At 68.0% G+C, this 105,239-nt stretch carries 101 protein-coding genes and 1 pseudogene; 59 read left to right on the forward strand and 43 right to left on the reverse strand.

Translation table 11 applies throughout. From position 1 onward, the window contains the following. The 4 genes and pseudogenes from AC1DKV_RS12595 to AC1DKV_RS12610 form a co-directional block, all read left to right on the forward strand. Positions 1-236, forward strand: a pseudogene (locus AC1DKV_RS12595) (hypothetical protein); the annotation flags it as partial. Next, positions 233-721 (forward strand): periplasmic heavy metal sensor, encoded by a 489-nt coding sequence (locus tag AC1DKV_RS12600; protein WP_477137617.1) that lies wholly within the window; start codon positions 233-235, stop codon positions 719-721. The pseudogene AC1DKV_RS12595 and the gene AC1DKV_RS12600, both read left to right, overlap by 4 nt. 58 nt (positions 722-779) lie before the next feature. Next, positions 780-2,177 (forward strand): DUF1800 domain-containing protein, encoded by a 1,398-nt coding sequence (locus AC1DKV_RS12605; protein WP_441618732.1) that lies wholly within the window; start codon positions 780-782, stop codon positions 2,175-2,177. A gap of 4 nt (positions 2,178-2,181) precedes the next feature. Further along, positions 2,182-3,339 (forward strand): DUF1501 domain-containing protein, encoded by a 1,158-nt coding sequence (locus AC1DKV_RS12610; RefSeq protein ID WP_441618734.1) that lies wholly within the window; start codon positions 2,182-2,184, stop codon positions 3,337-3,339. Positions 3,340-3,399: 60 nt separating this feature from the next. Here AC1DKV_RS12610 and AC1DKV_RS12615 read toward each other — a convergent pair whose 3' ends face one another. Genes AC1DKV_RS12615 through AC1DKV_RS12625 form a run of 3 tightly spaced genes read right to left on the reverse strand, consistent with a single transcriptional unit; the run spans position 3,400 to position 6,133 of the window. Beyond that, positions 3,400-4,575, reverse strand: a complete 1,176-nt coding sequence (locus tag AC1DKV_RS12615; protein ID WP_441618736.1) for a vWA domain-containing protein — start codon at positions 4,573-4,575, stop codon at positions 3,400-3,402. Positions 4,576-4,621: 46 nt separating this feature from the next. Continuing rightward, positions 4,622-5,236 (reverse strand): GNAT family N-acetyltransferase, encoded by a 615-nt coding sequence (locus AC1DKV_RS12620; RefSeq protein WP_441618738.1) that lies wholly within the window; start codon positions 5,234-5,236, stop codon positions 4,622-4,624. An 18-nt stretch (positions 5,237-5,254) separates the two neighbouring features. Then, entirely contained in the window at positions 5,255-6,133 is an 879-nt protein-coding gene (locus tag AC1DKV_RS12625) for an AAA family ATPase (RefSeq protein ID WP_020201397.1), read from the reverse strand. A 403-nt stretch (positions 6,134-6,536) separates the two neighbouring features. Between AC1DKV_RS12625 and AC1DKV_RS12630 the strand changes: the two genes are divergently transcribed. Both AC1DKV_RS12630 and AC1DKV_RS12635 read left to right on the forward strand, forming a co-directional pair. Then, entirely contained in the window at positions 6,537-6,884 is a 348-nt protein-coding gene (locus AC1DKV_RS12630; protein ID WP_441618740.1) for a c-type cytochrome, read from the forward strand. Between the two features lie 11 nt (positions 6,885-6,895). Further along, positions 6,896-7,294: a c-type cytochrome gene (locus AC1DKV_RS12635; RefSeq protein WP_441618742.1), complete on the forward strand. Its 399-nt coding sequence runs from the start codon at positions 6,896-6,898 to the stop codon at positions 7,292-7,294. A 99-nt stretch (positions 7,295-7,393) separates the two neighbouring features. Here the strand turns inward: AC1DKV_RS12635 and aroG are convergent, their stop codons facing one another. The 4 genes from aroG to AC1DKV_RS12655 form a co-directional block, all read right to left on the reverse strand. After that, positions 7,394-8,473 carry a 3-deoxy-7-phosphoheptulonate synthase AroG gene (aroG, locus tag AC1DKV_RS12640; protein WP_441618744.1) on the reverse strand — a complete coding sequence of 360 codons (1,080 nt, stop codon included), beginning with the start codon at positions 8,471-8,473 and terminating at the stop codon, positions 7,394-7,396. A 375-nt stretch (positions 8,474-8,848) separates the two neighbouring features. Next, positions 8,849-10,309: a metalloprotease TldD gene (gene tldD, locus AC1DKV_RS12645; RefSeq protein ID WP_441618746.1), complete on the reverse strand. Its 1,461-nt coding sequence runs from the start codon at positions 10,307-10,309 to the stop codon at positions 8,849-8,851. Positions 10,310-10,428: 119 nt separating this feature from the next. Beyond that, a complete protein-coding gene (locus tag AC1DKV_RS12650; protein WP_441618748.1) occupies positions 10,429-11,268 on the reverse strand; it encodes a carbon-nitrogen hydrolase family protein in 840 nt (279 codons plus the stop codon). 70 nt (positions 11,269-11,338) lie between these two features. Next, a complete protein-coding gene (locus tag AC1DKV_RS12655) occupies positions 11,339-15,718 on the reverse strand; it encodes a YhdP family protein (RefSeq protein ID WP_441618750.1) in 4,380 nt (1,459 codons plus the stop codon). A gap of 254 nt (positions 15,719-15,972) precedes the next feature. Between AC1DKV_RS12655 and glnE the strand changes: the two genes are divergently transcribed. Then, positions 15,973-18,813: a bifunctional [glutamate--ammonia ligase]-adenylyl-L-tyrosine phosphorylase/[glutamate--ammonia-ligase] adenylyltransferase gene (gene glnE / locus AC1DKV_RS12660; RefSeq protein ID WP_441618928.1), complete on the forward strand. Its 2,841-nt coding sequence runs from the start codon at positions 15,973-15,975 to the stop codon at positions 18,811-18,813. Then, complete coding sequence (gene rrtA / locus AC1DKV_RS12665; RefSeq protein WP_477137618.1) at positions 18,810-19,466, forward strand: rhombosortase; 657 nt, start codon at positions 18,810-18,812, stop codon at positions 19,464-19,466. Before glnE ends, rrtA begins: the two co-directional genes overlap by 4 nt. Before the next feature lie 26 nt (positions 19,467-19,492). Here the strand turns inward: rrtA and AC1DKV_RS12670 are convergent, their stop codons facing one another. From AC1DKV_RS12670 to AC1DKV_RS12685, 4 genes are all read right to left on the reverse strand, one after another. Then, positions 19,493-21,178: a S8 family peptidase gene (locus AC1DKV_RS12670; protein ID WP_441618754.1), complete on the reverse strand. Its 1,686-nt coding sequence runs from the start codon at positions 21,176-21,178 to the stop codon at positions 19,493-19,495. A gap of 196 nt (positions 21,179-21,374) precedes the next feature. Beyond that, positions 21,375-21,818, reverse strand: coding sequence for a hypothetical protein (locus AC1DKV_RS12675; RefSeq protein WP_441618755.1), 444 nt, complete (start codon positions 21,816-21,818; stop codon positions 21,375-21,377). 42 nt (positions 21,819-21,860) lie between these two features. Beyond that, positions 21,861-23,585 (reverse strand): DNA repair protein RecN, encoded by a 1,725-nt coding sequence (gene recN, locus AC1DKV_RS12680; RefSeq protein ID WP_441618757.1) that lies wholly within the window; start codon positions 23,583-23,585, stop codon positions 21,861-21,863. An 87-nt stretch (positions 23,586-23,672) separates the two neighbouring features. Next, entirely contained in the window at positions 23,673-24,590 is a 918-nt protein-coding gene (locus AC1DKV_RS12685; protein ID WP_441618759.1) for an NAD kinase, read from the reverse strand. 114 nt (positions 24,591-24,704) lie between these two features. Here AC1DKV_RS12685 and hrcA point away from each other — a divergent pair, with 114 nt between their 5' ends. The 3 genes from hrcA to AC1DKV_RS12700 all read left to right on the forward strand — a co-directional run bounded on the left by hrcA (position 24,705) and on the right by AC1DKV_RS12700 (position 27,408). Further along, positions 24,705-25,742 (forward strand): heat-inducible transcriptional repressor HrcA, encoded by a 1,038-nt coding sequence (hrcA, locus tag AC1DKV_RS12690; protein ID WP_441618761.1) that lies wholly within the window; start codon positions 24,705-24,707, stop codon positions 25,740-25,742. A 112-nt stretch (positions 25,743-25,854) separates the two neighbouring features. Beyond that, positions 25,855-26,970, forward strand: a complete 1,116-nt coding sequence (gene hemH, locus AC1DKV_RS12695; RefSeq protein ID WP_441618763.1) for a ferrochelatase — start codon at positions 25,855-25,857, stop codon at positions 26,968-26,970. A gap of 42 nt (positions 26,971-27,012) precedes the next feature. Then, complete coding sequence (locus AC1DKV_RS12700; RefSeq protein WP_441618765.1) at positions 27,013-27,408, forward strand: RNA-binding S4 domain-containing protein; 396 nt, start codon at positions 27,013-27,015, stop codon at positions 27,406-27,408. 76 nt (positions 27,409-27,484) lie between these two features. Here the strand turns inward: AC1DKV_RS12700 and AC1DKV_RS12705 are convergent, their stop codons facing one another. After that, the gene (locus tag AC1DKV_RS12705) at positions 27,485-27,640 is read right to left on the reverse strand and encodes a hypothetical protein (RefSeq protein WP_020201414.1); all 156 of its coding nucleotides are present in this window, start codon (positions 27,638-27,640) and stop codon (positions 27,485-27,487) included. 274 nt (positions 27,641-27,914) lie between these two features. Between AC1DKV_RS12705 and grpE the strand changes: the two genes are divergently transcribed. Further along, complete coding sequence (gene grpE, locus AC1DKV_RS12710) at positions 27,915-28,472, forward strand: nucleotide exchange factor GrpE (RefSeq protein ID WP_441643384.1); 558 nt, start codon at positions 27,915-27,917, stop codon at positions 28,470-28,472. Positions 28,473-28,565: 93 nt separating this feature from the next. Then, on the forward strand, positions 28,566-29,015 hold the full coding sequence (locus tag AC1DKV_RS12715; protein ID WP_441618769.1) for a thioredoxin family protein: 450 nt from the start codon (positions 28,566-28,568) through the stop codon (positions 29,013-29,015). Between the two features lie 37 nt (positions 29,016-29,052). Here AC1DKV_RS12715 and AC1DKV_RS12720 read toward each other — a convergent pair whose 3' ends face one another. Next, positions 29,053-30,384 (reverse strand): phospholipase A, encoded by a 1,332-nt coding sequence (locus AC1DKV_RS12720; protein WP_441618770.1) that lies wholly within the window; start codon positions 30,382-30,384, stop codon positions 29,053-29,055. Positions 30,385-30,542: 158 nt separating this feature from the next. Then, on the reverse strand, positions 30,543-30,974 hold the full coding sequence (locus AC1DKV_RS12725; protein WP_441618772.1) for a DUF1841 family protein: 432 nt from the start codon (positions 30,972-30,974) through the stop codon (positions 30,543-30,545). Between the two features lie 169 nt (positions 30,975-31,143). On the opposite strand from AC1DKV_RS12725, the gene AC1DKV_RS12730 reads away from it, so the two are divergent. Together AC1DKV_RS12730 and AC1DKV_RS12735 are read left to right on the forward strand one after the other, a co-directional pair. Continuing rightward, a complete protein-coding gene (locus tag AC1DKV_RS12730) occupies positions 31,144-32,085 on the forward strand; it encodes a DMT family transporter (protein ID WP_441618774.1) in 942 nt (313 codons plus the stop codon). An 82-nt stretch (positions 32,086-32,167) separates the two neighbouring features. Next, entirely contained in the window at positions 32,168-32,755 is a 588-nt protein-coding gene (locus tag AC1DKV_RS12735; RefSeq protein ID WP_441618776.1) for a malonic semialdehyde reductase, read from the forward strand. A 64-nt stretch (positions 32,756-32,819) separates the two neighbouring features. Here the strand turns inward: AC1DKV_RS12735 and nth are convergent, their stop codons facing one another. Both nth and rsxB read right to left on the reverse strand, forming a co-directional pair. After that, on the reverse strand, positions 32,820-33,464 hold the full coding sequence (gene nth, locus AC1DKV_RS12740; RefSeq protein ID WP_441618777.1) for an endonuclease III: 645 nt from the start codon (positions 33,462-33,464) through the stop codon (positions 32,820-32,822). After that, a complete protein-coding gene (gene rsxB / locus AC1DKV_RS12745; RefSeq protein WP_441618779.1) occupies positions 33,461-34,282 on the reverse strand; it encodes an electron transport complex subunit RsxB in 822 nt (273 codons plus the stop codon). Before rsxB ends, nth begins: the two co-directional genes overlap by 4 nt. A 204-nt stretch (positions 34,283-34,486) precedes the next feature. On the opposite strand from rsxB, the gene AC1DKV_RS12750 reads away from it, so the two are divergent. After that, positions 34,487-35,122: a TetR/AcrR family transcriptional regulator gene (locus tag AC1DKV_RS12750; RefSeq protein ID WP_441618781.1), complete on the forward strand. Its 636-nt coding sequence runs from the start codon at positions 34,487-34,489 to the stop codon at positions 35,120-35,122. Positions 35,123-35,219: 97 nt separating this feature from the next. Here the strand turns inward: AC1DKV_RS12750 and AC1DKV_RS12755 are convergent, their stop codons facing one another. Next, positions 35,220-36,461, reverse strand: coding sequence for a polyhydroxyalkanoate depolymerase (locus tag AC1DKV_RS12755; protein WP_441618783.1), 1,242 nt, complete (start codon positions 36,459-36,461; stop codon positions 35,220-35,222). Positions 36,462-36,770: 309 nt separating this feature from the next. After that, on the reverse strand, positions 36,771-37,967 hold the full coding sequence (locus AC1DKV_RS12760; RefSeq protein ID WP_441618785.1) for an amino acid aminotransferase: 1,197 nt from the start codon (positions 37,965-37,967) through the stop codon (positions 36,771-36,773). 156 nt (positions 37,968-38,123) lie between these two features. Between AC1DKV_RS12760 and uvrB the strand changes: the two genes are divergently transcribed. Both uvrB and AC1DKV_RS12770 read left to right on the forward strand, forming a co-directional pair. Beyond that, the gene (gene uvrB, locus AC1DKV_RS12765) at positions 38,124-40,223 is read left to right on the forward strand and encodes an excinuclease ABC subunit UvrB (protein WP_441618787.1); all 2,100 of its coding nucleotides are present in this window, start codon (positions 38,124-38,126) and stop codon (positions 40,221-40,223) included. 76 nt (positions 40,224-40,299) lie between these two features. Beyond that, positions 40,300-40,599, forward strand: a complete 300-nt coding sequence (locus tag AC1DKV_RS12770) for a putative quinol monooxygenase (RefSeq protein ID WP_441618789.1) — start codon at positions 40,300-40,302, stop codon at positions 40,597-40,599. 39 nt (positions 40,600-40,638) lie between these two features. On the opposite strand, the gene AC1DKV_RS12775 is transcribed toward AC1DKV_RS12770, so the two are convergent. Beyond that, the gene (locus AC1DKV_RS12775; protein ID WP_441618791.1) at positions 40,639-40,977 is read right to left on the reverse strand and encodes a hypothetical protein; all 339 of its coding nucleotides are present in this window, start codon (positions 40,975-40,977) and stop codon (positions 40,639-40,641) included. Positions 40,978-41,172: 195 nt separating this feature from the next. Here AC1DKV_RS12775 and AC1DKV_RS12780 point away from each other — a divergent pair, with 195 nt between their 5' ends. From AC1DKV_RS12780 to iscX, 10 genes are all read left to right on the forward strand, one after another. Then, the gene (locus AC1DKV_RS12780) at positions 41,173-41,664 is read left to right on the forward strand and encodes a low molecular weight protein-tyrosine-phosphatase (RefSeq protein ID WP_441618793.1); all 492 of its coding nucleotides are present in this window, start codon (positions 41,173-41,175) and stop codon (positions 41,662-41,664) included. Between the two features lie 181 nt (positions 41,665-41,845). Continuing rightward, a complete protein-coding gene (gene iscR / locus AC1DKV_RS12785; protein ID WP_441618795.1) occupies positions 41,846-42,397 on the forward strand; it encodes a Fe-S cluster assembly transcriptional regulator IscR in 552 nt (183 codons plus the stop codon). Between the two features lie 58 nt (positions 42,398-42,455). Then, positions 42,456-43,679 (forward strand): IscS subfamily cysteine desulfurase, encoded by a 1,224-nt coding sequence (locus AC1DKV_RS12790; protein ID WP_441618930.1) that lies wholly within the window; start codon positions 42,456-42,458, stop codon positions 43,677-43,679. A gap of 49 nt (positions 43,680-43,728) precedes the next feature. Continuing rightward, a complete protein-coding gene (gene iscU, locus AC1DKV_RS12795; protein ID WP_441618797.1) occupies positions 43,729-44,133 on the forward strand; it encodes a Fe-S cluster assembly scaffold IscU in 405 nt (134 codons plus the stop codon). A 25-nt stretch (positions 44,134-44,158) separates the two neighbouring features. Continuing rightward, a complete protein-coding gene (gene iscA, locus AC1DKV_RS12800; protein ID WP_017229301.1) occupies positions 44,159-44,479 on the forward strand; it encodes an iron-sulfur cluster assembly protein IscA in 321 nt (106 codons plus the stop codon). A 22-nt stretch (positions 44,480-44,501) separates the two neighbouring features. Next, a complete protein-coding gene (locus AC1DKV_RS12805; RefSeq protein ID WP_441618798.1) occupies positions 44,502-44,717 on the forward strand; it encodes a DUF3565 domain-containing protein in 216 nt (71 codons plus the stop codon). Between the two features lie 81 nt (positions 44,718-44,798). Further along, the gene (gene hscB, locus AC1DKV_RS12810; RefSeq protein ID WP_441618800.1) at positions 44,799-45,317 is read left to right on the forward strand and encodes a Fe-S protein assembly co-chaperone HscB; all 519 of its coding nucleotides are present in this window, start codon (positions 44,799-44,801) and stop codon (positions 45,315-45,317) included. Positions 45,318-45,424: 107 nt separating this feature from the next. Next, positions 45,425-47,290, forward strand: a complete 1,866-nt coding sequence (gene hscA, locus AC1DKV_RS12815) for a Fe-S protein assembly chaperone HscA (RefSeq protein WP_441618802.1) — start codon at positions 45,425-45,427, stop codon at positions 47,288-47,290. A 41-nt stretch (positions 47,291-47,331) separates the two neighbouring features. After that, on the forward strand, positions 47,332-47,670 hold the full coding sequence (gene fdx / locus AC1DKV_RS12820) for an ISC system 2Fe-2S type ferredoxin (protein ID WP_441618804.1): 339 nt from the start codon (positions 47,332-47,334) through the stop codon (positions 47,668-47,670). A 53-nt stretch (positions 47,671-47,723) separates the two neighbouring features. Further along, on the forward strand, positions 47,724-47,918 hold the full coding sequence (gene iscX, locus AC1DKV_RS12825; protein WP_441618806.1) for a Fe-S cluster assembly protein IscX: 195 nt from the start codon (positions 47,724-47,726) through the stop codon (positions 47,916-47,918). A 52-nt stretch (positions 47,919-47,970) separates the two neighbouring features. Here iscX and AC1DKV_RS12830 read toward each other — a convergent pair whose 3' ends face one another. The 5 genes from AC1DKV_RS12830 to prfB form a co-directional block, all read right to left on the reverse strand. Further along, entirely contained in the window at positions 47,971-48,153 is a 183-nt protein-coding gene (locus AC1DKV_RS12830; protein WP_441618808.1) for a hypothetical protein, read from the reverse strand. Between the two features lie 150 nt (positions 48,154-48,303). Next, positions 48,304-49,089, reverse strand: a complete 786-nt coding sequence (locus AC1DKV_RS12835) for a glycine zipper 2TM domain-containing protein (protein ID WP_441618810.1) — start codon at positions 49,087-49,089, stop codon at positions 48,304-48,306. Between the two features lie 271 nt (positions 49,090-49,360). Beyond that, positions 49,361-50,899 carry a lysine--tRNA ligase gene (lysS, locus tag AC1DKV_RS12840; RefSeq protein ID WP_441643388.1) on the reverse strand — a complete coding sequence of 513 codons (1,539 nt, stop codon included), beginning with the start codon at positions 50,897-50,899 and terminating at the stop codon, positions 49,361-49,363. Positions 50,900-50,936: 37 nt separating this feature from the next. Continuing rightward, a complete protein-coding gene (locus AC1DKV_RS12845; RefSeq protein WP_441618813.1) occupies positions 50,937-51,707 on the reverse strand; it encodes an SDR family oxidoreductase in 771 nt (256 codons plus the stop codon). 66 nt (positions 51,708-51,773) lie between these two features. Beyond that, positions 51,774-52,878 (reverse strand): peptide chain release factor 2 gene (prfB, locus tag AC1DKV_RS12850; RefSeq protein ID WP_441618815.1). Its coding sequence is split into 2 segments (ribosomal slippage): positions 51,774-52,796 and positions 52,798-52,878, totalling 1,104 coding nucleotides; the frame shifts between segments, so codons are not numbered across the junction. A 269-nt stretch (positions 52,879-53,147) separates the two neighbouring features. Between prfB and AC1DKV_RS12855 the strand changes: the two genes are divergently transcribed. After that, positions 53,148-53,879, forward strand: coding sequence for a peptidoglycan DD-metalloendopeptidase family protein (locus AC1DKV_RS12855; RefSeq protein ID WP_441618817.1), 732 nt, complete (start codon positions 53,148-53,150; stop codon positions 53,877-53,879). A 40-nt stretch (positions 53,880-53,919) separates the two neighbouring features. Here the strand turns inward: AC1DKV_RS12855 and recJ are convergent, their stop codons facing one another. Then, positions 53,920-55,617: a single-stranded-DNA-specific exonuclease RecJ gene (gene recJ / locus AC1DKV_RS12860; RefSeq protein WP_441618819.1), complete on the reverse strand. Its 1,698-nt coding sequence runs from the start codon at positions 55,615-55,617 to the stop codon at positions 53,920-53,922. 31 nt (positions 55,618-55,648) lie between these two features. Next, a complete protein-coding gene (locus AC1DKV_RS12865) occupies positions 55,649-56,776 on the reverse strand; it encodes a hypothetical protein (RefSeq protein WP_441618820.1) in 1,128 nt (375 codons plus the stop codon). Positions 56,777-56,904: 128 nt separating this feature from the next. Here AC1DKV_RS12865 and AC1DKV_RS12870 point away from each other — a divergent pair, with 128 nt between their 5' ends. The 4 genes from AC1DKV_RS12870 to AC1DKV_RS12885 all read left to right on the forward strand — a co-directional run bounded on the left by AC1DKV_RS12870 (position 56,905) and on the right by AC1DKV_RS12885 (position 62,328). Beyond that, on the forward strand, positions 56,905-58,155 hold the full coding sequence (locus tag AC1DKV_RS12870; RefSeq protein ID WP_441618822.1) for a lipoprotein-releasing ABC transporter permease subunit: 1,251 nt from the start codon (positions 56,905-56,907) through the stop codon (positions 58,153-58,155). Further along, positions 58,148-58,897, forward strand: a complete 750-nt coding sequence (lolD, locus tag AC1DKV_RS12875) for a lipoprotein-releasing ABC transporter ATP-binding protein LolD (RefSeq protein ID WP_441618824.1) — start codon at positions 58,148-58,150, stop codon at positions 58,895-58,897. Before AC1DKV_RS12870 ends, lolD begins: the two co-directional genes overlap by 8 nt. Positions 58,898-58,924: 27 nt before the next feature. Next, positions 58,925-59,806: a TatD family hydrolase gene (locus AC1DKV_RS12880; RefSeq protein ID WP_441618826.1), complete on the forward strand. Its 882-nt coding sequence runs from the start codon at positions 58,925-58,927 to the stop codon at positions 59,804-59,806. A gap of 62 nt (positions 59,807-59,868) precedes the next feature. Continuing rightward, positions 59,869-62,328, forward strand: coding sequence for a DNA internalization-related competence protein ComEC/Rec2 (locus tag AC1DKV_RS12885; protein ID WP_441618828.1), 2,460 nt, complete (start codon positions 59,869-59,871; stop codon positions 62,326-62,328). On the opposite strand, the gene AC1DKV_RS12890 is transcribed toward AC1DKV_RS12885, so the two are convergent. Then, the gene (locus AC1DKV_RS12890; RefSeq protein ID WP_441618932.1) at positions 62,240-63,178 is read right to left on the reverse strand and encodes a MurR/RpiR family transcriptional regulator; all 939 of its coding nucleotides are present in this window, start codon (positions 63,176-63,178) and stop codon (positions 62,240-62,242) included. The genes AC1DKV_RS12885 and AC1DKV_RS12890 overlap by 89 nt on opposite strands. A 287-nt stretch (positions 63,179-63,465) precedes the next feature. Here AC1DKV_RS12890 and edd point away from each other — a divergent pair, with 287 nt between their 5' ends. The 12 genes from edd (at position 63,466) to ftsB (ending at position 76,474) form a co-directional block, all read left to right on the forward strand. Continuing rightward, positions 63,466-65,352 carry a phosphogluconate dehydratase gene (gene edd, locus AC1DKV_RS12895; protein ID WP_441618830.1) on the forward strand — a complete coding sequence of 629 codons (1,887 nt, stop codon included), beginning with the start codon at positions 63,466-63,468 and terminating at the stop codon, positions 65,350-65,352. A 199-nt stretch (positions 65,353-65,551) separates the two neighbouring features. Next, entirely contained in the window at positions 65,552-66,052 is a 501-nt protein-coding gene (locus AC1DKV_RS12900; protein ID WP_441618832.1) for a gluconokinase, read from the forward strand. Positions 66,053-66,333: 281 nt separating this feature from the next. Continuing rightward, positions 66,334-67,806: a circularly permuted type 2 ATP-grasp protein gene (locus AC1DKV_RS12905; RefSeq protein ID WP_441618834.1), complete on the forward strand. Its 1,473-nt coding sequence runs from the start codon at positions 66,334-66,336 to the stop codon at positions 67,804-67,806. Between the two features lie 121 nt (positions 67,807-67,927). Further along, positions 67,928-68,881, forward strand: coding sequence for an alpha-E domain-containing protein (locus AC1DKV_RS12910; RefSeq protein WP_441618836.1), 954 nt, complete (start codon positions 67,928-67,930; stop codon positions 68,879-68,881). 37 nt (positions 68,882-68,918) lie between these two features. Beyond that, positions 68,919-69,743, forward strand: a complete 825-nt coding sequence (locus AC1DKV_RS12915) for a transglutaminase family protein (RefSeq protein ID WP_441643389.1) — start codon at positions 68,919-68,921, stop codon at positions 69,741-69,743. Positions 69,744-69,944: 201 nt separating this feature from the next. Beyond that, complete coding sequence (locus AC1DKV_RS12920) at positions 69,945-70,766, forward strand: proteasome-type protease (protein WP_441618840.1); 822 nt, start codon at positions 69,945-69,947, stop codon at positions 70,764-70,766. Between the two features lie 9 nt (positions 70,767-70,775). Beyond that, a complete protein-coding gene (locus AC1DKV_RS12925; RefSeq protein ID WP_441618842.1) occupies positions 70,776-71,591 on the forward strand; it encodes an alpha/beta fold hydrolase in 816 nt (271 codons plus the stop codon). A 126-nt stretch (positions 71,592-71,717) separates the two neighbouring features. Further along, positions 71,718-73,370, forward strand: a complete 1,653-nt coding sequence (locus AC1DKV_RS12930) for a CTP synthase (RefSeq protein WP_441618844.1) — start codon at positions 71,718-71,720, stop codon at positions 73,368-73,370. Between the two features lie 32 nt (positions 73,371-73,402). Then, positions 73,403-74,272, forward strand: coding sequence for a 3-deoxy-8-phosphooctulonate synthase (kdsA, locus tag AC1DKV_RS12935; protein ID WP_441618845.1), 870 nt, complete (start codon positions 73,403-73,405; stop codon positions 74,270-74,272). Between the two features lie 103 nt (positions 74,273-74,375). Beyond that, entirely contained in the window at positions 74,376-74,666 is a 291-nt protein-coding gene (locus AC1DKV_RS12940; protein WP_441618847.1) for a DUF1330 domain-containing protein, read from the forward strand. 93 nt (positions 74,667-74,759) lie between these two features. After that, positions 74,760-76,049 (forward strand): phosphopyruvate hydratase, encoded by a 1,290-nt coding sequence (gene eno, locus AC1DKV_RS12945; RefSeq protein ID WP_441643391.1) that lies wholly within the window; start codon positions 74,760-74,762, stop codon positions 76,047-76,049. Positions 76,050-76,132: 83 nt separating this feature from the next. Beyond that, a complete protein-coding gene (ftsB, locus tag AC1DKV_RS12950; protein WP_441618850.1) occupies positions 76,133-76,474 on the forward strand; it encodes a cell division protein FtsB in 342 nt (113 codons plus the stop codon). A gap of 179 nt (positions 76,475-76,653) precedes the next feature. On the opposite strand, the gene AC1DKV_RS12955 is transcribed toward ftsB, so the two are convergent. The 3 genes from AC1DKV_RS12955 to AC1DKV_RS12965 all read right to left on the reverse strand — a co-directional run bounded on the left by AC1DKV_RS12955 (position 76,654) and on the right by AC1DKV_RS12965 (position 78,759). Next, positions 76,654-77,058, reverse strand: coding sequence for a hypothetical protein (locus AC1DKV_RS12955; RefSeq protein WP_441618852.1), 405 nt, complete (start codon positions 77,056-77,058; stop codon positions 76,654-76,656). Between the two features lie 98 nt (positions 77,059-77,156). Further along, positions 77,157-78,185, reverse strand: a complete 1,029-nt coding sequence (gene hslO, locus AC1DKV_RS12960; protein WP_441618854.1) for an Hsp33 family molecular chaperone HslO — start codon at positions 78,183-78,185, stop codon at positions 77,157-77,159. Between the two features lie 49 nt (positions 78,186-78,234). Continuing rightward, positions 78,235-78,759 (reverse strand): gamma carbonic anhydrase family protein, encoded by a 525-nt coding sequence (locus tag AC1DKV_RS12965; RefSeq protein WP_441618856.1) that lies wholly within the window; start codon positions 78,757-78,759, stop codon positions 78,235-78,237. Positions 78,760-78,905: 146 nt separating this feature from the next. On the opposite strand from AC1DKV_RS12965, the gene AC1DKV_RS12970 reads away from it, so the two are divergent. Further along, the gene (locus AC1DKV_RS12970) at positions 78,906-79,793 is read left to right on the forward strand and encodes a ferritin-like domain-containing protein (RefSeq protein WP_441618858.1); all 888 of its coding nucleotides are present in this window, start codon (positions 78,906-78,908) and stop codon (positions 79,791-79,793) included. On the opposite strand, the gene AC1DKV_RS12975 is transcribed toward AC1DKV_RS12970, so the two are convergent. Together AC1DKV_RS12975 and AC1DKV_RS12980 are read right to left on the reverse strand one after the other, a co-directional pair. Next, a complete protein-coding gene (locus AC1DKV_RS12975; RefSeq protein ID WP_441618860.1) occupies positions 79,787-80,158 on the reverse strand; it encodes a hypothetical protein in 372 nt (123 codons plus the stop codon). The genes AC1DKV_RS12970 and AC1DKV_RS12975 overlap by 7 nt on opposite strands. Before the next feature lie 496 nt (positions 80,159-80,654). Further along, positions 80,655-82,388 (reverse strand): acetate--CoA ligase, encoded by a 1,734-nt coding sequence (locus AC1DKV_RS12980; protein WP_441618861.1) that lies wholly within the window; start codon positions 82,386-82,388, stop codon positions 80,655-80,657. Positions 82,389-82,556: 168 nt separating this feature from the next. Here AC1DKV_RS12980 and AC1DKV_RS12985 point away from each other — a divergent pair, with 168 nt between their 5' ends. After that, a complete protein-coding gene (locus AC1DKV_RS12985) occupies positions 82,557-83,450 on the forward strand; it encodes an alpha/beta fold hydrolase (protein WP_441618863.1) in 894 nt (297 codons plus the stop codon). A 15-nt stretch (positions 83,451-83,465) separates the two neighbouring features. Here AC1DKV_RS12985 and AC1DKV_RS12990 read toward each other — a convergent pair whose 3' ends face one another. Continuing rightward, positions 83,466-84,587, reverse strand: a complete 1,122-nt coding sequence (locus AC1DKV_RS12990; RefSeq protein ID WP_441618934.1) for an NAD(P)/FAD-dependent oxidoreductase — start codon at positions 84,585-84,587, stop codon at positions 83,466-83,468. 184 nt (positions 84,588-84,771) lie between these two features. Here AC1DKV_RS12990 and AC1DKV_RS12995 point away from each other — a divergent pair, with 184 nt between their 5' ends. From AC1DKV_RS12995 to AC1DKV_RS13030, 8 genes are all read left to right on the forward strand, one after another. Further along, on the forward strand, positions 84,772-85,617 hold the full coding sequence (locus tag AC1DKV_RS12995) for a 3',5'-nucleoside bisphosphate phosphatase (protein ID WP_441618864.1): 846 nt from the start codon (positions 84,772-84,774) through the stop codon (positions 85,615-85,617). 141 nt (positions 85,618-85,758) lie between these two features. Beyond that, positions 85,759-86,382: an L-threonylcarbamoyladenylate synthase gene (locus AC1DKV_RS13000; RefSeq protein WP_441618866.1), complete on the forward strand. Its 624-nt coding sequence runs from the start codon at positions 85,759-85,761 to the stop codon at positions 86,380-86,382. A gap of 77 nt (positions 86,383-86,459) precedes the next feature. Next, complete coding sequence (locus tag AC1DKV_RS13005; protein ID WP_441618868.1) at positions 86,460-87,125, forward strand: site-2 protease family protein; 666 nt, start codon at positions 86,460-86,462, stop codon at positions 87,123-87,125. Positions 87,126-87,234: 109 nt separating this feature from the next. Continuing rightward, on the forward strand, positions 87,235-88,437 hold the full coding sequence (locus AC1DKV_RS13010; protein WP_441618869.1) for a tryptophan--tRNA ligase: 1,203 nt from the start codon (positions 87,235-87,237) through the stop codon (positions 88,435-88,437). Beyond that, positions 88,434-89,033 (forward strand): class I SAM-dependent methyltransferase, encoded by a 600-nt coding sequence (locus AC1DKV_RS13015; protein WP_441618871.1) that lies wholly within the window; start codon positions 88,434-88,436, stop codon positions 89,031-89,033. Before AC1DKV_RS13010 ends, AC1DKV_RS13015 begins: the two co-directional genes overlap by 4 nt. 150 nt (positions 89,034-89,183) lie before the next feature. Continuing rightward, positions 89,184-90,068: a 4-hydroxy-tetrahydrodipicolinate synthase gene (gene dapA / locus AC1DKV_RS13020; RefSeq protein ID WP_441618873.1), complete on the forward strand. Its 885-nt coding sequence runs from the start codon at positions 89,184-89,186 to the stop codon at positions 90,066-90,068. Between the two features lie 46 nt (positions 90,069-90,114). Continuing rightward, entirely contained in the window at positions 90,115-91,335 is a 1,221-nt protein-coding gene (bamC, locus tag AC1DKV_RS13025; protein WP_441643392.1) for an outer membrane protein assembly factor BamC, read from the forward strand. Between the two features lie 79 nt (positions 91,336-91,414). Further along, positions 91,415-92,203 (forward strand): MBL fold metallo-hydrolase, encoded by a 789-nt coding sequence (locus AC1DKV_RS13030; protein WP_441618877.1) that lies wholly within the window; start codon positions 91,415-91,417, stop codon positions 92,201-92,203. A gap of 104 nt (positions 92,204-92,307) precedes the next feature. On the opposite strand, the gene AC1DKV_RS13035 is transcribed toward AC1DKV_RS13030, so the two are convergent. Beyond that, positions 92,308-92,538 (reverse strand): hypothetical protein, encoded by a 231-nt coding sequence (locus AC1DKV_RS13035; protein ID WP_081651328.1) that lies wholly within the window; start codon positions 92,536-92,538, stop codon positions 92,308-92,310. Between the two features lie 199 nt (positions 92,539-92,737). Continuing rightward, complete coding sequence (locus tag AC1DKV_RS13040; RefSeq protein ID WP_441618879.1) at positions 92,738-93,946, reverse strand: ribosomal protein uL16 3-hydroxylase; 1,209 nt, start codon at positions 93,944-93,946, stop codon at positions 92,738-92,740. 11 nt (positions 93,947-93,957) lie between these two features. Here AC1DKV_RS13040 and AC1DKV_RS13045 point away from each other — a divergent pair, with 11 nt between their 5' ends. Further along, positions 93,958-94,488, forward strand: a complete 531-nt coding sequence (locus AC1DKV_RS13045; protein WP_441618880.1) for an FKBP-type peptidyl-prolyl cis-trans isomerase — start codon at positions 93,958-93,960, stop codon at positions 94,486-94,488. A gap of 101 nt (positions 94,489-94,589) precedes the next feature. Here AC1DKV_RS13045 and AC1DKV_RS13050 read toward each other — a convergent pair whose 3' ends face one another. The 5 genes from AC1DKV_RS13050 to AC1DKV_RS13070 all read right to left on the reverse strand — a co-directional run bounded on the left by AC1DKV_RS13050 (position 94,590) and on the right by AC1DKV_RS13070 (position 100,378). Then, positions 94,590-95,660: a hypothetical protein gene (locus tag AC1DKV_RS13050; protein WP_441618882.1), complete on the reverse strand. Its 1,071-nt coding sequence runs from the start codon at positions 95,658-95,660 to the stop codon at positions 94,590-94,592. Beyond that, on the reverse strand, positions 95,657-98,347 hold the full coding sequence (gene mutS / locus AC1DKV_RS13055) for a DNA mismatch repair protein MutS (protein ID WP_441618884.1): 2,691 nt from the start codon (positions 98,345-98,347) through the stop codon (positions 95,657-95,659). The genes AC1DKV_RS13050 and mutS overlap by 4 nt, the downstream gene beginning before the upstream one ends. Positions 98,348-98,630: 283 nt before the next feature. Next, positions 98,631-99,065: a universal stress protein gene (locus tag AC1DKV_RS13060; protein WP_441618886.1), complete on the reverse strand. Its 435-nt coding sequence runs from the start codon at positions 99,063-99,065 to the stop codon at positions 98,631-98,633. A 50-nt stretch (positions 99,066-99,115) separates the two neighbouring features. Further along, on the reverse strand, positions 99,116-99,331 hold the full coding sequence (locus AC1DKV_RS13065) for an HP1242/YdcH family protein (RefSeq protein WP_441618888.1): 216 nt from the start codon (positions 99,329-99,331) through the stop codon (positions 99,116-99,118). 219 nt (positions 99,332-99,550) lie between these two features. Further along, positions 99,551-100,378: an inositol monophosphatase family protein gene (locus tag AC1DKV_RS13070; protein WP_441618890.1), complete on the reverse strand. Its 828-nt coding sequence runs from the start codon at positions 100,376-100,378 to the stop codon at positions 99,551-99,553. A 156-nt stretch (positions 100,379-100,534) separates the two neighbouring features. Between AC1DKV_RS13070 and AC1DKV_RS13075 the strand changes: the two genes are divergently transcribed. The 3 genes from AC1DKV_RS13075 to cysE all read left to right on the forward strand — a co-directional run bounded on the left by AC1DKV_RS13075 (position 100,535) and on the right by cysE (position 103,045). Then, complete coding sequence (locus AC1DKV_RS13075; protein WP_441618892.1) at positions 100,535-101,458, forward strand: RNA methyltransferase; 924 nt, start codon at positions 100,535-100,537, stop codon at positions 101,456-101,458. 3 nt (positions 101,459-101,461) lie between these two features. Continuing rightward, positions 101,462-102,097 (forward strand): PrpF domain-containing protein, encoded by a 636-nt coding sequence (locus AC1DKV_RS13080; protein WP_441618894.1) that lies wholly within the window; start codon positions 101,462-101,464, stop codon positions 102,095-102,097. Positions 102,098-102,301: 204 nt separating this feature from the next. After that, entirely contained in the window at positions 102,302-103,045 is a 744-nt protein-coding gene (cysE, locus tag AC1DKV_RS13085) for a serine O-acetyltransferase (RefSeq protein WP_441618896.1), read from the forward strand. 30 nt (positions 103,046-103,075) lie between these two features. On the opposite strand, the gene AC1DKV_RS13090 is transcribed toward cysE, so the two are convergent. The 3 genes from AC1DKV_RS13090 to AC1DKV_RS13100 form a co-directional block, all read right to left on the reverse strand. Then, positions 103,076-103,867, reverse strand: coding sequence for a UDP-2,3-diacylglucosamine diphosphatase (locus AC1DKV_RS13090; protein WP_441618898.1), 792 nt, complete (start codon positions 103,865-103,867; stop codon positions 103,076-103,078). Positions 103,868-103,946: 79 nt separating this feature from the next. Further along, a complete protein-coding gene (locus AC1DKV_RS13095) occupies positions 103,947-104,447 on the reverse strand; it encodes a peptidylprolyl isomerase (protein WP_441618900.1) in 501 nt (166 codons plus the stop codon). Between the two features lie 57 nt (positions 104,448-104,504). After that, entirely contained in the window at positions 104,505-105,089 is a 585-nt protein-coding gene (locus AC1DKV_RS13100) for a peptidylprolyl isomerase (RefSeq protein WP_441618902.1), read from the reverse strand. Positions 105,090-105,239 lie beyond the last annotated feature (150 nt).

Raw genomic sequence — 105,239 nt, forward strand, 5'->3', positions numbered from 1 at the left:
CTCCCGATGCCGCGTTGATGCGGCGCATCGCCGCCGGCGCGCCGGCGGCGCGCCCCGCGCGCGCGCCGTGGTGGTGGTCGGGCCTCGGCCTGGCCGGCGCGGGGCTGGCCGGCACGGTAGCGGGCGCATTGCTGGTGTCGGCCGTGCTGGCCACCTTGCCGGCACCCGCGGCGATCGACCTGCCTTACGCGACCACCGCCTTCGGCGGTATGGCACATAGCGGGAGCGACGAATGAGCGAGGGGATGCCGAAGCGGTTCAAGGTGGCGCTGGCGGTCTCGGTGCTGGTCAACGTGTTCCTGCTCGGCGCCATTGGCGGTGGCGGCTACCGTTGGTACACGGGTGAGCGCGCGGCGGCGGCCACGCAGCCGCGCGGGCTGCGCTTCGCCGCCGACGGGCTCGATGCCGCGCAGCGCCGCGAGTTCCTGCAGGGCCTGCGCGCGGCGCGGCGCGGCGCCCAGGCGCAGCTCGAGGCCGCGCGCGACGGGCGCCGCGAAGTGGAGCAGTTGCTGCGCCAGCCGCAGTTCGAGCGCGAGGCCCTGGCCGCCGCGCTGGCGCGCACGCGCGAGGCCGATGCGGCGGCGCGCAGCAAGCTCGAAGACAGCGTGGTGGCGTTCGCTGCCACCTTGTCGGCCGACGAGCGCCAGAAGCTGGCCGATGCGCTGGTGCAGCGCGGCCCGTTGCGCAGCGCGCCGGCACGGCCCGCCAAGGGCGCGCCATGAGCAGGCAAGACAAGCAATGGCCGCGCGTTTGCGGGCCTGGCCTGGAGAGGAGCAAGGCATGAACGACAACACCATCGCCGCTGCCGCCATCGCGGTCAACCGCTTCGGGCTCGGTGCGCGGCCGGACGAGGCGCTGCCGGCCGATCCGCGCGGCTGGCTGATCGGCCAGTTCGCGCAGTACGAGGCGCGTCCCGCGGCCTGGCGCGCGCAGCCGGGTACCGCCGCGCTGGCCGGCGAGTTCGGCGCCCAGCAGCGTGAAGTGCGCCAGGCCAGCTCCGACGCCAAGGCCGTGGCGCGCCAGCAGTTGCAGCGCGAAACCCGCGAAGCTTATCGCGACGCGGTCGACGCGCGCGTGGCCAGCGCGCTGGTCACGCCGGCGCCGTTCGTCGAGCGCCTGGTCCATTTCTGGTCGAACCACTTCGCGGTGTCGGTGGAGAAGCCGGCGGTGGCGGCGCTGGCCGGCGCCTTCGAGGCCGAGGCGATCCGCCCCCATGTGCTGGGCCGCTTCGAGGACATGCTGGTGGCCGTCGAGCGCCATCCCGCCATGCAGATCTTCCTGGACCAGGTGCGCTCGATCGGGCCCGACAGCATGGCCGCGCGCGTGGCCGCGCAGCGCGCGCCGCAGCGCCAGCTCGGCCTCAACGAGAACCTGGCGCGCGAAATCCTCGAGTTGCACACGCTGGGCGTGCGCAGCGGCTACAGCCAGGCCGACGTGACCGAGTTCGCGCGCGCATTGACGGGATGGAGCGTGGGCGGCTTCGGCGCGCGCGAGGACGGCGAGGCGGGCAGCTTCCTGTTCCGGCCGCGCGTGCACGAACCCGGCACCCGCGTCATGCTGGGCCGCGATTACCCGCAGCAGGGCGAGGCGCAGGCGCTCGCGGTGCTGCACGACCTGGCGCAGTCGGAAGCCACCGCGCGCCATCTCGCCACCAAGCTGGCGCGCCATTTCGTGGCCGATACGCCGCCGAGCGCGCTGGTCGCGCGGCTGTCCGATGCGTACATGCGCAGTGGCGGCGCGTTGCCGGAGGTGTACCGCGCGCTGGTCCAGTCGCCCGAAGCGTGGGCCAGCGCGCCGGCCAAGTTCAAGTCGCCGTGGGAGTGGGCCGTGTCCTCGCTGCGTGGCCTGGGCCTGCGCGAAGCGGGCGGGCAGGGGGGCGTTGCGCATTTCGCCCCGGTGCTGGCGCAGCTGGGCCAGCCGGTCTGGCGGCCGGGTTCGCCGGCCGGTTACGACGACCTCGCCGCGAGCTGGGCCGCGCCCGATGCGCTGGTGCGGCGCGTGGAGCTGGCGCAGCGTTTCGCGGCGCGCGCGGGCGACCGCATCGACGCGCGCGAACTCGGGCCGAAGCTGCTTGCCGGCACGCTGTCGGCATCCACCGCCGGCGCCATCGCGCGCGCCGAGAGTGCGCAGACCGCGCTGGCCTTGCTGCTGGTTTCGCCCGATTTCCAACGGAGGTGACATCGTGACATCCCAATTTTCCCGCCGGGATTTCCTGCGCGTCGCCGCCGGCGCGGGCGCCATGCTGACCCTGCCGCGCCTGGCGCTGGCCGGCGCCGATACCGAGCGCCGCTTTGTCTTCGTGATCCAGCGCGGCGCCGCCGATGGCCTGAACACGGTGGTCCCTTATGCCGACCCGGGCTATGCGCGCCTGCGCGGCGCGCTGGCCATCGACCCCGCGCAGGCCAGCAGGCTCGACGGCACCTTCGCCCTGCATCCATCGCTGGCGGAAACGGCGCGCATGTACGCCGCTGGCCAGGCGCTGTTCGTGCAGGCGGTGGCGTCGCCCTACCGCGAGCGCTCGCACTTCGACGGCCAGAACGTGCTCGAGACCGGCGGCAGCGCGCCGTACCAGGTCAAGGACGGCTGGTTGAACCGGCTGGCGGGCCTGCTGCCGGCGCGCCACGACAATGCGATCGCCTTCGCGCCGACGGTGCCGGCCGCGCTGCGTGGCGCGGCCGCGGTCGGCTCGTACGCACCCTCGGCCTTGCCGGCCGCGCCCGACGACCTGCTCGCACGCGTGGGCCAGCTCTACGAGATGGATGCGCAGCTGCATCCGCTATGGACCGCGGCAATGCAGGCGCGCGGGCTGGCCGGCGATGCCGGCGCACGTCAGGACCCGGCCAGCCTGGGCCGGCTCGCCGCCGGCTTCCTGGCGCGCGCCGACGGGCCGCGCATCGCCATGATCGAGACCGGCGGCTGGGATACGCACAGTGCGCAGGCGCCGCGCCTGGCGGCCCGGCTCAAGGCGCTCGACGCCATGCTGGCGGCGCTGCGCGACGGACTGGGGCCGGCCTGGTCGAGCACCACGGTGCTGGTGGCCACCGAGTTCGGCCGCACCGCCGCGGCCAACGGCACCGGCGGCACCGACCACGGCACCGCTGCGGCGGCGATGCTGCTGGGCGGCGCGGTCAAGGGCGGCAGGGTGCTGGCCGACTGGCCGGGGCTGGCGCAGGGCGCCCTTTACCAGGGGCGCGACCTGGCACCCACGACGAACCTGGACGGATTGATCGCCGCGGCGGCGGCGCAAGGCTTCGGGCTGGACAGCGAGCGCGTCGGGCGCACGCTGTTCGGCAACGGGGGCGGGCAGGGGGGGATGCTGGACGGACTGCTGCGCGCCTGAGACAGGCGCGCGGCAGTTCCGGACCGGCGCAACAGCGGGTGCGCTGGCGGCGCGGGCAGCTTACTTCGACAACACCCGCATGGCTTGCTCGAGGCCACCCAGCGTGACCGGATACATGCGGGACTTCATGATCTGGTTGATCACGGTCACGGACTGGCGGTACTGCCACAGGCCTTCGGGCTCGGGGTTGAGCCAGACGAAGCGCGGGAACTGCTCGATCAGGCGGTTGAGCCAGACCGCGCCGGCCTCCGGGTTGTTGTATTCCACCGAGCCGCCGGGCTGCAGGATCTCGTACGGGCTCATGGTGGCATCGCCGACGAAGATCACCTTGTAGTCCGAGCTGTACTTGTGGATCAGGTCCCAGGTGGCGATCTTCTCGGCGTGGCGGCGGCGGTTGTTCTTCCACACGTAGTCGTAGACGCAGTTGTGGAAGTAGTAGTACTCGAGGTGCTTGAACTCGGTCTTGGTGGCCGAGAACAATTCCTCCACGCGCTTGATGTGGTCGTCCATCGAGCCGCCCACGTCGAGCAGCATCAGCACCTTGACCTTGTTGTGCCGCTCGGGGCGCAGCTTGATGTCGAGCATGCCGGCGTTGGCCGCGGTCGAATGGATGGTGTCGTCGAGATCCAGTTCGGTATCGGCGCCTTCGCGCGCGAAGCGCCGCAGGCGGCGCAGCGCCACCTTGATGTTGCGCGTACCGAGTTCGACCTGGTCGTCGTAGTCCTTGTAGGCGCGCGTCTCCCACACCTTGATGGCGGTGCGGTTGCCCTTGGAGGGTCCGCCGATGCGGATGCCTTCGGGGTTGTAGCCGCCGTGGCCGAACGGCGAGGTGCCGCCGGTGCCGATCCACTTGTTGCCGCCTTCGTGCTTTTCCTTCTGCTCCTCGAGCAGCTGCTTGAGCCGCTCCATGAGCTTGTCGAGCCCGCCCATGGCCTCGATCTTGGCCTTTTCCTCGGCCGAGAGCTCGCGCTCCAGCGTCTTCTGCAGCCAGTCCAGCGGGATGTCGGACTTCCAGTCGACCAGGTTCTCGACGCCCTTGAAATAGGCAGCGAAGGTCTGGTCGAACTTGTCGAAGTGCTTCTCGTCCTTGACCAGCGCCATGCGCGACAAGTAGTAGAACTCGTCGATCGACGGCGAGATGACCTCGGCCTTGAGCGCTTCGAGCATGGTCAGGTATTCCTTGACCGATACCGGCAGCTTGGCGTGGCGCAGCGAGAAGAAGAAATCGATCAGCATGGTGGACTCGCTTGATGCTTAGTGTTTCCGGGACATGGTCAGCGGCTCATGCGCCGCGACCCGGCAGGTCCAGGCGGTATTGCAGGTGGCGCTTCACCGTCGGCCATTCGCTGGCGATGATGGAGAACACCACCGTGTCGCGCAGGGAGCCGTCGGGCATGCGCTGGTGATTGCGCAGCACGCCGTCCTGCTTGGCGCCGAGGCGCGCGATCGCGGTGCGGCTCTGCTGGTTCATCCAGTGCGTGCGGAATTCCACCGCGATGCATTGCAGCTGCTCGAAGGCATGGGTGAGCAGCATCAGCTTGCATTCGGTGTTGACGGCGCTGCGCTGCACGCGCTGGGCATGCCAGGTGTGGCCGATCTCGAGACGGCGGTTGGCCGCGTCGACATTGAACAGGCGCGTGGCGCCCACCACCGCGCCGGGCGCGCCGTCGCGGATCTCGCGGATCACGAACGGCATCGCGCCTTGCTGCTCGCGCATCTCCAGCGCGATGTCGGTCCACGCGCGCACCTTGTCTGGCGCGGGCACCGACGTGTACCAGAGTTTCCACAGTTCGCCGTCGGCGACGGCGGCCTGCACCTCGGCTTCGTGCGCCGGGCTCAGCGGCTCCAGCAGCGCATGCTGGCCGCGCAGGGCGACGGGTTCGATGAAGCGTGCCATGGGGGTTCGTGCGTCCGCTCAGCGGTTGGCGCGGTTCATGAATACCAGGCGCTCGAACAGGTGCACATCCTGTTCGTTCTTCAGCAGCGCGCCGTGCAGCGGCGGGATCGCGGCCTTCTTGTCCGGGCTCTTGAGCGCTTCGGGCGGGATGTCCTCGGCCATCAGCAGCTTGAGCCAGTCGATCAGCTCCGAGGTGGAGGGCTTCTTCTTCAGGCCGGGCAGGTTGCGCATCTCGTAGAACGATTCGAGTGCGGCTGCCACCAGTTCGCGCTTGATGCCGGGGTAGTGCACGTCGACGATGCGCTGCATCGTTTCCGCGTCGGGGAACTTGATGTAGTGGAAGAAGCAGCGGCGCAGGAAGGCGTCCGGCAGTTCCTTCTCGTTGTTGGAGGTGATGATCACCAGCGGGCGGTGCCTGGCCTTGACCAGTTCGCGCGTCTCGTACACATAGAATTCCATGCGGTCGATTTCGCGCAGCAGGTCGTTGGGGAATTCGATGTCGGCCTTGTCGATCTCGTCGATCAGCAGCACCACCTGCTGGTCGGCCTCGAAGGCCTGCCACAGCACGCCCTTGACGATGTAGTTGCGGATGTCGTGCACGCGGTCGTCGCCGAGCTGCGAGTCGCGCAGGCGCGAGACCGCGTCGTACTCGTACAGGCCCTGCTGCGCCTTGGTGGTCGACTTGATATGCCACTGCAGCAGCGGCATGCCGAGCGCGGCTGCCACTTCCTCGGCCAGCATGGTCTTGCCGGTGCCGGGCTCGCCCTTGATCAGGAGCGGGCGCTGCAGCGCACGGGCGGCGTTGACGGCCAGCTTGAGGTCATCGGTGGCAACGTATTGCTGGCTGCCTTCGAAGCGGGTCTGCTGGTTCGGGCTGGCGTTGGTGGTGTTGGACATGAGGCAACCTGAGGGGTTTGTGCGTGTCGGAATGGGCCAGTATAAAAGAGCTTTCCCGTTCGCGTGCGGCTGCCTGCGGCAGGCTGGACTGCCGCGTGCAGCGTGCTGTACAATGCGGCGGTTTGACGCGCCCCCCTAAGTCCTATTCTCCACCGTCCGGTTCGTCCGCCTAGTCTTGCGCGCGGCCCCTGCCGGGAGGCGGCGTTCAAAGAGATGGTTGCAGAATGAGGCCGGTCCGTGCTCACCTCGCCTGGCGGTACCGGGCGTGACAGTGTGCCGACCCGCTGGCAGCGCCACATCGAGCCGCAGGCAGATGCGGCTTCCCCGCCGGACCCATTCCGAAGCCATTTCTGACCGGTCGGGCAGGTCTCCCAGGGTTTTACACTTCCAATCAGCTACGACAATGAAAAAGCTCCTCACGATGGTGGTGCTGGGCGCGGCCGCCATGGCTGCGCAAGCCCAGGAAGTCAAGGGCAACGTGGATGCCGCCAAGAACAAGGTCGCAATGTGTATTGGTTGCCACGGGATTCCGGGATACCGGGCCTCGTTCCCCGAGGTGTACCAGGTGCCCCTGCTGGGAGGGCAGAACGCCAAGTACATCGAGAATGCGCTCAAGGAATACCAGAAGGGCGACCGCAAGCACCCGACCATGCGCGGCATTGCCGCCACCCTGAGCGACCAGGACATCGCCGACGTGGCTGCCTACTATGCGCAGCAGACCTCCAGCACGCAAAACAACAACCAGAAGTGAGGAGACCCGCCATGAATACGCTTAAGACGCTTTCGTTCGCGCTCGGCGCACTCGTGCTGGGCGCCTCGGCCATGTCCGCCTCGGCCGCCGATCTCGCCGCCGGCAAGGCGCTGGTGGAGAAGGGCAACTGCGTGGCCTGCCATGGTGCCGGCATGAACGCGCCGATCAGCCCGGACTACCCGAAGCTGGCCGGCCAGCACGCCGATTACCTGTACCACGCGCTGGCGGCCTACCAGATCACCACCAACCCGCAGGTGGGCCGCTCCAACGCCATCATGGCCGGCCAGGTCAACGCCAACCCGGGCGTGACCGGCAAGGACGGCAAGCCGCGTCCGTTCACCCGCGACGAACTCAAGGACATTGCCGCCTACATCGAATCGCTGCCGGGCGGGCTGGTGCTGAAGAAGTAAGAAGCGCCGCCGCGCAGGCGCCGCCGTGCGCCGCGCCAGGGGAGAAAAAAGCCGCTGAACATATCAGCGGCTTTTTCATTCGGGGACGGGCGGCGCGGCTCAGTTGCCGGTGCCCTTGGCCAGGCGGCGAGCCTTCACGGCGTTGGCCAGCGTCTCCAGCACATTGATCGAATCGTCCCAGCCGATGCAGGCGTCGGTGACCGACTGGCCATAGGTGAGGTTCTCCACCGGCGTGCCCTGGGCATGGTCCTGACGGCCCGCCACCAGATGCGATTCCACCATCACGCCGACGATGCGCTCGTCGCCCGCGGCCATCTGGCGGCCGATGTCCTCGCAGACGGGGATCTGGTTCTCGTGCTTCTTGCTGCTGTTGGCATGCGAGGCATCGATCATCAGGCGCGCGGCGAGGCCTGCCTTGGAGATCGCTTCGCAGGCTTCCTGCACGCTGGCGGCGTCGTAGTTCGGCGCCTTGCCGCCGCGCAGGATGATGTGGCAGTCCTCGTTGCCCGAGGTCGACACGATGGCGGAGTGGCCGCCCTTGGTCACCGACAGGAAATGGTGGGGCTGCGAGGCGGCCTTGATGGCGTCCACGGCAATCTTGACGTTGCCGTCGGTGCCGTTCTTGAAGCCGACCGGGCACGACAGTCCCGAGGCCAGCTCGCGGTGCACCTGGCTTTCGGTGGTGCGCGCGCCGATGGCGCCCCAGCTGACCAGGTCGGCGATGTACTGCGGGCTGATCATGTCGAGGTACTCGGTGCCGGTCGGCACGCCGAGCTCGCTGATGTTCAGCAGCAGCTCGCGCGCGGTGCGCAGGCCGTCGTTGATCTTGAAGCTGCCGTCCATGTGCGGGTCGTTGATCAGGCCCTTCCAGCCCACCGTGGTGCGCGGCTTCTCGAAATACACCCGCATCACCACTTCCAGCTCGCCGGCGAAACGATCGCGCTGCACCTTGAGCAGCTTGGCGTATTCGAGCGCGGCGCGGGTGTCGTGGATGGAGCAGGGTCCGATGATGACGATCAGGCGGTCATCCATGCCGTGCAGGATCCGGTGCATGGCCTGGCGCGCGCCGTAGATCACGTCGGACGCCTTTTCGGAGCACGCGAACTCGCGGATCAGGTGCGCCGGCGGCAGCAGTTCCTTGAGTTCGCGAATGCGCAGGTCGTCGGTGTTCTTCAGCATGATGGCTCCGGATTTTGTGGGTCGTGAGTTTGGGTGTCTGGGCTAGAGCTTGGGTGCGGGCCGGGATAAAAAAAGCCGCCAGGTTCGCTGGCGGCTTTTTTTGAATCCTGGGGGCGCTTACGATCGTCCCTCTCCATCCGCCAGCGGTGTGAGATCGCTAAAAAAGTAAAAGTAAAACTTGGCGGACATGGATTGGATCAGGCTCGGGTGTCGTATGTTCTTTGCGGCAACGCGTCAGAGGATGGCATTAAATTGCGCCGGACCTGCCGATTCTGCCGGCAGCGGCGGTTGACCATCGCGCAACGAAGCATCTTTATAGCGCTTTTTGCGGGGCTTGGCAAGCGCCGCGCGGGCGCCGGCAGTGCCCCGCGGGGTTCAGGCCGTGCCGCCCACGGTCATGTTCTCGATGCGCAGGGTCGGCTGGCCGACGCCCACCGGCACGCTCTGGCCTTCCTTGCCGCACACGCCCACGCCGGAATCCAGTCGCATGTCATTGCCGATCATGGTGACGTCCTTGAGCGATTCCGGACCGTTGCCGACCAGCGTGGCACCCTTGACCGGGGCGGTGATCTTGCCGTCCTCGATCAGGTAGGCCTCGCTGGCGGAGAACACGAACTTGCCGTTGGTGATGTCGACCTGGCCGCCGCCGAAATTCACCGCATAGAGGCCGCGCTTGACGCTGGCGATGATCTCTTGCGGGTCGCGGTTGCCGTTGAGCATGTAGGTGTTGGTCATGCGCGGCATGGGCAGCGCAGCATAGCTCTCGCGGCGCGCATTGCCGGTCACCGGCATCTTCATCAGGCGCGCGTTGAGCGTGTCCTGCATATAGCCCTTGAGGATGCCGTCCTCGATCAGCGTGGTGCACTGGGTCGGGTTGCCCTCGTCGTCGAGGTTGAGCGAGCCGCGGCGGTTGGCCAGCGTGCCATCGTCCACCACGGTCACGCCCTTGGCCGCCACGCGCTCGCCCATGCGGCCGGCGAAGGCCGACGAGCCCTTGCGGTTGAAGTCGCCTTCCAGGCCGTGGCCGATGGCTTCGTGCAGCAGCACGCCGGGCCAGCCCGGCCCGAGCACCACGGTCATGGCGCCGGCCGGGGTGGGGCGCGCCTCCAGGTTCACCAGCGCCGAAGCGACAGCCTCGTCCACGTACTTGCGCAGCAGGTCGTCGGTGAAATAGCCGTAGGCGTAGCGTCCGCCGCCGCCGGAGGAGCCGATCTCGCGCCGGCCGTTCTGCTCGGCGATCACCGTGACCGAGACGCGCACCAGCGGGCGCACGTCGGCGGCGATGACGCCGTCGCTGCGCGCCACCAGCACCACGTCGTATTCGCCGGCCAGGCCCGCCATGACCTGCACCACGCGCGGGTCCTTGGCACGCGCCATGCGTTCCACGCGTTCGAGCAGCGCCACCTTGTCGGCCGCTGCCATGGAGTCGAGCGGATCGTTGGGCGAGTACAGGTTGCGCCCGCCCTGGGAGGCCAGCTTGCCCGCCACCTTGACGCGGCCGCTGCCGGCGCGGCCGATGGTGCGGGTGGCGGCGCCGGCCTGCAGCAGCGCATCCATGCTGATGTCGTCCGAGTAGGCGAAGGCGGTCTTGTCGCCCGAGACGGCGCGCACGCCCACGCCCTGGTCGATGCTGAAGCTGCCCGACTTGACGATGCCTTCTTCCAGGCTCCACGCCTCGTTGCGGGTGTACTGGAAGTAGAGGTCGGCGTAGTCGACCTTGTGCGTGAAGATGTCGGCCAGCGCGCGCTGCAGCTTGGCTTCGTCGAGCCCGTAGGGGGCCAGCAGCAATTGCTGGGCGGTGGCGAGGTTGCGGATTCCGAGATCGCCGGCGTTCATGGTTTTCCTTTGTCGTCGTGCCGCGGCGGCCGGTTGGCGCCACCGCGTGAAAATTCTGCCTTCAGCGCTGTTCGCCATGGCGTATCACCATGGCGCAGCGAGGCGTATTGCCGTACATGCTACAGCACCCGATGGCGCAGCGCCGGCAGGTTCTGCCGCACTTCGTCCAGGCGCGCGGGGTCGATCCGTCCGCTCACCACGCCTTCGCCTTCGGGCAGCACCGCCATGATCTCGCCCCATGGGTCGATCAGCATGGAGTGGCCCCAGGTGCGGCGGCCGTTCTCGTGCTTGCCGCCCTGTGCCGCGGCCAGCACATAGCACTGGTTTTCGATGGCGCGGGCGCGCAGCAGGATCTCCCAGTGCGCCTGCCCCGTGGTGTAGGTGAAGGCGGCCGGCATCAGAATCAAGCTGGTGTTGCCGCCCGCCGCCAGCTGGCGGTACAGCTCGGGAAAGCGCAGGTCGTAGCAGACCGACATGGCGACGCGGCCGCACGGCGCCTCGAAGCTCACCGGCGTATCGCCGGCCAGGATGGTGCGCGATTCGTCGTAGCTCTCGGTGCCGCGGGTGAAGCCGAACAGGTGGATCTTGTCGTAGCGCGCCACGCGTTCGCCGCGCGGATCGTAGACCAGCGAGGTGTTGTACACGCGCGCCTCGTCCTCGCACCACAGCGGCAAGGTGCCGCCCACCAGCCAGATGCGGTGGCGCCGCGCCGCGTCCGCCAGGAAAGCCTGGATCGGGCCGTCCCCGTCACGTTCGCGGATGCCGACCTTGTCGCCTTCGCGCTGGCCCATCATGCAGAAGTATTCCGGCAACAACACCAGTTCCGCGCCGCCGTGCGCGGCCTGCGCGATCAGCACTGCGGCGCGGGCCAGGTTGGCTTCGCGCGAAATGCCGCTGACGGTCTGGATCGCGGCCACGCGGAACGGCGCTGCACCTGGGGCGGATGCATTTGCGGTCATATTAGGTTTCCTTGGCGTTGGAACGGGCGCCATCGCTGGTTTTCTTCCGCGCCGCTGATCTCCGGCACGCCTACGGGGCCGGATAGACACGGTTGGACGTGCCTTGCATGGACGAGGGCAGCTCGGGTCTGGCGCCGGCCTTATTCTCCCCCACTTTGTTGATCTGCGGGTTCGCCCAGCCGCCGCTGATGTGGTACCGGCGGCTGAAGGCCTTGGAGAATTCGTCGGCGAAGATGAGCTGCGCGGCCAGCGTGCCGATGCCCAGCACCGGATTGATGAAGGCCGCCGCCACCGAGGCCGAAGTGGCGTTGATGCGCGGAATCACCGTGACTTCGAGATCCTGGGTCTCGCGCGGCAGGTTGGCGCTGCCGGTCATCGAGGCCCGCAGCTGGGCGCCCCTGAGCTCGAAGTCCTTGGTGCTGGCCACGCCGTTCTCGATCGTGCCGGTGCCGGTGATCTCGTCGAACACCATGCCCTCGCCCGCCACGCCACGGAAATCGAACGTGGCCAGCCGCATCAGGCCCTGCAGGCTGAGCACGCCGAGCAGCTTGGCCGCGCCGGGGTCCACGCTGAGGATCTGGCCGTTCTCGAGCTTGAGATTCATGCGTCCGGACAGGGTGGGGTAGTCGATGGCCAGCGGCGAACCACGCCATGCTACCCGGCCTTCGAAGGTGCCATGGCCGTCGGCCAGCATATGTGGCAGGCCCATGCGTTCGAGCACCTGGCCGCCATTGCGCACCTCGAGCTTGAAGTCGAGCAGGGTGCGGCGCTCGGGGCTGGTGCCTTCGCGCAGCCGGCGCGGCATGCGCCAGCTGCCGCTGCCGGTGAAGGTGGCGCCGGGCTGCTCGATCACCAGGCGCTCGAGCGTCCACACCGGGTCGCCGCCGCTGTCGTTCGCGTGCGCCTTGACCTCCAGCTTGCCGAAGTCACGCCCATGCAGCTCGAAGTGGTCCGCCACCAGGTCCAGTGCCGGCAGCTCGCTGGCATTGCCCGACAGTGCATCCGCCATGTTGCCGGCATCGTTGCTGTCCGGGATGTTCAGCCGCGCAAGCCGTATCGTCAACGCTCCCGCCGGGGTGGTGGTGGCGTCGTTGCGCCAGCGCAGGCTCCCGGCGATCTGGCGTGAATCCAGCTGCGCGGCCCAGCCCGCGCCTTCGCGGGTGGCTTCCAGCGACACGTCGTTCAGCTCGCGGCCGAACGCCGTCAGCGTGCGCGCGCGGGCGGTGACGCGCTCGGGCGCGAAGGGCGAGGGCGCCGCACCGGCGCCGCTTGCCTTGCCTCGGTTCGTGCCGTCGTCCAGCAGGGCGCGCCAGGGGTCCAGGTCGAAGCGGCCGGTGCTGAGCGCGGCGGTCACGCCGCTGGCGGGTTGCGGCGCCGGCTGCTCGATGCCGATGCCGCCGGCCACCACTTCCGTGCTTTCGGCATTGCGCCGCAGCAGGTAGCGCGCATTGAGCGCATTGCCGTATTGCACCAGCAGCTCCTCGACACCGGCGCGCGCGGCGGCGGGGCGCAGTTCCACGCGCAGCGGCACGGCCTGGGCCGCGCTCTTGCCCAGCGGCGCCGGCAGCGCGAGCGACAGCCCGGCCAGTTCCGAGCTCACCATGATCTGCGGCTGGTGCTCGCGCACGCCGATCACGGCGCTGTAAGCGGTGCCGCCCTCGATCTTCGGCGCCAGCCCGGCCAGCGGCGAGCCCGCCAGCACTTCGCGGATGCCCGCCGCGCCGATGTTGCCATTGGCCGTCACGCGCACCGTGCCGTCGGGCTGGCTGCCCCCGCCGGCGCGGATCTCGCCGCCGAACAGGCGGGCGCGCAGGTCGTTGAGCTGGAAGCCGTGCTCATTGAAGGCGATGACGCCGGTGGCGCCCCCCAGTGGCGGCAACTGCGGGTTCAGCGTGACATCGTTGCCGGGCAGCCGGAACTGCCCGTCCACCTTGGTGGCATTCGCCTCGGTGAGCGGCAGGTCGAGCTTGAGGCGCAGCTCGCCATTGCCCTGGGCGCGCATCTCGCTGGTCACCTGGCCGGTCCAGTCGCGCACCGGGCTGGCGCCGACGAAGCGCAGGAAGCCCGACATGGGACCGGCGGCGCTGCCGTCGAGTATGAGGTGGCCGTGATCGCCCAGGTCGGCGATCCGCCCGTTGACGTCCTGCAGCGTGACGCCCTGCACACCTTGCACGCCAGCGCGCTGGGCCACGAAGGACATGCCACCGCGCTCGAACAGCACGCGCCCGCTGATGTCGGTGAAGTTCGGCCAGGCCTTGCCGCCGTTGCTGGCCGCGGCGGCGCTGCCGGGCGCCGCGCTCACATGGGGCGCAATCTGGTAGCTGACGCGCTGGATCGGCACCTCGACGCGAAAATCGCCGGCGCCTTCGTGCGGGCTGTGGAAGGGGAAATGCTCCAGGTCGCCCTTGACCAGGAACTTCACATCGCTGGCGTCGCCGGCGACGAGCGCGCCGGCCAGGTACTGGCGCGTCGCGGCGGGCAGGCCCAGGGGCAGGTAGCGCGGCACGCGGCTGACCTGGGCGCGGCTCAGTTCGCCGGAGAGATCGGCAATGCCGCCATGGCCGTCGCCGCCGGCTTGCCAGGTGCCGCGCACGACGCCCGCGGTATCCGCGTTGGCAAAGCGCACGCCCTCGGTGCGTACCGCCAGCTTGCCGTTGTCGCGGGTCCAGGTCACTTCGCCGGTGATCTGGTCGAACGCCACGCGCGGATCTTCGAACAGGCCGGGCAATATCAGCGCGGCGTTGCTGCCTTCGAGGCGCGCGCTGCCATGGCGGTCGTCAAAGCTGAAGCTGCCGGACAGCCGCGAGAAGCCGGGCACGCCCAGGCGCGGCTTGCCGTTTGCACTCACCGCGGGACTGGCCGGCTGGCCGCGGACCGAGACATTGCGCAGCGTGCCCTGCACATTGAAGTGGGTCTGGCCTTCGCGGCGGGTAAGCATGCCCGGGCGGTCGCGGTTCCAGCTGACCTCCAGGTTGTCGAGGTGGCCCGACGGCTGCAGCGCGCGCAGCTGGCGCGACAAGGCGGTATCGAGCGGCATCGAGGTGGCCAGCGCGCGCACCGTGTTGAGGTCGAAGGTCGGCGCCTTCAGCGTGAACTTGCGCAGCTTTCCCTTGTTGTCGGTGGCCCAGCCCACTATCACCTTGCGCATGCCTTCGCGCCAGGCGTTTTCGGTGGCGGGCGCGCTGGCTGACGGCCCGGTCGCCGCGCTGCTCGTCGCACCGGGCGGGGTTCCGGTCGCGCCGGCAACAGGAGGGGTTGCCGCCTGCGCTTGCCTGGCCGGCGGCACGGCCGGGCCTTCGGCTGGCTCGGGCTGCCACAGCAGGGTTTCGATCGTCAGCAGGTTATCGTGGTCACGGCCGGCCCGGTGCAGGACGAAGGCCTGCGCGCTGGCGAGCTTGAGCGGCTCGGGCGCGCCGGCCAGCTGCAGGTCCACGCCATCGGCGCGCAGGCGCGCCTGGCTGCGACTGATCTCGCCGCCGCGGAATTCAATGGTGCCGTCGGTGCTGAAGGTGCCGCGCGTCACCCGGTCGAAGATGGCGGTGTAGCGCTGCAGCACGGGCAGCTCGAGCTGGCCGAGGTCCCAGCTGGCCTGCCCGTGCCAGTTGTGCCAGTCGCCGGCGCGGCGCAGGTAGTCGTGGCGGAAGTCGGCTTGCATCACGAGCGGGCGCGGCGCCAGCGCGGCCGGCTGGGCTTCGAGCCGGATGACGTGGCGCGACCCGAGGCGCCTGGCGCTGAACTGGATATTGCCCACCTCGAGCTGCGGCAGCTTGTTCTTCTCGTCGAGCCAGCGCAGCCTGCCGTCGCTGAGTTCGATCTTGCCCTGCGCCAGCAGCCAGTCGAACAGCCGGTTGTCCTGCGGCTGCGCGCCGGTGGTGTCGACCGCCAGGCCGGCAACCTCCAGCTTGCCGTCGGCGGTGCGGTGCACGAGCAGATCGGTATGGCTGGCGGAAATCTGCTGGAACAGCAGGTCCATGCTGAACAGCGAGCGCCAGGAGAGCTTGCCGTCGAGCGCGCCGGCGGCCAGCAGGACGCGCTGCCCGGCGTCGACGGCCTTGACATCGCGGGCATGGAAGGCGGGATGCCAGCCGTCCCAGTAGGTATCGAGCTGGCCGATGCTCAGGCTGGCGGAGAGTGCGACCGAGCCGCGCTGCTCCAGCCAGGTGCGTGCCGCGGATGCCTGCGGCCACAGCACGAAGCGGATCAGCAGCCCGCCCAGCGCCGCCACCAGCAGCAGCGCCAGCGCCAGGCGCACCAGTACGCGGCCAAGCCCGCGCCACACGGGATGGCGCAGCACCGCCAGCACGCCGCGGCCGAGCGCGCGCACCAGCGCCAGCGCGCGGCGCGCGGCCTGCCGCGGGAAGGAGGGGCCGGCGGCCGTGTCTTGACCCGCCACGGCCGCGGCTGTGGCCGTGGCGGGGGGCTTGGCGGGTGGGGTGGCGCGGCTGGACATGCGCAGATTATCCGACAATACTAGGCGCTCTCCAATTCGGTGCCTGACCGGCCGTGCACGATGCGCGCACCGGCAAAAGGGGCCGGCTCACGCGCTTCCAAGTAACAGGAATGACTTCCACTGATCCGACGAGTTCCACGGCCGCGCCCACGCCCGACGCAAGCAATGCTGCCAGCGAGGCCGCCGCGGTCGGCGCCGGTGGCGAACATGCTCCCGGCAACACTTCCAGCGCCGCCAGGCAGGCCGTAGCCGACATGGCCACGGGGCCTTACGCCGTCGTGGCCGCCGCCGCACTCGTGCCGGTCGATTGCGCCGGCACGGCATTGTACTCGCCCGCCTATTCGCACTACACCCGCCGCATGGTGCAGGCCCGTCCGGAACTGGCGGAAATCGTCGCCGGCGCGAGCGCGCAGCCGCTCACGCGCGCCTGGATGGCGGCACGGCTGAAGGTGCTGCACGAGCCGTCGGCCGATGTGGAGGACGCCGTCAAGCGCGCGCTGCGCCGGCTGCGCGCCGAGGTGATGTGCGTGGTCATCGAGCGCGACCTGCGCGGCCTGTCCACGCTGGGCGAGGTCACCGGCGCCATGACGGACCTGGCCGAACTCGGCATCCAGTACGGCATGTCCGTGCTGGAGGCGGACATGGCGCCCACCTATGGCCGTCCGGTCGGCGAATCCAGCGGCGAGGTGCAGGAGCTGGTGGTGGTCGGCATGGGCAAGCTGGGTGGGCGCGAGCTCAATGTGTCGTCCGATATCGACCTGATCTTCCTCTACGACGAGGACGGCGACACGCGCGGCGGCCAGCGCAGCCTGTCCAACCATGAATACTTCATCCGCCTCGGCCGCCGCCTGATCAACTTGCTGGCCGAGGTCACCGCCGATGGCTATGTGTTTCGCGTCGACATGCGCCTGCGTCCCAACGGCGACGCCGGCCCGCTGGCGTGCAGCTTCGGCATGCTCGAGCAGTACCTGGTGGTGCAGGGGCGCGAATGGGAGCGCTATGCCTGGATCAAGGGGCGCGTGGTGTCGGCGCAGGACACGCCGCACGCCGGGCGCGCCGCGGCGCAGCTTGCCAGCCTGACCGGCCCCTTCGTCTTTCGCCGCTACCTGGACTACGGCGTGATTGCCGCCATCCGCTCGCTGCATGCGCAGATCCGCGCCGAGGCGGCCAAGCGCAGCGGCGGCCTCGCGGCGCCGGGCGGCGGGCAGCGCGTCAACCAGCGCGCCTTCAATATCAAGCTGGGCCGCGGCGGCATCCGCGAGATCGAGTTCATGGCCCAGGTATTCCAGCTGATCCGCGGCGGGCAGGATCCCGCGCTGCGCATACGGCCCACGCTGGAAGTGCTGGTGGTGGCGGTGGAGCATGGCCTGCTGCCGGCCGGCCAGGCCGAGCAGTTGGCCAACGCCTACCGCTTCCTGCGCCAGCTCGAGCACCGCCTGCAATACCGGGACGATGCGCAGACCCACCACCTGCCCACCACCGAGGAAGAGCAGCAGGCCGTGGCCGGCATGATGGGCTGCGCCGACTGGCCGGCCTTGCTGGAGCGGCTGGCTTCGCTGCAGGACCCGGTGGCGCAGCAGTTCGAGGCCACCTTCTCCGACCCCGACCAGGTCAACGAGCCGTGCGAGGCGCTGTGGCCCGCGCTGATCCAGGAGGAGCAGGACGAACCGCCATGCGAGCGCCTGGCCAAGGCCGGCTTCACCGATTGCACCGGCCTGCTCGACCGGCTGCGCGCGACCGGCGCGTCGCTGCGCTACCGCGCGCTGTCCGAGCAGAGCCGGGTGCGCTTCGACCTGCTGGTCAACCGGGCGCTGGACCTGGCCGCGCGCCAGAGCGATGCCGACAGCACCATCGCGCGCTTTGTCGATTTTCTCGAGGCCATCAGCCGGCGCGCATCCTATCTCTCGCTGCTGTCGGAGTATCCGCAAGCGATGGCGCGCGTGGCCGACACGCTGCACGCGTCGAGCTGGGCCGCGGCCTACCTGACGCGCCACCCGCAACTGCTCGACGAACTGCTCGACAGCGACGCGCTGGCGGGCGCGCAGGACTGGAAAGGATTCCGCGCCCGCCTGGCCGCGCGCCTCGACGCCGCCGACGGCCAGATCGAGGCGCAGATGGACATCCTGCGCCGCGAACACCATGCCGAGACCTTCCGCATCCTGCTGCAGGACCTGCAGGGCATGCTGACGGTGGAGCAGATCGCGGACCGCCTGTCCGACCTGGCCGACGCCATGCTCGAGGTCACGCTGCAGGCGGTATGGCGCCAGCTGGCCACGCGTCACCGCGAGCAGCCGCGCTTTGCCGTGATTGCCTACGGCAAGCTGGGCGGCAAGGAGCTCGGCTATGCGTCCGACCTGGACATCATCTTCCTCTACGAGGACGAACACGAGCGCGCGCCCGACATCTACACCGCCTACGCGCGCCGGCTGATCACCTGGCTGACCAGCCATACCGCGGCCGGCACGCTGTTCGACGTGGACACGCGCCTGCGGCCCAACGGCGAGGCGGGCCTGCTGGTGACGAGCTTCGAAGGCTTTCGCCGCTACCAGCAGCGCGAAGGCGACAACACCGCCTGGGTGTGGGAGCACCAGGCGCTCACGCGCGCGCGCTTCTGCGCGGGCGAGCCGGAGATCGGCGCGCATTTCGAGAGCCTGCGCGACGAAGTCCTGCGGCAGCCGCGCGACGCCGCCACGCTCGGCGGCGAGATCACCGCGATGCGGCGCAAGGTGGCGGACGGCCATCCCAACGCTGGCGGCCTGTTCGATCTCAAGCACGACCGCGGCGGCATGGTCGACATCGAGTTCACCGTGCAATACCTGGTGCTGCTGCACAGCCACGACCATCCCGAGCTGACGCGCAACGCCGGCAATATCGCGCTGCTGCGCACCGCGGGAGAGCTGGGCCTGATCGATGCCACGCTGGCGCGCGAGGTGGGCGATGCCTACCGCATCTTCCGCGCCCGCCAGCATCAGCTGCGCCTCGACGGGCACGACCAGGCGCGCGTGGCATCGGGCGACGTGGCGGCGCCGGTGGCGCACGTGCGCGCGCTGTGGCAGGCGGTCTTCGGCGAGCCGGCCGGAGCCGGCGGCAATTGACGCCGGCTCCGGCCGTCGCCGGGCACCGGCCGGGCGGGCAGCGCACGCCTGGCGTGCTGGCCGCCATCGCGGCCATTGCCGCCGTCGCCGCGCTCAGCGCGGCATTCACCTTCATCCCCTGGCTGCACGCCCACGGGCTTTACCTGCGCGATGCGGTGATGGGGCAGGGCGCCAGCGGGCAATGGTGGCGCCTGTTGACCGCAATGTGGGTCCATCTCGGCTGGCGCCACTGGCTGGCAGACCTGCTGGCGACAGCGGGCCTGCTGCTGCTGGTCGGGCGCGAGGCCCGCACGCTCGCCATGCTTGCCGTGCTGGTGGCCTGCGGCGTGGCGGTGCAACTGGTGCTCTGCCGGGTGCCTTCGGTGGGCTGGTACGGCGGGCTGTCCGGCGCGCTGCACGGGCTGGCGCTGTGGGGCGGCCTGCGCCTGCTACAGGGCGACGGCTGGTCGCGCGGCATCGGCGTGATGCTCTGCCTTGGCGTGCTGGTGAAGACCTGGCTGGAACAGTCGTGGCTGGCGCCGGTGGTATTCGATCCTCAATGGGGCTTCGGCGTGGTGCGCGTCTCGCATGCCGCCGGCGCGCTGGCCGGCCTGGCGCTGTGGCTGGCGCAGGAGTGGTGGCAGCGGCGGCGCGGCACGACGCCGGCCGCCTGACTCTTGCGCATGCGCCCGCCGTGCGGTCAGCGCGGCGAGGCCTGTCCGCGGCGGCGTGCGGCCCAGCCTGCCAGCAGGCCCAGGCCGCACAGCCCGAGCGCGAGCGGCCACGACAGCGCGCCGCCGCCACCGCCGCCCGAAGGCGTGCTGGTCGTGGGCGGGGGGCTCGCCGTGACCTGCGCGGCCGCGATCACCGCGGCATTGGCGTCGAGCAGGCCGGCGCCGCAAATACCGGTGTTGGCGGGCAGCGTGCAATAGGTGTTCGCGGGGTGCGGGCGCGCCGAGCTCTTCAGCGCGGCGAGGACCTGCGCGGGCGTCAATGCCGGGTTGACCGAGAGCATCAGCGCGGCCACGCCCGACACCAGCGGCGCGGCGAAGCTGGTGCCCTGGGAATTGGTCAGGACGTAGTTGCCCAGCGTGGTGGTGCCGTCATTGGATATGGTGCGGATGAACGACTGCGAGACCGTGCATGAGGCGACGCCGGTGTTGGGATTGGTGACCACCTTGGAGTTGCCGCATCCGCCGCCCGGCGCGCTCAGCGAGACCTTCGGCCCCACATTCGCATAGCTGGCGTTCTCGCCGTCGTTGACGTGCGCGGTGACGGCGACCACGCCGCTGCAGTCGGCCGGCGCTTCGACCGCGCCGGCGCTGTTGCCGGTGGCGGCGACCACGACCACGCCGTTGGCGGCGAGGTCGTTCACGGCCTGCTGCTCGACGCTGGAGCAGGTGCCGCCGCCCAGGCTGACGTTGATCACGCGCGCCGGCGTGGGGTTGTTGGCTATGTTCGGCACGGTCAGGCCGCCGGCCCAGCGCATGCCGTCGACAGTGTCGGACAGCAGCGCGCCGCAGCGCCCCGATACGCGCACCGGCTGGATGCGGGCGTTCCAGTCCACGCCGGCGATATCCTGCCCGTTGTTGGTGAGCGCGCCCAGCGTGCCGGCCACGCGGGTGCCGTGCCAGCTGTTGTTGGTGGCGGTAGTGGTCGGTGTGGAGGTGCCGGGGCAGGTGAAGCCGGCCGGTACGCCATCGCCCGAGTCGATGGCATTCGCGTCGCGGCCGTCGCCGTCGTTGGCGATGGCCGGGTCGGTAATGAAGTCAAAGCCCGGCACGATGCGGCTGGCGAGATCCGGGTGGGGTAGGTAGCCGGTATCGAGCACCGCGATCACCAGGTTGCTGCTGCCGCGGGTGCGGTCCCACGCGGGCGGCAGGTTGACGCCGCCCACGACCACGGCGGGCGTGTTGAGGTAGGGCTGGTTGAGGGCGAACTGGGGATCGTTGGGCGTGGTGTCGTGCAGGCGCAGCCAGCGGTCAGGCACCACCTCGGCGATGCGCGGGTCCTGCCGCAGGCGGGCCGCGGTGGCCTCGGGGTCGGCGGCGTCGGCGTCGCCGACGCTCAGCAGTTGCAGGCTGCCGCCCATCTGGCGCTTCACGGAGAGCGCCACGCCGGTGCTCTGGCGCACACTCAGCATGCGCTCGGATTGCGACCCGGTGGTGGCGCTGTCGCTGGCAGTGCCGGTGGCGGTGGCGCCATCGCGCCAGCGCACGATGAAGTTGCCGCTGTAGCGTGGCGCCGGGCGCGCCGCCGGGTCAGGGGCCGCGCCGGCGGTGACCGGTGCGCCAAGCCAGAGGCTGGCGCCCAGCGCCAGCAGCGCGGTGGCGCGCCGTGCCAGATGCGAGGTCCTGCCATTCCGATGCTGAAACGGTTGCTGCATGTCTGCCTCCTCCCGTTTGTCCGCGTCGGACCGACCGCGGCGGAGCACCCCGCCGGAGCACCCCGGAAACTACATTTGCGCGATTGCGCCGGAAACCTCGGTTACAGCGACAAAACTTCAAGATAGCTCAACGTCCGAGTGCCCGCATTCGACTACGGCAAGCTGACAATGGCATGAAACGCGCCGTCCGGCAGCGTCAGCCCGGCTGCATGTCGCGGCCGATGGGCTGGGTGCGGTTGGGCTTGAGCACGCGGTCGGGCTCGGCGGTCTCGATGCGCGGCGCGGTGCGCAGGGTGGCCACGGCCTGGTCGAGCGTGGCGTCGGCCGAGGCGGAGATCGCCGTGACGAGCCAGACGCCGCCCGACATGGGGCGCTTGACCACGAAGCGGATCGGCCCGGCGATGGATTCGAGCAGGCGCCCGGCGTCTTCGGAGGCGATCACCGGCGGCGCGGTGAAGCGCACCATGATGTCGCCCACGGCACGGTCGGCGCTGATGCTGTTGGCCGGCGGCGCGGACGGGCGCTGGGCCTGGCAGGCGCTCAGCGTGGCGAGCGCCAGCAGGGCCAGCGCGCCGCAGGCGGCGGTCAGGCGCAGCGGACGGGCCGGTTTGCGGGAGTGCGGCTGCTTGCCGAGGGACATGGAAGACTCCTGTGTGGTTACTGGGCCGGAGGACGGGCGCCGTCAGCTGGCGGCGCGGCGTGACCGGCGCGCTTCGCGGGCCGGGCCGGCGCTGCTGCGCGCGCCTTGCGCGAGCATTTCCTCGGCGTGCTGCATGGTGGTAGCGGTCACGGTGGACCCGCCGAGCATGCGGGCGGTCTCGACTACGCGGCCGGCGGCGTCGAGCGCGCGGATGCGGGAGCGGGTGACCGATCCCTGTGCGCCGCGCTCGCTGGTTTCCTTGCTGACCAGCAGATGGGCGCCGGCCTGCGCGGCCACCTGCGGCAGGTGGGTCACGCACAGCACCTGGCGCGCACGGCCCAGTTCCTGCAGGCGCCGGCCGACCACTTCGGCCACCGCGCCGCCGATGCCGGTGTCGACCTCGTCGAAGATCAGGGTCGGCGTGGGCGCGGCTTCGCTGGTGATGACGGAGATTGCCAGGCTGATGCGGGCCAGTTCGCCGCCGGAGGCCACCTTGGCCAGCGGGCGCGCGCTGACGCCGGCATGGCCCGCGACCAGGAACTCGACCTGCTCCAGGCCGTGGCTCTGGCCTTCCTCGAGCGGGTGCAGGGACACGGCGAAACTGCCGCCGGCCATCGACAGGCCCTGCATGGCTTCCGTTACGGCGGCGGAGAGTTTCTCGGCGGCCACCTTGCGGGCCGCGCCGAGGTGCTGGGCGATGGTCAGGTAGGCGGCGCGGGCGGCAGCCTCGCGCGCCATCACCTTGTTCAGGTCCTGGGCGGACTGCAGGTCGTCGAGCTGCTGGCGGCGGGCCTGCAGCTCGTCGGGCAGTTGCTCGGGCGGCAGGCGGTACTTGCGCGCGGTGGTGTGCAGCGCCTGCATGCGCGCCTCCACCACCTGCAGGCGCTCCGGGTCGAGATCGAGCCGGTCGACATAGCGGTTGAGCGAGTGCGCGGCTTCCTCGACCTGGACCTGGGCCGGGTCCAGCGCCGCCAGCACATCGCCCAGGGCCGGGTCGACGTCGGCCAGCTGGCGCAGGCGCTGCACCACGCTGTTGAGCGTGGAGAGCACCGAGCCGTCGGCTTCGGACAGCGCTTCCAGCGCGGCGCGGCTGCCTTCGATGAGGCCGGCGGCGTGGGAAAGACGGTTGTATTCGGCCTGGATGTCTTCCCATTCGCCGGCCTGCGGCGCGAGCTTCTCCAGCTCGCCGACCTGCCATTCGAGGCGCTCGCGCTCGAGCGCCATCTCGCGCGAATGGTGCTCGACTGTCTCGCGCTGGCGCACGCAGGCGCGCCACGAACGCCACGCCTCGGCGACCGCGCCGGCCTGCGCGGTGAGGCCGGCGTGGGCATCGAGCAGCAGGCGCTGGGCGTCCGGGCGCAGCAGCAACTGGTGGGCATGCTGGCCGTGGATGTCGACCAGGCGGTCGCCGATCTCGCGCAGCTGGCCCAGCGTAGCGGCGGCGCCGTTGATAAAGGCCTTGCCGCGTCCGCCGGCATCGACCGTGCGGCGCAGCAGCACCGTGCCGTCGTCGCCGGTCAGGTCATGCTCGGCCAGCCAGGCGTCGAGCCCGGGCGGCGTGGCGAAGGTGGCACTGATGCTGGCGCGGGCGGCGCCCTCGCGCACCACGCCGGCGTCGGCGCGCTCGCCCAGCACCAGCGCCAGCGCGTCGATCAGGATCGACTTGCCGGCGCCGGTCTCGCCGGTGAACACGGTAAAGCCCGGGGTAAAGTCGAGGTCGAGCGTGTCGACGATGACGAAATCGCGGATGGACAGGCTGCGCAGCATCGTGGGCGACGGGTCAGGGTCAGGTTGGGGGGCGGTCTGCGGGAGGCGCCGGCCGGCATGGTCGCGGTGGGCTGCGACCGCGCCGGATCAGAGCCGGTTGTCTTCGCTCGGGTACTCGTGCCAGTGCAGCTTCTTGCGCAGCGTGGCGTAATAGTTGTAGCCGAGCGGGTGCAGCAGGTGGACGGTCTTGGCCGAGCGCCGCACCACGATGCGGTCGCCGGGCAGCAGCGAGGTCAGCGACTGCATGTCGAAGTTGACGCTGGCGTCGCGCGCGGTGGCCACCTCGATCGACACCTCGGCGTCATGCGGCAGCACGATCGGGCGGTTGGACAGCGCGTGCGGGGCGATCGGCACCAGCACCAGGCCGGACAGCGTGGGGTGCAGGATCGGTCCGCCGGCGGATAGGGCGTAGGCCGTGGAGCCGGTCGGCGTGGACACGATCAGGCCGTCCGAACGCTGGTTGTACATGAAGTAGCCGTCCACCGAGACCGCCAGCTCCACCATGCCCGAGATGCCGGAGCGGTTGACCACCACGTCGTTGAAGGCCAGCGCGGAGAAGATCACGCCGTCGTCGCGCACCACCTGCGACTCCAGCAGCATGCGGGTCTCGGATTCATAACGTCCGGCCAGCATGTCGGGCAGCACCGAATGCACGTCTTCCAGCGGGATGTCGGTCATGAAGCCAAGGCGCCCGTGGTTGACGCCGATCAGCGGCACCTGAAAGCCGGCCAGCTGGCGCGCCAGGCCCAGCAAGGTACCGTCGCCGCCCAGCACCACGGCGACGTCGGCATGCTTGCCGATCTCGCCGGGTGGCAGGGCCGGGTAGTCGGTCAGGCCCGTGGCCAGCGCGGTTTCCCGCTCGAACACCACATCCTGGCCGTTCTTGAGGATGCAGGCGGCAAGCTCTTCCAGCGGGCCTTCGATGCCGGCGGTGGCGTACCTGCCGATCAGGGCGACGGTGCGAAAGGGCGCGCGAGCGGCGCCGGGCGTGGGGAGCGAAGACATGCCCGGATTAGACCATACCGCCGCGACCATTGTCAGCAAGGCGGCACGTCCGGGCGTGCGCGGGCGTGCACGAGCCGCCCGAACGGGTAAAACCTGCGTAAAATCGGGTGCATCATGGATGAACGTGCGAAAACGCTTCTCAAGACCCTGATCGAGCGCTATATCGCCGAGGGGCAACCCGTGGGTTCGCGGACCTTGTCGAAGTACTCCGGTCTCGATCTGTCCCCGGCCACCATCCGCAATGTGATGTCGGACCTGGAGGAAATGGGGTTCATCACCAGTCCGCACACGTCGGCGGGGCGTATCCCGACCCCGCGCGGCTACCGGCTGTTCGTCGATACCATGCTGACCGCCCAGCCGCTGGACAGCGCGCTCAACCTGGCGGAGCTGACCGGCAAGATCCTGGGCCAGTTGCGCGGGCAGCAGCTCGGGCCGCAGCGGATGATCACGTCGGCGGCGCATACCTTGTCCAATCTGTCGCATTTCGCCGGCGTGGTGATGACCCCGCGGCGCGCGCAGGCGTTTCGCCAGGTCGAGTTCATGCGGCTGTCGGACAAGCGCATCCTGCTGATCATCGTCACCCCCGAGGGAGACGTGCAGAACCGCATCATCCAGACCGAGCTGCCGTACACGGCGTCGCAACTGGTCGAGGCCGCGAATTTCATCAACTCGCACTACGCCGGCATGAGCTTCGACAATGTGCGCGACCACCTGCGCGGGGAATTGCAGGCCTTGCGCATGGATATGTCGCAGCTGATGCAGGCGGCGGTGGAAGCGGGCAGCAGCGCCATGGCGGAGGAAGAAGACAATCATGTCTTCATTTCCGGCGAGCGCAAGCTGCTCGAGGTGGAGGACCTGTCCTCCAGCATGGAAAAGCTGCGCCGGCTGTTCGACGTGTTCGAGCACAAGACCGGCCTGCTCAAGCTGCTCGACGTCTCCAGCCACGCCCAGGGCGTGCAGATCTTCATCGGCGGCGAGAGCAAGCTGGTGCCGCTGGAAGACATGGCGGTCATCACGGCGCCCTACGAGGTCGACGGCCAGATCGTCGGCACGCTGGGGGTGATCGGGCCCACCCGCATGGCCTACGAACGGGTGATCCCGATCGTCGACATCACCGCGAGGCTATTGTCCAGCGCGCTGAGCCAGAACTAGTGCTGGCCAGGGCCGGTCTCACCGACTGCCTGTTCCGCTCCTCCCGTCTGCTCGGCGAGACCCGGCGGCCGCGCGCCTTTGGCGCGTCCCGCCCCGCCACACCGGAAACACCATGACGACTACCCCCGAACCGGCCTATCAGCATGGCCAGGCGCCGCGCACGGCGATCCTGCTGATCAACCTCGGCACGCCCGATGCGCCGACACCGAAGGCCGTCGGCAGCTATCTCAGGCAGTTCCTGTCCGATCCGCGCGTGGTGGAGATCCCGCGCGCTGCCTGGCTGCCGATCCTGTACGGCATCATCCTGCCGTTGCGCTCGCGCGCCTCGGCGGTGAAATACGAGTCGGTCTGGCTGCGCGAGGCGCAGATGACCGGTTCGCCACTGCTCGTGCATACCGAACGCCAGGCCCACGCCCTGCAATTGCTGCTCAGCCAGCAGGGCCACGAAGTGACGGTGGCGTGCGCGATGCGCTATGGCAACCCGTCGATCGCTTCCGTGCTGGAGGCGCTGCGCCGCCAGGGCACCGAGCGCATCCTGCTGCTGCCCCTGTATCCGCAGTACTCCGGCACCACCACGGCCACGGCGTTCGACGAAGCGTTCCGCGTGCTGGCGACCTGGCGGAATCAGCCAGAATTGCGGCTGGTCAAGCATTTTCACGACCATCCGGCCTATATTGCCGCCTTGCACCAGCAGGTGGGGGCATACTGGGCGCAGCACGGCACGCCGGATTTCGGGCGTGGGGACAAGCTGATCCTGTCGTTCCACGGGGTGCCGCGGCGCACCCTGGAACTGGGCGATCCCTACCATTGCGAATGCCTGAAGACCGGCCGCCTGCTGGGCGAGGCGCTGGGCCTGCAAGCCGGCCAGTACCAGGTTACCTTCCAGTCGCGCTTCGGCCGCGCGGAATGGCTGCAGCCCTACACGGCACCCACGCTGCAGGAGTTGGGCAAGGTCGGCACCGGGCGGGTCGACGTGTTCTGCCCCGGATTCCCGGCCGACTGCCTGGAGACCCTGGAGGAGATCGGCATGGAAGGACGTTCCGAATTCCAGGTGGCGGGCGGCAAGGTGTTCCATTACATTCCCTGCCTCAACGATGCCGAGAGCTGGATCGCCGGGCTGGCGGAGATCGGCTTGCAGCACTTGCAGGGATGGCCGCTGCGGCTGCCGCACCCGCACGAACTGGAGGCTCGCCGCACCCAGGCCCAGATGCGCGGGGCTGCGGCGTGACACGGGCGCGGCAAAGCCGGCCCCTGGCATGGAGATGACAGAATGAACGTATCTTTCGAGGCTGACGCGCGCCTGCGCATCGACAAATGGCTGTGGTGCGCGCGCTTCTTCAAGACCCGCTCGCTGGCGGCCGAGGCCGTGGAGCGTGGCAAGGTGCAGGTCAACGGCCAGCCTTGCAAGAACTCGCGCGAGGTCAAGCCGGGCGACACCATCGTGCTCGAGGCGCATCAGCAGCGCTGGGAAGTGCTGGTCAGGGGCATCGCCGGCGCGCGCGGGTCGGCGACGGTGGCGCAGACGCTCTATGCGGAGACGCAGGCAAGCCAGGCGCGACGACGCGAGGAAGCGGAAAACCGGCGGCTCAACGTGGAGCCGGCCTCGCGGCTGCAGGGCAGGCCGACCAAGCGGGATCGCCGCCTGCTGGACGGATTCGGGAGCTGAGAGTCGGGGAGCCGAGAGGACTCAGGAGGCGGCGAGCGGCGCCATCGCATGCGGCGCCGCGGCTCACCGGCCTGGATCAGCGAACGAAGGGAACGATGTAGTGTTTGAAGACCGCCTTGCCACTACCGTATTCGGTGTCTCGCGGCGTGAAGGCGCCGGAGAGGCAGATAAAGACTGTCATCACCGATAATGCGGCGAGAAGGAAGACCGTCAGAACAGGTAGCTTATGCATGGCTAACCTTTCGAGTGTGGCCCGACTTGTGATGCATCTTCGACCCCGGTATTTTTGTCATTTTTATACGGTTTCATCTTAGGGGGTGCGCTGCAGCAAAGCAATATGGCCCCTATTTCCATGTGCACCTCTTTGTAACCGTGTGTTTCAGTGCCCCGGCGCGGTGCACTCTTGAAATAATGGATGCCTGTCACCAATTGCAGGATACATTTGCCGATTTACCACCCGCGGCCAGCGCCAGGCCGGCCGCGTCCTTGTATTGATACGGATCGACATGGAAGAACAGAAGCAGACGCCATCCACCACGACGCCGCCGGCGGCCGCCGGCGAGGAGCTGAACAACGCGCCGGCCGGCCAGGCCGAGAACGCCGCCGCGGAGGACGTGACCGCCCAGCTGGCCACGCTCGAAGCCAAGGCCAAGGAGCACTATGACATGTTCCTGCGGGCGACCGCGGAGGGCGAGAATATCCGCCGCCGCGCCCAGGAAGACGTCGCCAAGGCGCACAAGTTCGCTATCGAGAGCTTCGCCGACTACCTGCTGCCGGTGATGGACAGCCTGCAGGCCGCGCTGGCCGACGGTTCCGGCGACATCGCCAAGCTGCGCGAAGGGGTGGAGCTGACCGCGCGCCAGCTCACCAGCGCCTTCGAGAAGGGCAAGATCGTCGAGCTGAATCCGGTCGGCGAAAAGTTCGACCCGCATCGCCACCAGGCCATCTCGATGGTGCCGGCGCCGCAGGAACCCAATACCGTGGTGTCGGTGCTGCAGCGCGGCTACACGATCGCCGACCGTGTGCTGCGTCCGGCGCTGGTGACGGTGTCCGCCCCGAAGTAACGGCGGCGCATCGCTTTCGTTGTCCGCCTGTCCGGCGGCACGAGCAACGCCCGGTGCCACTGGCCCGGGCGTTTTTCATTGCTGGAGAAGCCTATGTCTACCTCGTCAGACAAGTCCGCTGCCGGCGCGCCGGCCGAAGCCGCCGCCGACGCGGCGCCGCACCTGGATCACCATGCCTTCGAAACTTTCGGCATGCGCGAGGTGAACGGCGACGATATCGACGCCGCCATTGCGGCTGCCGATGATGCTCTGGTGTGCGTGTTCTTCTGGGGCGTGGACTGCTTCAATTGCGAAATGGCGAAGAAAGCCATGCTGGCCAATCCCGAGCCGGTGCGCGCGCTAGAGCTGCACTGGCTGCATGCCAACGTCTACGCGCACCCCGAACTGGGCAGGCGCTTCGGCCTGCATGGAATCCCCGTGTTCATGTTCTTCCACAAGGGCAAGAAACTCGGCCGTGCCACCGGCTGGCACGGTCATGGCCAGTTCGCCGCGGCGGTGGCCAATGCCCGCCTGAAGGCCAGCGGCAAGCCCCTGGCGGGCTGAAGCGCGGCCCGCGCGCGTGGCGGGCTGCCCGGCGGGACTAGCGCGACAAGGCATAGCCGAGGCGGAATTGCCACGGCAGCTTGTGGTTGTAGTCCAGCATGCTCTCGCCATAGCCGACGAAATAGCCCGCCATCAGATAGCCCGCGGTGCCCGGGATCAGCCGCGCGAGCGGATAGGTCACCGAGGCGTCGACGCTGCCATAGTACTTCTGCGTGCCCTTGCGCATGGTGGCCGCGAATTCCCATGAATCCGGCTTGCCGTAGGCCAGCTTCAGGTCCATGTAGCCGCGGTAGCTGGCGATATCCGTGTTGTCGTTCTTCTCCAGGTAGTAATAGAGCTTGGGCGATACGCTCCAGTGCCAGCTGCTCAAGTCGCCCAGGTAGAGGGTCGGCTTGACGAAGACGGTATTGATGCTGCGCGACTGGTCGCCGTCGCGGCCGTTGGACTCGTGCTCCAGGCCCGCGGCGAGCGAAAGACGGCTGATCGTGCGGTTATGCACCCCGGTATCCGACAGGTAGTAGAACAGGCTCGGCCGGTAATTGGTGTCGCGGAAGGGGTGGGAGTCTCCGGCCAGGTCCCACAGCGAGAACTGCGTGTAGCCGAAGTAGAGGTTGTCCAGCAGGCTGCGCGAAGACGGGTTTTCGCCCTCGAAGATGCGGAACTTGAAGCTGAGCTGGAACTTGGCGTTGGCGCCGTCATGCGCGCCGACCAGGAAGTACATCGGATCGTTGAAGGTCAGCCGGCCCTGGTCGCGCAAATCGGTCTGGACGGGCGCGGGCTCGGCCGACGCGGCCACTGGCACGACCGGGACGGCAGGCGTGGCGGTGCGGTCGCCCTGCGTCGGTGCGGCGGCCGTGCTTCCGGCCGGGGCGGCCGTGGCCTGCGCCACCTGCGCCGCGGGCGGGTCGTCCGGGCGCGGCGCCCGGTTCAGGGTGACCAGTACCGGCGCCGCATCGATATCGACGGGATCCAGCCGTACGGTCCCGCGCAGCGCGGGCGGGATGGTCGCGCTGTATTCGATGATGCGGTGCTCGCCCTGGCGCAGCCGGATCGTGGCGGCACCAGGCGCCGTGCGCTCCAAGTGCAGGCGCACCGGCGCCTGCAGGTCCGCCGATGCGACCACGTCGATGGCCTCCGGCACCAGGAACGTCCGGTTGGCTTTGTCGGCGCTGACCAGCAGGGTCAGGGTCAGCGGCCTGGTGCCGTCGACCACCTTCGGTGGCTGCAGCAGCGCGATGGCTGCCCGGCTGGGCAGCGGCCAGGCGGCAGCGAGGGCAAGGGAGAGAAGCAGGGCCGGGGTCGCCGGTGCGAGCCGGCGCCGGACCGCAGGCGAGGAGCCGGTCCGGGCATTATGCGTGCAAAGCTGCATGTGGTTGAAGCGGCGCGCGTTTTCCCGGGTCCCGGGAAAGGTGATGCAAGCGCGGCATGATCTATTGCGACGCGGTAAAGCCTAACATGCCCGGCGCGCCGACTTTGTGATGATTTGTACGCCGCCGGGAAGCCCGGCATGGCAAGACGCTGCTGGCGCTACCGCATGGCGCGGCGCTGGACCGAGGCAATGTAATTCTCGCCGTCGGGCGGCAGGCCGGTGCGTTGCGCCTCCCAGAGCATCTCGCCCAGGCATTCCATGACCTGGTGATGCGCCTCATGCGGCGAGTCGAGGCGCTGGGCCAGCGCCTCGTAGGCGCGACGGATGCCGGGCGGCTGGTCGATCGATACCTGTTCGGCGATCGACAAATGCATGGCCAGGTGCAGGAAAGGATTGGTCTGGCCGCCTTCGGGGGTGTAGTCCTGAGTGAGCGCGCCTTCCGTGTCGGTCAGCAGGTTCTGATACTCGGGATGCTCGCCGATCCAGTCGACGGCAATGGCTTCAAGCGGGGTGAGGACGCTGCCTGCGCGCTGCTTCTGCCATGCATCGCAGAAAAAACGGCGGACTTCTTCGCGGGAGGGATTGAACATGATGGCGTCATTGTAAACGAGGCCGGCCTCCGCCGCAGGGCGGCACCGGCGCCGCCCGCCCGATTGCCGCCCGATTGCCGCCGGCATGGATCCGGCCCCGCGCGGCATTTGCACGGCATAGAATGCGGCTTGCCCGGCGCCCGCCGGAAGACCGAATCCACACGCCGACATGTCCGTTTCCCGCTCCTCCCCCGACAGTCTCCAAGCCGGCCGCAACGTACGCGAGCAGCTCGCCGGGGTGCTGCTGATCGCGCTTTCGGCCAGCGCCTTTGGCGCCATGGCGATCTTCGCCCGCTTTGCCTACGATGCCGGATCCGATGTCTATGGCTTGCTGGCGGTGCGTTTCACGCTGGCGGCCGGCGCGCTGGCGCTGGCCATGCGGGCGCGCGGAGTCGGCCTGCCTGGCTGGCGCAAGGTCCTGGCGCTCGCGGCGATGGGCGGCATCGGCTATGTCGGCCAGTCGTTCTGCTTCTTCACGGCGCTCAATCATGCCCAGGCAAGCCTGGTGGCATTGCTGCTCTACCTGTACCCGCTCTTCGTCACCATCCTCGCCGCGGTGTTCCTCAAGGAGCGCCTGGGCGCGGCGTCGGTGATCGCGCTGGTGCTGTGTTCGGTGGGCGCCGGCCTGACGGTCGGCGGCGGCCAGGGTTCGGCGCTGGGGATCGCGCTCGGACTGGCCTCGGCTGTGATCTACTCGGTGTACATCATCGTGGGCGCGCGCATCACGGCTGGCGTCAACCCGCTCGCCACCACCACCGTGGTGTGCACGGCTGCGGCACTGGTCTATATCGCCGTCGGCATCCTGCGCGCCGGGGCCGGGGCGCCGCCGCAGTTCCCGCAAACCGCGGGGGGCTGGCTGGCGCTGCTGGCGATCGCGCTGCTCTCGACCGTGCTGGCCATCCTGACCTTCTTTGCCGGCTTGCAGCGCCTTGGCGCAGCGCGCGCTTCCATGCTGTCGACGCTGGAGCCGGTCGTGACGGTGGTGCTGGCGGCGCTTTTGCTGGGCGAGCAGGTCGGGCTGACCCAGGCGCTGGGCGGCGCGCTGATCCTGGCCGGCGTGCTGTGGCTGACGCGCAAGGGTAGCGGCGCCGAGCAAGTACAACAGAATTGAATCCCTTGCTCAAATCGCTTGGAGGGACGGGGCGGCGTCTTCGATACAATCCGGCTCTCACCTCTCGTTCAGGAACCGACGCATGAAATCGATCGACCAGGCAGCCATCGCCCAGCTGTTCACCGAAGCCCGCACCCACAACGTGTGGCAAGACCGCAAGGTGGACGATGCCACGCTTCATCAGATCTATGACGCCATGAAGTTTGGCCCGACGGCCGCCAACAGCTCGCCCGCCCGCATCGTTTTCGTGAAAAGCGCCGCGGAGAAGGCCCGCCTGGTCGAATGCGTCGCTCCCGGCAACGTCGACAAGACCCGTTCCGCGCCGGTAACGGCCATCGTCGCCTTCGACAACGCTTTCCACGACCAGCTGCCCAAGCTGTTCCCGCATGCCGATGCCCGCTCGTGGTACGCAGGCCAGCCGGAAAAGATCGCTCGCGATGCCCTGGTGAACAGCTCGCTGCAAGGCGGTTATTTCATCCTGGCGGCACGTGCGCTCGGCCTGGATTGCGGCCCGATGGGGGGCTTCGACGCGGCCAAGGTCAACGCGGCGTTCTTCCCCGACGGCAAGTGGTCGGCGAACTTCCTCTGCAACCTGGGCTACGGCGAAGCAGACAAGCTGTTCCCGCGCAGCCCGCGCCTGTCGTTCGACGAGGCTTGCCGCGTGGTCTGAGCCTCGCGCCCAGGCTGCTCGCATCAAGGCCCCTGCGGGGGCCTTTTGCATTCTCGCGGGGATGCTAGACCTTGGGTGCCTCGGTCTTCGGCCGGAATTCGCAAAGCGGTTCGATCGCGCAATGCCAGCATTCCGGCTTGCGCGCCTTGCACACATAGCGCCCGTGCAGGATCAGCCAGTGGTGCGCATCGTGCAGGAACTCGTGCGGTACCACCTTGAGCAGCTTGTGCTCCACGACCTGCACGTTCTTGCCGGGCGCCAGGCCGGTGCGGTTGGCCACCCGGAAGATATGGGTATCGACTGCGATGGTGGCTTCGCCAAAAGCGGTGTTGAGCACCACGTTGGCGGTCTTGCGGCCGACCCCCGGCAGTGCCTCCAGGGCTTCGCGGTCGCGCGGCACCTGGCCGCCATGCTGCTCGACCAGGATGCGGCAGGTCGCGATGACGTGCTTGGCCTTGGTCTTGTAGAGGCCGATGGTCTTGATGTACTCGATCAGCCCGTCCTCGCCGAGATCGAGCATCTGCTGCGGCGTGTGCGCAACCGGGTAGAGCTTGCGGGTAGCCTTGTTCACGCCCACGTCGGTGGCCTGCGCCGACAGCAGCACGGCGATCAGCAGCTCGAACGGCGAGCTGTATTCCAGCTCGGTGGCAGGGGTCGGGTTGACTTCGCGCAGTGTTTCGAACAGGGCGCGGCACTTGGCGGCGTTCATTCGTCCTTGGTGGCTGGGTTGGTCCCGGGCGGGGCATCCGGGCCGGTCTGGTCCGGGGCGACGAGGCCGGCCTTGGCGCGGCGGGCTTCGGCGGCATCGATCTGGGCCTGCACGGCGGGCGGGACATTCTCCGTATTGCGGGGCTTGACGGCCTGCTGCTTGAGGCGCGCGCGCTCGATGGCGGCCTGGATGATGGCCTGCTTGCGTGCCTGGGCCTGGCGCTCTTGCTCGCTCTGGGCGTTTTCGGCCTGCAGCGCTTCGAGCTTGGCGGCGGCCTTGGCCGCCAGGCGGGCATCGTTCTCGTCCTGCTCACGCACCAGGCGGGCGCGGCGCGCCACGTAGCGCGCGTGGGCCTCGTCGGCCTGCGCCTGCGACCACGCGGCCCAGCCGGTGCGCTCCGCGGTCACGGGAACCATGGCGATGCAGTCGACCGGGCAGGGCGCCACGCACAGATCGCAACCGGTGCACCAGTCCGCCAGCACGGTGTGCATCTGCTTGGGCGCGCCCACGATGGCGTCGACCGGGCAGGCCTGGATGCACAGTGTGCAGCCGATGCACAGGGTTTCGTCGATCAGCGCCAGCGCGCGCGGCTGTTCCACGCCGCGCTCCGGGTCCAGCGGCAGCGCCGGCGTGCCGAGCAGCGCCGCGAGGCGGCCGATGCCTTCTTCGCCGCCAGGCGGGCAGCGGTTGCACGCCGCTTCGCCGGCAGCCATGGCTTCGGCATAGGGACGGCAACCGTCGAAGCCGCACTTGGTGCACTGGGTCTGCGGCAGCAGGGCTTCGAGGCGATCGGCGAGGGTAAGGGGGGTGGCGGTCACGACAGCATTTTGGGGTTTGCGGGTGCGGCATGGCGCCGCTCTCTTTTCGTGCCGGTGGTCTGGCCGGCTGGAGCGGGCGCGCGGCAGGGATTATCCCCGATTTCGCCGCAGCGCAGAAACGCGCGATGATGCGCCCTCCGCGGGGGCCGCTGCGCGCAGGTTGCCCTGTGCCATAATCCCGCGCAACGATTCACCAGCCGTCGCATGCAAAACGAAACCAGAACAAAGCGGGACCCGGAGGGAACGCGCCGCCGCATCCTCGATGCCGCCACAGAAGAGTTCGCCAAGGGCGGGCTGGCCGGCGCGCGCGTCGACCAGATCGCCCGTCGCGCGGAGACCAATGAGCGCATGCTGTATTACTACTACGGCAGCAAAGAGGGCCTGTTCCTTGCCGTGCTGGAGCGGCAATACGCAGAGTTTCGCGCTGCCGAGGAGCAATTGCACATCGTCGACGAGGATCCCGTCGCGGCGGTCCGCACGCTGGCCCGCTTCGTCTGGGACTGGTATTACCGCAATCCGGAGTTCATCCGGCTGGTCAACAGCGAGAACCTCCATGAGGCCCGGCACCTGAAGAAGTCCACGCAACTGCACCAGCTGATCAATCCGGTGGTCAATGTGCTGGCGGACATCGTCAAGCGGGGTCAGCGCCAGGGCGTGTTCCGCGATAACGTCGACGTGCCGCAGCTCTACCTGACGATCTCGGCGCTGGGTTACTACGTGCTGTCCAACCGCTACACGATCAGCGCGGTGATTGGCCGGGACGTGGCCTCGCAGGACGAACACGAGCGTTTTGCCGAGTTGCATACCGACATGCTGCTGTCCTACCTGGAACGGCGCTGAGCCTTTGCGCCAGGCACGGTCCGGAGGACCGGAAACGAATGAAAAACGCCCGCGGTGAAACGCGGGCGTTCTTGTTTGCGCGGGACCGGGCGGTGGCTCAACGGTACTTGAGCACGAAGTCGCGCAGTTCCGGGTAGATCTCCTCGCGCCAGCGACGGCCGGAGAAGATACCGTAGTGGCCGCACTTGAGCGCGTTGATGTGCTGCTTGCGGGCCTTGGGGATGCCGGCGCACAGCTCGTGCGCCGCGGCGGTCTGGCCGGCACCCGAGATATCGTCCAGCTCGCCCTCGATGGTCAGCAGCGCGGTGCCCTTGATGTCCTGCGGGCGTACTGGCTGGCCGTCGATTTCCCACGTGCCGTTGGCCAGGCGGAATTCCTGGAACACTTCGCGGATCGTGTCGAGGTAATACTCGGCGGCCATGTCGAGCACCGCGTTGTACTCGTCATAGAAGCGGACATGGGCTTCCGCGTCGTCGGCGTCGCCCTCGACCAGGTTCAGGTAGTAGTCATAGTGCGAGGACAGGTGGCGGTCCGGGTTCATCGCCACGAAGCCGGCATGCTGGAGGAAGCCGGGATAGACCTTGCGGCCATGGCCGGGGTAGTTCGCCGGCACCGTGTAGATCACGTTGTTCTCGAACCACTCGAAGGACTTGTTGGTCGCCAGCGAATTCACCGCGGTCGGGCTGCGGCGCGCGTCGATGGGGCCGCCCATCATGGTCATGGTCTTGGGCGTCTTCTCGCCGGCCGAGGCCAGCAGGGAGATGGCCGCGAGCACCGGTACCGTCGGCTGGCACACCGAGATCACATGCAGGTTCTCCGCGCCGATATGGCGGATGAAGTCCTGAATGTAGTGAATGTAGTCCGACAGGTGGAAGGTGCCCTGGTCGATCGGCACCATGCGTGCATCGAGCCAGTCGGTCACGTAGACCTTGTGGTCTTGCAGCAGGGTGCGCACGGTGTCGCGCAGCAGCGTGGCATGGTGGCCCGACAGCGGGGCGCACACCAGCACCACCGGCTCGTCCTTGAGCAGCTTGATGGTCTCGGGATCGTCGGCATAGCGCTTGAAGCGCACCAGCTTGCAGAACGGCTTCTCGACGATGGTCTGCTCGACGATCGGGATGTCGCGCCCGTTGGAGCGGACCGACTTGATGTCGAATGCAGGCTTCTCGTATTCCTTGCCGAGCCGGTACAGCAGTTCATAGCCGGCTGCCAGGCGCGTGGCGCCGGGTACCAGCGAGAGCGGGCTCAGTGGATTGGTGAAAGTCTTGGCCGTGGCCTGCGCCCACGCGGTAAGCGGGTGCAGCATCGAGCGCTGGAACTCATGCAGCTGGTAAAGCATGACGGATACCTATCAGGCTGGGGGCGAAGCTGGAATTCAACGCCTTGACGTTAAAAATGTGACGCAAAGATACTATTCACGCTGCTGACGTTGCTGTCGTTGCTAACGTGTTACCGACTGTGGCTGATTATGCGCGTTTGCGAACGATCGTGCGTTGCAGCATATACGCTAAGGTACGCCTGCAACGGGAAAAGACAATAGGACAAGTACTGTACATCTCGCTGACAAACGTAAAAGAACGCAAATTTTGGACGTCAGATGCAAAAAAGGCGACCGAAGTCGCCTTTTCGTCGCTTTTGCCGGGCCTTCTTACAACACAGCCGCGATCGCGTCGACCACCGCATCGATGTTGCGGCTATTCAGCGCCGCCACGCAGATGCGGCCGGTGCCGACGGCGTAGATACCGTGCTCGTTGCGCAGGATGTCCACCTGGGCCGAGGTCAGGCCCGAGTACGAGAACATGCCGCGCTGGGCCTTGACGAAGGAGAAGTCGCCCGGCACGCCCTTGGCGGCCAGCTTGTCCACCAGCGCATGGCGCATCAGCTTGATGCGGTCGCGCATCTCGCCGAGCTCCTGCTCCCACATGGCGCGCAGTTCGGGGCTGTTCAGCACGGTAGCGACCACGGTGCCGCCGTGCGTGGGCGGGTTGGAGTAGTTGGTGCGGATGACGCGCTTGACCTGCGACATCACGCGCTGGGCTTCTTCCTTGCCCGTGGTCACGATCGACAGCGCGCCCACGCGCTCGCCATACAGCGAGAAGCTCTTCGAGAAGGAGCTGGAGACGAAGAAGGGCAGGCCGGAGTCCGCGAACAGGCGCACCGCAGCGCCGTCCGGCTCGATGCCCTCGGCAAAGCCCTGGTAGGCCATGTCGAGGAAGGGAATCAGGTTGCGGTCCTTGATCAGGCCCACCACCTGTTGCCATTGCTCGGCCGACAGGTCGACCCCGGTCGGGTTGTGGCAGCAGGCGTGCAGCACCACGATGGTGTTGGCGGGGTAGGACTTGAGTGACTCGACCATGCCGGCGAAATTCAGGCCGTGGCTGGGCGCGTCGTAGTACGCATAGTTGACCACGGGGAACCCGGCGGCCTCGAACAGGGCGCGGTGGTTTTCCCAGCTCGGGTCGCTGATGGCGACCTTGGCATCCGGATACAGGCGCTTGAGGAAGTCGGCGCCGATCTTCAGCGCGCCCGTGCCGCCCAGAGCCTGGGCCGTCACAACGCGGCCTTCGGTGATCAGCGGCGATTCCTTGCCGAACAGCAGGGTCTGCACGGCCTGGTCGTAGGCGGCGATGCCTTCGATCGGCAGGTAGCCGCGCGGGGTGGCGGTGGTCAGGCGGGCCTTTTCGGCTTCCTGCACTGCGCGCAGCAGAGGGATTTTCCCTTCGTCGGTGAAGTACACGCCCACGCCCAGATTGACCTTGGTCGCACGGGTGTCGGCATTGAAGGCTTCATTCAGGCCCAGAATCGGGTCGCGCGGGGCCATCTCGACGGCAGAAAACAAACTCATTTGGGATCTCGTGGTCAGCTATGTAACAAAACGGGAGGGCGTAGAATGCTCCGGACTGCGCTGGAGAGTGCCGGCGGCCCCCATCTTGATACCTGGCCGCCAACCCCAAGATTCTAGCGTATCCGCCCGTTTTCCTGAGGTTTTCCCTAGCAGCCTATGTCGAATCTTGTTGAAGTCGCGCCCGCGCTGGACGAAGAGAAGTTCGCGACCTTCCCCGGCTCGCCGTTCCAGCTCTACCAGCCCTATGAGGCCGCCGGCGACCAGCCCGAGGCCATCCGCCAGCTGGTGGAGGGCGTGGAAGACGGCCTGTCGTACCAGACCTTGCTGGGCGTGACCGGGTCGGGCAAGACCTTCACCATGGCCAACGTGATCGCCCGCATGGGGCGTCCCGCCATCGTGTTCGCGCCCAACAAGACGCTGGCGGCGCAGTTGTACTCGGAATTCCGCGAGTTCTTCCCCCGCAACGCGGTGGAGTACTTCGTCAGCTATTACGACTACTACCAGCCCGAAGCGTACGTGCCCCAGCGCGACCTGTTCATCGAGAAAGACTCCTCGATCAACGAGCATATCGAGCAGATGCGGCTGTCGGCCACCAAGAGCCTGCTGGAGCGGCGCGACACCATCATCGTGGCCACGGTCTCGGCCATCTACGGTATCGGCAACCCGTCCGAATACCACAAGATGATCCTGACGCTGCGCACGGGCGACAAGATCAGCCAGCGCGACGTGATCGCGCGCCTGATCGCCATGCAGTACACCCGCAACGAGACCGATTTCCAGCGCGGCACCTTCCGCGTGCGCGGCGACACGCTCGACATCTTCCCGGCCGAGCATGCCGAACTGGCGGTGCGCGTCGACATGTTCGACGACGAGATCGACTCGCTGCTGTTCTTCGATCCGCTCACCGGGCGCGTGCGCCAGAAGATCCCGCGCTTTACCGTCTATCCGTCGAGCCACTACGTGACGCCGCGCGAAACCGTGTTGCGTGCCATAGAGGACATCAAGGTCGAGCTGCGCGAACGCCTGGATTTCTTCTACAAGGAGAACCGGCTGGTGGAGGCGCAGCGGCTCGAGCAGCGCTCGCGCTTCGATCTGGAAATGCTCACCGAGCTGGGCTTCTGCAAGGGCATCGAGAACTACTCGCGGCACCTGTCGGGCGCCAAGCCCGGCGAGCCGCCGCCGACGCTGGTCGACTACCTGCCGCCGGACGCGCTGATGTTCCTGGACGAGTCGCACGTGCTGATCGGCCAGTTCAACGGCATGTACAACGGCGACAAGGCGCGCAAGACCACGCTGGTGGAATACGGCTTCCGCCTGCCGTCCGCGCTGGACAACCGCCCGCTCAAGTTCGAGGAGTTCGAGCGCAAGATGCGCCAGGTGATGTTTGTCTCGGCCACGCCGGCCAACTACGAGAACGAGCACGCGGGCCAGGTGGTGGAGCAGGTGGTGAGGCCGACCGGCCTGGTCGATCCGATCATCCACGTGCGCCCGGCCACCACGCAGGTGGACGACCTGCTGTCCGAGATCCATGCCAAGGTCGCGCTCGGCGAGCGCGTGCTGGTGACCACGCTGACCAAGCGCATGTCGGAGCAGCTCACCGAGTTCCTGACGGAAAACGGCGTCAAGGTGCGCTACCTGCATTCGGACATCGATACCGTGGAGCGGGTCGAAATCATCCGCGACCTGCGCCTGGGCACCTTCGACGTGCTGGTCGGCATCAACCTGCTGCGCGAAGGCCTGGATATTCCCGAGGTGTCGCTGGTGGCGATCCTCGATGCCGACAAGGAAGGCTTCCTGCGCGCCGAGCGCTCGCTGATCCAGACCATCGGCCGCGCCGCGCGCAACGTCAACGGCACTGCAATCCTGTATGCCGACCGCATGACCGATTCGATGAAGCGCGCGATCGGCGAGACCGAGCGCCGGCGCGCCAGGCAGATCGCCTTCAACGAGGCCAACGGCATCGTGCCGCGCGGCGTGGTCAAGCGCATCAAGGACATCATCGACGGCGTCTATGATCCGGGCGAGGTCAAGGCCGAACTGCTGGCCGCCGAGGAGCGCGCAAGGTACGAGGACATGACCGAGAAGCAGGTTTCGAAGGAGATCAAGCGGCTCGAAAAGCTCATGTTCGAGCATGCCAAGAACCTCGAGTTCGAGAAGGCCGGCCAGGTGCGCGACCAGTTGGCCAAGCTCAAGCGCCAGGTGTTTGGCGCCAGCGGCGACGGCGAGCACCTGCCGCCTGCCGCGGCCGCCTCCTGAGGCCGGGGGGGAACCCGCCAGGCCCTTCCGTTACGGTCTATAGTTGGAATCCCGCACGGTGATGAGGAGGTGCCTCATGGTCAAGTTCGCGCTGTGGGTTCCGCTGCATGCGAAGCCCGGCAAGGAAAAGGAAGTCGAGGAATTCCTGCTTGGCGGCTTGCCGCTGGTGCAGGAGGAAACCGGCACCACGGCCTGGTTCGCGCTCAGGCTCGGACCATCCATGTACGGGATCTTCGACGCCTTCCCGGACGAGGCCGGCCGCCAGGCACATCTCTCCGGCAAGGTTGCCGCGGCCCTGATGGCCAAGGCGCCGGACCTGTTCGCCAAGCCGCCTTCGATCGAGAAGCTGGACGTGCTGGCAGCCAAGTTGCCCTGAGTCCGGAAGGGGGCTTGCCTGCGCGGCGGGCGCCTAGTGCTAGTTCTTCGGTGGCAGGGAGCGCAGCCGCTTGTTGACTTCCAGCAGTGTCTCGCACGCGTCGGCTTGCGCCGCACGACGCGTGCTGATGAAATCCACGATCGCGCCAAGCGGCTCGCGCTGCGCAGTGCAAGCGGTGGCGGCGGCCGGAATCGAGGCGGGAGCCGGGCAGGCCGCGCCGAACTCTTCTTCCAGGCTGCGCAGGACGACGGCGAGCAAGTTCGCGCAGCCCGCGTCGCTGGCGGGGTTGGAAGATGGCTCGGCGGCAAGCGCAAGGCTTGCGCACGAGAGTGCGCCGCAGAGAAGAAGGGGACTGAGCAGACTGTTCACCGTCGGCATTATGCGTGGCACGAAACCTTTACGTCACCTTTTTTGCGGTTCATCGCCCCCCGGCACTCGTTTGTGCCTCCCGCCAGTGCGCACCTTGCAGGGCGGTAAAATCCGCCCTTGTACGTGTCCCGGAGCGGGCTTGCCACTCTCCCGGTGCGCGTCCTTGCCCTGGCGCCGACCGATGGCGCCGAACCCAGGATTCCGATGAAGACATTCGCGATTCTCATGTGCTGCATGGGTAATATCTGCCGCTCGCCGACAGCCGAGGGCGTGCTGCGCGCCAAATTGCAGGCCGCCGGCATGGCCGCCCAGGTCGAACTGGATTCGGCGGGTACCCACGGCTATCACATCGGCCGCGCGCCGGACGCGCGCGCGCAGCGCCATGCGCTGGCCCGCGGCTACGATCTTTCCGCGCAGCGGGCACGGCAGGCCGTGGCGGCCGATTTCGCCCGCTTCGATCTGGTCCTGGCCATGGACTGGGACAACCTGCAGGCGCTCAGCGCCATCTGCCCGCCGGCCAGCCGCGACAGGCTGCTCCTGCTGATGAGCTTTGCCACGCGGCACGATGCCGACGAAGTGCCGGATCCCTATTACGGGGAGGGCGACGGCTTCGAACGCGTGCTCGACTATGTCGAGGATGCCTGCGACGGCGTCATCGCCCTGCTGCGCAGCAAAGGCCTGGGCGCCGCGGGCTGAGCGCGATCGTGCGGCAGCGCATCCTGAAACAGCCCTGGGCGCTGATGGTGCCGCCGCGCGGGCCAGACGCCGCCGCGCAGGCGGGTGGGGAGCGCGCTTGATGCAATGCGGCAGGGGTACTTGACTGAATTAGTCGGGATCTTTTATACTCGACCAAAATGATCAAGTATTCCCCTGCATCATGAGACTGACTACCAAAGGCCGCTTCGCGGTAACCGCCATGATTGACCTGGCCATGCGCCAGGATCAAGGGCCCGTTACGCTGGCCGGTATCAGCCAGCGCCAGAAAATCTCCCTCTCCTACCTCGAGCAGCTGTTCGGCAAGTTGCGCCGTCACGAGATCGTCGAAAGCGTGCGCGGCCCGGGCGGCGGCTACAGCCTCGCGCGCAAGGCCGAGGACGTCACGGTTGCCGACATCATCATCGCGGTCGACGAGCCACTCGACGCCACGCAGTGCGGCGGAAAGGGCAATTGTAACGGAGATGAAGGAAGCGGGCGCTGCATGACCCACGAGCTGTGGGCCACGCTCAACCAGAAAATGGTCGAGTATCTCGATTCCGTCTCCCTCAAGAACCTGGTCGACCAGCAGCGCGCCAAGTGCCCGACGGTGCTGCACGACATGCGCGAGGAGCCTGCCGCGCTGGCAGTGTCCGCACCGCGTGCCGGCGCCGAAAAGGAAAAACCCGCGCGCCCGCGGGTGGTGAACTCGGTCTTCAGCCTGGCGCAGTCATAGGACAGGCAGGCGGTCCCCGGAGCAACCTCAGTATTAGCGGTCCCTAATAAAGGCAGTCATAACGATGAGCACCCCACATTTCCCCATCTACATGGATTACTCGGCCACCACCCCGGTGGACCCGCGCGTGGCGGACAAGATGATTCCGTACCTGCGCGAGCAGTTCGGCAATCCGGCTTCGCGCAGCCACGCCTACGGCTGGGATGCCGAGCGCGCGGTGGAAGCGGCGCGCGAGCAGGTGGCCGCGCTGGTGGGCGCCGATCCGCGCGAGATCGTGTGGACTTCGGGCGCGACCGAATCGAACAACCTGGCCATCAAGGGCGCCGCCAATTTCTATGCCGGCAAGGGCAAGCACATCATCACGGTCAAGACCGAGCACAAGGCCGTGCTCGACACCACCCGCGAGCTGGAGCGCCAGGGCTTCGAGGTGACCTATCTCGACGTGAAGGACGACGGCCTGATCGACATGGACGTGCTCAAGGCGGCGATCCGCCCGGACACCATCCTGGTTTCGGTGATGCTGGTCAACAACGAGATCGGCGTGATCCAGGACGTCGGGCAGATCGGCGAGATCTGCCGCGCCAAGGGCATCATCTTCCATTGCGATGCGGCCCAGGCCACCGGCAAGGTCGCCATCGACCTGAACACGCTGAAATGCGACCTGATGTCGTTCTCGGCGCACAAGACCTACGGCCCCAAGGGCGTCGGCGCGCTGTACGTGCGCCGCAAGCCGCGCGTGCGCCTGGAAGCGCAGATGCACGGCGGCGGCCATGAGCGCGGCATGCGCTCGGGCACCCTGGCCACGCACCAGATCGTCGGCATGGGCGAAGCCTTCCGCATCGCCCGCGAGGAAATGGCCACCGAGAACGAACGCATCCGCATGCTGCGCGACCGCCTGTGGCGCGGCCTGTCGGGCATGGAAGAGGTCTACCTGAACGGCGACATGGAACAGCGTGTGCCGCACAACCTCAACGTCAGCTTCAACTTCGTCGAAGGCGAATCCCTGATCATGGCGATCAAGGACGTGGCCGTGTCGTCGGGCTCGGCCTGCACCTCGGCTTCGCTGGAGCCGTCGTACGTGCTGCGCGCCCTGGGCCGCAACGACGAACTCGCGCACAGCTCGATCCGCTTCACGGTGGGCCGCTTCACCACCGAGGAAGAAGTCGACTACACCGTCGAACTGCTCAAGGGCAAGATCGCCAAGCTGCGCGACCTGTCGCCGCTGTGGGAAATGTTCAAGGACGGCGTGGACCTGAATTCCATCCAGTGGGCCGCGCACTAAGCGCCGAGGCCCCCGCAAGACCCCATAAATACGCCAAGAGGTAGCCAAAATGTCATACAGCACCAAGGTTCTCGACCACTATGAAAACCCCCGCAACGTTGGCTCGTTCGACAAGAACGACGACGCCGTGGGCACCGGCATGGTCGGCGCGCCGGCTTGTGGCGATGTGATGAAGCTGCAGATCAAGGTCAACGAAGCCGGCGTGATCGAAGACGCCAAGTTCAAGACCTATGGCTGCGGCTCGGCCATCGCCTCGTCCTCGCTCGTGACCGAGTGGGTCAAGGGCAAGACCGTTGATCAGGCGCTGGAAATCAAGAACACGCACATCGCCGAAGAACTGGCGCTGCCGCCGGTGAAGATCCACTGCTCGATCCTGGCCGAGGACGCCATCAAGGCGGCGGTCGAGGACTACAAGAAGAAGCACGAAGGCGCAGCCGAACAGAAGGCCGCCTGAGTTCAACGCAAGGGATGACGCAGCGATGATCACGCTTACCGAGAAGGCCGCCAAGCATGTGGCGCGCTACCTGGACCGCCGCGGCAAGGGCGTTGGCCTGCGCCTGGGCGTCAAGACCACCGGCTGCTCGGGCCTGGCCTATAAGCTGGAATACGTCGATGACCTGTTGCCGGAAGACAGCGTGTTCGAGTCGCACGGCATCAAGGTGATCGTCGATCCCAAGAGCCTGCCGTATATCGACGGCACCGAACTCGACTTCGCGCGCGAAGGCCTGAACGAGGGGTTCCGCTTCAACAACCCCAACGTCAAGGACGAGTGCGGCTGCGGAGAGTCGTTCCGGGTCTGAGCGAGTCGCACGGCGGATTGCGATGAAGCGCGGCATCGTGGGGTTTCACCAGGACGAGGAAAGCCACTGGGTGGCCGAACTCGATTGCGGCCATGGCCAGCATATGCGCCATGATCCGCCCTGGCAGATGCGGCCCTGGACCCAGACGGCGCACGGGCGCGCCGCGCGGATCGGCGAGGTCGTGAATTGCCTCAAGTGCGACCGTGGCGAGCCGCCCGCCGACTGGGCGGCTGCCTGAGCGGCGCGCCGCACGGCTGGCCATGTCGGCAAAAGATGTTCAAGGGGGCGGCGCAGCCGCTCTTTTTTGTTGGGGAAGGTGTTGAAAGACGATTATTTCGCGCTGTTCGGCCTGCCGGCCAGCTACACGGTCGACGAAGCGGCGCTCGATGCGGCCTACCGTACGGTGCAGTCGCAGGCGCACCCGGACCGTTTCGCCAACGCCGGCGACGCCGAGCGCCGCGTGGCCATGCAGTGGGCCGCGCACGCCAACGAGGCTTACCGCACGCTGCGCCAGCCGCTCAAGCGCGCGATCTACCTGCTGTCGTTGCGCGGGGTGGATATCCAGGCCGAAAGCAATACCGCCATGGCGCCCACCTTCCTGATGCAGCAGATGGAATGGCGCGAAGCGCTGCAGGATGCGGTGGGCGACAAGGACATCGCACGCCTCGATGCGCTGCTGCGCGAACTGCGCGGCGAAAAGCGCGAGCGCCATGCGGCGCTCGGCGCGTTGCTGGATGCCGGCGACGATGCGGGTGCCGGCAGCGCGGCCAGGCAATTGATGTTTATCGAAAAGATCGAACACGACACCAGCGAAGCGATCGACCGCCTGGAAGACTAGCCTGCCTCCGGGCAAGTTCGCTTCGGCCATGCCACAATGGCGCCCCGGCGCGGGCGGGACTGCTTAAGCAGCCCTGCCTGCAACCGCACGAATAAAGAAGATTCATCATGGCACTGCTCCAGATCTCCGAACCCGGCATGTCGCCGGCGCCCCACCAGAAGCGGCTCGCGGTCGGCATCGACCTCGGCACCACCAATTCCCTGGTGGCGGCGGTTCGCAACAGCATTCCCGAAGTCCTGAGCGACGACAGCGGCCGCGCGCTGCTGCCGTCCGTGGTGCGCTACCTGCCCAACAAGGGCACGCAGATCGGCTACCGCGCGCAGGACGAGGCGGTGCACGATCCCAAGAACACCATCATCTCGGTCAAGCGCTTCATGGGCCGCGGCCTGCGCGACGTGGCTCACATCGAGCACAGCCCCTACGATTTCGTCGACGCGCCAGGCATGGTGCAGATCAAGACCGTGGCCGGCGTGAAGAGCCCGGTGGAAGTGTCGGCTGAGATCCTGGCCACGCTGCGCCAGCGCGCCGAGGATTCCCTTGGCGACGAACTGGTCGGCGCCGTGATCACGGTGCCCGCGTACTTCGACGACGCCCAGCGCCAGGCAACCAAGGATGCCGCGCAACTGGCCGGCCTGGAAGTGCTGCGCCTGCTCAACGAGCCGACCGCCGCCGCCATTGCCTACGGCCTGGACAATGCCTCCGAAGGCATCTACGCGGTGTATGACCTCGGCGGCGGCACCTTCGACATCTCCATCCTCAAGCTCACCAAGGGTGTGTTCGAGGTCATGGCCACGGGTGGCGACTCCGCGCTCGGCGGCGACGACTTCGACCAGCGCCTGATGTGCTGGATCGTCGAGCAGGCCAGCCTGCAGCCGCTCTCGGCCGAAGACATGCGCCTGCTGATGGTGCGCGCGCGCGCCGCCAAGGAAGCGCTGTCGGCAGCCGATGCCACCGTGATCGACGCGGTGCTCAACAGCGGCGAGATCGTGCACCTGACGCTGTCGGCGGCCGCCTTCGTCGAGATGACCGCACCGCTGGTGCAGAAGACCCTGGCGCCGGTGCGCAAGGCACTGCGCGATGCCGGCGTGGCGGTCGACGAAGTCAAGGGCGTGGTGCTGGTCGGCGGCGCTACCCGCATGCCGTCAATCCGCAAGGCGGTTGGCGATTTCTTCGCCCAGCCGCCGCTGACCAACCTCGACCCGGACCGGGTGGTGGCGCTGGGCGCGGCCATGCAGGCCAACCTGCTGGCCGGCAACGGCGCGCCCGGCGAGGACTGGCTGCTGCTCGACGTGATCCCGCTCTCGCTGGGCGTGGAAACGATGGGCGGCCTGGTCGAGAAGATCATCGCGCGCAACAGCACGATTCCGGTGGCGCGCGCGCAGGAATTCACCACCTTCAAGGATGGCCAGACGGCCATGGCCATCCATGTGTTGCAGGGCGAGCGCGAACTGGCGGCCGACTGCCGCTCGCTGGCGCGCTTCGAGTTGCGCGGCATTCCGCCGATGGTGGCCGGCGCGGCGCGCATCCGCGTGACCTACCAGGTCGACGCCGACGGGCTGCTTTCGGTCTTCGCGCGCGAAACACACTCCGGCGTGGAGGCGACCATCACCGTCAAGCCGTCCTACGGCCTGGCCGATGACGAGATCGCGCGCATGCTGCAGGACAGCTTCCGCGAGGCCGAGCACGACATGCAGAGCCGGGCCCTGGCCGAGGAGCGCGTCGATGCCGCGCGCCTGGTCGAGGCTACCAGCCGCGCGCTGGAGACCGACGGCGACCTGCTCTCCGCCGAGGAACGCGCCGCCGTGGAGCGGCTCATCCTCGCGGTCAGCGACATTGCCGCCGGCGAAGACCACCACGCCATCAAGGCGGCCGTGGAAGCGCTCTCCCACGGCACCGACGAATTCGCCGCCCGCCGCATGGACCGCTCGATCAAGAGCGCGCTGGCGGGCCGCAAGGTGCAGGACCTGGGCTGATCCCCGAGGCCGTCGCACCGTATCTCTACCCAGGACAACCCATGCCACAGATCATCGTATTGCCTCACGTCGAACTCTGCCCCGAGGGCGCCGTGTTCGAAGCCAAGACGGGCACCAGCATCTGCGATGCCTTGCTCAGCAACGGCATCGAGATCGAGCACGCCTGCGAAAAATCGTGCGCCTGCACGACCTGCCACGTGGTGGTGCGCGAGGGCTTCAATTCGCTCGAGGAAGCGGAAGAGAAAGAAGAAGACCTGCTCGACAAGGCCTGGGGCCTCGAGCCCAACTCGCGGCTTTCCTGCCAGGCGCTGGTCGCGGAAGACGACCTCACCGTCCAGATTCCGAAGTACACGATCAACCATGCCAAGGAAGAGCACTGAGCGCTGAGCATCGCGCGCCTGTTGCCCTGACGACCTGACCGGAGAGAATGCCAATGAAGTGGACCGACACCTACGATATCGCGGCCGCGCTGTACGACAAGTACCCCGATATCGATCCTGCCACGATCCGTTTCACCGACCTGCACCGCTGGGTCCTCGAGCTCGACGGCTTTGCCGACGTCCCGGAGCGCTCCGGCGAGAAGATCCTGGAAGCCATCCAGGCCGCCTGGATCGAAGAGGCGGAATAAGCCACGCCGGGTGGCGCGGCGCCGTGCCCCGCGCCACCCGCGCTACCGCTTCTCAGAAGCGGTAGCCGATGCGCCGCCCCGGTAACACGCCGGTATCGCGGTCATGGCCTGTCATCGTGCGGTTCCACGACAGGCTGGCCAGCCGGCGCTCCTCGCGCCGGTAGCTGGCCGACAAGGTCAGCAGCGTCGCCACATTCCTGCCATCGCTGCCGCCATTGCCCGGCGCGCTGTTCACGTCGATGGCGAAATACGGCCCCAGTCCCCCACGCAGCGTCAGCTTGTCGCGGAAGAAGCCGCGCCCCAGCCATGGCTGCGCGGCAATGCCATGGTGAAGATCGCAAACCAGTGCTCGCCGAGGTTGCGAAGGGGGCGCTGGCGCGCCGCCTCAGGCGGCCACCAGGCCGCCATCCTGCAGCCGCACGCGTTCGCCCACCTCGAAGTCCGGCGCGGCGTGATAGGTAAAGGTACGGTGCGTGCCGTTGTCCATCTGCACGCGGACCTGGTAGCTGGTGTCCTTGCGCACGCTCTTCTCGATCTGGTTGCCGGCGAAGCCCCCGCCCACCGCGCCTGCCACCGTGCCCAGGATGCGGCCGTTGCCCTTGCCGATCTGGTTGCCCAGCAGACCGCCGACCACGGCGCCGCCGACCGCGCCCAGCCCGCTGGCGGGCTTGGCGGTCTCGATCGGCGTGATGGCCACCACGCGGCCAAGGGATGCGCCGCCTTGCGCCGGCTGGCGCTGAGGCTGGGCCCCGGCGTTTTCGGCGCGGGCGGGCTCGGGGCCGTAGCCGGTGTCCGCCCGTGCGGCGCGTTGCGGTGCCGGGCGGGCCGCGGACGGCTGCGCGACGGGCACGTCAGCAGCCTGCGCCAGTGCGGGATTCATCGCCTCGGGCGGACGCGTGGTGCTGCCCGGCGTCGCCTGCTGCTGGCTGGCTGCCGCATTCTGGGCCGCGATCGGTGCGGTCAGGGATTGCGGTGCGTCCTGGGTGGCCTTGCTGACGGGCAGCAAGCCCGTCATCGCCGCGACCGCCGTCAGGCTGGCGACGACGATCGCCACCGCGGCGGCGCCCAGCAGCGGGTGCAGGCGGCGCTGGGCGGGCAGGGCGGTGGCCGGCATGGCGGCAGGTGTATTGGCCGTGTTCTGCGTCGACGGGTTTGGTGTCGGATTGGGCATTTTGTTTTCCTTATGCGGTCAGCACAAACGCACTACGCATCGATGATTCCAGGTCCGAGTTTGGCCGATTCCGCCGCCGTTATCCGTTTGATTTTGTAAGTTTGTGTAGGTATTAATTCTCTTGTAAATCAGTGCTTTAGCTGCCATTTCGGTGTGCGTCGATGCGACCGGTTGTAACAATCGGGCCGCAAAAACAAAAAAGCCCCACCGCAAAGGTGGGGCTTCTTGCCTGGCGCCGGCTTCCCTTTGGCGCGGGAAGCGCTGGCGCCGTTCAGTCCTCGCGGCGCAGATGCGGGAACAAAATGACGTCGCGGATATTGGGACTGTCGGTCAGCAGCATCACCAGGCGGTCGATGCCGATGCCGCAGCCGCCCGTCGGGGGCATGCCATATTCCAGTGCGCGGATGTAGTCGGCGTCGAAGTACATGGCTTCCTCGTCGCCGGCATCCTTCTGGTCGACCTGCTTGCGGAAACGCTCGGCCTGGTCTTCGGCGTCGTTCAGCTCCGAGAAACCGTTGGCGATCTCGCGGCCGGTGATGAACAGCTCGAAACGCTCGGTGATGCCGGGCATGGTGTCCGACGCGCGCGCCAGCGGCGAGACTTCCACCGGGTAGTCGATGATGAAGGTCGGCTCCCACAGCTGGCTTTCGGCGGTTTCCTCGAACAGCACCAGTTGCAGCGTGCCCAGGCCCGCGTTGAGGAACTGCGGCGCATTGGTGTTGACGCCGAACTTCTTCAGCTCGGTGCGCAGGAATTCCGTGTCGGCCAGTTGCGCATCGGTGTATTGCGGCGCGAATTTCTGGATCGCCTGGCAGATGGTGAGGCGATGGAAGGGCTTGGACAGGTCCAGCTCGCGGCCCTGGTAGGTCACGGTGGCGCTGCCGCGCGCGTCGATGGCGGCCTGGCGGATCAGGTTCTCGGTGAAATCCATCAGCCAGCGGTAATCGGTGTACGCGGCGTAGAACTCCATCATGGTGAACTCAGGGTTGTGGCGCGGGCTCACCCCCTCGTTGCGGAAATTGCGGTTGATCTCGAACACGCGCTCGAAACCGCCCACCACCAGGCGCTTCAGATACAGCTCGGGCGCGATGCGCAGGAACATCTGCATGTCCAGCGCGTTGTGATGGGTGATGAAGGGCTTGGCCGTGGCGCCGCCCGGGATCGGGTGGAGCATCGGCGTCTCGACTTCCATGAAGTCGGCTTCGGCCATGTGCCGGCGCAGCGAGGCGATGGCCTGCGTGCGGGCCCGGAAGGTGGCGCGCGTTTCCGGCGACACGATCAGGTCCACATAGCGCTGGCGGTATTTCAGCTCCTGGTCGGCCAGGCCGTAGAAGTCGCCGGGCAGCGGGCGCAGGCTCTTGGACAGCAGGCGCAGCTCGGTGACGGCCACCGACAGTTCGCCGGTCTTGGTCTTCATCAGCGTGCCGCGCGCGGCGACGATATCGCCCAGGTCCCACTTCTTGAAGGCGGCATAGACGTCTTCGCCGATGGCGTCGCGGCTGATATAGAACTGGATGCGGCCCGCGCCGTCCTGCACGGTGGCGAAGCTGGCCTTGCCCATCACGCGCTTGAGCATCATGCGCCCGGCGATGGCGACCTCGGCCGGAGCCGCTTCGAGCGCGGCCTGGTCGGTTTCGCCGTACTGCGCGTGCAGCGCGGCGGACTGGTGGGTCGGGCGGAAATCGTTGGGGAAGGCCACGCCTTGCTGGCGCAGGGCCTGCAGCTTCTCGCGCCGTTCCGCGATGATCTTGTTTTCGTCGGCTGCGGCGGGGGCGTTGGCCTCGGCGGGAGCGCGGTTGGAGTCGGTCATGATGTCTTGGTGAGTCGCGCGGCGGTCCGCGCGCATGTCAGGTATTGCGGATGTCGTCGAGCTCGGTGCTGCCGAAGTCGGGCCGATCCAGGTAGGCCGCGATGCGGTGTGCGGTGTCCTCGGCCGAGGCGAGCTGGTCGTTGTCCTTGAGGTCGCGGAAACGCTGCACCTGCGCGAAATCGGCGCCGCGGATGGTGGCCTGCATGCCGGTATCGACCACGCCCGGCGCCAGCGCCACCGCGCGCACGCTGCGTTCGGCCGGCGCCTGCGCGTACTCGGCGTTGACCGAGCGCACGAACATGTCCAGGCCCGCCTTGCCGGCGCAGTAGGCGGCCCAGCCCTCGACCGGGCGGCGCGCCGCGCCGGACGAGATCGCCAGCACCTTGCGCGGGCAGCCGAAGCGTTCGGTGCGCGCCAGGAAGGCCGCGGTCATGGTCATCGGCGTGGCCAGGTTGGTGAGCAGGTGCGGCACCAGCGTGGCTTCGTGCAGGCCGGCAACCGGGCCGATCGGTTCGATCACGCCCGCGTTGAGGATCAGCGTGGCGCTGGCGGGCGCCTCGTCGACGGCATCGAGCACGCTGCCCAGCCAGCTTGCCGCGGGGCCCGCCTGCGACAGGTCCTGCAGGTGCCAGGCCACCCTGACGCCGCTGGCCGCGGCGGCCTGCTCCAGCTCGGGGTTGCGGCTGCGCGCCACGCAGACCAGGCGGTTGCCCGGCTTGAGCAGGGCTCGCGTCAGCGCGGCACCGAGCCCGCGTGACGTGCCGGTGATGATGATCAGGTGCGTTGCTGCGGTCGATGCTGCGGTCATGGTCGGTATTGTCCGGCAGTTGATTCGCGCGCCCGCCGCCATCTGGCGGCGGGGCGGCGGGGCGTGTTACAGGCCTTGCTTCAGGCTGGCCTCGATGAACGGGTCCAGGTCGCCGTCCAGCACCTTTTGCGTGTTGGACATTTCCACGTTGGTGCGCAGATCCTTGATGCGGCTCTGGTCCAGTACGTAGGAGCGGATCTGGTGGCCCCAGCCCACATCGGTCTTGCCCGCTTCGAGCTTGTCGGCTTCGGCCTGGCGCTTGCGCATCTCGTGCTCGTACAGGCGCGACTTCAGCATCGACATGGCCTCGGCGCGGTTGCGGTGCTGCGAACGATCGTTCTGGCACTGCACGACGATACCGCTCGGGATGTGCGTGATCCGCACGGCCGAATCGGTCTTGTTGATGTGCTGGCCGCCGGCGCCCGACGCGCGGTAGGTATCCACGCGCAGGTCCGCCGGGTTGATCTCGACTTCGAACGAGTCATCCACCTCGGGGTAGACGAACACCGACGAGAACGAGGTATGCCGGCCGCCCGACGAGTCGAACGGCGACTTGCGCACCAGCCGGTGCACGCCGGTTTCCGTACGCAGGTAACCGAACGCGTATTCGCCCTCGATCTTGATGGTGGCGCTCTTGATGCCGGCCACGTCGCCTTCGGATTCTTCCAGCACTTCGGCCTTGAAGCCCTTGCGCTCGCAGTACTTCAGGTACTGGCGCAGCAGCATCGAGGCCCAGTCGCAGGCTTCGGTGCCGCCGGCGCCGGCCTGGATGTCGATGAACGCGTTGGCCTGGTCCATCTCGCCGGCAAACATGCGGCGAAATTCCATGTCCGCGACGATGGCCTCGAAGCCCTTGACGTCGGTCTCGATGGCTTCGAGCGTGTCGTCGTCGGCTTCCTCGCGCGCGAGCTCGAACAGCTCCTCGGCGCCGGCCAGATCGTCCGTGAGCTTGCCGAGGACGCCGACCACGCCCTCCAGCATCTTCTTTTCCTTGCCGAGATCCTGGGCCTTCTTGGGGTTGTTCCAGACCGCGGGATCCTCGAGTTCGCCGTTGACTTCGTCGAGTCGTCCTACTTTGACATCGTAGTCAAAGATACCCCCGTAGATCTTCCGTTCGCGAACGGAGATCGGAGATGGCACCGGAGATGGCGTTGAGGCGTTCTGCTTCCATGATGTTCCTGCGCTTTCAAAACCTTGAATTATAGCGGATCGGGGGGTCTCGCCGCGCGCTGCGATGGCACTTCCGGCACGATTTCGAACGGTTCGCTTGCCGAACGGTCTACAGTTGCGGTCTACACTGGCTAGGTGCGTCATGGCAGACCTGCACCGGGCGCGGGCCGGCGCCGCGCCGCCGGGGTCTTCGGAAGCGCCTTCCAGCAAGCCGCTGGACAACCGCCAATCAACTGTTCAGACATGGACAAGGATGGACGATAAGCACGCATGAAGCCAAGCAATCACGAGACCACCCACACCCGCCGCCGCGCGCTCGGCCTGTTGGCAGCAGCGGCCGCCGCGTGCCTTGCGGCCGGTTGCGGCACCCTGGCCAGCGAGCCCGCGCCGGACGGCTACTACCGTGTGCAGAGCGGCGACACCCTGTACAGCGTGGCGCGCCGCCACAAGCGCTCGGTGCGCGACCTGGCGCGCTGGAACCAGCTGCCCAGCGCCGAGCGCATCGAAGTCGGGCAATTGCTGCGCATCCGGCCGCCCGCCGGTGCCACGGCCAGCGCGGGTTCCGCGGGTTCCGGCAACGGGCCGGTGGCCGTGGGCGACACCCCGCGCGTGGACAACGGCCCGCCGGCGCGCGCGCCGGCCACCGGCATCCGCCTGCAATGGCCGGCAGAGGGCCGCGTCACGGCGAATTTCGGGCCACCCGCCAGCAAGGGCCTGAGCATCAACACGGCGCCCGGCGGCGCGGTGCGCGCCGCCGCCGCGGGCAAGGCCATCCATGTGGGCAACCTGCGCGGCTACGGCATGCTGGTGATCATCAAGCACGACGACAACTGGCTGACGGTCTATGGCAACCTGGACAAGCCCACGGTCAGCGAGGGCTCGCAGGTATCCGGCGGGCAGGAGGTTGGCCGCATGGGGGTCGCCGAGCGCGAACTGCACTTCGAGGTGCGCAACAACGGCAAGCCGGTCGACCCGGCGGGCCTGCTGCCCGCGCGGGGCTGAGGGGCGGGGCCGAGGCGCGGGACGGCGGCTAAGGCGTGCGCTACTGCGCGTGCTCGATGACCATCTGCACGCGGGTGACGCCATTGAAGGTATTGTTGTCCAGGCGGTAGGCCACCAGCGCGCTGGCGCCGAGCGAGTCGGCGTGGTTGAACCAGATTGCATCGAAGCGCTGGCTGCCGCGCCCGAGCTGCAGCTTGAGGTGCTTGCCCTTGAGCACGCTCTGGCGCAGCACGTCGAACTCGCCGCAGAAGGTCGGCGCCGGGAAGCCCTGGCCCCACACCTGCTGCTCGAGCAGCGCGACGAATTCCGGGCTGAAGCAGCCATCCTCGATATCGCCGTCGGTCTCGATCACGCGTGCCAGCTGCTCATCGCTGAGCCATTCGCGCCCCACCGCTTCGAACGCTTCCATGAACTGCCCGAAGGTGTCGGCGCGCAGCGTCAGGCCGGCCGCCATGGCATGGCCGCCGAACTTGACCAGCAGGCCGGGGTGGCGCTTGGACACCAGGTCCAGCGCGTCGCGCAGGTGGAAGCCCGGGATCGAGCGGCCCGAGCCCTTGATGGTGTCCTCGTCGCCCGGGGCGAAGGTGATCGTCGGCCGATGGTATTTCTCCTTGAGTCGCGAGGCCACGATGCCGATCACGCCCTGGTGCCAGGTGTCGTTGAACACGCTGACGGTAAAGCGCGCCGCGGGGTCCAGCGCGCCCAGCGGGCCTTCCAGGATCTGCAGCGCTTCTTGCTGCATGCCGGCCTCGATGTCGCGGCGCTCGCGGTTCATGCCGTCGAGTTCCTGGGCGATCTCCCAGGCGCGGTTGGCGTCGTCGGTCAGCAGGCACTCGATGCCGAGCGACATGTCGGCCAGCCGCCCGGCGGCGTTCAGGCGCGGGCCCACGCCGAAACCCAGGTCGAAGGTATTGGCGCGCGCCGCCTCGCGCCCGGCGGCGCGGAACAGGGCGGCCACGCCGGCGTGCATGCGCCCGGCGCGCATGCGCTTGAGGCCTTGCGCCACCAGGATGCGGTTGTTGCCGTCGAGCTTGACCACGTCGGCCACGGTGCCCAGCGCGACCAGGTCGAGCAGGGCGTCGAGGCGCGGCTGGGTCTGGGCATCGAACACGCCGCGGCGGCGCAGTTCCGCACGTAGCGCCAGCAGCACATAGAACATCACGCCCACGCCGGCCAGGTTCTTGCTGGGGAATTCACAGCCAGGCTGGTTCGGGTTGACGATGACCGCTGCCGCCGGCAGCTGGTCGCCGGGGAGGTGGTGATCGGTCACCACCACGTCGATGCCGAGGGCATTGGCCGCGGCCACGCCGTCCACGCTGGCGATGCCGTTGTCCACCGTGACGATCACGTCGGGCTTCTGCTGCGCGGCCAGCGCGACGATCTCCGGGGTCAGCCCGTAGCCGTACTCGAAGCGGTTCGGCACGATGTAGTCGATGCGCGCGCCCAGCATGCGCAGGCCGCGCACGCCCACCGCGCAGGCGGTGGCGCCGTCGCAATCGTAGTCCGCCACGATCAGCAGGCGGCGGCCGGCGGCGATGGCATCGGCCAGGTAGGTGGCGGCGTGGTCGATCCCCTTCATTGCTGCCGGCGGTACCAGGCCGGGCAGTTCGGTGGCGAGCTCGGCCGGCTCGCGCACGCCGCGCGCCGACAGGATGCGGGCCAGCGTGGGATGCAGGCCGGCGCTGGCCAGCGTGCCGGCGTGTTCGGCGGAAAAGGATCGTACGGCGATTCGGGTCATGTAGGGACAGGCAAGAGACGGGGTGAGGCGATCAGGCGGCGTAGGCCAGGTCGGACAGCAACGCGCGCCAGTCGCCGCGCGCGCCCAGGCCGCGCCAGAACTTGCGCAGGTCGGCGCGGCGCACGGTAAATTCGGCGTAATGGTTGTCGCCGGCCAGCACCAGGGTCAGGGCCGGCAGCGTGCCGTCTTCCAGTGCGGCCAGTGCCGGCGCGAACCAGCTGGCTTCGAGCGCATGCATGCGCTCTATCCATAGTCCCCAGTCCTCGCCGATATGGGCTTCGACGGCATCCTCCAGCAGCACCATCGTGCGCCCTGGGGCCGGCGTGGCGTCGATCGCCCCGAAGCGCGGCGGCGCTGGCCGGCAGGCACCGCCGCCGGCCAGCGCCAGGCCGCGCAGGAAGGCGTCATCGGTCAGCGCGGTGTCGGCCAGGCGCGGCACCGCCTGCAGCTTGCCGCCGCCATGCAGCCAGACCGAATTCACGGTCTGCTCGCCGGCGGCCTCGCGGGCCTGGTTGACCGGATGGTCATGCCAGGTCATCTGGATTTCGTTCTGGAGCCGGCGCCAGTCGCGCGCGCGCTCGCCGGACTGCATCCAGGCGTCGATATTGCGGCCGGTGGCGCGCAGGGGGCTGGCCGCGACCAGTGGACCGAACGCCGCTTCCGGCAGGTACCAGCGATCCGGCTGGGGCGTTTCAAGCGCGATGCCCGACTCCTGGAGCAGGCCGGAGACCGCCTCGTACAGGGCAGCCGCCTCGCCGGCGCGCAAGCGCAGGTGGACCGGGTTCATCAGCACCAGGTGGTCGCGCGCGGCATGGATATGGACCGGCTGCAGGCAGGCCCAGGCCTGGCCGTCGTCGGCCCCCGGGGTGCCGGCGGCGGCCATGTCGGCCAGCCGCATGAACGGGGCGCTGGGCACGCGGACGGTATCCAGCCCGGCGCGTCCGGCCAGCCATCGCTCGTGCGGCAGCGAGCGCAGGAAGGGATCGTCGTGCCGTTCGCGCGGGCCGGGGCTGGCGCGGGTAAGCAACTTTCCCAGCGCCGGCAACTCCAACTGCCGCAGGAGCGCCTCGAGCATGGCGTTGTTGCCGCCGCCGTGCGCTTCTGTGGCGGCGCCCGGCGGGACGGAAAAGGGCACAATCAGGGTCAGGTGCGTCATCATGGTGGCCGAGATTGTAAACTTCCGGCTGGCGGGCGGCTGAAATATCGTCCGGACAGGCTGTGGCAGACAATGGCAGATGTTGCCGGCAATGTGGCGCCGGCGTTCCTCCTCAACGACAGGGATCCTTCTTGAACTTTCCGTACGAATGGCAGATCGGCTGGCGATATACCCGCGCAAGCAAGCGCGCCAGCCGCAACACCTTCATTTCCTTCATCTCGATGATCTCCATGCTAGGCATCGCCCTTGGCGTGGCGGCGCTGATCGTGGTGTTGTCGGTCATGAACGGCTTCCAGAAAGAAGTGCGCGACCGCATGCTGTCGGTACTCTCGCATATCGAGGTGGTCGGCCCCGGCGCGCTACCGGACTGGCAGAAGACCGCCGCCGAGGCCATGCAGAACAAGGAAGTGATCGGCGCGGCGCCCTATGTGGCGGCGCAGGCCATGCTGACCCGCGAGGACGCGGTGCGCGGCGTGCTGCTGCGCGGCGTCGAGCCGGGCGAGGAGCCCAGGGTTTCCGACATCGGCAAGCAGTTCCGTGCCGGCAGCATGGATGGCCTGCTGCCCGGCGAATTCGGCATCGCGCTGGGCAACGAACTGGCCAACGCCATGGGCGTGCAGGTCGGCGACAAGGTGACGCTGGTGGTGCCGCAGGGCACCATCACGCCGGCCGGCGTGCTGCCGCGGCTCAAGCAGTTCACCGTGACCGGCATCTTCTCGTCGGGACATTTCGAGTTCGACAACGCGCTGGCGCTGATCAACCTGCACGACGCCGAGACCATGTTCCGCCTGACCGGGCCGACCGGCGTGCGCCTCAAGCTGACCGACATGCAGCGCGCGCCGCAGGTAGCCGACGCGCTGGCCGGCACGCTCTCCGGCGAGCTCTACCTGCGCGACTGGTCCAAGCAGAACCGCAACTGGTTCGCCGCGGTACAGACCGAGAAGCGCATGATGTTCATCATCCTGACGCTGATCATCGCGGTGGCGGCCTTCAACCTGGTGTCCACGCTGGTGATGACGGTGACCGACAAGCAGGCCGACATCGCCATCCTGCGCACCATGGGCGCGCAGCCGAGTTCGATCACCAAGATCTTCATCGTGCAGGGCGTCGCCATCGGCTTCATCGGCACCCTGGCGGGCGTGGCGGGCGGTGCCCTGATCGCCTGCAATATCGATGTGATCGTGCCCTTCATCGAGCGGCTGCTGCACGTGCAGTTCCTGCCGCGCGACATCTACTTCATCAGCGAACTGCCTTCGGACCCCCGCGTGAACGACATCGCCACCATCGGCATCCTCTCCTTCGTGCTGGCCACGCTGGCCACGCTCTACCCCAGCTGGCGCGCTGCCCGCGTCAACCCGGCGGAGGCGCTGCGCTATGAGTGAGACCATGCTGCGCAACGCGCCGCAAGGCGATGCCGCCTCCAGTCCCGTCGCTGCCGCCACCGGCACCCCGGTGCTGCAGGGCGAAGGCCTGACCAAGCGCTTCCGTCAGGGCGGGCTGGACGTGACCGTGCTCAGGGGCGTGGACGTGCACGTCGACGCCGGCGAGAAGGTCGCCATCGTCGGCGCATCCGGTTCAGGCAAGAGCACGCTGCTGCATGTGCTGGGCGGGCTCGACAACCCGGACAGCGGCAGGGTGGCCCTGAAGGGCAAGCCTTTCACCTCGCTGCGCGAAAGCGAGCGCAATATCGCGCGCAACCGCGACCTGGGCTTTATCTACCAGTTCCACCACCTGCTGCCCGAATTCACCGCGCTGGACAACGTGGCCATGCCGATGCGCATCCGCGGTCTCAGGCAACGCGAGGCGCGCGCGGCCGCGCAGGGCGTGCTGGAGCGCGTGGGCCTGGGCGACCGCGCGCAGCACCGCCCCGGCGAGCTCTCCGGCGGCGAGCGTCAGCGCGTGGCGATCGCGCGCGCGCTGGTGGGTAGCCCGGCCTGCGTGCTGGCCGACGAACCGACCGGCAACCTCGACGACCACACCGCGGGCGGCGTCTACGACCTGATGCTGGAGCTGTCGCGCACGCTCGGCACCAGCTTCGTGATCGTGACCCATGACCTCGACCTCGCCAGCCGCTGCGACCGCGTGCTGCGCCTGCGCGACGGGCATCTCCACCGCGAACGCTGAGCCGTTCACCGCGCCGCCGCAGCCGCCATGTGGATCGATACCCATTGCCATCTCGATGCGAGTGAGTTCGACACCGACCGCGAGGCCGTGACCGAAGCCGCGGCCGCGGCCGGCGTCAGCGGCATCGTGCTGCCGGCGGTGGCCGTGTCGAACTTCGCCGCGGTGCGCGCGCTGGCGCGGCGCCATGCCAGCTGCGTCTATGCGCTGGGCATCCATCCCTTGTACACGCCGGGCACCGGGCAGGCCGACCTCGACGCCCTGCGCCGCGAAGTGGAGGCCTCGCTCGGCGATCCGCGCTTTGTCGGCATCGGCGAGATCGGCCTCGATTTCTTCGTGCCGGGGCTCGATGCCGCGCACCAGACGTGGATCTATGCCGAGCAGCTCAGGATCGCCCGCGAGTTCGAGCTGCCGGTGCTGCTGCACGTGCGCAAGTCGCAGGACCAGGTCGCTGCCCAGTTGCGTCGCGCCGGCGTGCGCCAGGGCATCGCCCACGCCTTCAACGGCAGCGCGCAGCAGGCGCAGGGTTTTGTCGACCAGGGCCTGAAACTGGGCTTCGGCGGCAATCTGACCTTCAGCCGCGCGAAGCAGATCCGGCGCCTGGCGCAGGAGCTGCCGCTCGATGCCATCGTGCTGGAGACTGACGCGCCCGACATCGCGCCGGCCTGGCTCTCCGACGACCAGTTCGGCGAGCAGTACAAGGCGCGCAACACGCCTGCCGAGGTGGTCGGGGTGGCCCGGGTGCTGGGCGAATTGCGCGGCATCGACGCCGCGCCGCTGGCGCGGGCAATGTGGCGCAACTCGGTGGCGGCGCTGCCGCGCCTGGCGGCGTTCGAGGCCGTCATGTTCCCGGAGGCATCGTCTTTGGCCTCGGCTGGCGACACAAACGGCAACCTTCCGGTTTCCTCCTGACACGCTCCTCACCGTGCATTGACCGTATAAACGGGCGCTTGTGAATCTCTGCGGAGACTGGCATGCGCCTGGTCCTGCTCGCCTTCGTGGCGGGGAGCTGGTGGCTGCAACAGCAAGGCGCGCTGCCGGGCCGCGCGGCCGCCTGCGTGCTGTCGATGGCGGGCACGGCGGCGCTGCTCATGGCCATCCTCCTGCGCAACCGGCATCCGGCCTGGTCACGCCTGGCCCTTCTTCCTGTTGCGGTGCTGGCCGGCTTCGGCTGGTCGGCGTGGCGCGCGGACGCGCGCCTGCAAGAGCGGCTCGCGCCGGAGCTCCAGGGCGTCAACCTGGTTGTCGGCGGCGTGGTTGCGGGCCTGCCCGCGCAGGCGGCACGTGGCCAGCGCTTCGAATTCGCACCTGACGAGCCGGCTGCGGGGACGGCGCGCGCGCCGCAGCTGCCGCCGCGCGTCGTGCTGGGCTGGGAGGATGCGCCGGACGACCTGCTGCCCGGCCAGCGGCGGGTCTTCGCGCTGCGCCTGACGCGGCCACATGGCCTGGCCAATCCGCACGGCTTCGACTACGAATTCTGGCTGCTGGCGGGCGGGTTCGGGGCGACAGGCTACGTCCGCGCCGAGCGCGGGCCCGTGCGCGAGGCCGTCGGCGAACGCCTCGAATGGCGGATCGCGCGCTGGCGCGCCCGCGTGCGCGACCACGTGCTCGGCAGCCTGCCCGACGACGCCCGCTTTGCGCCCGTGCTGGCGGCGCTGGTGGTGGGCGACCAGCGCGGCATCCGGCCGCAGGACTGGACCTTGTTCACGCGCACCGGCATCGGCCACCTGATCAGCATCTCGGGCTTGCACATCACCATGATCTCCGGTCTCTGTTCCACGCTGGCGGCCTGGCTATGGCGGCATTCCTTCGGCCTGGGGCGCTGGCTGCGCCGGCCCTTGCCGCTGTGGTGGCCGGCGCGGCGCGCGGCGCTGGTGGTGGCGGTGCTGGCGGCCTTCGCCTACAGCTTGCTGGCGGGCATGCAGGTGCCGGCCCAGCGCACCGTATCGATGCTGGCGGTGGCGGCGCTGGCGCTGTGGAGCGGACGCGCGCCGCCGGCCTCGCTGGTGCTGGCCTGGGCCGCGTTCGTGGCGGTCGCGCTCGATCCGTGGGCGGTATTGTCGCCGGGGTTCTGGCTTTCGTTCGGCGCGGTGGGCGTGATCTTCCTGTGCGCCACGGCGCCCGCCCGCGGGCCCGGAGCGTCGCGGTGGCAGCGCGCGCGCCACGCGCTGGCGCAGGCCGCGCGCACGCAATGGGTCGTGACCATCGGCCTGGTGCCGCTGACCCTGCTGTTGTTCCAGCAGGTTTCCGTGATCTCCCCGCTGGCGAATGCGGTGGCGATTCCGCTGATCAGCCTGCTGGTGACGCCGCTGGCACTGCTTGCGGCTGCCTTGCCGGCACCGGCGGCCGGCTGGCTGCTGGCGCCGGCGCACTTGCTGCTGGACTGGCTGATGGTTGCGCTCGAGGCGATGGCGGCGCCGCCGTGGGCGGTCTGGCAGGCGGCGCGCGCCGGCCCGCTGGCGGTTGCCCTGGCGCTGGCCGGCGCGCTGGTGTTGCTGGCCCCGATGCGCTGCGGACTGCGTGCGCGCCTGCACGGCGCCATGTTGTTGTTGCCGATGGTGCTGGCCGGGCGGCAGCCGGTGGCGCATGGCGAATTCCGCGCCACCGCGCTCGATATCGGCCAGGGCACCGCGGTCCTGGTGGAGACGCGCTCGCACGTGCTGCTCTACGACGCCGGGCCAGCCTATGGCTGGGGCGCCGACGCGGCGCAGCCGGGCAACAGCGCCGGTGCGCGCGTCATCGTGCCTTACCTGCGCGGCGCCGGCGTGCGCGCGCTCGACCGCCTGGTGATCAGCCATGAAGACGCCGACCATGCCGGCGGCGCGCGCGACGTGATGGCGGCGCTGCCGGTGCAGGCAGTGCTGACGGCCGCGCCAGCGGCGCACCCGCTGCTGGTGCTGCCCCCCGGCATGGCATTGCCCGCTGTCGGTCCCTGCGCGGCGGGGCAGGCGTGGGAATGGGACGGCGTACGCTTTTCGATGTTGCATCCGCTGCCGCAGGCGGCAGGCAATGCCGCGTTCGACAGCAATGCGCGTTCGTGCGTACTGAAGGTGGCGGGCAGCGGGCGCAGCCTCTTGCTGACCGGAGACATCGGCCGGCGCGATGAGGCCGCCTTGCTGGCGCGCCTGCCGGGGCAAGACCTGCGCGCGGACTTCCTGCAGGTGCCGCACCATGGCAGCGGCACCTCATCGAGCGCGTCGTTCCTGGCCGTGGTGGCGCCCGAGCTGGCGTTGTTCCAGCTCGGCCACGGCAACCGCTACCGGCATCCGCGCGCGGACGTGTGGGAGCGCTACGCCTCGCGCGAGATCGCCCGCTACCGCAGCGACGAGACCGGCGCGGTGCAGATCACGACGCGGGGCGGCGCTTACGCGCTGCAGGCTTACCGTCAGCACGAGCGGCGCTACTGGCGCGCGGCGCCGCCTGCGCCCCGTTGACCTGGGCGGGTTCGGCCTGGGCGATGCGGCGCTCGCGCAGGTGGGCCTTGGCGCGCTGCAGGCCGGCAGAGACAATGTCGGCACGCTCCAGCGCAACGCCCGCCGCCAGCACGTCGCCCAGCACCAGGTGGCAGATGCGCGAGGTCATCGGGGTGTAGACCTCGCTGTCTTCCTCGACGTCGGAGAACACGCAGACATCGGCCAGCTTGGCCAGCGGCGAGCCGCTGTGCGTCAGCGCCAGCACGCTGGCGCCGCTCGCGCGGGCCAGCGTGGCGGCGGCCAGCATGTCCCAGGTGCGGCCGCTGTTGGACACCAGCACGGCAACGTCGCCCGGGCCGAGCAGGGCGGCGGACATGCTGAACACGTGCGAATCCGAGTAGGCGGTGGTGGGGATGCCGAGGCGGAAGAACTTGTGCTGGATGTCCAGCGCGACGATGCCGGAATTGCCGCAGCCATAGAACTCGATGCGATGCGCCGCGGCGAGCAGCTTGATGCCGTGCTCGATCTGATCCGCGGACAGCGCGTTGCGCACCGTCATCAGGGTGGCGATGGTGCGGTCGAACACCTTGCCGGCGATATCGGCGGGGCGGTCCTCGGCCTTGACGTCCTGGTGCACGAAGGGCGTGCCGCCACCGACGTTCTGGGCGAACTGCAGCTTGAACTCGCGGAAGCCGTCGTAGCCGAGCGCGGCGCAGAAGCGCGCGATGGTGGGTTGCGAGACGCCCGCGCGTTCGGCCAGTTCGGGCATGGACAAGCGGATCACGCTGGCGCCGTGGCGGGTCACGTAATCCGCCAGGCGGCGTTCGGAGGGGCGAAGCGTGTCGTAGACAGCAAGAATTCGGTCGCGCATGGTGGGGGAGGCCGGTGTTGGCGTGCCGGCGATTTCGTCGGGCATGCCTGCCGGATTCATGTGCCGGCGGTTCGATGAGTATGTAGATATTCTACATAAATGGCGATGGAATGCCGCGCCTGTGAGCCCGCGTTTCTGCTAGGGATTTCACCTATTCCGGCCATATTTGAGGATTAGTCGACGCATTGTGATCCATGCGCGAGATGCTTTTGTCGATCCTTTCTATATAATGTAGAAAATCTACAAGAAAACACGTTCACGGATCTACAAACCAGGAACTCCCACGAATGTCGCAAGCCCTCCATTCCGAAGTGCAGGCCGTCACCGCGCGCGTGGTCGCGCGCAGCCAGCGCGGTCGCGCTGCCTACCTGGCGCGCTGCGAGCGGGCCCAGCAAGAACTGGGGCCGCTGCGTGGCTTGTCGTGTGCCAACGTGGCGCACGGCATCGCTGCGCTGCCCGCGCATGACAAGCTCAAGCTGCGGGTCGAACATGCCGCCAATCTCGGCATTGTCACGGCCTACAACGACATGCTTTCCGCCCACCAGCCGTACGAGCGCTATCCCGGCGTGATCCGCGAGGCCGCCCGCGCGGTGGGCGCGGTGGCGCAGGTGGCGGGCGGCGTGCCGGCGATGTGCGACGGCATCACGCAAGGCAATGCCGGCATGGAGCTGTCGCTGTTCTCGCGCGACGCCATCGCCATGGCCACGGCGGTATCGCTGTCGCACAACACCTTCGACGCCGCCGTGATGCTTGGCGTGTGCGACAAGATCGTGCCGGGCCTGCTGATGGGCGCGCTGCAGTTCGGCCACCTGCCGGTGGTGTTCGTGCCGGCCGGGCCCATGGCGACGGGCCTGTCCAACAAGGAAAAGGCGCGCGTGCGCCAGCTCTACGCGACCGGACAGGTTGGCCGCGAAGCCTTGCTGGAGGCAGAGTGCGAGGCCTATCACGGGGCCGGCACCTGCACCTTCTACGGTACCGCCAACAGCAACCAGTTCCTGATGGAGATCATGGGCCTGCATATGCCGGGCTCGGCCTTCGTCCATCCGGACAGCGGCCTGCGCGACGCGCTGACCGCGGCCGCCGCGCAGCGCGCGCTGGCGCTCACGGCCCGTGGCCCGGACTACCTGCCGCTGGCACGCATCGTCGACGAACGCGCGGTGGTCAACGCCATCGTCGGCCTGCTGGCCACCGGTGGCTCGACCAACCACACCATCCACCTGGTGGCGATGGCACGCGCGGCCGGGATCGTGATCGACTGGGACGATTTCGACCGCCTGTCGCGCATCACGCCGCTGCTGGCACGGGTCTATCCCAACGGCTCGGCCGACGTGAACCATTTCCATGCCGCCGGCGGCGTGGCCTACGTGATCCGCCAGCTGCTCGCAGCCGGGCTGCTGCACGAAGACGTGGAAACCGTGGCCGGCCGCGGGTTGGCGCGCTATACGCAGGAACCGGTCATGACCGACGGCGTGCTGCGGTGGCGCGACGGCCCCACCGCCAGCGGCGACGCGGCGGTGCTGGCCAGCGCGGTCGAGCCGTTCTCGCCCGAAGGCGGGCTGCGCCTGCTGCAGGGCAATCTCGGCCGCGGCATGATCAAGGTGTCGGCGGTGGCGCCCGAGCACCGCGTGGTGGAGGCGCCGGCGCGCGTGTTCGATTCGCAGGAAGGCCTGCAGGCCGCCTTCGAGGCCGGCGAGCTGACCGGCGACATGGTCGCGGTGGTGCGCTTCCAGGGGCCCAACGCCAACGGCATGCCCGAACTGCACCGCCTCACGCCGGTGCTGGGCTCGCTGCAGGACGCCGGGCACAAGGTCGCGCTGGTGACCGACGGCCGCATGTCGGGCGCCTCCGGCAAGGTGCCGGCGGTGATTCATGTGTGTCCGGAGGCGCTTTCTGGCGGACCGCTGGCGCGCGTGCGCGACGGTGACCGCATCCGCGTCGACGCTGTCGCCGGCACGCTCGAATGGCTTGGCGGCGCGCCCGGCGAATCCGCGCTCGAGGCGCGCGCGCTGGCGCCCTCGCCGGACGACGACTTCGCCAGTTTCAGCGTCGGCCGCGGCCTGTTCGGGCTGTTCCGCCGCCATGCGCGGATCGCCGAAGAGGGCGGCAGCGCGCTCGACCTGTCCGAGGCCGACGCGCCTGGCGCTGTCCAAACCGCCGTGGCCGTCGCACAATAGGCCGCGCCCCGGGCAATTCATCCGTTTTGTGCCCCTGTCCGCCGTCCGGCGGGCAGGGGCGACCCCAAGCCTGCGCACGCCAGACCTATCATGGAACATGGCTGCAGGGACGGGCGGTTTCCAGGAACCACCCGTCGCACGGCGCGGGGACTACCGACAAGGATGGGAAAACCATCCGATCACGATCGTTGGAGCAGACATGATCTACATCCTGATGGGCGTTTCCGGCAGCGGGAAAACCACGGTCGGCCAGTTGCTGGCCAAGAACCTGCATTGCGGCTTCCATGACGCCGATGAATTCCACAGCGCGGCCAACAAGGAGAAGATGCATAACGGCATCCCCCTGACCGACGAAGACCGCTGGCCCTGGCTGGCCGCCATGCGCGCGGCGATCGACGCGGCCCGCGCCGAGGGCCGTACCCATGTGTTCACCTGCTCGGCGCTGCGCCAGGTCTACCGCGACCGCCTGTTGCCGTCCGAGGGCGGCGTGACCTTCGTCTATATGAAAGGCGACGCCGCGGTGATCGGCGGGCGCCTGTCCGAGCGCAGCGACCACTTCTTCAACCCGGCCTTGCTGCAAAGCCAGTTCGAGACGCTGGAAGAGCCGAGCGACGCGCTGGTGCTCGATATCCGGCAGACGCCGGAGGCGCTGGTGCAGCGCATCCTGGCCCAGGTGCCCGCGACCGCGGCGGTGCGCTAGGGGGGTGACTCCGGTCCGGGGCGCGCTTTTCCCCTTGGGCGCGCCGGGGCTGGCAGGCATCTTGCTACATATATCTTCGATGGCGCGGACGCTTGCTGCTTGCGGCTTTCGTGGCCATGGGTATCATCCCAATCAGGACAGCACTTCGACGCATGACGCATGGCCAGCGGCTTCGCCGGCCCGGGTGGTGGCCTCGAAATGCTGTGCCGGGAAGAACAAGCCAATCAAAACGGGATCGCCGGCAGCTTGGGCGGCGCCCAAATCATGGGGGAACGGCCATCATGGCGGCGCGGTTTTTCGACGAGATGCTCGATTGGCAAGATGGCGTGGCAGCGGCAATCCACGCGGGGCAGCCCCTGCCGGCAGGGGCGGTGCGCGGGCACTACAAGCAGTTCGCGGACTGGCTGGCGCGCCAGTCCGAAGGAACCATGGGCAACAAGCGCGCGGAGGCGGACCTGATCTTCCGGCGCGTGGGCATCACCTTCGCTGTCTACGGCGACAAGGACGAGTCCAACAGCGGCACCGAGCGCACCATTCCGTTCGACGTGATTCCCCGCATCTTTCCCGCCAGCGAGTGGGCCACGCTGGAGCGCGGGCTGCGCCAGCGCGTATCGGCGCTGAACCGCTTCATCCATGACATCTACCACGGCCAGGACATCATCCGCGCCGGCGTGATCCCGCCCGACCAGATCTACAACAACGCCCAGTACCGGCCAGAGATGCTCGGCATCGACGTGCCGCGCGACATCTACGCCCACGTGGCCGGCATCGACGTGGTGCGCGCGGGCGAGGGCGAGTTCTACGTGCTGGAAGACAACCTGCGCGTGCCCTCCGGCGTGTCCTACATGCTGGAAAACCGCAAGATGATGATGCGGCTGTTCCCGGACCTGTTCGCGCGCAACCGCGTGGCGCCGGTGGCCCACTATCCCGACCTGCTGCTCGACATGCTGCGCGGCGTCTCGCCGCAGAACATCGCCGATCCGACCGTGGTGGTGCTCACGCCGGGCATGTACAACTCGGCCTACTTCGAGCACGCCTTCCTCGCGCAGCAGATGGGCGTGGAACTGGTCGAGGGCAGCGACCTGTTCGTGCAGGACGAGCACCTCTACATGCGCACCACGCAGGGGCCGCAGCGCATCGACGTGATCTACCGTCGCGTCGACGACGATTTCCTCGATCCGCTCGTGTTCCGTCCCGACTCCACGCTGGGCGCGGCGGGGCTGCTGTCGGTCTACCGTGCCGGCAACGTGACCATCTGCAATGCCATCGGCACCGGCGTGGCCGACGACAAGTCGATCTACCCCTACGTGCCCGACATGATCCGCTTCTACCTCGGCGAGGAAGCGATCCTCAACAACGTGCCGACCTATATGTGCAGGCGCCCCGACGACCTGCAGTACGTGCTCGACCACATGGACGAACTGGTGGTCAAGGAAACCCACGGCGCCGGCGGCTACGGCATGCTGGTGGGGCCCGCCGCCACGCGCGCGGAGATCGACACTTTCCGTGAAGTGGTGCGCGCGCGTCCGGAGCAGTACATCGCGCAGCCCACGCTGGCGCTGTCGACCTGCCCGACCTACGTGGAAGCGGGCATCGCGCCGCGCCATATCGACCTGCGGCCCTTCGTGCTGTCGGGCAAGGATGTGCGCATGGTGCCGGGCGGGCTGACGCGCGTGGCCTTGCGCGAAGGCTCGCTGGTGGTCAATTCGTCGCAGGGCGGCGGCACCAAGGACACCTGGGTGCTGGAGCGCTGAAGCGCCGGAATGGCCGGATGCGGGGCGCGCCAGGCGTGCCCGCGGATTGTTGGGATTGCCGCGCCGCCGCTGTCCATGCGCGGGCGGCGTGGACGAACAGCGCAGTACGAGGGGACTGACCATGCTAAGCCGCACCGCCGACCATCTGTTCTGGATGGCGCGCTATACCGAACGCGCGGAGAACACCGCGCGCATGCTCGACGTGAACTACCAGACTTCGCTGCTGCCGCAATCGGCGGAAGTGGCGGAGCAGGGCTGGTGGGCGATGCTCGACATTTCCGAGCTGACCGCCGTGTTCGACAACAAATACGGCCTGCTCACGCGCGACGATGTGATCGACTTCATGGTGCGCGACATGACCAATCCGTCGTCGATCATGAGCTGCCTGCGCGCTGCCCGCGAGAACGCGCGCGCGGTGCGCGGCTCGCTCACCACCGAGGTCTGGGAAACCATCAACACCACCTGGCTCGATGTGCAGCGCCTGATCGCAGATGGCGTGCTGTGCGAGGACCCGGCGCAGTTCTTCGAGTGGGTCAAGTTCCGCTCGCACCTGGCGCGCGGCGTGCAGTTCGGCACCATGCTCAAGGACGACGCCTTCCACTTCATGCGGCTGGGCACCTTCCTCGAGCGCGCTGACAATACCGCGCGGATCCTCGACGTGAAGTTCCAGGCCAGCACCGTCGACGACAGCGATCCCAACCGCGACGCCAACGATTTCTATCACTGGGCGGCGGTGCTGCGCTCGGTGTCGGGGTTCGAGGTCTACCGCAAGATCTACCGCACGGTGATCACGCCCGAGCGCGTGGCGGAGCTGCTGGTGCTGCGCCCGGACATGCCGCGTTCGCTGGTGTCGAGCCTGGACGAGGTGGTGGCGATCCTGGCGCTGGTGGGCAACCAGCATTCCTCGGAGACCGAGCGGCAGGCTGGTAAACTCCACGCCGATTTGAAATACGCGCGCATCGACGACATCTTCGCCGTCGGCCTGCACGCTTACCTGACCAGTTTCCTAGAGCGCATCGGCGACCTCGGCAACGGCATCAGCCGGGATTTCCTCGTGCCGCTGCTGGCTGCCTGAACCACTCGCGTGGTAGTCGCGCCGGCCTCGCCATATCGTGAAATACAAGATCCATCACAAGACCGTCTACCGCTATGCCGAGCCGGTCCGCCGCAGCGTGCACGAACTGCGCCTGGCACCGCGCTCGGGGCCGCTCCAGACCGTGCGGGAGTGGCACCTGTCGGTGCCGGGCAACCTGTCCGAGGCGCGCGACGGTTTCGGCAATATCGTGCACAGCTTCACCGTCGCCGGTCCGGCCCGGACCCTGGTGATCGAAGCCAGCGGCGTGGTGGAAGTGACGCCGGCGGCGGGCGGCAGCGCGCCGCTGTTCTGCGATGCGCCGCCCGCGGGCGAGGCGCGCGTGTCGCCGCTGTATTACCTGGGCGGCACGCCGCTGACCGCGGCCGAACCCGAGATGATCCGCTTTGCCGCGCCTTACCTCGCGGCGGGGCATGAGGTGCCTGCGCTGCTGGCGCTGGCCGGCGGCATTGCCGAGCGCGTGCGCTACGTGCCCGACAGCACCGATGTCGGCACTTCGGCCAGCGAGGCGTTCGCGCTGGGCGGCGGCGTCTGCCAGGACCAGGCGCAGGTGATGGTGGCATGCTGCCGCGCCCTCGGCGTGCCGGCGCGCTATGTCAGCGGTTATTTCTACGACCCTGCGGCCGCGGCGCTGGCCGGCCATGCCTGGGCCGATATCTGCGTGGATGCGGGCAGGGAATTGTGGTGCAGCGTCGACGTGACCCATCGCTGCCTCAGCGATGCGCGCCACGTGCGGCTGGCCGTGGGCCGCGACTACCGCATGGCCGCGCCGGTTCGCGGCGTGCGCGAGGGGGGCAGTGGCGAGCGGCTGGCGGTCGAGATCGCGATTGCACCGGAACAGTGAATCGGACGGTGCGCCGCGCACCACGCGCGGGCGCCCGTTGCGGTATCGAACGCGCCCCCGCGGCGCTAGAATGCGGCATTGAAGTGGCCTCGTGCCAGATGGCATGGCATGGCATGGCAAGGCCGGACGTGCGCGGAATGTCCACGCTGAATGTGCGCGCCGAGTGTGCACGCTGAGTGTTCACCATAACTAGACAAGATCATGACGTACTGTGTTGCCATGCGCCTGGACGCCGGCCTGGTGTTTCTCTCCGACTCGCGCACGAATGCGGGTGTCGACGCGATTTCCAGCGCGCGCAAGATGACCGTGTTCGAAGAGCCCGGCGACCGCGTCATGGTGCTGCTCACGGCCGGCAACCTGGCAATCAGCCAGGCGGTGCGGCAGATCCTGGCCGAAGGGCGTGACGAGAAGCGCTCGCTGTGGACCGCGCGCGATCTGTTCGAAGCCGCCACCATCGTCGGCGACGCCGTGCGCCAGGTGCACAAGCATGATGCCCACGCGCTGCGCGATGCCGGTATCGAGTTCAATGTCAGCCTGATCTTCGGCGGGCAGATCCGCGGGGAGCGCGTGCGCCTGTTCAATGTGTACGCGGCCGGCAACTTTGTCGAAGCCACGCCCGAGAACTGCTATTTCCAGATCGGCGAGGCCAAGTACGGCAAGCCCATCATCGACCGTGTGGTGGAGCCTTCGCTGCCGCTGGGCGAGGCCGCCAAGTGCGCGCTGATCTCGATGGACTCCACGCTCAAGTCGAATATCTCGGTAGGCCTGCCGCTGGACCTGCTGGTGTATGAAGCCAATGCGCTGCGGGTGAGCCGCTTCGTCAACATCGACGAGAAGAACGCCTACTTCCGCATGATCCGCGATACCTGGGGCCAGCGCCTGCGCCAGGTCTTCGGCGAAATCCACGACCCCGAATGGGATGCGGCAGCCCCGGCGGAGTTTCCGCTGGCGCGCCCGGGCGAAGCCGATCGCTGGGGCCAGCCCGTGCGCGCCAAGCGCGAGCGCAGCAACGGCCGCGGCTGAGGGTTCGCCATGCGTGACATCCTGCATTTCTCGCATGCCAACGGTTTCCCGGTCAGCACCTACCGCAAACTGTTTTCGCGCCTGGAAGACGAGTTCGAGATCCGCGCGGTGGACCGCTACGGGCACGACCCGAAATACCCGGTCACGCGCGAGTGGCCGCACCTGGTGGATGAACTGCTGGCCTCGGTAGAGCAGAAGTACCGCGAGCCGGTGTGGCTGGTGGGGCATTCCCTGGGGGGCTTCCTGTCGCTGATGGCGGCCCTGCGGCGCCCGCAGCTGGTGCGCGGCGTGGTCATGCTCGACTCGCCGGTGATCGCCGGCTGGCGCGCGGCGCTGCTCAAGGCGGGGCAGCGCTTCGGCCTGGACGAGGCGCCCGGCCCGGCGGCGGTGACGCGCAGGCGGCGCACGCATTGGCCCGATGCCGAGGCGGTCTGGCAGCACTTTCGCAGCAAGCCGCTGTTCGCGGCGTGGGACGAAGACGTGCTGCGCGACTATGCCGAGCACGGCACCGAACCCACCGGACGCGACGCCGAGCGCCGCCTGCGCTTCGAGCGCGAGATCGAATACCAGATCTACCGCACGCTGCCGACCGGCCTTGGCGCGCGCGTGTCGCGCGGCGCGCCGGTGCCGGTCGGCTTTGTCGCCGGCAAGCACTCGCGCGAGGTCCGGCAATGCGGGCTTGGCGCCACGCGCAAGCTGGTGGGCGAGCGCCTGCGCTTCATCGAAGGCGGGCACCTGTACCCGATGGAGCGCCCGGAGCAGACCGCCGCGCTGATCCACGAGCTGCTCGGCGGCATGCGGCGCGAGGCCGGCCAGCGGCTCTGATGACGGGATGAGAGGCAAACGCCGCATGCGCTCGCCCGGCCCGCGGCGCGGCCGCCTGTCACAAATGCGGCGCTGCAGCAGGCGGGCTCTCATGTATAATCCCGATTTCCCCGGCAAGCTCGGTTTATGACCAAATTCGTCTTCGTCACCGGTGGCGTCGTCTCTTCTCTCGGCAAGGGCATCGCTGCTGCTTCGCTCGCGGCCATTCTCGAGTCGCGCGGCCTCAAAGTCACCCTCCTCAAGCTAGATCCCTACATCAATGTCGATCCCGGCACGATGAGCCCTTTCCAGCATGGCGAGGTGTTTGTCACGGAAGACGGCGCGGAAACCGACCTCGATCTCGGCCACTACGAGCGTTTCGTCTCGGCCAAGATGCGCAAGTCCAATAACTTCACCACGGGCCAGATCTACGAATCGGTGATCCGCAAGGAACGCCGCGGCGAGTACCTCGGCAAGACGGTGCAGGTGATCCCGCATATCACGAACGAGATCCAGGCCTTCATCGAGCGCGGCGCGGCTGCCTCGCATGGCGGCAAGGCGGACGTGGCACTGGTGGAAATCGGCGGCACGGTCGGCGACATCGAATCGCTGCCCTTCCTGGAAGCCGCGCGCCAGATGAGCCTGCGCATGGGCCGCAACCATGCCGCCTTCGTGCACCTGACGCTGGTGCCGTTCATTGCCAGCGCCGGCGAGCTGAAGACCAAGCCGACCCAGCACTCGGTGCAGAAGCTGCGTGAAATCGGCATCTCGCCGACCGCGCTGCTGTGCCGCGCCGACCGCCCGATCCCGGACGAAGAGCGCGCCAAGATTTCGCTGTTCTCCAACATCCCGCAGGAAGCCGTGATCTCGGTGTGGGACGTGGACAGCATCTACAAGATCCCGCAGATGCTCAACGAGCAGGGCCTCGACCGCCTGATCTGCGAAGAACTGCGTATCGATCCGAAGCCGGCGGATCTCTCCATGTGGCAGCGCCTGGTCAATGCCCAGGAAAATCCGCAGCACGAGATCACCATCGGCATGGTCGGCAAGTACGTCGACCTGACCGAATCGTACAAGTCGCTGATCGAGGCGCTGCGCCACGCCGGCATGCATACCGCTACCCGCGTGAACATCGAGTACATCGATTCCGAGGAGCTCGAATCGGGCCACCTGGAAGTGCTCGCGCCGCTGGATGCCATCCTGGTGCCGGGCGGCTTCGGCAAGCGTGGCACCGAGGGCAAGATCCGCGCGATCCAGTACGCACGCGAGAACAAGGTGCCGTACCTGGGCATCTGCCTGGGCATGCAGCTGGCGGTGATCGAGTTTGCCCGCCACGTGGCGGGGATGGCCGATGCCAACTCGACCGAATTCAACCTGGAAACCGAGCATCCGGTGGTCGCGCTGATCACCGAATGGGTGGACCGCGAAGGCAAGGTCGAGCAGCGCTCGGCCGAGTCCGACCTGGGCGGCACCATGCGCCTGGGCGCGCAGCGCGTGCCGGTCAAGGCAGGCACCAAGGCCGGCCAGATCTACGGCCCGGAAGTCAACGAGCGCCATCGCCACCGCTACGAGGTCAACAACCACTACGTGCCCACGCTGGAAAAGTCGGGCATGGTGATCTCGGCGCGGACCCCGACGGAAGACCTGCCGGAAATGATGGAGCTGCCGGAAAGCCTGCACCCGTGGTTCGTCGGCGTACAGTTCCACCCGGAATTTACCTCCACCCCGCGTGACGGCCATCCGCTGTTCAAGGCCTACGTGGAAGCGGCGCTGGCCAGCCAGAAGAGCAAGGCGGCCTGAGGGCCCGGCACCGCGCAAGCAGGAGACTAGCGATGAAACTCTGTGGCTTCGAGGCTGGCCTGGGCCAGCCCTTCTTCCTGATCGCCGGTCCGTGCGTGATCGAGTCCGAGCAGATGGCGCTGGATACCGCCGGCGAGCTCAAGGCGATCACCGGCGAACTCGGCATCCCGTTTATCTACAAGTCCTCGTTCGACAAGGCCAACCGCTCGTCGGGCAGGACCTTCCGCGGCCTGGGCATGGAGAGGGGTCTCGAGATCCTCGCCACCGTCAAGCGCGAGATCGGCGTGCCGGTGCTGACCGACATCCACGAGATCGACGAGGTCAAGCCGGTGGCCGCCGTGGTCGACGTGCTGCAGACGCCGGCCTTCCTGTGCCGGCAGACCGATTTCATCCGCGCCTGCGCGCAGAGCGGCCGTCCCGTCAATATCAAGAAGGGACAGTTCCTGGCGCCGCACGACATGAAGAACGTCATCGACAAGGCACGCGACGCCGCGCGCGAGGCGGGCCTGCCGGAAGACAGCTTCATGGCCTGCGAACGCGGCGTGTCCTTCGGCTACAACAATCTGGTCTCCGACATGCGCTCGCTGGCGATCATGCGCGAGACCGGCGCCCCGGTGGTGTTCGACGCGACTCACTCGGTGCAGTTGCCGGGCGGGCAGGGCACCAGCTCGGGCGGCCAGCGCGAGTTCGTGCCGGTGCTGGCGCGCGCGGCGGTGGCAACCGGCGTGGCCGGCCTGTTCATGGAAACCCATCCGGATCCGAGCAAGGCCATGTCCGACGGACCCAACGCGGTGCCGCTGTCGCGCATGAAGGAATTGCTGTCCGTGCTCAAGGATCTCGATGCGCTGACCAAGCGCGCGGGCTTCCTCGAAGACAATTTCGGCTGGCCGGCCTGCGCCTGAGCGGGCCCCGGTTCGCACCGCCGGCAGGCGTTCCCGCTGAGGAAAAGCCGCCGGTGGTGACGAATCGTATCGAAAGACAATACAAAAGCTTCGGAGACACTGCATGGCCGCAGGCTATATCATCGCCTACGTCGACGTGACGGACCCCCAGCAGTACGAGCAGTACAAGGTGCTGTCGAGCAAGGCCATTCAAGCCCACGGCGCCGAGGTGCTGGTGCGCGGCGGCAAGGTCGGGCAACTCGAGGGGGAATGGGCGCCGACCCGTGTCGTGGTGCTGAAATTCCCTAGCTTCGCGGCGGCAAAATCGTTCCACGACTCCGAAGAGTATCGCGCCGCGCGCGCCTCGCGCGAGCATGCGGCGAAGATGAACATGATCGTGGTGGAAGGCGTCTGACATATTGGTCAGGCATCATCCGCGCTGATCCCGATTTGCCGGCTCCTGGCATAGCCGGCAGGCAGAAAGATTCAAACAGTCAGAGAGGAATTCATGAGTGCAATCGTAGATATCATCGGTCGCGAAGTTCTCGACTCGCGCGGCAACCCGACGGTCGAGTGCGACGTCCTGCTGGAATCCGGCGTGATGGGCCGCGCGGCGGTGCCGTCGGGCGCCTCCACCGGTTCGCGCGAAGCCATCGAGCTGCGTGACGGCGACAAGTCGCGCTATCTCGGCAAGGGCGTGCTGAAGGCGGTCGAGCATATCAACACCGAGATCTCCGAAGCCATCATGGGCCTGGACGCTTCCGAGCAGGCCTTCCTGGACCGCACCCTGATCGACCTCGACGGCACCGAGAACAAGGGCCGCCTGGGCGCCAACGCCACGCTGGCCGTGTCGATGGCCGTGGCCCGCGCCGCTGCTGAGGAAGCCGGCCTGCCGCTGTACCGCTACTTCGGTGGCTCGGGCGCGATGCAGATGCCGGTGCCGATGATGAACATCGTCAACGGTGGCGCGCACGCCAACAACAGCCTGGATATCCAGGAGTTCATGATCATGCCGGTGTCGCAGAAGAGCTTCCGCGAAGCCCTGCGTTGCGGCGCCGAAGTGTTCCATGCACTGAAGAAGATCCTGGCCGACAAGGGCATGTCCACCGCGGTGGGCGACGAAGGCGGTTTCGCGCCGAACTTCGCGTCGAACGAAGAGTGCCTGAACACCATCGTGCAAGCCGTCGAGAAGGCAGGCTACCGCATGGGCGAAGACGTGCTGCTGGCGCTGGACTGCGCCGCCAGCGAGTTCTTCCGCGAAGGCGAGGACCTGTATCACCTGGAAGGCGAAGGCCTGAAACTGACCTCGACCCAGTTCGCCGACTACCTGGCCAACCTGTGCGACAAGTTCCCGATCGTGTCGATCGAGGACGGCATGGCCGAGGGCGACTGGGACGGCTGGAAGACGCTGACCGACAAGCTCGGCAAGCGCGTGCAGCTGGTGGGCGACGACCTGTTCGTCACCAACACCAAGATCCTGAAGGAAGGCATCGAGAAAGGCATCGGCAACTCGATCCTGATCAAGATCAACCAGATCGGCACCCTGACCGAGACCTTCGCCGCCATCGAAATGGCCAAGCGCGCGGGCTACACCGCCGTGATCTCGCACCGTTCGGGCGAGACCGAGGACAGCACCATCGCCGATATCGCGGTGGGCACCAATGCCGGCCAGATCAAGACCGGCTCGCTGTCGCGTTCGGACCGCATCTCGAAGTACAACCAGCTGCTGCGCATCGAGGAAGACCTCGGCGATATCGCCAGCTACCCGGGCAAGAGCGCGTTCTACAATCTGCGCTAAGCTCGCGTCATGCGCCGGCCCGGACAAGATGCCCGGGCCGGCGCCGACGATCCTGAATTCTTCTTCAAAGCGCCAGAATCCACATGCGCCTGATCTCGCTGCTGCTGTTCGTGCTCTTGCTTGCCATTCAGTATCCCCTGTGGCTGGGCAAGGGCGGCTGGCTGCGCGTGTGGGACCTGGACAAGCATGTGCAGGAACAGAGCGCGCGCAATCAGTCGCTCAAGCTGCGCAACGCCAAGCTGGAAGGGGAAGTGAAGGATCTGCAGGACGGCACCGGCGCCATCGAGGAGCGTGCCCGCTACGAGTTGGGCATGGTCAAGGACGGCGAGGTGTTCGTGCAGTTCGTGGCGCCCGCGCCTAAGGTCAGCGCCACGCCGCCGCTGCCGCCGCCGCCGAACTCCCCGGCCGCCACTGGCCGTCATTGAGGCATTTCCGCCCGGATTTCATCGCCGGCGCCCGGCTCTGGCCGCCGCAATCTCTGCCCCGTCTTCATCCGCCGTTGCCGCCCGGTCGCGCACGACCACACAGCCCGCATTGAGCCCGCATTGCGTGTGCGCCTTGGGACGCTTCATCGGGGCGCTTGCCGCCTTGTCGCCACACGCCCTCACCAGTACGGATAACCGCCCCAGCCCGGAAAGCCGCCGCTGATACCGACGCCGCCGCCCCAGTGGCCGCCGCCCCAGCCGCCGTAGAACAGGTTCCAGCTGGGCGTGGGATAGGCGTAGTAGGCGCGCGAGTAGGCCTGCGCCTGCTGCTGGCGCGCGATGGCCGCATCCTGCTCGTGCAGGATGTCGCGGTTCAGCGCGCTCAGCTTCTGGCTTTCTTCGGGCGTGATCGGCGCGGGCGGGACGCCGTCAGGTGCCAGCCGCGCCGTCGGGGGCGAGCCGTTGATGTCGCGCGGCAACTGGGCGCAGCCGCCGAGCAGCACGGCGCCCAGCAGCAGTGCGCCAAGGGCGCCCGCCGCGCGCCATGTCGCGGCGGGGAGCAGGTTCGAAGACGAAGCGGGCATGAGATTCCCCCTGACTCTGTGGTCGCTGACGCTTTGACCCCGGCAGGCGGTGCAAAGGTTCCGCCTGAGCAGCCTGGCCGCCTGGAAAATGCTCCCGGTCAGTGGTGCTGGCCGGCCCCCTCGCCGGCGCCGGTGGCGATCGGTGCCGGTGCGAACAATTGCGCGCAGTCGACCGGGTCGAAGTGATAGTGCTGGCCGCAGAAGTCGCAATGGATGTCCACATTGCCGCGTTCTTCCAGGATGCTCTCGATCTCGGTGCGGCCGAGGTTCTGCAGCATGCTGGCCACCTTGGGGCGCGAGCACGAGCAATTGAAATGCGGGCTGAGCGGCTCGAACACGCGCACGCCGGTGTCCTGCAGATCTTCCCAGAATAGGCGGCGCAGCAGCGTGTCGGGCGTCTCGGCGAGCAGTTCTTCGCTCTTCAGCGTGGCGCCGAGCTGGCAGGCGCGGTCCCAGGTGTCGAGATCCTGCGCGCGGGCGCTGCCGCCCAGCGGAGCGCCGGTTTCACCCACTTGCGCGGGGCCGCGTCCGGCATGGCCCTCCATGGTGCCGCCGTAGCTCGGCAGCTTCTGCAGCAGCATGCCGGCGGCGACCTGGTCGTCGGCGGCCAGCCACAGGCGCGTGTCGAGTTGCTCGGAGGCGCGCATATAGTGCTCGAGCACCGCGGCCATGGATTCGAAGGTGCCATGCGCATCGGCCAGCGGCACGATACTCTGGTAGGCCTGCTGGCCCGGCAGCTTGTCCTTCGGATCCAGGGTGATGGCGAAGCGGCCGCCGCCGTGCACGTTGACGAGATCCTCCAGCGTGGCGTCGTCGGCCACCTGCACGCCTTCGGCCAGCTTGGCCGTGGCGCGCATCGACAGGTCGGACAGGCACTCCACCACCAGCATGCGCACCGGGCCGTCCCCGTGCACCTGCATCACCAGGGCTCCGTTCAACTTCAGGTTGGCGGTGAGCAGGGCGGCCGCGGACATCATTTCACCCAGCAGCCGGCGCACCGGTGCGGGATATTGATTGCGGCGCAGCACGTCCTGCCAGGTGGCGTGCATGCGCACCAGCTCGCCGCGCACGGGGGCCGCGTCGAACAGGAATTTCTGCAGGGTGTCGGGGGAGGTGGTGTCAGTCACGATGATCCGTCGGTAAATCGGTGCGGGCGCAGTCCTTGGCCGGCGCGCCTTAGTCGATGCGTTTTAGTTGGGTCTTGTACAAGGCCTGGCGCGTGGCGTAGGTCTCGGCATTGCGGTACAGGTTGGCCACGTCCTGCTCGGTGAGCTCGCGCACCACCTTGGCTGGCGCTCCCAGGATCAGCGAGCGGTCCGGAAAGACCTTGCCCTCGGTGACCACCGCGCCGGCGCCGACCAGGCATTCCTTGCCGATCACCGCGCGGTTCAGGATCACGGCCTGGATGCCGATCAGCGAGCCTTCGCCGACGGTGCAGCCGTGCAGCATGGCCTGGTGGCCGATCGACACCTTGTCGCCGATGGTCAGCGGGCAGCCGGGATCGGTGTGGAGCACGGTGCCTTCCTGCACATTGCTGGACTCGCCCACCACGATCGGTTCGTTGTCGCCGCGGATCACCACGCCCGGCCATGCACTGGCGCGCGCCTTGAGCGTCACGTTGCCAATGATGGTGGCCTCCGGTGCCACGTAGGCGTCCGGATCGATGATCGGGGTGAGGTCGCCGAGCTGGTAAAGCGCCATGAAGTCTCCTGCACAAGTTCGTATGGGTATATGGGGTCTGCCGCCGGCCTTTAAAGAGCGTACGCCGGCGGCGCCGCGCGGCGGGAGATTGTGCCGGCTGCGCTGCGCGCCGGCCCTACAATGGCGGCAACCCGGATTTTACGCTTATGCCAGCCAACCTGACCGATGCCGCCCCCGCGGGCGCGCCCGATTCCGCCTTTCCTGTCCTGCCGGACGCCACCGGCCTGTCCCTGCGCCGCCAGGCGCTCGCCATCCTGTGCCTCGACGACGCGCGGCAGAAGGCGGCTGCCACGCGCCGCTTGCGCCAGGCAGCCGCCGGCATGGCGCCGGAGGCACTTGGCGTTGCCGAAACCATCGCCGCGGAACTGCCGGTGCCCGGGCGCCCGGCGCTGCCGGAACTGGTGGCGCCGCAGCGCGTAGAGCGTCGCCGCTCCATCCACACGCCGGCCGGCCGGGCCGCGATGATCCACGCGCTGGCCCATATCGAGTTCAATGCGATCAATCTCGCGCTCGATGCCCTCTGGCGCTTCGGCGGCATGCCCGCGGCCTTCTATCACGACTGGCTGCGCGTGGCCGACGAGGAGGCCCTGCATTTCACCCTGCTGGCGGATCATCTGGGCAGGCTGGACGCGTGCTATGGCGATTTCCCGGCGCACAACAGCCTCTGGGAAATGGCGGACAAGACGGCTGGCGACGTGCTGGCGCGCATGGCGCTGGTGCCGCGTACCCTGGAAGCCCGCGGACTGGACGCCTCGCCGCCGGTGCGGGCCAAGCTGGCGGCCGCCGGCGACCACGAAGCCGCCGCCATCATCGATATCATCCTGCGCGACGAAGTCGGGCACGTGGCGATCGGCAACCACTGGTACCGCTGGCTTTGCGCCGGACGCGGGCTTGACCCGGTCGAGACCTATGGCGAACTGGCGGTACGCTACCAGGCGCCGCGCCCGCGTCCGCCGTTCAACCTGGGAGCCCGCCGTGCCGCGGGCTTCGATGATGACGAGCTGGCCTGGCTCGAGGCGCAGGCAGCTCAGTAGTGCTCGGTCACGAGCATCAGCCCCGGCTGCGCGCCGTCCGGCACATCTCCCCTGGAGAATCTCATCGTCTCGACCGAGGCGCGCGCGGACTTCAATTGCACCGTCTTGCCCGGCATCAGCGGCAGTGACGCAAACTCGGCAGCCTGGGTGCCGTTCTGCGGGCAACTGACCGATGCGGCGGGCGTTCGCCCGCCGCTGATCTGCGGAAGGCAGGACGGCGCGACGATGGCGCCGCGAAAGACGATCATGCCATCCGCAGCCCACGCGGGCGCCGAGAGCCATGCACATGCCAGGGCCAGGGCCAGAGGCAGGCGGCGCGGGAGATTGCGGATGGAGGCGTTACCGGTGCGTGGTTGCGTGCTCATTTTGTTCCCCTGTTGGTGGTCGAGCGGATGTCAATTCAGGCTACGTCGTCGGAAATTTCTTCTAATTTGTTCAGAATTTTATGTCTCAATATTAGGAAATACAATCGAGCTTGGTGGAAATTTCCTATGCATTTTTTCTAGTGCCTTGTTTCAGGTCATGTCCCATTTCCGGCGGGCTTGCGTTTTTGGAGTGCAACTTCTAGTTCGGATTTTTCTTATTTGAAGCGCGTGTCCTGGTTTTTGTTTTTTATAAGAAAAGTCTTAAAAAAGAAAATGAAATGATCGTGGCCGATGGATTGAGAGCGTTGCCAGGGCAATCGTGCGCAGATGGATGCGGACCATCGGTGCGGCACCCCCATGTATTCGCTAACGTCAGTCCCGGCGAATACTTGACGGCAAAATCCGGCCGGGCAGGATGGCCGCCGGGCCGGAACGGGAAGATGTGAGCAAGGAGGGGGGCTGGCCGGCTGTGCGGTGGCCAGCCCCGGGGGCTGGCCTAGCGGGACGGCGTCGTGCCGCGCTGCGCTTCCATCTCGCGCAGCAAGCGCCGCTGGATCTTGCCGGTAGTGGTCATGGGCAATTGCGCGATGAATTCGATGGACTTGGGGTATTCGTACGGCGCGAGCTGGCCGCGTACATGCTGCTGCAGCTCCGCGGTCAGCGCGGCATCGGCCTGCGGGGAGCGGGCCACGGACGGCAGCAGCACGATGAATGCCTTGACCACCGCGCCGCGCTCCGGATCGGGCGAGGGCACCACGGCGCAGTTCGATACGGCGGGATGCTTGAGCAGGCAGTTTTCGATCTCGCTCGGACCGATGCGGTAGCCAGACGATTTGAAGACATCGTCGGCGCGCCCCTGGTACCAGAGGTAGCCGTCCTCGTCGATGCGTGCCATGTCCCCGGTGCGGCACCAGCGCAGGCCATCGTGCTCCAGGTACCTGGCGGCGGTAGCCGCCTCGTTGCGCCAGTAGCCGAGGAAGAACACCGGGTCCGGATGCCCGTGCGCGTCTGTACTGCACACGGCGATCTCGCCCTCGTCGCCCGGCGCGCAGGGCTGGCCGTCTTCATCCACGACGGCGAGCCGGTGGCCGGGATAGGGGCGCCCCATGGAGCCGGGGCGCGCCGGCCAGCCGAGCTTGCCATCGTCGTTCTGCGCGGTGCAATTGCCCACGATGTAGTTGATCTCGGTCTGCCCGAACATCTCGTTGACCACCACGCCGAGCGCGTCGCGGCACCAGGCGAACACGGTCTCGCCCACGGCTTCGCCCGCGCTCATCAGCGCGCGCAGGTGCAGGCGGTATTGCGCGCGCGGCGCCGGGCAGGTCTTCATCATCTGCTTGAGCGCGGTCGGGAACAGGAAGGTATTGGTGACCCGGTAGCGCTCCATCAGTTCGAAGGCGACCTGCGCGGAAAAGCGCCCCTGGTAGCCTACGATCGGCTTGCCGAAATACAGCGCGGGCATCAGCGCGTCCCACAGGCCGCCGGTCCAGGCCCAGTCGGCCGGACTCCAGAACACATCGTCCGCCTGCGGATACCAGTTCTGCGAGCAGACGAAGCCGGGCAGGTTGCCGATCAGGGCGCGGTGCGGAATCACCGCGCCCTTCGGCGGCCCCGTGGTGCCGCTCGTGTAGATCAGCACCGCGGCCTCGTCGGCCTTGGTCTGCTCGGCGGTGAAGGACGGCAGCTCGGCTGCCAGCAGCGCGGTCCAGTCATGCTCCGCGCGGCCGGCGGCGGCGCCCACGCCGATCACGCAAGCCAGCGCCGGGCACTCGGGGCGCGCCGCCAGCAAGCTGTCGATGGCGCTCTCGTCGGCAATCGCCACGCAGGCCTCGCTGTGCTGGAAGCGATAGGCCAGCGCTTCGGGGCCGAACAGCATCGACAGGGGCATGGCAATGGCGCCGAGCTGGTAGATCGCCATGTGCGCGATCACAGTCTCGATGCGCTGCGGCATGACGATGCCGACGCGGTCGCCGCGCGCCACGCCGAGCGCGCGCAGCGCGCGCGACAGGCGGTTTGCTTCGGCCTGGATATAGGCGTAGCTGTGGCTCGCGCGGCGGCCGTCTTCGTGTTCGGTGTAGACCGCGACCCGGTCGGCGCTGGCGGGATCGCGCGCCCAGCGGCCGCAACATGCCTCGGCCAGGTTGAAGTGCTCGGGCACGTGCCAGCGGAAGCTCTCGTGCAGCGCGCGGTAGTCGTCGCGCCGGCTTGAGGGCGGGGGGGATTCGGCCATGCTGGGTCTCCTGTTCTTGTGTTCGTCCTGCATCCTGTGCCGCCGGCGGGCGCTTGCCCGGTCCGGCTTGCCGCTATAATCCGCAAACGAACGATCGTTCTATTTTTATCGGGCTTCCCTGTCGTCGCGGGTGAAAGCGTCGGCCAGGAAGGCACCGGGGAGACAACCATGACAATCAGAGAAACCTCGCGCTCGGAATTTATCACGTTGCGCGGGCTCGACATGCACGTGCGCCACTGGGGTCGCCCCGGCGCGCCGAAGCTGTTCCTGCTGCACGGCTGGATGGATGTGGCTGCGTCGTTCCAGTTCATGGTGGACGCGCTGGAGCGCGACTGGCACGTGATCGCGCCCGACTGGCGCGGCTTTGGCCAGACCGGCTGGCCCACGCGCTATCCGGGCACGGAGTCTTACTGGTTCGCCGACTACGTGGCCGACCTGGAGGCGGTGCTCGACCATTTCCACCCTGACGCGCCGGTGAACCTGGTGGGCCACAGCATGGGCGCCAATGTGGCCTGCATCTATGCCGGTATCCGTCCGGCACGGGTGCGCCGCGTGGTGGACCTCGAAGGCTTCGGCATGACGGCCACGCGCGCGGAACAGGCGCCCGGGCGCTACGCGCGCTGGCTTGACGAGCTGCGCGAGCGCCCGGAGCTCAGGACCTACGACAGCCTGGAGGCCGTGGCGGCGCGGTTGCAGAAGACCAACCCGCGCCTGCCGGGCGAGCGCGCGGCCTTCCTGGCCCAGCACTGGTCGGCGCGCAATGCGCAAGGCCGCTGGGAAATCCTGGGCGACCCGGCGCACAAGATGATCAACCCCGTGCTGTACCGGCTCGACGAAGTGATGGCGATCTGGGCGGAGGTCACCGCGCCGGTGCTGCATGTGGAGGCGCGCGACTCGCAGACGCTGCGCCATATCGCGCGCCACCAGCCGCTGGATGAATTCCGGCAGCGCTTCAGGGCTTTCCGCGACTTCCGCGAGGAGATTGTCGACGCCGCGGGCCACATGCTGCATCACGACCAGCCACGCGTGGTGGCGGCGCTGGTGGAGTCGTTCTGCGCGTGATGCGGCGCGCCACGCTCAGGCGTGCGTCAGCCTTTCCTTGAGCGCGGCGTTGTTGCTGGTATGCACATGCACCAGCGCCTTTTCAGGGAACGCGTAGTGATAAGCCTTGCGCAGCGCCAGCGCGGCCTCGTGAAAGCCGGACAGGATCAGTTTCTGCTTGTTCGGGTAGAAGGCGATGTCGCCGGCGACGAAGATGCCGCGGCGCGAGCTCTCGTAGGTAGTGGTGTCCACCACGATGCGGCCGGCGCGCATGTCGAGATCCCACTGCGCGATCGGGCCCGGTTCCGACACCAGGCCATACAGCGCCACCAGCTCGTCCGCGGGCAGGCTGATGGTCTCGTCGCGCGTGCGGATATCCACGCCGCTCAGGGCGTCGCCTTCGGTCTTCAGCGCGCCCAGCATGCCCACGACGAAGTCCATCTCGCCGGCTGCCACGGCGGCGCGCATTTCCGCCACCGAGCCGTCGGCGGCGCGAAAGCCTTCCCGGCGGTGCAGCAGCGTCACGCGCGCGGCGGTCTTGCGCAGCGCCAGCGCCCAGTCCAGCGCGGAGTCGCCGCCGCCGGCCACCACCACGCGCTTGCCGGCGAAGCGCGTCACATCGCGCACCGCGTAGTGCAGGTGACGGTCTTCCAGCGCCGCGGCTTCGGGCAGCGCCACGCGTTGCGGGGCAAAGGCGCCGGCGCCGGCGCAGATCAGCACGGCGGCCACGTCGAAGCGCTTGCCGCCGTCGGTGGTGACCAGCAGGCGGTGCGGATGATCGTGGGCGCCTTGCCCTGGCGCGGCGGGCGCGCGGGGGATTTCCTCCAGGCCGTTGGCGCGTTCGTTGAAATGCATGGGAAACGCGAACGGCGCGCACTGTTCGAGCAGGCGGTCGACCAGGTCCTGCGCCAGGCAGCCGGGCACGGCCGGAATGTCGTAGATCGGCTTCTCCGGATAGAGCTCGGTGCACTGGCCGCCGGCGCGGTCCAGCACGTCGACCAGTTCGCACTTCAGGCCGAGCACGCCTGCCTGGAAGGCCGCGAACAGGCCGACCGGGCCCGCGCCGACGATCAGGACATCGGTACGGATCACATCGGGCCCGACAGTGAAGGCGGCGGCGGGGGGGCTGGCGGGCGTGGCGGAAGCGTCGGTCGGCATGGCTTGGCGCACGGCGCGCGCTGCGCCGGCGGGGAGGAGGATTGCAAGGCCCCAACTATACCGCGCGGCGCGCCGGACAAGCCCGACGCCAGCGTTGGTGGCAGGGCTATCGGCGCTGCCGGGCGGCATGCACTGTGTGCGTCGTCCAACGCGCGCCGGGCCGCCGCGGGAGTAGAATAGCGGCATGCAAAACCCTCACGCCATCAACGCCGATCTTCATTGCCACTCAACCGTGTCCGACGGCATGTTGTCGCCACGCGAAGTGGCCGGGCGCGCCCATGCGGGCGGCGTGGCTTTCTGGGCGCTGACGGACCACGACGAGGTGGCGGGCCAGACCGAGGCGCGCGCCGCCGCCGAGGCACTCGGCATGCGCTATGTGCCCGGCGTGGAGATCTCCGTGACGTGGGCCGGCCAGACCGTGCATATCGTCGGCCTGCAGATCGATCCGGCATGTCCGGCGCTGGTCCAGGGCCTGGAGGCCACGCGCTCCGGGCGCGCCTCGCGGGCGCAGGATATCGGCGAGGCACTGGAAGCGGTCGGCATCGAAGGCGCCTACAAAGGGGCGTTGCGCCACGTGGGCAACCCGGACCTGATCTCCCGCACGCACTTCGCGCGCTGGATGGTGGAGCAGGGACTCTGCAAGTCCGTCAGCGATGTGTTCAGCGAATACCTCGGCGAAGGCCGCCCGGGCTATGTCGGGCATCGCTGGGCCCGGCTGGGCGACGCGGTCGGCTGGATCCAGGCCGCCGGCGGCATTCCGGTGATGGCGCATCCGGGCCGCTACAACTACACGCAGCTCCAGCATGACGCGCTGTTCGACGAGTTCGTGCAGCTCGGTGGCGCGGCGGTCGAGGTGGTGACCGGCAGCCATACGCCGGACCAGTACCGCCAGTATGTCGATGTCGCGCACCACTATGGCCTGATGGCCTCGCGCGGCTCGGACTTCCACGGGCCCGGCGAAGGGCGCATCGGGCTGGGCTCGCTGCCCCCGCTGCCGTCGTCGGTCACACCGGTCTGGCATGACTGGTAAGCCGGTGCGGCCTCCGGCCGCCCGGCGCCTCCCTGGCCCGCCCCCGTCATGCGCACCGTCCGCTCCCCTTCCTCGCAGCTCCCGCCCGGCGTGCACGCGGCCTTTGCGCCGGGCCTGCGGCCACTCGCTTTCAGCCCGCACATGTCCCAATACTTCGATATCCACCCGCTCAACCCGCAGTCGCGGTTGATCAAGCAGGCCGCACAGATCATCGGCAAGGGCGGGCTGATCGCCTTGCCGACCGACTCCAGCTACGCACTTGCGTGCCGGCTCGACGACAAGGCCGCGGTCGAGCGCCTGCGCCGCCTGCGCGGCATCGATGACAAGCACCACCTGACGCTGATGTGCAGCGACCTGTCCGAGCTGGGCAACTTCGCGCGCGTCGACAACCGGCAGTACCGGTGGCTCAAGGGCGCCACGCCCGGGCCCTATGTGTTCATCCTCGAGGCCAGCAAGGAAGTGCCGCGCCGGCTCTCGCACCCGGCGCGCAAGACCATCGGCGTGCGCGTGCCCGACCACCCGATCCCGCTGGCGCTGCTGGCCGAAGCGGGCGAGCCGCTGATCTCGGCCACCCTGCAGCTGCCTGGCGACGAGGTGCCGCTCAACGAGCCCGAGGTGATCCGCGCCCGCCTGGAGAAGCAACTCGAGCTGGTCATCTGCGGCGGCGCCGCGCCGGCGCAGCCGACCACCGTGATCGACCTGACGAGCGGCGAGCCCGAGCTGATCCGGCAGGGTCGCGGCGACATCGGGCGCTTCGGCCTCTAAAGCGCCGCCTTCACTTTCCGCGTGGCGCAGCCGCCGCGCGTCGCCTGCACGCCGGGACCCCGGTACAATAGCGCCCCATGGATTCTTCCCTGATTCAGACCCTTGCGGTCTACGCCCTGCCGGTGCTGTTCGCGATCACGCTGCACGAAGCCGCCCACGGCTACGTGGCCAAGCTGTTCGGCGACAACACCGCCTATATGATGGGCCGCGTCAGCATCAACCCGGCGCGCCACATCGATCCCATCGGCACCATCGCGGTGCCGCTGTTGCTCTATTTCATGACCAGCGGCCAGTTTGTGTTTGGCTACGCCAAGCCGGTACCGGTTGCCTTCGACCATCTGCGCAATCCGCGCTGGCATGGCATGTGGGTGGCGCTGGCCGGCCCGGGCAGCAATGTGCTGCAGGCCTTCCTGTGGGCGCTGATGGCGATCGGCCTGGTGCTAACGCAGGTGCAGGAGCCCTTTTTCAGCCAGATGGCGCGCGCCGGCGTGCTGGTCAACCTGGTGATGGCAGCCTTCAACCTGTTCCCCGTTCCCCCGCTCGACGGCGGCCGCGTGCTGACTGCGCTGCTGCCGCAGCAACTGGCGCGCGCCATCTCGCGCATCGAGCCCTATGGCATTTTCGTGGTGCTGGCCCTGGTGGCCGCAGGCGTGATCACCAGGGTCTGGATGCAGCCGGTGATGGGCGCCCTCAGCGGGCTGGTGCAGCTGATGCTGCAGCCCATCCTGGCACTGGTGCAATAAGGCCTGGGGCGGAGCGCTTCGCCTCATCCGGGCACGCTTGCGAGCCACGCCCGGACACGCTGCATCGAACACGCTGTACCAAGTACCGAATTCCCACACAAATACCGACATGTTTCCCGACCGCGTTCTCTCCGGCATGCGGCCCACCGGCGCGCTGCACCTGGGCCATTATCACGGCGTCCTGAAAAACTGGGTCCAACTGCAGGCCGAGTATCCATGCTTTTTCTTCGTGGCGGACTGGCATGCCTTGACTACCCACTACGAATCGCCCGAGGTGATCGGCGAGTCGGTGTGGGAGATGCTGATCGACTGGCTCGCGGCCGGCGTCGATCCCGAGCGCGCCACGCTGTTCATCCAGAGCCGCGTGCCCGAGCACGCCGAGCTGTTCCTGCTGCTGGCGATGGGCACGCCGCTGGGCTGGCTGGAGCGGGTGCCGACCTACAAGGACCAGATCGAGAAGCTCAAGGACAAGGATCTCTCCACCTATGGCTTCCTCGGCTACCCGCTGCTGCAGGCGGCCGACATCCTGATCTACCGCGCCGGCCGCGTGCCGGTGGGTGAAGACCAGGTGCCGCACGTGGAGATCACCCGCGAGATCGCACGCCGCTTCAACTACCTGTACGGCCGGCAGCCGGGCTTCGAGGAGCGCGCGCAGGAGGCCGCCAGGAAGCTGGGCGGCAAGCGCACCAAGGCCTATCTCGAGCTACGCCGCGCCTACCAGGAGCAGGGCAAGACCGAAGCGCTGGAAGAGGGCGCGGCGCTGGTGGCGCAGTCGCAAAGCCTTTCGACCGAGGACCGCGAGATGCTGCTGGGCTACCTGGGCGGCTCGCGCAAGACCATCCTGGTCGAGCCGCAGGCGCTGCTGACCGCGGCCTCGCGCATGCCGGGGCTGGACGGCCAGAAGATGTCGAAGTCCTACGGCAACACCATCCGCATGCGCGAGGACAAGGCATCGGTGGAGAAGAAGGTGCGCACGATGCCGACCGATCCGGCACGCGTGCGCCGCACCGATGCGGGAGAGCCGGCGCGCTGCCCGGTGTGGCAGCTGCACCAGGTCTACTCGGACTCGCCCACGCGCGAATGGGCGCAGGCGGGCTGCCGCAGCGCGGGCATCGGCTGCATCGAGTGCAAGCAGCCCGTGATCGAAGGCATCCTGCGCGAGCAGCAGCCGATGCTCGAACGCGCGCAGAAATACATGGACGACCCCGCGCTGCTGCGCGCCATCGTCGCGCATGGCTGCGACAGGGCCGGCCAGGTGGCACGCGAGACCATGGCCGACGTGCGCGCCAACATGGGCCTGGGGTACCGATGAGCACGACGGGCGGCATGCCGCCGCTGCATGCACCGGCCCCGCCCTCGTCATGGGTGGTGCGCTGGGCGCACCTGGTGCGCCCCCAAGCGCGCGTGCTCGACCTGGCCTGCGGCAGCGGCCGTCATGCAGCGTGGTTCGCGGGCCGCGGCCATGCCGTGCTTGGCGTCGACCGCGATGGCGCTGCGCTGGCTGCGCTGCCTGCAAGCGTCGAGAAGCTGGTGGCCGACCTCGAGCAGGGCGCGTGGCCACTGGCAGGGCTGGCGCCGTTCGACGCCATCGTGGTGACCAACTATCTGCACCGGCCCTTGTGGCCGCACCTGCTAGCCGCGCTGGCGCCTGGCGGCGTGCTGATCTACGAGACGTTCGCTGCCGGCAACGAGACCGTCGGCAAGCCATCCAATCCGGACTTCCTGCTGAAGCCGGGCGAGCTGCTGGAGGTCGTGCGCGGCAGCCTGCGCGTGGTCGGCTACGAAGATGGTATGCTCGAAGCGCCTAAAACTGCCTTTGTGCAGCGCCTCTGCGCAATTCGCGAGGTGGCGGACGAGGCTGGCGGCGCCGCCGGCCGTGCGCCGCCGCGTTATCCTTTGCCGGCCTGAAGTGCGGCCCGGGTCGTTTGCCGGGCCGGTCGGCGAGACCCGGGCTTCACGCGTTGAACCGGCTTGGGTTTTCCCCGGTCGAAGGTGCGGTCGGAAGGCCCGGGCTATCCGGTACAATCGCGGTATTCGTTTCCCGAATTCTCATACGTTATGACACAGATTAACGGCAGCATCGTCGCAATCGTGACGCCGATGCAGGAAGATGGCAGCCTGGATTTCCCCGCGCTGCGCGCCCTGGTCGACTGGCACGTTGCCGAAGGCACCGACGGCATCGTGATCGTCGGCACCACCGGCGAGTCGCCCACCGTGACGGTGGACGAGCACTGCGAGCTGGTCCGCGTGGCCGTGGAGCAGGCCGACAAGCGCATCCCGATCATCGCCGGCACCGGCGGCAACTCGACCAAGGAAGCAATCGAGCTGACCGCCTTCGCCAAGAAGGTCGGCGCCGATGCTTCGCTGCAGGTCGTGCCTTACTACAACAAGCCGACCCAGGAAGGCATGTACCGGCATTTCCGCACCATCGCGGAAAGCGTGGACCTGCCCGTGCTGCTGTACAACGTGCCCGGCCGCACCGTGGCCGACATGCAGCCCGAGACCATCCTGCGCCTGGCGCAGGTGCCGGGCATCGACGGCGTGAAGGAAGCCACGGGCAATATCGACCGTGCCGCCCAGCTGATCAAGGATGCGCCGGAAGGCTTCGCCATCTACAGCGGCGACGATCCCACCGCGATTGCGCTGATGCTGCTCGGCGGCCATGGCAATATCTCGGTCACGGCCAACGTGGCGCCGCGCAAGATGCATGAGCTCTGCGTGGCGGCCTTGAAGGGCGACGCTATCACCGCGCGTCGCATCCACATGGAACTGGTTGCGCTCAACAAGGCGATGTTCGTCGAGGCCAACCCGATTCCCGTCAAGTGGGCACTCCAGCAAATGGGCAAGATGCAGGGCGGTATCCGCCTTCCGCTCACCCCGCTGTCACCGGAATACCACGACGTGGTGCGCAAGGCGCTGTCGGATGCCGGCCTTCTCGGCTGATCCCGCAGCACCCTGCCGTCGTCCCATCAACTAGGATTGCGTGTCAATGAAACTCAAGCTTAACCGCCACGGTGCAATGCAGGTTCGCCGTGCCGCCCTGGTCTTGCCCGTGCTGGTGGCAAGCGCGATGTCCGGCTGCAGCAGCATCAACGATGCGATGGCACCCGACAAGATCGACTACAAGTCCAACGCCAAGCGCACCGGCACGCTGGACGTCCCGCCGGACCTGACCAAGATCGAAGGTGACCGCCGCTACTCGGTGCCCGACCAGAACGGCACGTCGACGCTGTCGACCTACAACCAGACGAACAAGGTAGCTCAGCAGCAGGTTGGCACCGAGAACGTGCTGCCCGCCACGCAAGGCGTGCGCATGGAGCGCGACGGCAACCAGCGCTGGCTGGTGATCAGCAACGGCATGCGCTCTGACCAGTTGTGGCAGTCGCTGCGCGAGTTCTGGCAGGAAAGCGGTTTCCTGCTGGTCCAGGATTCGCCCGAGACCGGCATCATGGAAACGGACTGGGCCGAGAACCGTGCCAAGATCCCGCAGGATTTCATCCGCAACACCATCGGCAAGGTTTTCGACGGCCTGTACTCGACCTCCGAGCGTGACAAGTTCCGCACGCGCCTGGAGCGCTCGCAGAACGGCAATATGGAGATCTTCATCAGCCACCGCGGCGCGCAGGAACAGCTGACCGGCATCGACAAGTCGCAGACGGTCTGGACCGCGCGTCCCTCCGATCCCGAGCTGGAAGCGGAATTCCTCTCGCGCTTCGCGCAGCGACTCGGCGTGCAGAAGGAGCAGGCCGACCGCATGGCGAAGAACGGCGGCACGCCGGCAGCGGCCGGGGCCTCTGGCGCGGCGGCTGCTCCTGCGGCGGCGGCCAAGGCACCCGCGGCGGGCAGCAACCTGACGCAGGTCAATGGCACCCAGGCGCTGCAACTGGCCGAGCCGTTCGACCGCGCATGGCGCTCCGTCGGCCTGGCGCTGGACCGCGTCAACTTCACGGTGGAAGACCGCGACCGCGCCCAGGGCCTGTACTTCGTGCGCTATGTCGACCCGCGCGACACGGTCGATAACCGCGGCTTCTTCTCCAAGCTGTTCACCAAGACCGGCACGGAAGATAGCAAGCGGGCGAAGAAGTACCGCGTTGCGCTCAAGGGCGACGGCACCGGCACGACCGTGACGGTGCAGAACGACGCCGGCCAGCCGGAAGGCACCGAAGTCGGCAAGCGCATCCTCTCCCTGCTCGACGAGCAACTGCGCTGATCGCGGTGAGCGCTGCGCAAGTACGCCCGCGGCGTCCTGCCGCGGGAAGCTCCCGCAAACTGCCGTGCGAGGCTGGCGCATGATGCGCTTCGCCTTTCTCGGCAGCGGCAGCGAGGGCAATTCCCTGTTGATCGAATCGCAAGAGGGCACCACCACCACGCGGGTGCTGCTCGATTGCGGCTTTGGCATTCGCGAGACGGCGCGGCGCCTGGAGCGGCTCGGCGTCACGCCGGACCAGCTCGATGCGGTACTCGTCACGCACGAGCATGGCGATCATGTCGGCTCGGCCTATTCCTTTGCATCGCGCCACGACCTGGCGGTCTACACCAGCCACGGCACATGGCTTGCGACCTCGCACCTGCGGGGTGCGGAAACGGCCGATGTGCGCGTCTGCTGCGCCGACCACCCGCTGGTCATCGGCGGCCTGCACATCCTGCCGTACACGGTGCCGCACGACGCACGCGAGCCGCTGCAGTTCGTGCTGAGCGACGGCGATGCAAGACTCGGCGTGCTGACCGACGCCGGCATGGAGACGCCTTACATCACCGCGCGTCTGGCGGGCATGCATTCATTGGTGCTCGAGTGCAACCACGACCGCGAGATGTTGCGCAATTCGGCGTATCCGGCCTCGCTCAAGCGGCGTATCGGTGGCGATTTCGGCCACCTTGCCAACGAGGTCGCGGCCGATATCCTGGCGCGCGTGGCGCACGCGGGGCTGCAGCGCGTGGTTGCCGCTCACCTGAGCCAGCAGAACAACACGCGCGAACTGGCCACCGGAGCGCTGGCGGCGGTGCTCGCCGCGTCGGCGGGCGAGATCCTGGTGGCGGACCAGCACGAGGGCCTGGGCTGGCAGCCGGTCAGGGCCTGACAGTGACGATGTGACATCTTCGTCAGGTGTCGCGGAAATGTCGCGGAAAACATGGACGAAAAAAAGCCGACCCGAAGGTCGGCTTTTTTATCGGTCGAGACCGATTACTGCTTGGCAGCCGGAGCCGATGCGTCAGCAGCCGGGGCCGAAGCGTCAGCGGCCGGAGCCGATGCGTCAGCAGCCGGAGCAGCAGCGGGAGCCGAAGCTTCCGGTGCCGGGGCAGCAGCGGCAGGAGCCGAAGCTTCCGGTGCCGGTGCAGCGGCTTCTTCTTTCTTGCCGCAAGCGGCGAGAGCAACGGCGGCGAGCAGCGATGCGATCAGGAGAGACTTCTTCATTGTTCGTCCTTTAACTTTAATAACAGAAAAACAGGCGATGAATAATTACCGGTAATTATCGCTCTTGAACTGCAAAATAGAGGCTCTCCCGGGTGCCGACAAATGCAGTGGTACACAGTACTAGCCAGCCGACGATTATATCCGCGTTTTCCCGGCTTGTGTAGCGCTGTCTTTTCCTGTTTTTGGTTGTTACGGATTATTACAGGGTAGATGGCGCAAGTTGCAGCCATCCTTCGAGTGCCCAATGATGGAAGGTCTCCATCAGGTCGGGCAAATCGGCGCACGCGGCTACTTCCGCGGCACTTAATTGGCGCCGATCTCCCAGTTGCCGCAGCCATCTTGCGAGTTCTGGCGGCGGTTCGTAGGCTTCTCCGTTGATAAAGAAATGCGTGCGGTCATACAATGCGATCGATCCCGGCGCTAGCACGATGCCGTGAGATAGCGCAAGTTTTGTGTATTTCTTCAGTGTGATTTCGGGCACGACCGGGAATTCCACGGTCGGTTTCGGTTCGGAGAGATGCGCACCCAGAAATTCGGAAATCATGCTACCCGACCAACGCAGGGCACCGAGGCGTTCGCTTACCGCACGCACCATGCTGGCGGGCAACTGGGCCGGACGCGCGGTGGCGGGTTCGCCGGGGTCCGCATAGCGCCCGCTCAGGTCTTCGTTATCCTCTACCGTCTCCGACAGCCAGGCGAGGAAATGCCCTGCCAGCTCGCGGTAGGCCGGTGCGCGGAAGCCGATGGAGTAGGTCATGCACTCGCCTTCGGCGACGCCGTCGTGGGCGTACTGGGGCGGCAGGTAAAGCATGTCGCCGGGTTCCAGCACCCACTCCTGTTCGTGTGTGAAGTCCGCCAGGATCTTCAGCGGCAGGTCCGGCACCAGATCCAGCTTGGTCTGGGAGGAGATGCGCCAGCGCCGCCGGCCCGATACTTGCAGCAGGAAAACGTCGTAGGAATCGAAGTGCGGGCCGACGCCGCCACCGTCGGTGGCGTAGCTGACCATGAGGTCGTCGAGCCGCGCATCGGGGGCGAAACGGAATTGCCCCAGCAATGCCGCGGCTGCGCTATCGTGGAGGTTGACGCCCTGCACGAGCAAGGTCCACTGGCGCGCCTTGCGCGAGGGCAGGTTGTCGGCGGCGAACGGGCCCTGCTCGAGCTTCCAGCGGTTGCGGAAGTGCGACACCAGGCGGGCCTCGACGTCGTCGCGGTCGGCCAGCTCGAAAAGGGACTCTGGCGATACCGGCGGCACGATTCCCGGTACGGCCTGTCGGATCAGCAGGGGCTTGCGGTGCCAGATATCGCGCATGAAAGCGGCCGGCGTCATGCCTCCCAGCAGGGGGAGCGGCACGTCGGGATCGACGGGGCCGGGGGGCAGGGCCTGCGCGTATAATGCGGAATCGTTCATGGAGTCAAGAATTGAAAATCGCTAAGAACACGGTGGTATCCGTGGTGTACAAGCTGTCGGATGCGCAGGGCAATCTGATCGAGGAGTCGGATGAGCCGATGGTCTACTTGCACGGCGGCTATGATGGCACGTTCCCCAAGATCGAGGAAGCGCTCGAAGGCCACGAAGCCGGCTTCGAGACCCAGCTCCAGCTCGAACCCGAAGAAGCGTTCGGCGATTACGACGCCGAGATGGTCAAGGTGGAACCGCGTGACCGTTTCCCCGAGCCGCTCGAGATCGGCATGCAATTCGAAGGCGTGCCCGAAGACGGTGACGAAGACGATTCGATCATCTACACGGTGACGGACGTGGCCCAGGACAAGGTCGTGCTGGACGGCAACCATCCGCTGGCCGGCATGGCGCTGCGTTTCTGGCTGCAGGTGTCCGAGGTGCGCGAAGCCACCGACGACGAAGTGCAGCATGGCCACGCCCACGGCGCCTCGGGCGTCGAGGTGGTGGACGAGGATGAAGACGAAGACGGCGGCAACCGCACGCTGCACTGAGCGCAGGCCCGCTGCGCGCGCACCTGCTACCAAAGCCGGCTTAGCCGGCTTTTTTCATGGGTGGCACGCATGGAGGGCGCGCATGAATGGCCCGCCCCGCATCACTCCGCCTCCGGCCCATCCTTCAGGGTCACTTCGAACGGCTTGGGCGAACCCGGCGTGATCGACAGCTCGGCGAACTGCCCGGGCGTGCCGGCCGGCAGCACCACGCGGGTGACGTTGCGCAGCACCTTGCCACCTGCATCCTTGAGCGGTGTATCGATGCCGAACCCACCCTGGCCGGTATGTACGAGCAATACCTGGCCGCGGTAACGCGTGGCGAGATCGCGCAGCTGGCGCTTGTACTCCTGGAAGCCATCGCGCGCGCGGCGGCGCAGGAAGCCGTCGAACAGGGAAGGCTTGCCGCGTTGCTCCCAGCCGTTGCCGAACTGCGGATCGGCATGGGCCAGCACAACGATGCCCGGCAGGTTCTGCTGCTGCGCCAGGGAGAAGGCACGCGCGAGCCACTGGCGATTGGCCTCGCGGCGGTCTTCGAACTCGCCGTTGCGGCCGCCCTCCGAGCGATAGTGATTGTTGTCGCCAGGCAGGTTCAATGCCACCAGCAACACGCCCCCGGCGCTCCAGCGCACGTTCTCCCGGAAGCTGCGGAAGGTGGCCTGGTCGGATTGCCGCATGAGCGGCACGACGCGCTGGCCCAGCGTGGTGTCTGCCGGGTAGAACAACTCGCGCAGCCGGTTCAGGCGTTCCACCGGATCGAAATGGCCGTTCACGGCGCGCTGGCATTCCGCCCAGTCGGTTTCGCCGGGCAGGTAGACCAGCGGCAGCGGCGACTGGTCAAGCAGGCGCTGGCGCGCCGTGAGCAGGGCATCGCCGCAGGATTCGGTATCGCCCTTGATGCCGCCGAGGTGCACCACCATGTCGAGCCGGCGCGCGGCGGCGTATTCGAGCAGGCGCGTGGTACCGTCTTCGGCCGCAGGCCACTGCGGCTGGTCGGCGATCAGGGCGATGCGCACGGTCTCGCTGGCCGGCGCGCGAACGCGATTGGCCTGCGCGGCCAGCGCGTCGCCCGGCAGCGCGGGCGACGCGAGCACTACGCCGAGCACGGTGCAGCCTGCCGCCCGGGCGAGCGCGCGCGCCAGGCTGCGCCGGCTTGCCAGCCCGGTCGGCGTCATGCGGTGGCTACCGCATCCCTGGCCAGCGCACGCAGGCGGTAGAGCGCATCGAGGGCTTCGCGCGGCGTGAGGCTGTCCGGATCGAGTTCGCCGATGGCGTCGAGCAGCGCGGCTTGTTCCGGCGATATGGCTGTGTCCGCGGTGCCACTTGCCGGCTCCGCATAGTCATCCTCGTCGTCCAGCGGCGACAGCGGCGCCGCGAACAGGTCGAGCTGCGGCGTGGGCGTGGCATCCGCCGACTGCTGCTCGAGCCACGCCAGGTGCTTGCGCGCCGCGCGGATCACCGGCTGCGGCACCCCCGCGAGTTGCGCCACCTGCAGGCCATAGCTCTGGCTGGCCGGGCCGTCCTGCACCGCGTGCAGGAAGACGATGCCGTCGCCATGCTCCACCGCGGAGAGGTGCACGTTGGCTGCCTGCGTGAATTCCTGCGGCAGCTGCGTCAGTTCGAAGTAGTGGGTGGCGAACAGCGTATGGCTGCGGTTGTGCGCCAGGATGTGGCGCGCGATGGCCCATGCCAGCGCGAGGCCGTCGAAGGTGGACGTGCCGCGGCCGATCTCGTCCATCAGCACCAGGCTGGCGGGCGTGGCGTTGTGCAGGATGCCGGCAGCCTCGGTCATCTCCACCATGAAGGTGGAGCGCCCGCCGGCGAGATCGTCGGCCGCGCCGATGCGGGTGAAGATGCGGTCGATCGGGCCGATCACGGCGCGCCGCGCGGGTACGTAGGCACCCACGCAGGCCAGCAGCACGATCAGCGCGGTCTGGCGCATGAAGGTCGACTTGCCGCCCATGTTCGGGCCGGTGATCAGCAGCAGCTTGCGCGCTTCGTTGAGCTGGCAGTCGTTGGCGATGAAGGGCACGGATTCGGCGGCGAGCTGGCCTTCCACCACCGGATGGCGACCCTGCACGATGTCGATGGCGTTCTCGTCGACGCGCTCGGGCTGGGTCCAGTCCAGCGTCTGCGCGCGCTCGGCCAGCGCCGCCAGCACGTCGAGCCGGGCCAGCGCGCCGGCCACGCGCTGCAGTTCGCCGATATGCGGCAGCAATTGCTGCAGCAGCGCGTCGTAGAGCTGCTTCTCGCGCGCCAGCGCGCGGTCTTGCGCGGACAGCGCCTTGTCCTCGAAGGACTTGAGCTCGGGCGTGATGTAGCGTTCGGCGTTCTTCAGCGTCTGGCGGCGGCGGTAGTCGTCGGGGACCTTGTCGGCCTGGCCGTTGGTCACCTCGATATAGAAGCCATGCACGCGGTTGTATTCCACGCGCAGATTGGCGATGCCGGTGCGGGTGCGCTCGCGCGCCTCCAGCTCGACCAGGAACTGGCCACAGTTCTCCGAGATGTCGCGCAGTTCGTCGAGCTCGGCGTCGAAGCCGCGCGCGATCACGCCGCCGTCGCGCACCACGCTGGGCGGCTCGGGCGCCACCGCCGCGCTCAGCAGGTCCTGGCAGGCCTGCGGCACGGCCAGCTCGGCCAGGGTCAGGTTCAGCAGCGGCGCCGCGTCGTCGGGCTGCACGCAGGCCTGCACGTCGGGCAGGGCGGCCAGCGTGTCGCGCAGCGATGACAGGTCGCGCGGGCGCGCATTGAGCAGCGCCAGGCGCGCGGTGATGCGTTCCACGTCGGACAGCCTGCGCAACGCCGCGCGCAGCGGCTCGGTGCCCTGGGCGAGCAGGGCACCGATGGCCTGCTGGCGCGCCTGCGGCATGGCGCGGTCGCGCAGCGGGTGGTGCAGCCAGTGGCGCAGCAGGCGGCTGCCCATGGTGGTGGCGCAGGTGTCCAGCAGCGAGAACAGCGTCGGCGACTCGCCGCCGCGCAGCGTCTCGGTCAACTCCAGGTTGCGCCGCGTGGCGGTATCCAGGCCGACGAATTCCGATTCGCGCTCGACCGTGACGCCTTGCACATGGCGCAGCGATTGGCCTTGCGTGGAAGCGGCATAGTTCAGCAGCGCGCCCGCCGCGCCGAGCGCCGCGCCCAGCCCGGCACAGCCGAACGGGTCCAGGCTCGCCACGCCGAGCTGCTCGCGCAGGCGGCGGGTGCCGGCTTCCTGGTCGAAGTGCCACTCCGGCAGGCGCGTGCGGGCGCAGGCCAGCGCCGGCAGCTCGATGCCATCCGCGAACAGCAGCTCGGCCGGCCGGATGCGTTCCAGTTCGCGGCCAAGCTGCGCCACCTCGCACTCCATCAGGCGCAGTTCGCCACTGGCGAGGTTGAGCCACGCCAGGCCGGTCTTGCTGACGCCGCGGCGCGTGGTGTGCTGGTGCACGGCCATCAGGAAGGTGTCGGCCTTGTCCGGCAGCAGCGCCGCGTCGGTCAGCGTGCCCGGGGTGACGATGCGAACCACCTTGCGTTCGACCGGTCCCTTGCTGGTGGCCGGGTCGCCGATCTGCTCGCAGATCGCCACGGATTCGCCCAGCTTGACCAGCCGCGCGAGGTACTGGTCCACCGAGTGGAAGGGGATGCCCGCCATGCGGATCGGTACGCCGTTGGAGGCGCCGCGCGCCGTCAGCGTGATGTCCAGCAGGCGCGCCGCCTTCTCGGCGTCGTCATGGAAGAGCTCATAGAAGTCGCCCATCCGGTAGAACAGCAAGGTGTCCGGGTGGTCCGCCTTGATGCGCAGATACTGCTGCATCATGGGGGTGTGCTTGCTGCCGGAAGCATCTGCCGCCGTTTGATCCGGGTTCGTCTTTTTCTGCAATCCCATTGCCATTAAACCTGTTTGGCACGGAAAGCCGGCGCTACGCCGCCTTTCCGTGCTTGCCATCGCCTTGCCGCCCCGACTGGCGCACATGGCGCATGGCGCCGGCGCGCGCCGGGAAAAAGCCGGCCGCGCGAGGGGGCTGCCTCGGGACGCAAGGGGGTATTTCGGAAGATGGGCGATATGGTACAGCACCGGCCGCCAGGTCTGGAGGCGCGGGCTGGCCGGCGCGGCTGCCGGGACGCAGGGCGAGCGCCCGGGGAGCCGGGGCGCTGCCTGCGTGTCGTCTTCAGCGGAAGACCAGAACGGGGATGGTGCTGTGGGTGAGCACCTTCTGTGTTTCGCTGCCGATCAGCAGGCCGCTGATGCCGCTGCGGCCGTGCGAAGCCATGAAGATCACGTCGCAGCCCTGTTCCGTCGCGGTGGCGATGATGCCGCGGTAAGGCGCCGCGGAGACGGAGGTCACCGCGGCGCACGGCACGCCGGCCAGCGCGGCGGCCGCTTCGACGCGTGCCAGATCGCTGCGTGCCGCGGCCTCGACACGTTGCTCGAATACCGAGCGCTTCTCGTGACCGGCATCGCTGGACTGCAGAAAGGGATATTCCTCCACGCACATATAGGCGGTCAGCCTGGCGCCGGTTGCGCGGGCGAACTCGATGGCGGCGGCGACAGCCTTCTGCGAGAGCGGGGAGCCGTCGATGGGGAGCAGGATATGTTGGAACATGGGCGTGTGTATGTGTTTTGGAAAGAACGGACGACGTGGGGGTGGCCGGCTCAGGCCGAGGCCCTGCGCAGAATGCCGTAGAGCTCGTCCTTGAGCCGGAGCTTTTCCTTCTTGAGCGATTCGATGGTCACGCTGTCGGCGGGCACCAGCCTGGCTTCCATGTTCTTGATCTCCTGGTCCATGTCATTGTGGCGATGGAACAGCCTGGCGAAGTGCGCGTCCTGCGCCTTGAGCACCGAGATCAGTTCGCGGAATTCGGGAAACATGCGAGGCTCCTTCAGGTGGGAATCCGGGCTGCGCGGTGATCGGTCGGGGGTGCGACGGGCGCCGGCAGCGCATGCCCTCATTCTGCAGCGGCGGGGAGCCGCCGGCCTTGATATGGATCATGCGCCGGTAAACGCCTCGCAACAATACGTTCGCCCAAACAAAAACGCCCGCCCTGTGGAGGGCGGGCGTGGCGCTCGGCGGCGGCCGCTGGCAGGCGCTCAGGCGGCGGGCCTAGCGGGCTTGGCGTTGTCGAGCGAGTATGGCGACAGCAGGCGCACCATTTGCGCGAAGGCCTTGGGGTTGCCTGCCAGCACTTCGCCTTGCTCCAGCTGGCGGGCTTCGCCGGCGTAGTTGCCGGTCAGCCCGCCGGCCTCGGTCACCAGCAGCATGCCGGCGGCCATGTCCCAGGGCTTGAGGCCTTGCTCGAAGAAACCATCGGTGCGTCCGCACGCCACGTAGGCCAGGTCCAGCGCGGCAGCGCCCGGGCGGCGCAGGCCGGCGCAGCTGCGCGTCATCAGGGCGAACAGCTCCATGTACTGGTCCAGACCTTCCATGTCACGGTACGGGAAGCCGGTGCCGATCAGGCAGTCGGCCAGCTTGTCGCGGCGCGAGACGCGGATGCGGCGGTTGTTCAGGAAAGCCCCGGCGCCCTTGCTGGCGGTGAAGAGTTCGTCACGCGTGGGGTCGTAGACTACGGCCTGCGCGGGCACGCCCTTGTGCAACTGGGCGATGGACACGCAATACTGGGGGAAGCCGTGGATGAAATTGGTGGTGCCGTCGAGCGGATCGATGACCCAGACGTATTCGCTGGTTTCTTCGCCCTCGGCCCAGGACTGGCCGGACTCTTCCGCTAGAATGGCGTGTTCCGGGTAGGCCGTGCGGATGATCTCGATGATCGCAGCCTCGGCGGCGCGGTCGACCTCGGTGACGAAATCGTTGTGCTGCTTGCGGGAAACATGGACCCGGTCGACGTCCATCGACGCGCGGTTGATGACGGAACCTGCCTTGCGGGCCGCCTTGACGGCGATATTTAGCATCGGATGCATGAATCTCTCCAGGCCGGCCAGGAGTGCGCCGCCTGGCGCAAAAGGCCGGCGCGCTGCCCTCCGGGGGCGGCTGACAACACAACGAATTGTAGAAGAACGGGCGCGTCGCGATCGTGCGAGACGGGCGGCGCACCGAAGATGAAGCCTGGATTGTATATGAACCCGCTGAACCAGACGAGTGCCGCCGCCGGCGACGCCCCCGCCGTGCCGCGCAAGGCAGTCAATGTGACTCTCGATGCGCCCGCTGCCTTTGCCGCCGTGCGCTTCGTGCTGGTGGAGACCAGCCATCCCGGCAATGTCGGCGCGGTGGCGCGCGCGATCAAGACCATGGGTTTCGGCGCCGAGCCGGGCCGCCTGGTGCTGGTCTCGCCGCGCGAGCCGGAGGTGCGCGCGCACCCGGATGCCGTGGCCATGGCCAGCGGCGCCGACGACGTGCTGGCCGCCGCGGTGATCGTGGACGATATCGAAAGCGCGCTGTCCGGTACCGCTTATGCCGTGGCGCTGACGGCCCGCCAGCGCGAGTTCGGGCCGCCGCGCCTGCTGCCGCGCGATGCCGCCGCACAGGCCGGCCAGCGCATCGCCCTCCAGCTTGCGGCCGCCCCGGTCCCGGGCATGCCCGCGCCGGGCGCCCATGTGGCCTTCGTCTTCGGCAACGAGCGTTTCGGCCTGCCCAACGAGGCCGTGGACCGTTGCTCGGCCGTCACCCATATCCCCGCCAACCCGGCCTACACCTCGCTCAACCTGGCCCAGGCCGTGCAGCTGGTGGCCTACGAGATGCGCCTGGCGCTGCTGGAGCCGCGCGCCACGCCGCAGGCCGAGATCGGCTATGCTGGCGAACCGGCCACGGCGGAGCAGGTGGAGGCGATGTTCGGCCATCTGCAGACGGGTCTCGAAGCGATCGGCTTCCTGGACCCGGCCACGCCGAAGAAGCTGATGCCGCGCCTGCGCCGGCTGCTGGCGCGCAGCGGGCTGGAGCGCGAGGAAGTGAATATCCTGCGTGGCATCGCCAAGCACATGCTGCTGGCCTCGCAGGGCAGCGTCCCTGGCTCCCGGAGTGGGCCAGGCCAACAGGAGAAGTGAGCGGTGGCGGAGATTCCTGCCTTCTACATGCGGGGCGGCGCCAGCAAGGGTCTGTTCTTCCTGGCTGACGACCTGCCGTCCGATCCCGCCGGGCGCGATGACGTGCTGCTGCGCGTGATCGGCTCGCCCGACCCTTATGGCACGCAGGCCGACGGCCTGGGCGGAGCCACTTCCAGTGCCGGCAATGTCGTGCTGGTACGCCGTTCGCAGCATGCCGGCTGCGACGTGGACTACCTGTTCGGCGCGGTGGCAATCCGCGCGGCCCTGATCGACTGGTCGGGCCGTTGCGACGACCTGTCCGCGGCCGTCGGGCCGTTCGCGATCTGGCGCGGCTTCGTGCCGGCGCGCGACAGCATCACCACCGTGCGCATGTGGCAGCAGAACACGGGCGAAGCCATCGTGGCGCGCGTACCTTGCCGCAATGGCCATCCGCTGGAAGCCGCCGGTTTGCGCGAGGCGGGCGTGCCATTCCCTGCCGCGGAAATCGTGCTCGACTATTCGGAGTCGGACTCCATCGCCTCCGCCGCTTCCTCCGCTTCCGCCCCTGCCTCTACTTCGCAACCGCTGGAGCGCGCCCTGGTGCGCAGCAGCGCGCGGCGCCTGATGACCGGCCTGGTCCACGTGCCAGAGCGATGTTGACGACTGGCGCCGCGGGTGTCCGTGCCACGGCACGGATGCGACAGCGGCGCTTGCGCAGTCAATGTCCATGACGGCAGCAGGGCAGCAAATCTCTTACACTCCCTGCTCCCGTTCCCACCGGCCAATGACCATGCCGGCGATCGCGTTTTCCCCCGGATGGACCGGGGCGCGCGGCGCACGGCGTGGCAACACGACACGACCAAGATGTTCTCTCGTCTGAAGGAAGATATCGACGCCATCATGCGGCGCGATCCCGCCGCGCGCAGCCGTCTCGAAGTGCTGACCTGCTATCCCGGGCTGCATGCCGTGATGTTCCATCGTTGCGCGCATGCCTGCTGGAACGCCGGCTTTCACTGGCTGGGCCGGTGGATCTCGCACTGGTCGCGCTTTCTCACCGGGATCGAAATCCACCCGGGCGCCACGGTGGGGCGGCGCGTGTTCATCGACCATGGCATGGGCGTAGTGGTGGGCGAGACCGCCGAGATCGGCGACGACTGCACCATCTACCAGGGCGTGACCCTGGGCGGCACCTCGCTGTACAAGGGCGTGAAGCGGCATCCGACGCTGGGCGCCAACGTGGTGGTGAGCGCCGGGGCCAAGGTGCTGGGCGGCTACACCATCGGCGAAGGTGCGCGCATTGGCTCCAACGCCGTGGTGCTCAAGCCGGTGCCGCCGGGTGCCACCGCGGTCGGCGTGCCGGCGCGCATCATCTTGCCGGATGCGCCCAGCGACCAGCAGGGCGCCAAGCAGGAATTCTCCGCCTACGGCATCACGCCCAACGCGGACGATCCGGTTTCGCTGGCGCTCAAGAGCCTGATCGACAACGCCGCGCAGCAGCACGAGCGGCTGGAGACCGTGCTGGCGGCGCTGGACCGGCTCGGCGAGCATCTCGAGAACACGCCCAACGACCGTTTCGATGCGAGCGAGCTGCGCAAGCTGATGAAGTAGGTGATGAAGTAGGGGCTGCGGCGCCGCGGCTCAGTCCAGTTGTGGCAGCACGCTGAAGCCGCCGGCGTCGAGTTGCAGCACCGCGGCGCGCGGGCGCTTGCCGTCGAGGTCCCAGTCGGTCAGCACCCAGCGCACGCCTTCGGCGCTCTCGTGGCGGGCGGGCCGGTGGGTGTGGCCGTGCACCAGCACCGGCGCATGGCTGGCGTGCAGCAGCGCTGCCACGGCTTGCGGCGTAGTGTCGCCGTAGTCCGGCAGGGCGTCGCGGCGCGCCTGGTTGGCGCGGCCGGCCTCGCTGTCGGCGCGCAGGCGGCGCGCCACGCGCAGGCGCAGCGCCAGCGGCAGCGAGAGGAAGGCGCGCTGCACCCAGGCCTTGCGAGTCCAGTGGCGAAAGCGCATGTAGCGCTGGTCGTCCGTGCAGAGCATGTCGCCATGGCTGAGCGCCACGCGCTGGCCGGCGCAGTCGATCACGGTAGGGTCGGGCAGCAGCGTGGCCCCGGCAGCGCGCGCAAAGCGCTGCCCCAGCAGGAAATCGCGGTTGCCGTGCATCAGGTACACCTGCACGCCGTGCCCGGCCAGCTGATGCAGCCTTGCCGCGACCTGTGCGGCGAAGGGGCTGTCGGTTTCCTCGTCGCCCACCCAGAACTCGAAGAAATCCCCGAGGATGAACAAGGCGCGCGCTTGCAGTGCGGCGCGCGCGAGCACGCGCTCGAAGGACGCCAGCGTGCGCGGCATGCCCGGGGTGAGATGCAGGTCGGAAATGAACCACGCCGGCGCGGGCACCGCTAGGGCGCCGGCCGCCGGCATGGAGGGGGTCACGGTCATGTGCATGGAAAGAGAATACGGCTCGACAGCCGCGACCCGCGGGGCCCGGCGGTGCGTCCCGCCGGGGATCGCCGTGGCGTTACTCGACCACCACGGCCTTTTCGATGACCACGTCTTCGAGCGGCACGTCCTGGTGGAAGCCGGCGCTGCCGGTGCGCACGCCCTTGATCGTCTCGACCACGTCGGTGCCGTCGGTCACCTTGCCGAACACGGCGTAGCCGAAGCCTTGCGGGGTCGGCGAGGTGAAGTTGAGGAAGTCATTGTCGACCGTGTTGATGAAGAACTGCGCGGTGGCCGAGTGGGGCGCGTTGGTACGTGCCATGGCAACCGTGTAGCGGTCGTTCTTGAGGCCGTTGCCGGCTTCGTTCTCGATCGGGGCGTCGGTGCCCTTTTGCTTCATGCCGGGCTCGAAGCCGCCGCCCTGGATCATGAAGTTCTTGATCACGCGGTGGAAAACGGTGTTGTCGTAGTGGCCCTTGCGCACGTACGACAGGAAGTTTTCAACCGACTTCGGCGCCTTCTCGGCATCGAGTTCGATGGTGATGACACCCTGGCTGGTGTGGAGTTCTACCTTGGACATTTGCTTTCCTCTGTTCGGTGATGCCTGGTGGTTGCCTGGCGTTGTGATTGCCCGGCGTTATTTGACGACCGTGGCGGACTCGATGACGATCGGCGTGGCCGGCACATTGCGCATCGGGCCATATGACGTGGTAGGCGCGCTCTTCATCTTTTCGACGGTATCCATGCCATCCACCACCTTGCCGAACACGGCGTATCCGTTTCCGTCCGGCTGCGGATAGTCGAGACTGGAATTATCCACCACATTGATGAAGAACTGGGCGGTGGCCGAGTTGGGATCGCTGGTGCGGGCCATTGCCACCGTGCCGGCCTTGTTCTTCAGGCCGTTCTGCGCTTCGAGCTGGATCGGCGCGCGCGTGGGCTTTTGCTTCATGTCGCGGTCGAAGCCGCCGCCTTGCACCATGAAGCCGTTGATGACCCGGTGGAAGATGGTGCCGCTGTAGAAGCCGCTCCTGACATATTCCATGAAGTTGGCGACGGTCTTGGGCGCGGCGTCCGGGTAGACCTCGAGCGTGAACTTGCCGGCACTGGTGACGAACTGCACCCGCTCGGTTTTGGTCTGCTGGGCCTGCGCGGCCAGCGGCGACAGCGCCAGGGCACCGGCGAACATGCCGGCAAGGACGAGGCGACGCGAAAAGATCATGCTTGGCTCCGTGGATCGGGGAAACATAGGGGCAGGGCGGCGGCGCCGCGCCTGTTGGGCCTGTCGGGCAATGTGCTACCGGGCGGGCTCGGCAGCGGCTTCGCTGGCCGGCACGGCCGCGGGGGCGCCGGCGCTGGTGGCCGGCTTGCG

It is taken from the genome of Cupriavidus sp. 05T41, assembly GCF_056396525.1.

Excerpts from the sequence above, each read along its gene's own strand:
- AC1DKV_RS12600 (WP_477137617.1), top strand. The coding sequence starts at position 233 with ATGAGCGAGGGGATGCCGAAGCGGTTCAAGGTGGCGCTGGCGGTCTCG.
- AC1DKV_RS12605 (WP_441618732.1), top strand. The coding sequence starts at position 780 with ATGAACGACAACACCATCGCCGCTGCCGCCATCGCGGTCAACCGCTTC.
- AC1DKV_RS12615 (WP_441618736.1), bottom strand. The coding sequence starts at position 4,575 with ATGCTGATCGATTTCTTCTTCTCGCTGCGCCACGCCAAGCTGCCGGTA.
- AC1DKV_RS12620 (WP_441618738.1), bottom strand. The coding sequence starts at position 5,236 with ATGGCACGCTTCATCGAACCCGTCGCCCTGCGCGGCCAGCATGCGCTG.
- AC1DKV_RS12625 (WP_020201397.1), bottom strand. The coding sequence starts at position 6,133 with ATGTCCAACACCACCAACGCCAGCCCGAACCAGCAGACCCGCTTCGAA.
- AC1DKV_RS12630 (WP_441618740.1), top strand. The coding sequence starts at position 6,537 with ATGAAAAAGCTCCTCACGATGGTGGTGCTGGGCGCGGCCGCCATGGCT.
- AC1DKV_RS12635 (WP_441618742.1), top strand. The coding sequence starts at position 6,896 with ATGAATACGCTTAAGACGCTTTCGTTCGCGCTCGGCGCACTCGTGCTG.
- aroG (WP_441618744.1), bottom strand. The coding sequence starts at position 8,473 with ATGCTGAAGAACACCGACGACCTGCGCATTCGCGAACTCAAGGAACTG.
- tldD (WP_441618746.1), bottom strand. The coding sequence starts at position 10,309 with ATGAACGCCGGCGATCTCGGAATCCGCAACCTCGCCACCGCCCAGCAA.
- AC1DKV_RS12650 (WP_441618748.1), bottom strand. The coding sequence starts at position 11,268 with ATGACCGCAAATGCATCCGCCCCAGGTGCAGCGCCGTTCCGCGTGGCC.
- AC1DKV_RS12655 (WP_441618750.1), bottom strand. The coding sequence starts at position 15,718 with ATGTCCAGCCGCGCCACCCCACCCGCCAAGCCCCCCGCCACGGCCACA.
- glnE (WP_441618928.1), top strand. The coding sequence starts at position 15,973 with ATGGCCACGGGGCCTTACGCCGTCGTGGCCGCCGCCGCACTCGTGCCG.
- AC1DKV_RS12670 (WP_441618754.1), bottom strand. The coding sequence starts at position 21,178 with ATGCAGCAACCGTTTCAGCATCGGAATGGCAGGACCTCGCATCTGGCA.
- AC1DKV_RS12675 (WP_441618755.1), bottom strand. The coding sequence starts at position 21,818 with ATGTCCCTCGGCAAGCAGCCGCACTCCCGCAAACCGGCCCGTCCGCTG.
- recN (WP_441618757.1), bottom strand. The coding sequence starts at position 23,585 with ATGCTGCGCAGCCTGTCCATCCGCGATTTCGTCATCGTCGACACGCTC.
- AC1DKV_RS12685 (WP_441618759.1), bottom strand. The coding sequence starts at position 24,590 with ATGTCTTCGCTCCCCACGCCCGGCGCCGCTCGCGCGCCCTTTCGCACC.
- hrcA (WP_441618761.1), top strand. The coding sequence starts at position 24,705 with ATGGATGAACGTGCGAAAACGCTTCTCAAGACCCTGATCGAGCGCTAT.
- hemH (WP_441618763.1), top strand. The coding sequence starts at position 25,855 with ATGACGACTACCCCCGAACCGGCCTATCAGCATGGCCAGGCGCCGCGC.
- AC1DKV_RS12700 (WP_441618765.1), top strand. The coding sequence starts at position 27,013 with ATGAACGTATCTTTCGAGGCTGACGCGCGCCTGCGCATCGACAAATGG.
- AC1DKV_RS12705 (WP_020201414.1), bottom strand. The coding sequence starts at position 27,640 with ATGCATAAGCTACCTGTTCTGACGGTCTTCCTTCTCGCCGCATTATCG.
- grpE (WP_441643384.1), top strand. The coding sequence starts at position 27,915 with ATGGAAGAACAGAAGCAGACGCCATCCACCACGACGCCGCCGGCGGCC.
- AC1DKV_RS12715 (WP_441618769.1), top strand. The coding sequence starts at position 28,566 with ATGTCTACCTCGTCAGACAAGTCCGCTGCCGGCGCGCCGGCCGAAGCC.
- AC1DKV_RS12720 (WP_441618770.1), bottom strand. The coding sequence starts at position 30,384 with ATGCAGCTTTGCACGCATAATGCCCGGACCGGCTCCTCGCCTGCGGTC.
- AC1DKV_RS12725 (WP_441618772.1), bottom strand. The coding sequence starts at position 30,974 with ATGTTCAATCCCTCCCGCGAAGAAGTCCGCCGTTTTTTCTGCGATGCA.
- AC1DKV_RS12730 (WP_441618774.1), top strand. The coding sequence starts at position 31,144 with ATGTCCGTTTCCCGCTCCTCCCCCGACAGTCTCCAAGCCGGCCGCAAC.
- AC1DKV_RS12735 (WP_441618776.1), top strand. The coding sequence starts at position 32,168 with ATGAAATCGATCGACCAGGCAGCCATCGCCCAGCTGTTCACCGAAGCC.
- nth (WP_441618777.1), bottom strand. The coding sequence starts at position 33,464 with ATGAACGCCGCCAAGTGCCGCGCCCTGTTCGAAACACTGCGCGAAGTC.
- AC1DKV_RS12750 (WP_441618781.1), top strand. The coding sequence starts at position 34,487 with ATGCAAAACGAAACCAGAACAAAGCGGGACCCGGAGGGAACGCGCCGC.
- AC1DKV_RS12755 (WP_441618783.1), bottom strand. The coding sequence starts at position 36,461 with ATGCTTTACCAGCTGCATGAGTTCCAGCGCTCGATGCTGCACCCGCTT.
- AC1DKV_RS12760 (WP_441618785.1), bottom strand. The coding sequence starts at position 37,967 with ATGAGTTTGTTTTCTGCCGTCGAGATGGCCCCGCGCGACCCGATTCTG.
- uvrB (WP_441618787.1), top strand. The coding sequence starts at position 38,124 with ATGTCGAATCTTGTTGAAGTCGCGCCCGCGCTGGACGAAGAGAAGTTC.
- AC1DKV_RS12770 (WP_441618789.1), top strand. The coding sequence starts at position 40,300 with ATGGTCAAGTTCGCGCTGTGGGTTCCGCTGCATGCGAAGCCCGGCAAG.
- AC1DKV_RS12775 (WP_441618791.1), bottom strand. The coding sequence starts at position 40,977 with ATGCCGACGGTGAACAGTCTGCTCAGTCCCCTTCTTCTCTGCGGCGCA.
- AC1DKV_RS12780 (WP_441618793.1), top strand. The coding sequence starts at position 41,173 with ATGAAGACATTCGCGATTCTCATGTGCTGCATGGGTAATATCTGCCGC.
- iscR (WP_441618795.1), top strand. The coding sequence starts at position 41,846 with ATGAGACTGACTACCAAAGGCCGCTTCGCGGTAACCGCCATGATTGAC.
- iscU (WP_441618797.1), top strand. The coding sequence starts at position 43,729 with ATGTCATACAGCACCAAGGTTCTCGACCACTATGAAAACCCCCGCAAC.
- iscA (WP_017229301.1), top strand. The coding sequence starts at position 44,159 with ATGATCACGCTTACCGAGAAGGCCGCCAAGCATGTGGCGCGCTACCTG.
- AC1DKV_RS12805 (WP_441618798.1), top strand. The coding sequence starts at position 44,502 with ATGAAGCGCGGCATCGTGGGGTTTCACCAGGACGAGGAAAGCCACTGG.
- hscA (WP_441618802.1), top strand. The coding sequence starts at position 45,425 with ATGGCACTGCTCCAGATCTCCGAACCCGGCATGTCGCCGGCGCCCCAC.
- fdx (WP_441618804.1), top strand. The coding sequence starts at position 47,332 with ATGCCACAGATCATCGTATTGCCTCACGTCGAACTCTGCCCCGAGGGC.
- iscX (WP_441618806.1), top strand. The coding sequence starts at position 47,724 with ATGAAGTGGACCGACACCTACGATATCGCGGCCGCGCTGTACGACAAG.
- AC1DKV_RS12835 (WP_441618810.1), bottom strand. The coding sequence starts at position 49,089 with ATGCCCAATCCGACACCAAACCCGTCGACGCAGAACACGGCCAATACA.
- lysS (WP_441643388.1), bottom strand. The coding sequence starts at position 50,899 with ATGACCGACTCCAACCGCGCTCCCGCCGAGGCCAACGCCCCCGCCGCA.
- AC1DKV_RS12845 (WP_441618813.1), bottom strand. The coding sequence starts at position 51,707 with ATGACCGCAGCATCGACCGCAGCAACGCACCTGATCATCATCACCGGC.
- AC1DKV_RS12855 (WP_441618817.1), top strand. The coding sequence starts at position 53,148 with ATGAAGCCAAGCAATCACGAGACCACCCACACCCGCCGCCGCGCGCTC.
- recJ (WP_441618819.1), bottom strand. The coding sequence starts at position 55,617 with ATGACCCGAATCGCCGTACGATCCTTTTCCGCCGAACACGCCGGCACG.
- AC1DKV_RS12865 (WP_441618820.1), bottom strand. The coding sequence starts at position 56,776 with ATGATGACGCACCTGACCCTGATTGTGCCCTTTTCCGTCCCGCCGGGC.
- lolD (WP_441618824.1), top strand. The coding sequence starts at position 58,148 with ATGAGTGAGACCATGCTGCGCAACGCGCCGCAAGGCGATGCCGCCTCC.
- AC1DKV_RS12880 (WP_441618826.1), top strand. The coding sequence starts at position 58,925 with ATGTGGATCGATACCCATTGCCATCTCGATGCGAGTGAGTTCGACACC.
- AC1DKV_RS12885 (WP_441618828.1), top strand. The coding sequence starts at position 59,869 with ATGCGCCTGGTCCTGCTCGCCTTCGTGGCGGGGAGCTGGTGGCTGCAA.
- AC1DKV_RS12890 (WP_441618932.1), bottom strand. The coding sequence starts at position 63,178 with ATGCGCGACCGAATTCTTGCTGTCTACGACACGCTTCGCCCCTCCGAA.
- edd (WP_441618830.1), top strand. The coding sequence starts at position 63,466 with ATGTCGCAAGCCCTCCATTCCGAAGTGCAGGCCGTCACCGCGCGCGTG.
- AC1DKV_RS12900 (WP_441618832.1), top strand. The coding sequence starts at position 65,552 with ATGATCTACATCCTGATGGGCGTTTCCGGCAGCGGGAAAACCACGGTC.
- AC1DKV_RS12905 (WP_441618834.1), top strand. The coding sequence starts at position 66,334 with ATGGCGGCGCGGTTTTTCGACGAGATGCTCGATTGGCAAGATGGCGTG.
- AC1DKV_RS12910 (WP_441618836.1), top strand. The coding sequence starts at position 67,928 with ATGCTAAGCCGCACCGCCGACCATCTGTTCTGGATGGCGCGCTATACC.
- AC1DKV_RS12920 (WP_441618840.1), top strand. The coding sequence starts at position 69,945 with ATGACGTACTGTGTTGCCATGCGCCTGGACGCCGGCCTGGTGTTTCTC.
- AC1DKV_RS12925 (WP_441618842.1), top strand. The coding sequence starts at position 70,776 with ATGCGTGACATCCTGCATTTCTCGCATGCCAACGGTTTCCCGGTCAGC.
- AC1DKV_RS12930 (WP_441618844.1), top strand. The coding sequence starts at position 71,718 with ATGACCAAATTCGTCTTCGTCACCGGTGGCGTCGTCTCTTCTCTCGGC.
- kdsA (WP_441618845.1), top strand. The coding sequence starts at position 73,403 with ATGAAACTCTGTGGCTTCGAGGCTGGCCTGGGCCAGCCCTTCTTCCTG.
- AC1DKV_RS12940 (WP_441618847.1), top strand. The coding sequence starts at position 74,376 with ATGGCCGCAGGCTATATCATCGCCTACGTCGACGTGACGGACCCCCAG.
- eno (WP_441643391.1), top strand. The coding sequence starts at position 74,760 with ATGAGTGCAATCGTAGATATCATCGGTCGCGAAGTTCTCGACTCGCGC.
- ftsB (WP_441618850.1), top strand. The coding sequence starts at position 76,133 with ATGCGCCTGATCTCGCTGCTGCTGTTCGTGCTCTTGCTTGCCATTCAG.
- AC1DKV_RS12955 (WP_441618852.1), bottom strand. The coding sequence starts at position 77,058 with ATGCCCGCTTCGTCTTCGAACCTGCTCCCCGCCGCGACATGGCGCGCG.
- AC1DKV_RS12965 (WP_441618856.1), bottom strand. The coding sequence starts at position 78,759 with ATGGCGCTTTACCAGCTCGGCGACCTCACCCCGATCATCGATCCGGAC.
- AC1DKV_RS12970 (WP_441618858.1), top strand. The coding sequence starts at position 78,906 with ATGCCAGCCAACCTGACCGATGCCGCCCCCGCGGGCGCGCCCGATTCC.
- AC1DKV_RS12975 (WP_441618860.1), bottom strand. The coding sequence starts at position 80,158 with ATGAGCACGCAACCACGCACCGGTAACGCCTCCATCCGCAATCTCCCG.
- AC1DKV_RS12980 (WP_441618861.1), bottom strand. The coding sequence starts at position 82,388 with ATGGCCGAATCCCCCCCGCCCTCAAGCCGGCGCGACGACTACCGCGCG.
- AC1DKV_RS12985 (WP_441618863.1), top strand. The coding sequence starts at position 82,557 with ATGACAATCAGAGAAACCTCGCGCTCGGAATTTATCACGTTGCGCGGG.
- AC1DKV_RS12990 (WP_441618934.1), bottom strand. The coding sequence starts at position 84,587 with ATGCCGACCGACGCTTCCGCCACGCCCGCCAGCCCCCCCGCCGCCGCC.
- AC1DKV_RS12995 (WP_441618864.1), top strand. The coding sequence starts at position 84,772 with ATGCAAAACCCTCACGCCATCAACGCCGATCTTCATTGCCACTCAACC.
- AC1DKV_RS13000 (WP_441618866.1), top strand. The coding sequence starts at position 85,759 with ATGTCCCAATACTTCGATATCCACCCGCTCAACCCGCAGTCGCGGTTG.
- AC1DKV_RS13005 (WP_441618868.1), top strand. The coding sequence starts at position 86,460 with ATGGATTCTTCCCTGATTCAGACCCTTGCGGTCTACGCCCTGCCGGTG.
- AC1DKV_RS13010 (WP_441618869.1), top strand. The coding sequence starts at position 87,235 with ATGTTTCCCGACCGCGTTCTCTCCGGCATGCGGCCCACCGGCGCGCTG.
- AC1DKV_RS13015 (WP_441618871.1), top strand. The coding sequence starts at position 88,434 with ATGAGCACGACGGGCGGCATGCCGCCGCTGCATGCACCGGCCCCGCCC.
- dapA (WP_441618873.1), top strand. The coding sequence starts at position 89,184 with ATGACACAGATTAACGGCAGCATCGTCGCAATCGTGACGCCGATGCAG.
- bamC (WP_441643392.1), top strand. The coding sequence starts at position 90,115 with ATGAAACTCAAGCTTAACCGCCACGGTGCAATGCAGGTTCGCCGTGCC.
- AC1DKV_RS13030 (WP_441618877.1), top strand. The coding sequence starts at position 91,415 with ATGATGCGCTTCGCCTTTCTCGGCAGCGGCAGCGAGGGCAATTCCCTG.
- AC1DKV_RS13035 (WP_081651328.1), bottom strand. The coding sequence starts at position 92,538 with ATGAAGAAGTCTCTCCTGATCGCATCGCTGCTCGCCGCCGTTGCTCTC.
- AC1DKV_RS13040 (WP_441618879.1), bottom strand. The coding sequence starts at position 93,946 with ATGAACGATTCCGCATTATACGCGCAGGCCCTGCCCCCCGGCCCCGTC.
- AC1DKV_RS13050 (WP_441618882.1), bottom strand. The coding sequence starts at position 95,660 with ATGACGCCGACCGGGCTGGCAAGCCGGCGCAGCCTGGCGCGCGCGCTC.
- mutS (WP_441618884.1), bottom strand. The coding sequence starts at position 98,347 with ATGGGATTGCAGAAAAAGACGAACCCGGATCAAACGGCGGCAGATGCT.
- AC1DKV_RS13060 (WP_441618886.1), bottom strand. The coding sequence starts at position 99,065 with ATGTTCCAACATATCCTGCTCCCCATCGACGGCTCCCCGCTCTCGCAG.
- AC1DKV_RS13065 (WP_441618888.1), bottom strand. The coding sequence starts at position 99,331 with ATGTTTCCCGAATTCCGCGAACTGATCTCGGTGCTCAAGGCGCAGGAC.
- AC1DKV_RS13070 (WP_441618890.1), bottom strand. The coding sequence starts at position 100,378 with ATGCATCCGATGCTAAATATCGCCGTCAAGGCGGCCCGCAAGGCAGGT.
- AC1DKV_RS13075 (WP_441618892.1), top strand. The coding sequence starts at position 100,535 with ATGAACCCGCTGAACCAGACGAGTGCCGCCGCCGGCGACGCCCCCGCC.
- cysE (WP_441618896.1), top strand. The coding sequence starts at position 102,302 with ATGTTCTCTCGTCTGAAGGAAGATATCGACGCCATCATGCGGCGCGAT.
- AC1DKV_RS13090 (WP_441618898.1), bottom strand. The coding sequence starts at position 103,867 with ATGACCGTGACCCCCTCCATGCCGGCGGCCGGCGCCCTAGCGGTGCCC.
- AC1DKV_RS13095 (WP_441618900.1), bottom strand. The coding sequence starts at position 104,447 with ATGTCCAAGGTAGAACTCCACACCAGCCAGGGTGTCATCACCATCGAA.
- AC1DKV_RS13100 (WP_441618902.1), bottom strand. The coding sequence starts at position 105,089 with ATGATCTTTTCGCGTCGCCTCGTCCTTGCCGGCATGTTCGCCGGTGCC.